The organism is Gordonia sp. G4, from assembly GCF_057770005.1.
Genome location: NZ_CM173442.1, coordinates 2127315 through 2241419, shown reverse-complemented (window position 1 = coordinate 2241419; position 114105 = coordinate 2127315). Strand labels below are relative to the sequence as shown.

Annotated in this window: 105 protein-coding genes, 1 tRNA gene and 1 riboswitch (2 of these 107 running past the window's edge); of the genes, 47 read left to right on the top strand and 59 right to left on the bottom strand. The window is 67.6% G+C overall.

Annotated elements, in window-relative coordinates; all coding sequences use genetic code 11:
- Positions 1-393, top strand: the end of a protein-coding gene (locus AC3B5T_RS09955) for an acyl-CoA dehydrogenase family protein (RefSeq protein ID WP_055476514.1). Its footprint begins 759 nt before the window's first position; the window shows 393 of its 1152 coding nt (coding positions 760-1152); its start codon lies off the left edge, out of view; it ends in the stop codon at positions 391-393.
- A 52-nt stretch (positions 394-445) separates the two neighbouring features.
- On the opposite strand, the gene AC3B5T_RS09950 is transcribed toward AC3B5T_RS09955, so the two are convergent.
- From AC3B5T_RS09950 to AC3B5T_RS09915, 8 genes are all read right to left on the bottom strand, one after another.
- Entirely contained in the window at positions 446-1081 is a 636-nt protein-coding gene (locus AC3B5T_RS09950) for a TetR/AcrR family transcriptional regulator (protein WP_055476513.1), read from the bottom strand.
- A gap of 168 nt (positions 1082-1249) precedes the next feature.
- Positions 1250-2770 (bottom strand): class I adenylate-forming enzyme family protein, encoded by a 1521-nt coding sequence (locus AC3B5T_RS09945; RefSeq protein ID WP_010844041.1) that lies wholly within the window; start codon positions 2768-2770, stop codon positions 1250-1252.
- A gap of 128 nt (positions 2771-2898) precedes the next feature.
- Positions 2899-4083, bottom strand: a complete 1185-nt coding sequence (locus AC3B5T_RS09940) for an aromatic ring-hydroxylating oxygenase subunit alpha (protein ID WP_010844040.1) — start codon at positions 4081-4083, stop codon at positions 2899-2901.
- 210 nt (positions 4084-4293) lie between these two features.
- On the bottom strand, positions 4294-5523 hold the full coding sequence (locus AC3B5T_RS09935) for a cytochrome P450 (RefSeq protein ID WP_010844039.1): 1230 nt from the start codon (positions 5521-5523) through the stop codon (positions 4294-4296).
- Positions 5523-5756: a ferredoxin gene (locus AC3B5T_RS09930; protein WP_014925232.1), complete on the bottom strand. Its 234-nt coding sequence runs from the start codon at positions 5754-5756 to the stop codon at positions 5523-5525. The genes AC3B5T_RS09935 and AC3B5T_RS09930 overlap by 1 nt, the downstream gene beginning before the upstream one ends.
- 2 nt (positions 5757-5758) lie before the next feature.
- Positions 5759-6628 carry an SDR family NAD(P)-dependent oxidoreductase gene (locus AC3B5T_RS09925; RefSeq protein ID WP_055476512.1) on the bottom strand — a complete coding sequence of 290 codons (870 nt, stop codon included), beginning with the start codon at positions 6626-6628 and terminating at the stop codon, positions 5759-5761.
- 378 nt (positions 6629-7006) lie between these two features.
- Complete coding sequence (locus AC3B5T_RS09920; RefSeq protein WP_035717989.1) at positions 7007-8503, bottom strand: aldehyde dehydrogenase; 1497 nt, start codon at positions 8501-8503, stop codon at positions 7007-7009.
- 212 nt (positions 8504-8715) lie between these two features.
- Positions 8716-9144 carry a hypothetical protein gene (locus tag AC3B5T_RS09915; RefSeq protein ID WP_055476511.1) on the bottom strand — a complete coding sequence of 143 codons (429 nt, stop codon included), beginning with the start codon at positions 9142-9144 and terminating at the stop codon, positions 8716-8718.
- Positions 9145-9217: 73 nt separating this feature from the next.
- Between AC3B5T_RS09915 and AC3B5T_RS09910 the strand changes: the two genes are divergently transcribed.
- From AC3B5T_RS09910 to AC3B5T_RS09880, 7 genes are all read left to right on the top strand, one after another.
- Positions 9218-12193, top strand: a complete 2976-nt coding sequence (locus tag AC3B5T_RS09910) for a Na+/H+ antiporter subunit A (protein WP_055476510.1) — start codon at positions 9218-9220, stop codon at positions 12191-12193.
- Positions 12190-13005, top strand: coding sequence for a Na(+)/H(+) antiporter subunit C (locus AC3B5T_RS09905; RefSeq protein WP_055476509.1), 816 nt, complete (start codon positions 12190-12192; stop codon positions 13003-13005). Before AC3B5T_RS09910 ends, AC3B5T_RS09905 begins: the two co-directional genes overlap by 4 nt.
- Positions 13002-14618, top strand: coding sequence for a Na+/H+ antiporter subunit D (locus AC3B5T_RS09900; protein ID WP_055476508.1), 1617 nt, complete (start codon positions 13002-13004; stop codon positions 14616-14618). The genes AC3B5T_RS09905 and AC3B5T_RS09900 overlap by 4 nt, the downstream gene beginning before the upstream one ends.
- Positions 14615-15457 carry a Na+/H+ antiporter subunit E gene (locus tag AC3B5T_RS09895; RefSeq protein ID WP_055476507.1) on the top strand — a complete coding sequence of 281 codons (843 nt, stop codon included), beginning with the start codon at positions 14615-14617 and terminating at the stop codon, positions 15455-15457. Before AC3B5T_RS09900 ends, AC3B5T_RS09895 begins: the two co-directional genes overlap by 4 nt.
- Positions 15454-15717, top strand: coding sequence for a monovalent cation/H+ antiporter complex subunit F (locus tag AC3B5T_RS09890; protein WP_055476506.1), 264 nt, complete (start codon positions 15454-15456; stop codon positions 15715-15717). Before AC3B5T_RS09895 ends, AC3B5T_RS09890 begins: the two co-directional genes overlap by 4 nt.
- Positions 15714-16046, top strand: coding sequence for a monovalent cation/H(+) antiporter subunit G (gene mnhG / locus AC3B5T_RS09885; protein WP_014925224.1), 333 nt, complete (start codon positions 15714-15716; stop codon positions 16044-16046). The genes AC3B5T_RS09890 and mnhG overlap by 4 nt, the downstream gene beginning before the upstream one ends.
- A gap of 61 nt (positions 16047-16107) precedes the next feature.
- A complete protein-coding gene (locus AC3B5T_RS09880; protein WP_010844028.1) occupies positions 16108-16497 on the top strand; it encodes a DUF1304 domain-containing protein in 390 nt (129 codons plus the stop codon).
- 33 nt (positions 16498-16530) lie between these two features.
- Here AC3B5T_RS09880 and AC3B5T_RS09875 read toward each other — a convergent pair whose 3' ends face one another.
- From AC3B5T_RS09875 to napA, 4 genes are all read right to left on the bottom strand, one after another.
- On the bottom strand, positions 16531-17658 hold the full coding sequence (locus AC3B5T_RS09875; RefSeq protein WP_055476505.1) for a glutamate--cysteine ligase: 1128 nt from the start codon (positions 17656-17658) through the stop codon (positions 16531-16533).
- A gap of 32 nt (positions 17659-17690) precedes the next feature.
- Positions 17691-18371, bottom strand: a complete 681-nt coding sequence (locus AC3B5T_RS09870) for a superoxide dismutase family protein (protein ID WP_055476504.1) — start codon at positions 18369-18371, stop codon at positions 17691-17693.
- Positions 18372-18475: 104 nt separating this feature from the next.
- Positions 18476-18961 carry a LytR C-terminal domain-containing protein gene (locus AC3B5T_RS09865; protein ID WP_055476503.1) on the bottom strand — a complete coding sequence of 162 codons (486 nt, stop codon included), beginning with the start codon at positions 18959-18961 and terminating at the stop codon, positions 18476-18478.
- 47 nt (positions 18962-19008) lie between these two features.
- Entirely contained in the window at positions 19009-19374 is a 366-nt protein-coding gene (napA, locus tag AC3B5T_RS09860) for a nucleoid-associated protein NapA (RefSeq protein WP_055476502.1), read from the bottom strand.
- A gap of 259 nt (positions 19375-19633) precedes the next feature.
- Here napA and AC3B5T_RS09855 point away from each other — a divergent pair, with 259 nt between their 5' ends.
- The 6 genes from AC3B5T_RS09855 to AC3B5T_RS09830 all read left to right on the top strand — a co-directional run bounded on the left by AC3B5T_RS09855 (position 19634) and on the right by AC3B5T_RS09830 (position 23864).
- Complete coding sequence (locus AC3B5T_RS09855) at positions 19634-20485, top strand: esterase/lipase family protein (RefSeq protein WP_055476501.1); 852 nt, start codon at positions 19634-19636, stop codon at positions 20483-20485.
- Positions 20486-20505: 20 nt separating this feature from the next.
- Positions 20506-21108, top strand: coding sequence for a peptide deformylase (locus AC3B5T_RS09850; protein WP_055476500.1), 603 nt, complete (start codon positions 20506-20508; stop codon positions 21106-21108).
- A gap of 14 nt (positions 21109-21122) precedes the next feature.
- Complete coding sequence (locus AC3B5T_RS09845; RefSeq protein WP_055476499.1) at positions 21123-22118, top strand: N-acetylglutamate synthase, CG3035 family; 996 nt, start codon at positions 21123-21125, stop codon at positions 22116-22118.
- Complete coding sequence (locus AC3B5T_RS09840) at positions 22115-22903, top strand: exodeoxyribonuclease III (RefSeq protein ID WP_055476498.1); 789 nt, start codon at positions 22115-22117, stop codon at positions 22901-22903. Before AC3B5T_RS09845 ends, AC3B5T_RS09840 begins: the two co-directional genes overlap by 4 nt.
- Before the next feature lie 82 nt (positions 22904-22985).
- Positions 22986-23417, top strand: a complete 432-nt coding sequence (locus AC3B5T_RS09835) for a MarR family winged helix-turn-helix transcriptional regulator (protein ID WP_044505774.1) — start codon at positions 22986-22988, stop codon at positions 23415-23417.
- A 24-nt stretch (positions 23418-23441) separates the two neighbouring features.
- Positions 23442-23864, top strand: a complete 423-nt coding sequence (locus AC3B5T_RS09830) for an organic hydroperoxide resistance protein (protein ID WP_010844018.1) — start codon at positions 23442-23444, stop codon at positions 23862-23864.
- A 73-nt stretch (positions 23865-23937) separates the two neighbouring features.
- Here the strand turns inward: AC3B5T_RS09830 and AC3B5T_RS09825 are convergent, their stop codons facing one another.
- Both AC3B5T_RS09825 and mbtM read right to left on the bottom strand, forming a co-directional pair.
- Positions 23938-24684: a siderophore-interacting protein gene (locus AC3B5T_RS09825; protein WP_055476497.1), complete on the bottom strand. Its 747-nt coding sequence runs from the start codon at positions 24682-24684 to the stop codon at positions 23938-23940.
- Between the two features lie 106 nt (positions 24685-24790).
- Positions 24791-26440: a long-chain-fatty acid--ACP ligase MbtM gene (gene mbtM / locus AC3B5T_RS09820; protein ID WP_010844016.1), complete on the bottom strand. Its 1650-nt coding sequence runs from the start codon at positions 26438-26440 to the stop codon at positions 24791-24793.
- Positions 26441-26819: 379 nt separating this feature from the next.
- On the opposite strand from mbtM, the gene AC3B5T_RS09815 reads away from it, so the two are divergent.
- From AC3B5T_RS09815 to AC3B5T_RS09785, 7 genes are read left to right on the top strand one after another with little or no spacing between them, the layout of a single operon-like run.
- Entirely contained in the window at positions 26820-30539 is a 3720-nt protein-coding gene (locus AC3B5T_RS09815) for a non-ribosomal peptide synthetase (RefSeq protein ID WP_488358560.1), read from the top strand.
- Positions 30540-30597: 58 nt separating this feature from the next.
- On the top strand, positions 30598-31206 hold the full coding sequence (locus tag AC3B5T_RS09810) for a GNAT family N-acetyltransferase (protein ID WP_055476973.1): 609 nt from the start codon (positions 30598-30600) through the stop codon (positions 31204-31206).
- Between the two features lie 4 nt (positions 31207-31210).
- The gene (locus AC3B5T_RS09805; protein WP_055476974.1) at positions 31211-33028 is read left to right on the top strand and encodes an IucA/IucC family protein; all 1818 of its coding nucleotides are present in this window, start codon (positions 31211-31213) and stop codon (positions 33026-33028) included.
- Between the two features lie 5 nt (positions 33029-33033).
- Entirely contained in the window at positions 33034-35370 is a 2337-nt protein-coding gene (locus AC3B5T_RS09800) for a penicillin acylase family protein (protein ID WP_055476989.1), read from the top strand.
- Complete coding sequence (locus AC3B5T_RS09795; RefSeq protein WP_055476975.1) at positions 35358-36824, top strand: condensation domain-containing protein; 1467 nt, start codon at positions 35358-35360, stop codon at positions 36822-36824. The genes AC3B5T_RS09800 and AC3B5T_RS09795 overlap by 13 nt, the downstream gene beginning before the upstream one ends.
- A 50-nt stretch (positions 36825-36874) precedes the next feature.
- Entirely contained in the window at positions 36875-38419 is a 1545-nt protein-coding gene (locus AC3B5T_RS09790; protein ID WP_055476976.1) for a pyridoxal phosphate-dependent decarboxylase family protein, read from the top strand.
- Positions 38416-39735 (top strand): lysine N(6)-hydroxylase/L-ornithine N(5)-oxygenase family protein, encoded by a 1320-nt coding sequence (locus AC3B5T_RS09785; protein WP_010844749.1) that lies wholly within the window; start codon positions 38416-38418, stop codon positions 39733-39735. Before AC3B5T_RS09790 ends, AC3B5T_RS09785 begins: the two co-directional genes overlap by 4 nt.
- Before the next feature lie 355 nt (positions 39736-40090).
- Here AC3B5T_RS09785 and AC3B5T_RS09780 read toward each other — a convergent pair whose 3' ends face one another.
- The 6 genes from AC3B5T_RS09780 to AC3B5T_RS09755 form a co-directional block, all read right to left on the bottom strand.
- A complete protein-coding gene (locus AC3B5T_RS09780) occupies positions 40091-41065 on the bottom strand; it encodes an ABC transporter substrate-binding protein (RefSeq protein WP_014925206.1) in 975 nt (324 codons plus the stop codon).
- Positions 41066-41130: 65 nt separating this feature from the next.
- A complete protein-coding gene (locus AC3B5T_RS09775; RefSeq protein ID WP_055476977.1) occupies positions 41131-41988 on the bottom strand; it encodes an MTB12 C-terminal domain-containing protein in 858 nt (285 codons plus the stop codon).
- A gap of 108 nt (positions 41989-42096) precedes the next feature.
- A complete protein-coding gene (locus AC3B5T_RS09770) occupies positions 42097-43404 on the bottom strand; it encodes a wax ester/triacylglycerol synthase domain-containing protein (RefSeq protein WP_055476978.1) in 1308 nt (435 codons plus the stop codon).
- Between the two features lie 39 nt (positions 43405-43443).
- The gene (locus tag AC3B5T_RS09765; protein WP_055476979.1) at positions 43444-44625 is read right to left on the bottom strand and encodes an acyl-CoA dehydrogenase family protein; all 1182 of its coding nucleotides are present in this window, start codon (positions 44623-44625) and stop codon (positions 43444-43446) included.
- Between the two features lie 17 nt (positions 44626-44642).
- Positions 44643-44891 (bottom strand): acyl carrier protein, encoded by a 249-nt coding sequence (locus AC3B5T_RS09760; protein ID WP_010844744.1) that lies wholly within the window; start codon positions 44889-44891, stop codon positions 44643-44645.
- A gap of 46 nt (positions 44892-44937) precedes the next feature.
- The gene (locus AC3B5T_RS09755; protein ID WP_055476990.1) at positions 44938-46278 is read right to left on the bottom strand and encodes a salicylate synthase; all 1341 of its coding nucleotides are present in this window, start codon (positions 46276-46278) and stop codon (positions 44938-44940) included.
- Between the two features lie 157 nt (positions 46279-46435).
- Here AC3B5T_RS09755 and AC3B5T_RS09750 point away from each other — a divergent pair, with 157 nt between their 5' ends.
- Positions 46436-48106 carry a (2,3-dihydroxybenzoyl)adenylate synthase gene (locus AC3B5T_RS09750; RefSeq protein WP_055476991.1) on the top strand — a complete coding sequence of 557 codons (1671 nt, stop codon included), beginning with the start codon at positions 46436-46438 and terminating at the stop codon, positions 48104-48106.
- A 100-nt stretch (positions 48107-48206) separates the two neighbouring features.
- On the opposite strand, the gene AC3B5T_RS09745 is transcribed toward AC3B5T_RS09750, so the two are convergent.
- On the bottom strand, positions 48207-48554 hold the full coding sequence (locus AC3B5T_RS09745) for a GNAT family N-acetyltransferase (RefSeq protein WP_014925200.1): 348 nt from the start codon (positions 48552-48554) through the stop codon (positions 48207-48209).
- A 222-nt stretch (positions 48555-48776) separates the two neighbouring features.
- Positions 48777-48866: riboswitch (TPP riboswitch) on the top strand.
- A gap of 7 nt (positions 48867-48873) precedes the next feature.
- On the opposite strand from AC3B5T_RS09745, the gene thiC reads away from it, so the two are divergent.
- Entirely contained in the window at positions 48874-50562 is a 1689-nt protein-coding gene (gene thiC, locus AC3B5T_RS09740) for a phosphomethylpyrimidine synthase ThiC (protein ID WP_010844949.1), read from the top strand.
- On the top strand, positions 50562-51515 hold the full coding sequence (gene thiD, locus AC3B5T_RS09735) for a bifunctional hydroxymethylpyrimidine kinase/phosphomethylpyrimidine kinase (RefSeq protein WP_231632812.1): 954 nt from the start codon (positions 50562-50564) through the stop codon (positions 51513-51515). The genes thiC and thiD overlap by 1 nt, the downstream gene beginning before the upstream one ends.
- On the opposite strand, the gene AC3B5T_RS09730 is transcribed toward thiD, so the two are convergent.
- Together AC3B5T_RS09730 and AC3B5T_RS09725 are read right to left on the bottom strand one after the other, a co-directional pair.
- Positions 51512-52477 carry a TIGR00341 family protein gene (locus AC3B5T_RS09730; RefSeq protein WP_055476980.1) on the bottom strand — a complete coding sequence of 322 codons (966 nt, stop codon included), beginning with the start codon at positions 52475-52477 and terminating at the stop codon, positions 51512-51514. The genes thiD and AC3B5T_RS09730 overlap by 4 nt on opposite strands.
- 208 nt (positions 52478-52685) lie before the next feature.
- Positions 52686-53075, bottom strand: coding sequence for an SHOCT domain-containing protein (locus tag AC3B5T_RS09725; protein WP_014925197.1), 390 nt, complete (start codon positions 53073-53075; stop codon positions 52686-52688).
- Between the two features lie 186 nt (positions 53076-53261).
- Between AC3B5T_RS09725 and AC3B5T_RS09720 the strand changes: the two genes are divergently transcribed.
- Positions 53262-54326 carry an LLM class flavin-dependent oxidoreductase gene (locus AC3B5T_RS09720; RefSeq protein ID WP_055476993.1) on the top strand — a complete coding sequence of 355 codons (1065 nt, stop codon included), beginning with the start codon at positions 53262-53264 and terminating at the stop codon, positions 54324-54326.
- Here the strand turns inward: AC3B5T_RS09720 and egtD are convergent.
- Both egtD and egtB read right to left on the bottom strand, forming a co-directional pair.
- The gene (gene egtD, locus AC3B5T_RS09715) at positions 54307-55281 is read right to left on the bottom strand and encodes an L-histidine N(alpha)-methyltransferase (protein ID WP_014925196.1); all 975 of its coding nucleotides are present in this window, start codon (positions 55279-55281) and stop codon (positions 54307-54309) included. The two genes, AC3B5T_RS09720 and egtD, sit on opposite strands and share 20 nt — an antisense overlap.
- The gene (gene egtB / locus AC3B5T_RS09710) at positions 55278-56630 is read right to left on the bottom strand and encodes an ergothioneine biosynthesis protein EgtB (protein ID WP_055476981.1); all 1353 of its coding nucleotides are present in this window, start codon (positions 56628-56630) and stop codon (positions 55278-55280) included. Before egtB ends, egtD begins: the two co-directional genes overlap by 4 nt.
- A gap of 170 nt (positions 56631-56800) precedes the next feature.
- Between egtB and AC3B5T_RS09705 the strand changes: the two genes are divergently transcribed.
- The gene (locus tag AC3B5T_RS09705; RefSeq protein ID WP_055476982.1) at positions 56801-57568 is read left to right on the top strand and encodes a Clp protease N-terminal domain-containing protein; all 768 of its coding nucleotides are present in this window, start codon (positions 56801-56803) and stop codon (positions 57566-57568) included.
- 9 nt (positions 57569-57577) lie between these two features.
- Here the strand turns inward: AC3B5T_RS09705 and AC3B5T_RS09700 are convergent, their stop codons facing one another.
- Positions 57578-58075 (bottom strand): DUF5709 domain-containing protein, encoded by a 498-nt coding sequence (locus tag AC3B5T_RS09700; RefSeq protein WP_014925193.1) that lies wholly within the window; start codon positions 58073-58075, stop codon positions 57578-57580.
- 133 nt (positions 58076-58208) lie between these two features.
- Between AC3B5T_RS09700 and AC3B5T_RS09695 the strand changes: the two genes are divergently transcribed.
- Positions 58209-58790 carry a hypothetical protein gene (locus AC3B5T_RS09695; RefSeq protein WP_197282825.1) on the top strand — a complete coding sequence of 194 codons (582 nt, stop codon included), beginning with the start codon at positions 58209-58211 and terminating at the stop codon, positions 58788-58790.
- Between the two features lie 87 nt (positions 58791-58877).
- Here AC3B5T_RS09695 and AC3B5T_RS09690 read toward each other — a convergent pair whose 3' ends face one another.
- The gene (locus AC3B5T_RS09690) at positions 58878-59303 is read right to left on the bottom strand and encodes a DoxX family protein (RefSeq protein WP_010844821.1); all 426 of its coding nucleotides are present in this window, start codon (positions 59301-59303) and stop codon (positions 58878-58880) included.
- A 222-nt stretch (positions 59304-59525) separates the two neighbouring features.
- On the opposite strand from AC3B5T_RS09690, the gene AC3B5T_RS09685 reads away from it, so the two are divergent.
- Both AC3B5T_RS09685 and AC3B5T_RS09680 read left to right on the top strand, forming a co-directional pair.
- Positions 59526-60893 carry a M1 family metallopeptidase gene (locus AC3B5T_RS09685; RefSeq protein ID WP_055476983.1) on the top strand — a complete coding sequence of 456 codons (1368 nt, stop codon included), beginning with the start codon at positions 59526-59528 and terminating at the stop codon, positions 60891-60893.
- A gap of 8 nt (positions 60894-60901) precedes the next feature.
- Positions 60902-62179: a polysaccharide biosynthesis protein gene (locus AC3B5T_RS09680; protein ID WP_055476984.1), complete on the top strand. Its 1278-nt coding sequence runs from the start codon at positions 60902-60904 to the stop codon at positions 62177-62179.
- Positions 62180-62290: 111 nt separating this feature from the next.
- On the opposite strand, the gene AC3B5T_RS09675 is transcribed toward AC3B5T_RS09680, so the two are convergent.
- Complete coding sequence (locus AC3B5T_RS09675; RefSeq protein WP_055476985.1) at positions 62291-63145, bottom strand: glycosyltransferase family 2 protein; 855 nt, start codon at positions 63143-63145, stop codon at positions 62291-62293.
- A 91-nt stretch (positions 63146-63236) separates the two neighbouring features.
- On the opposite strand from AC3B5T_RS09675, the gene AC3B5T_RS09670 reads away from it, so the two are divergent.
- From AC3B5T_RS09670 to AC3B5T_RS09650, 5 genes are all read left to right on the top strand, one after another.
- Complete coding sequence (locus AC3B5T_RS09670; protein WP_010844817.1) at positions 63237-63938, top strand: glycosyltransferase family 2 protein; 702 nt, start codon at positions 63237-63239, stop codon at positions 63936-63938.
- A gap of 7 nt (positions 63939-63945) precedes the next feature.
- A complete protein-coding gene (locus AC3B5T_RS09665) occupies positions 63946-64299 on the top strand; it encodes a DUF2304 domain-containing protein (protein ID WP_010844816.1) in 354 nt (117 codons plus the stop codon).
- Between the two features lie 94 nt (positions 64300-64393).
- A complete protein-coding gene (locus AC3B5T_RS09660; protein ID WP_055476986.1) occupies positions 64394-64936 on the top strand; it encodes an EXLDI protein in 543 nt (180 codons plus the stop codon).
- 155 nt (positions 64937-65091) lie between these two features.
- Positions 65092-66042 (top strand): ABC transporter ATP-binding protein, encoded by a 951-nt coding sequence (locus AC3B5T_RS09655; protein ID WP_055476987.1) that lies wholly within the window; start codon positions 65092-65094, stop codon positions 66040-66042.
- 8 nt (positions 66043-66050) lie between these two features.
- The gene (locus AC3B5T_RS09650; RefSeq protein ID WP_055476988.1) at positions 66051-66845 is read left to right on the top strand and encodes an ABC transporter permease; all 795 of its coding nucleotides are present in this window, start codon (positions 66051-66053) and stop codon (positions 66843-66845) included.
- A 59-nt stretch (positions 66846-66904) separates the two neighbouring features.
- Here AC3B5T_RS09650 and AC3B5T_RS09645 read toward each other — a convergent pair whose 3' ends face one another.
- Both AC3B5T_RS09645 and rfbA read right to left on the bottom strand, forming a co-directional pair.
- A complete protein-coding gene (locus tag AC3B5T_RS09645) occupies positions 66905-67522 on the bottom strand; it encodes a dTDP-4-dehydrorhamnose 3,5-epimerase family protein (RefSeq protein WP_488358559.1) in 618 nt (205 codons plus the stop codon).
- Between the two features lie 15 nt (positions 67523-67537).
- Complete coding sequence (gene rfbA / locus AC3B5T_RS09640) at positions 67538-68413, bottom strand: glucose-1-phosphate thymidylyltransferase RfbA (protein WP_014925184.1); 876 nt, start codon at positions 68411-68413, stop codon at positions 67538-67540.
- Between the two features lie 131 nt (positions 68414-68544).
- Between rfbA and rfbB the strand changes: the two genes are divergently transcribed.
- Together rfbB and galE are read left to right on the top strand one after the other, a co-directional pair.
- Positions 68545-69549 carry a dTDP-glucose 4,6-dehydratase gene (gene rfbB, locus AC3B5T_RS09635; RefSeq protein ID WP_488358558.1) on the top strand — a complete coding sequence of 335 codons (1005 nt, stop codon included), beginning with the start codon at positions 68545-68547 and terminating at the stop codon, positions 69547-69549.
- 48 nt (positions 69550-69597) lie between these two features.
- The gene (galE, locus tag AC3B5T_RS09630; protein WP_010844951.1) at positions 69598-70617 is read left to right on the top strand and encodes a UDP-glucose 4-epimerase GalE; all 1020 of its coding nucleotides are present in this window, start codon (positions 69598-69600) and stop codon (positions 70615-70617) included.
- A gap of 15 nt (positions 70618-70632) precedes the next feature.
- Here the strand turns inward: galE and AC3B5T_RS09625 are convergent, their stop codons facing one another.
- Entirely contained in the window at positions 70633-71469 is an 837-nt protein-coding gene (locus tag AC3B5T_RS09625) for an MBL fold metallo-hydrolase (protein ID WP_055477356.1), read from the bottom strand.
- 504 nt (positions 71470-71973) lie between these two features.
- Here AC3B5T_RS09625 and AC3B5T_RS09620 point away from each other — a divergent pair.
- Positions 71974-73191: an IS110 family RNA-guided transposase gene (locus AC3B5T_RS09620; protein ID WP_035718379.1), complete on the top strand. Its 1218-nt coding sequence runs from the start codon at positions 71974-71976 to the stop codon at positions 73189-73191.
- Between the two features lie 187 nt (positions 73192-73378).
- On the opposite strand, the gene AC3B5T_RS09615 is transcribed toward AC3B5T_RS09620, so the two are convergent.
- From AC3B5T_RS09615 to AC3B5T_RS09605, 3 genes are all read right to left on the bottom strand, one after another.
- Complete coding sequence (locus AC3B5T_RS09615) at positions 73379-75454, bottom strand: DUF6541 family protein (protein WP_055477337.1); 2076 nt, start codon at positions 75452-75454, stop codon at positions 73379-73381.
- Positions 75455-75572: 118 nt separating this feature from the next.
- Positions 75573-76838 carry an MFS transporter gene (locus tag AC3B5T_RS09610; RefSeq protein ID WP_055477336.1) on the bottom strand — a complete coding sequence of 422 codons (1266 nt, stop codon included), beginning with the start codon at positions 76836-76838 and terminating at the stop codon, positions 75573-75575.
- On the bottom strand, positions 76835-77500 hold the full coding sequence (locus AC3B5T_RS09605; protein WP_055477335.1) for a GntR family transcriptional regulator: 666 nt from the start codon (positions 77498-77500) through the stop codon (positions 76835-76837). Before AC3B5T_RS09605 ends, AC3B5T_RS09610 begins: the two co-directional genes overlap by 4 nt.
- A 269-nt stretch (positions 77501-77769) precedes the next feature.
- Between AC3B5T_RS09605 and AC3B5T_RS09600 the strand changes: the two genes are divergently transcribed.
- Positions 77770-78966 carry an NAD(P)-dependent malic enzyme gene (locus AC3B5T_RS09600; RefSeq protein ID WP_014925177.1) on the top strand — a complete coding sequence of 399 codons (1197 nt, stop codon included), beginning with the start codon at positions 77770-77772 and terminating at the stop codon, positions 78964-78966.
- 131 nt (positions 78967-79097) lie between these two features.
- Here AC3B5T_RS09600 and AC3B5T_RS09595 read toward each other — a convergent pair whose 3' ends face one another.
- The 7 genes from AC3B5T_RS09595 to AC3B5T_RS09565 form a co-directional block, all read right to left on the bottom strand.
- Entirely contained in the window at positions 79098-80789 is a 1692-nt protein-coding gene (locus AC3B5T_RS09595) for a transposase (RefSeq protein WP_488358756.1), read from the bottom strand.
- A 136-nt stretch (positions 80790-80925) separates the two neighbouring features.
- Positions 80926-82041: a TIGR03364 family FAD-dependent oxidoreductase gene (locus AC3B5T_RS09590; RefSeq protein WP_055477295.1), complete on the bottom strand. Its 1116-nt coding sequence runs from the start codon at positions 82039-82041 to the stop codon at positions 80926-80928.
- A gap of 37 nt (positions 82042-82078) precedes the next feature.
- A complete protein-coding gene (locus tag AC3B5T_RS09585) occupies positions 82079-83092 on the bottom strand; it encodes a zinc-binding dehydrogenase (protein ID WP_055477296.1) in 1014 nt (337 codons plus the stop codon).
- A complete protein-coding gene (phnE, locus tag AC3B5T_RS09580) occupies positions 83068-84615 on the bottom strand; it encodes a phosphonate ABC transporter, permease protein PhnE (protein WP_055477299.1) in 1548 nt (515 codons plus the stop codon). Before phnE ends, AC3B5T_RS09585 begins: the two co-directional genes overlap by 25 nt.
- 44 nt (positions 84616-84659) lie before the next feature.
- Entirely contained in the window at positions 84660-85511 is an 852-nt protein-coding gene (locus AC3B5T_RS09575; protein ID WP_055477300.1) for a phosphonate ABC transporter ATP-binding protein, read from the bottom strand.
- Positions 85471-86436 (bottom strand): phosphate/phosphite/phosphonate ABC transporter substrate-binding protein, encoded by a 966-nt coding sequence (locus tag AC3B5T_RS09570; protein ID WP_010844224.1) that lies wholly within the window; start codon positions 86434-86436, stop codon positions 85471-85473. Before AC3B5T_RS09570 ends, AC3B5T_RS09575 begins: the two co-directional genes overlap by 41 nt.
- A 48-nt stretch (positions 86437-86484) precedes the next feature.
- Positions 86485-87228 carry a phosphonatase-like hydrolase gene (locus AC3B5T_RS09565; RefSeq protein ID WP_084817367.1) on the bottom strand — a complete coding sequence of 248 codons (744 nt, stop codon included), beginning with the start codon at positions 87226-87228 and terminating at the stop codon, positions 86485-86487.
- Positions 87229-87335: 107 nt separating this feature from the next.
- Between AC3B5T_RS09565 and AC3B5T_RS09560 the strand changes: the two genes are divergently transcribed.
- Complete coding sequence (locus tag AC3B5T_RS09560; protein WP_010844226.1) at positions 87336-88052, top strand: GntR family transcriptional regulator; 717 nt, start codon at positions 87336-87338, stop codon at positions 88050-88052.
- Here the strand turns inward: AC3B5T_RS09560 and AC3B5T_RS09555 are convergent, their stop codons facing one another.
- The 5 genes from AC3B5T_RS09555 to AC3B5T_RS09535 all read right to left on the bottom strand — a co-directional run bounded on the left by AC3B5T_RS09555 (position 88053) and on the right by AC3B5T_RS09535 (position 93560).
- A complete protein-coding gene (locus tag AC3B5T_RS09555) occupies positions 88053-88724 on the bottom strand; it encodes a VOC family protein (protein ID WP_055477297.1) in 672 nt (223 codons plus the stop codon).
- Positions 88725-88774: 50 nt separating this feature from the next.
- Positions 88775-89482 (bottom strand): hypothetical protein, encoded by a 708-nt coding sequence (locus AC3B5T_RS09550; RefSeq protein WP_055477298.1) that lies wholly within the window; start codon positions 89480-89482, stop codon positions 88775-88777.
- A 584-nt stretch (positions 89483-90066) separates the two neighbouring features.
- Positions 90067-91272: a hypothetical protein gene (locus AC3B5T_RS09545; RefSeq protein WP_488358557.1), complete on the bottom strand. Its 1206-nt coding sequence runs from the start codon at positions 91270-91272 to the stop codon at positions 90067-90069.
- A 683-nt stretch (positions 91273-91955) separates the two neighbouring features.
- The gene (locus tag AC3B5T_RS09540; RefSeq protein ID WP_488358556.1) at positions 91956-93161 is read right to left on the bottom strand and encodes a hypothetical protein; all 1206 of its coding nucleotides are present in this window, start codon (positions 93159-93161) and stop codon (positions 91956-91958) included.
- 45 nt (positions 93162-93206) lie between these two features.
- Positions 93207-93560 carry a DUF8176 domain-containing protein gene (locus AC3B5T_RS09535; protein ID WP_231632825.1) on the bottom strand — a complete coding sequence of 118 codons (354 nt, stop codon included), beginning with the start codon at positions 93558-93560 and terminating at the stop codon, positions 93207-93209.
- Positions 93561-94303: 743 nt separating this feature from the next.
- Here AC3B5T_RS09535 and AC3B5T_RS09530 point away from each other — a divergent pair.
- From AC3B5T_RS09530 to AC3B5T_RS09515, 4 genes are all read left to right on the top strand, one after another.
- Entirely contained in the window at positions 94304-94885 is a 582-nt protein-coding gene (locus tag AC3B5T_RS09530; RefSeq protein ID WP_055477202.1) for an ASCH domain-containing protein, read from the top strand.
- Positions 94886-94935: 50 nt separating this feature from the next.
- Entirely contained in the window at positions 94936-95787 is an 852-nt protein-coding gene (locus AC3B5T_RS09525; protein ID WP_055477201.1) for an esterase/lipase family protein, read from the top strand.
- A gap of 102 nt (positions 95788-95889) precedes the next feature.
- Positions 95890-95965, top strand: a tRNA-Thr gene (locus AC3B5T_RS09520).
- Positions 95966-96414: 449 nt separating this feature from the next.
- Positions 96415-97062 carry a hypothetical protein gene (locus tag AC3B5T_RS09515; protein WP_156354386.1) on the top strand — a complete coding sequence of 216 codons (648 nt, stop codon included), beginning with the start codon at positions 96415-96417 and terminating at the stop codon, positions 97060-97062.
- 312 nt (positions 97063-97374) lie between these two features.
- Here AC3B5T_RS09515 and AC3B5T_RS09510 read toward each other — a convergent pair whose 3' ends face one another.
- From AC3B5T_RS09510 to AC3B5T_RS09485, 6 genes are all read right to left on the bottom strand, one after another.
- On the bottom strand, positions 97375-97608 hold the full coding sequence (locus AC3B5T_RS09510; RefSeq protein WP_055477199.1) for a hypothetical protein: 234 nt from the start codon (positions 97606-97608) through the stop codon (positions 97375-97377).
- Complete coding sequence (locus AC3B5T_RS09505; RefSeq protein WP_055477198.1) at positions 97608-98699, bottom strand: hypothetical protein; 1092 nt, start codon at positions 98697-98699, stop codon at positions 97608-97610. Before AC3B5T_RS09505 ends, AC3B5T_RS09510 begins: the two co-directional genes overlap by 1 nt.
- A gap of 11 nt (positions 98700-98710) precedes the next feature.
- Positions 98711-98956 (bottom strand): hypothetical protein, encoded by a 246-nt coding sequence (locus AC3B5T_RS09500; protein ID WP_055477197.1) that lies wholly within the window; start codon positions 98954-98956, stop codon positions 98711-98713.
- A gap of 249 nt (positions 98957-99205) precedes the next feature.
- Positions 99206-100435, bottom strand: a complete 1230-nt coding sequence (locus AC3B5T_RS09495; RefSeq protein WP_055477196.1) for an AAA family ATPase — start codon at positions 100433-100435, stop codon at positions 99206-99208.
- Complete coding sequence (locus tag AC3B5T_RS09490; protein ID WP_055477195.1) at positions 100432-101385, bottom strand: bifunctional DNA primase/polymerase; 954 nt, start codon at positions 101383-101385, stop codon at positions 100432-100434. Before AC3B5T_RS09490 ends, AC3B5T_RS09495 begins: the two co-directional genes overlap by 4 nt.
- A 203-nt stretch (positions 101386-101588) precedes the next feature.
- On the bottom strand, positions 101589-101825 hold the full coding sequence (locus tag AC3B5T_RS09485) for a helix-turn-helix transcriptional regulator (RefSeq protein ID WP_084817352.1): 237 nt from the start codon (positions 101823-101825) through the stop codon (positions 101589-101591).
- Between the two features lie 223 nt (positions 101826-102048).
- Between AC3B5T_RS09485 and AC3B5T_RS09480 the strand changes: the two genes are divergently transcribed.
- Positions 102049-103473: a tyrosine-type recombinase/integrase gene (locus tag AC3B5T_RS09480; protein WP_055477193.1), complete on the top strand. Its 1425-nt coding sequence runs from the start codon at positions 102049-102051 to the stop codon at positions 103471-103473.
- Positions 103474-103759: 286 nt separating this feature from the next.
- A complete protein-coding gene (locus AC3B5T_RS09475; protein ID WP_488358555.1) occupies positions 103760-104920 on the top strand; it encodes a hypothetical protein in 1161 nt (386 codons plus the stop codon).
- A 22-nt stretch (positions 104921-104942) separates the two neighbouring features.
- Here AC3B5T_RS09475 and AC3B5T_RS09470 read toward each other — a convergent pair whose 3' ends face one another.
- Together AC3B5T_RS09470 and AC3B5T_RS09465 are read right to left on the bottom strand one after the other, a co-directional pair.
- Positions 104943-105710 carry a phytanoyl-CoA dioxygenase family protein gene (locus AC3B5T_RS09470; RefSeq protein WP_488358554.1) on the bottom strand — a complete coding sequence of 256 codons (768 nt, stop codon included), beginning with the start codon at positions 105708-105710 and terminating at the stop codon, positions 104943-104945.
- A 122-nt stretch (positions 105711-105832) separates the two neighbouring features.
- Positions 105833-106396 carry a TetR/AcrR family transcriptional regulator gene (locus tag AC3B5T_RS09465; RefSeq protein ID WP_010844235.1) on the bottom strand — a complete coding sequence of 188 codons (564 nt, stop codon included), beginning with the start codon at positions 106394-106396 and terminating at the stop codon, positions 105833-105835.
- A gap of 150 nt (positions 106397-106546) precedes the next feature.
- On the opposite strand from AC3B5T_RS09465, the gene AC3B5T_RS09460 reads away from it, so the two are divergent.
- Positions 106547-107389 carry an alpha/beta fold hydrolase gene (locus AC3B5T_RS09460; protein WP_488358553.1) on the top strand — a complete coding sequence of 281 codons (843 nt, stop codon included), beginning with the start codon at positions 106547-106549 and terminating at the stop codon, positions 107387-107389.
- Between the two features lie 93 nt (positions 107390-107482).
- Here the strand turns inward: AC3B5T_RS09460 and AC3B5T_RS09455 are convergent, their stop codons facing one another.
- From AC3B5T_RS09455 to AC3B5T_RS09440, 4 genes are all read right to left on the bottom strand, one after another.
- Positions 107483-107659 carry a hypothetical protein gene (locus AC3B5T_RS09455; protein ID WP_488358552.1) on the bottom strand — a complete coding sequence of 59 codons (177 nt, stop codon included), beginning with the start codon at positions 107657-107659 and terminating at the stop codon, positions 107483-107485.
- Positions 107660-107762: 103 nt separating this feature from the next.
- On the bottom strand, positions 107763-108284 hold the full coding sequence (locus tag AC3B5T_RS09450) for an SRPBCC family protein (protein WP_010844238.1): 522 nt from the start codon (positions 108282-108284) through the stop codon (positions 107763-107765).
- The gene (locus AC3B5T_RS09445) at positions 108281-108670 is read right to left on the bottom strand and encodes an ArsR/SmtB family transcription factor (RefSeq protein WP_488358551.1); all 390 of its coding nucleotides are present in this window, start codon (positions 108668-108670) and stop codon (positions 108281-108283) included. Before AC3B5T_RS09445 ends, AC3B5T_RS09450 begins: the two co-directional genes overlap by 4 nt.
- Before the next feature lie 78 nt (positions 108671-108748).
- Complete coding sequence (locus tag AC3B5T_RS09440) at positions 108749-110035, bottom strand: DNA polymerase III subunit delta' (RefSeq protein WP_488358550.1); 1287 nt, start codon at positions 110033-110035, stop codon at positions 108749-108751.
- A 172-nt stretch (positions 110036-110207) separates the two neighbouring features.
- On the opposite strand from AC3B5T_RS09440, the gene AC3B5T_RS09435 reads away from it, so the two are divergent.
- Positions 110208-111668: an adenylate/guanylate cyclase domain-containing protein gene (locus tag AC3B5T_RS09435; protein ID WP_010844241.1), complete on the top strand. Its 1461-nt coding sequence runs from the start codon at positions 110208-110210 to the stop codon at positions 111666-111668.
- A 55-nt stretch (positions 111669-111723) separates the two neighbouring features.
- On the opposite strand, the gene topA is transcribed toward AC3B5T_RS09435, so the two are convergent.
- On the bottom strand, positions 111724-114105 hold the 3' portion of the coding sequence (gene topA, locus AC3B5T_RS09430; RefSeq protein ID WP_488358549.1) for a type I DNA topoisomerase. 684 nt of this gene lie beyond the right edge of the window; the window shows 2382 of its 3066 coding nt (coding positions 685-3066); the start codon falls outside the window, past its right edge; the stop codon is at positions 111724-111726.

Below are 114105 nucleotides of genomic sequence, written 5' to 3'. Positions count from 1 at the left end.
CAGGTGTCGGCCGAGGCCGTCTTCGAGTGGACCCTCTCGTATATCAAGGAGCGCAAGGCCTTCGGCAAGCGGGTCGGCGAGTTCCAGGGACTCGGGTTCACCCTCGCCGAACTCCGCACGGCGATCGAGGTCTCCCGGGCGTACATCGACCGGTGCGTGCGGGAGTACAACCGGGGAACCCTCACCGCGGTCGACGCCGCCAAGGCCAAGCTGTGGGCCACCGAACTGCAGGACAAGGTCATCGACGCGGGCGTGCAGCTCCACGGCGGATACGGCTACATGATGGAGTACCCGGTGGCGAAGGCGTACATCGACGCACGTATCCAGCGGATCTACGGCGGGACCAACGAGATCATGAAAGAGATCATCCACCGGGATCTGATCCGGGGTTAGGCGCCGGTCGCCGGACTCGACACCACCGGGTCCGGCGACATGCCTTCCGCGGTCAGCGTTTCAGCTCGGCCGCGGGCACCGCGCTCGGCATGAACGCCGGAAGCACGAAATCGCGCAACATCTCCCGATGCTGGGGGTCGTCGGGCCGATCGAAATCCAGTCGGCCGACGAGGATGAACTGGACCAGCGCGATCCACTCGGCGATCTTCTCCTTGTCGAGATCCCGCCGTATTTCGCCACGGTCCATCGCACGCTCGATGATCGGGTCCCACATCTCGGCGGTCAACCGAGCCGCAAGGCCCGAACTCCCGACCAGGGATTCGGCCAACTGCATGTGCTCCGGACTCACCAGGATCCGGATGAGCGGGTCGCGACGGCCTCGCTCGACCAGAAAGATCAGACCCTCGACGAGCTGCTCGGAGAACGTCTCGTGCTCGAGGAGATACTTGCGCGCCTTCTCGAACAGGGTTCGTGAGCGCCGCTCGATCAAGGCCGACATGAGGGCGTCGCGGTCCTTGAAATACCGGTAGACGGTCGGGCGTGAGACGCCGGCCTCTCGACCGATGTCGTCCATCGTCGTCTTCGCGACGCCGTACCGCTGGAACACGCGCTCGGCGGCCACCATGATCTGTTTACGGGCTTCGTCGACGTCCTCGCTGAGGACGTTGCCCGTCTTCCTTCGCGCCACGTCTACCTCCCGGGGACAATGATACAAGATACAGATCGCGTTCTGTGTCCGCGTATCGCGCAAATCGGGGACGGTCGTGCCATGCTACCCGCCGGCCTCGACGCCGGAGACGACAAACGACCGGGTCGTGGCGCTTGTGCACCACGACGCCGGCCGCTGCGGACTGGCTCAACGGACGCGATCGAACCTCGTGTCGACGTCCTTGTACTCGTCCCGGATCACGGTCTTGGCGATCTTCCCGCTGGGCAGACGGGGCAGCGGATCCTGCCGGATGACCACGTAGCGCGGAACCTTGAAGTCGGCCAGCACCTGCTTGCAGTGCTCCACGATGGTCGTCGCCTCCATGTCCTCGGAGACGGTCACGATCGCTGCGGGGGTCTCGCCGAATCTGTCGTCGTGCGCGGCGATGACGGCGACTTCCTCGACCCCGTCGATGGCACCGATCGCGATCTCGAGTTCCACCGGCGAGATGTTGATGCCGCCGGAGATGATCAGGTCCTTGAGCCGATCGACGAACTGGACCCGCCCGTCTTCATCCGCCACACCGAGATCTCCGCTGTGCAACCATCCGTCCCGGATGGCCTCCGCGGTGGTCTCGGGATCGTTCCAGTAACCGGGCGTCACACCCGGGCCGCGTACGACGAGCTCACCCTCCTCGCCCGGCGCGGCCGGCTCGCCCGCGGAGTTGAACACCTTGACCTCGGTGAAGATCGACCCGGTGCCACACCGGTCCGGGAACTCCAGGGCCTCCTCGCGTACGGTCGCCGTGGCCACTCCCCCGGCCTCGGTCATGCCGTAGATCTGGCGGAGCAGTACGCCCTTGTCCGACCACCGCTTCAGCAGTTGTCCGGGCACCGCCGCCCCGCCCACGATGGCGGTCTTGACCGAACTCAGATCCGCGTCGGCGAACTCCGGAGCCCGCGAGATGGCCTCGAAGATCAGCGGGACGCCGAAAATCGCCTGCACGGAATGCTTTTCGAGAAGTGTGACGGCGTTGGACGGATTGAGCTCGGGTTCGACGATCAGCGTGCCACCCAGAACGGTGGTGATCAGCAGTCCGTACACGAGCCCCGGGGTGAAGGCCAGCGGGAGTACCAGCAGCGTGGTCGTCCCCGGCCGGAAACCCTCCTCGGTCAGCGTGTTCTCGAGGACGATCGACATCAGGGTGCGGTTGGTGAGGATGACGCCTTTGGACAGTCCGGTCGATCCACTGGTGAACAAGACCGTGGTCGGCTCGTCGGGTTCGAGATCGACCCGGAAGTCATCTGCGCCACCGGTTCGCATCGCGTCGAACTCGGCGAACGGGACGACCGAGAACGGCGCGCCGACCGCCGAGGTGTCCTCGGCGAGCTGCTCGAACCCGGGTGCCACGATCACGACGCCGATCCCGGCATCGTCGACGATCTTGCGCAGCTCAGCGGGACGGTACCGGCTGTTGAGCGGCACCAGCACGCCACCGGACTTGAGTACGCCGAGGGCCGCGGCCGGCCACTCCAGCGAGTTCGGACCGAGCAGGCCGACGCGATCGCCGGGTGCGACCCCCTTGGTCTCCACGAGGAGGCGCGCGATGCGACTGCTCCAGTCCCGCAGTGCGCGGTACGAGAGCTCCGCGCCGGAGAACACCACCGCGGTGGTGTCGCCTTTGGTGCGGGCCCACCAATCGAGTGCTTTGCCGATTGTTGCGGTCATGTTCGTTCTTTCCTCTGTGTACCAAGGGATCTGCGGTGGATCGTCATTCGCTGCGAGGCGTCTGACGTGGACAGGATAAATCCGACGTTCGGCGGTCGGGACGCTTTTCGGCGACCCGACCGCGATCGTCAGGCGTTGCGTTCGGCGCGGCCTTGCGCGACGAGTTTCTTGGTCTCCCGGCGGAAGACCTGGTTGGCGATCTCGTTGCGACCGAGCAGCATGTCGCCGGCATCCGCGCTGCCCATGCCTCGCTGCGAGTCGCGCAGCAGGGGGAAATCCTCCTGATGCAGCACCGCGATCAGGATCTCCCAGTTCTTGTTCCAGATCCGGTCCCACTTCTCCGGCGTCATCCCGCTGTCCTCGACCTTCGGCACCAGGAGCCGCTGCTCCATCCGCGACTTCGTCGGGTCGGTGGGATGCGGCCGGAAGGTCAAGAGCTGGAAGTGGTCCGGCTGGCGCAGCAGGGTGCTGTTGGGCAACAGGAAGTGGGTCTCGGTGACGTACTTGTCGAGCGGGATGTCACCGGGGTCCTCTTCGAGGAACCGGTCGATCGATTTACGCGGCGCGATGAACCGGCAGTGCCGGCCGAAGTCCTCGAACGCCATCACGTTGGTGTGGATGATCTTGCCGGCGGTGTTCGGGTGGGCGTACTGGATGTGGTAGCCATCCAGGAACGCGTCCTGCATGATCTTCCAGTTGGTGGGTTCGTCGAATCCACCCGCCCGGAAACACACGAGTTTGTCCATCTCGTACTCGGCGAGCATCGGATCGATGTCGGGTCCGAGCCACGCCGCGACGTCGATCTCGGCGTGTGCGTTGTCCACCACCCAGATGAAGCCGTGGCGCTCTTCGGTGGGGATCTCGATGAGTCCGTGCTCTTTTCGGTCCACCTCGCCGAACGTCGCGTCGCGTGTGATCGTCCGCAGCGAACCGTCCGGATCGTAGGACCACCGGTGGTAACCGCACGAGAAGATCCGGCAGCGGCCCTTCTCGCTCTGCTCCAGCATCGCTCCGCGGTGCCGGCACAGATTCACGAAAGACTTGACACTTCCGTCCTTCTGACGCACCACGATGATGTTGTTGCGCGGCATCTGCACGGTGACGAAGTCATTCGGACGCGAGATCTCGCTTCCATGCGCGACGATCGACGGCACGCGACCGAAGATGTGGTCGCGCTCGTCCTTGGCGAGCACCGGATCGGTGAACTCGTCGGGCTCGAACTGCACGAGCTCGTCGAACTTGTCCGTCGTCTCGTTGCGCAAGAGTTCGAGCGCACGTCGGATTCGATCCTGACGGGGAAGCGAAGTGGTCATGATTCCCTCCGTGATGGAGCGGTTGTTGCGAGTGGGAGCGTGCTCGCCCGGGCCGGGACGACACTCCTTAAACCTACAGTAATAAGTTTTAACGAGCAATCGGCCGTCGGGCGGTGCCGCATCGTGCGCGGACGTGAAACCGGTGCGGCGGGCGAGGACGGCAACCCGCCGCACCGGTGGTCGACGACCGCTCGTCGAGGAGACCGGCGGTCAGGATTCCGGCGTGAAACGGATCGGCATCCGCACACAACCCCGGACCTGGCTTGCGTGGAAGACCGGCGGGTCGGACGCGACCAGCTGGTAATCCGGGATGCGACGGTGGATCTCCTCGAGGGCGATGGTCAGCTCGATACGGGCCAGATGCGAGCCCAGGCAACGGTGCGCACCGCCGCCGAAAGCGAGGTGACGGTTCGGTTTCCGGGTCAGATCGAGCTCGTCCGGTTCGTCGAACTCCTCACCGTCCCGATTGGCCGAGCACAGCATGAGGATGAGTTGCTCACCCTCGGCGATCGTCACCCCGCCCAGTTCGACGTCCCGCGTGGCACGCCGCCCGGGAACGACGGCGGCCTCGATGCGCAGGATCTCCTCCACGGCCGTCGGGATCATGTCCGGGTCGTCGACGATGCTCTGTCGCTGCTCGGGGTTGTTCACCAGGTGGACGATGGCCCACGCCAGCGAGCCCTGGACGGTGTGCAGTCCCGCGATGAGCAGCAGGAAGAACATCCGGTTCAGCTCTTCGTCGGTGAGGAGGCGCAGTCCGTCCTCCATCTCCACCTCGGTGTGGATGAGCTGCGAGGTGACGTCGTCACCCGGGTTCGCGCGGCGCTCGTCGACCATCTTCTGGAAGTAGCCGAGCATCTGCATGCCGGCGATGCCGCGCGCCTCGAGCGACTCCTCCTCGGTGCCACCCGGCTTGCCGAAGAGGACGACGTCGGTGGCCTCGGTGAACAGCGGTGCGTCCTCGATCGGCCAGTCCATCAGGGCCAGAAAGATTCGCGCCGGCAGTTCATGGGCGAACTCCGAGATGTACTCGGCCTCACCCTTGGGCGCGAAACCGTCGAGCAGATCGTTGACGACGACCCGGATGCTGTCCGACAACGTCTTCATGCGTGCGGGACCGAACAGCGGCTGCAGTGCTTTGCGGTAGCCGGTGTGCTCCGGCGGGTCCAGCTCGATCGGGATGAACTTGCCGAACGCCTCGTTGGTCACGAGGTTGTTGGGGTAGCTGGAGAAGGTCTCTGCGTCGCGCAGAACCTCGTGGATCTCGCTGTAGCGGGTCACGATCCAGTGGCCGCCGTGGGCGGTGGAATAGACCACCGGGCCCTTGGCCGCGAGGTCTGCTGCGAGTTCCTGGAATCGATCGATCGGGGCTGCGATGGACTGGTCGTACACGTCGAAGTCGACGGTGACGTCCTCGCGGGACCGTTCCGTAGTTGTCATCACTGGTCCTTGGGAGTGGGGGCTTCGGTGGTCTGCAGCGCCAGTGCGCGTTCTGGACACATGGCGACGGCTTCTTGGGCCAGAGCCGCTTCGCCCGGCGCGAGAGGGCGTTCGGGCACCACGGGGTCGCCCTGATCATCGGCATCGATCAGATCAGGGGCGACCCCGTAGCAGAGGCCGTGCCCGGCGCACGCCACGCGATCCACGGTGAGAGTGCTGGGCTGAGGGGACATGGTCAGGCGTTCGGGTTCTTCTGGTCGAGGTCCTCGGGGAACCACATACCCACGCGGGAAAGCGTTCCGCCATCCGCCGAGCTGATGACCTGACCGGACATGTAGGCCGCATCGTCCGAGGCGAGGAACAGGGCGATCTTGGCGTTGTCGACCAGTGACGGCGGACGGTTGAGCTTCAGCGGAATCGGGGACACGTACGGATCCCACGGTCCCGCAACCTCTTCGTAGGACTGCCCGACGACCGGCGAACCCGCGGGCATCAGGAAGTTGGGCGACATACCGTGCACCGGCGCGATGCCGTTCACCCGGATACCGTAGGGGCCCAGGTCGAGGCTCAGGCCGCGGACGAGGCCGTTGACCCCGGCCTTGGTCGCCGAGTAGAGCGCGATCTGGTGGTATGCGAGGAACGATGCGGCCGACGAGGTGGCGATGATGGTGCCACCGCCGTTGCGCTTGAGCGCGGGCACCGCCGCCTGGGCGGTGAAGATCACGCCGCTGAGATTCACACCGAGGACGTTGTTCCAGTCTTCTTCGGTGAGGTCCTCGAAGTTCACCTGCTCGCCGCCGGCGACGCTGGGGACGCCGCCGCGAGACACCACTCCGGCGTTGGCCCAGGCGATGTCGAGCTTGCCGAAGTGCGCGACGGTCTGATCGACCGCGGCCGTGATGTCGGGCTTGCTGGCGACGTCCGCGGTGATGGCGATGGCTTCGCCACCCTGCTGCTCGACGAGCTTCGCGCTCTGCTCGGCACGATCTCCGTCGATGTCGACGATGGCGATCTTGGCACCCTCGGCGGCGAACAGCTGCGACGACTGCCTGCCGAGGCCGGAACCCGCGCCGGTGATGAGCGCAACTTTGCCTTCGAGTTTCATGAGTTCGATTCCTTGCTTCGATGGAGAGAGCGGATGCCGCCCGAGATGCCTTCTCGGACAACTCGACACCGCGCGGATCACGGAGTGGTGGGTGATGCTGGAGGCTGTCCGTACTGTGACGCCCGCCACCCCCGTATCACCACGGTAAGCCGAAAGACATGAGACGTCAAGCGATATTTGTCAGCAGCTTGGGAAGTCGAGAAGCACGTTGCCGCACTGTGTTACGTCCACCGAGCCGAGCGGACGACGACCGCACGACACGGGATGAGGGCATGGCGAAACGGCGTGACAGAAGGCCACGCCGTCGCGTACGCGGACCTGCCGGCGTGGCGATCCCGGTGGGATCGCCACGCCCGCAGGTTTATTCGGTTATGGAGGTCAGGCGGACGGCTGTGGTGCCGGGAGATGAACGGTCTTCAGCTCGAAGAACTCCTCGAGCCCTTCGGGGCCACCCTCGCGACCCACACCCGACTGCTTGTACCCGCCGAACGGGAGCGTGAAGTCGATGACCGAGGTGTTCACGTTCACGGTTCCGGTCCGGATACGTTGCGCCACTTCGAATCCGTGCTCCACGTCCGAGGTGAACACCGCACCCGACAGGCCGTACTCGGAATCGTTGGCGATGGCCACGGCGTCGTCCTCGTCCTCGTAGGTGATGATCGAGATGACCGGACCGAAGACCTCTTCCTGCGCGATGGTCATGTCGTTGCGCACGTTGTCGACGATCGTCGGCTGGACGAAGAACCCCTGATCGCCGACGCGCTCACCGCCGTAGACGATCTCGGCGCCGTCCTTCTTGGCCGCCTCGATGTAACCCTCCACCCGGTCCCGCTGCCGCGCGGAGGTCAGCGGTCCCAGGAAATTCGTTTCCTCCCAAGGGTTTCCGATGGGAATCAGGCCCAGGGCGGCTTTGTACGCCTCCACGATCTCATCGTGGCGCGACCGCGAGACCAGCACGCGCGTCAGGGCGATGCAGGCCTGTCCGGATTGCAGGCAACCCGCCATCGGCAGGTTCTGCATCACCGTGTTCAGGTCGGCGTCGTCGAGGATGATGGCCGCCGACTTGCCGCCGAGCTCCAGCGAGACCTTCGCGACCCGATCGCCGGCGAGGTTCATGATCCGGCGGCCGGTCGCGGTGCTCCCGGTGAACGTGATGTGGTCGACCCGTGGATCGGTCACGAGCGCCTCGGACACCTCGCGATCGGCGACGACCACGCTGAGAACGCCTTCGGGGATCACACCCTCGTCGACGAGTTCACCGACCACGTCGGCGAAAACCGACGGCGACAGGGGCGCCTCGGGCGAGGTCTTGAGTACCACCGAGCACCCGGCGGCGAGGGCCGGGATCACCTTGAAGGCGATCGTCCCGATCGGGCCGTTCCACGGGATGATGGCCGCGACCACGCCGCTCGGCTCCTTGAGGATGCGGGAGATCCCGCCGTCGGCCCGCGTCCGATCCTCGCGGAGTGTCACCTTGCGAGCCTCCTCGGCCACCGCGCGGAACAGTCCGACCGTCATCTGCTGCGTCATCGCGCTCACCGGGACGGGCACGCCGACCTCGACGATGCCCAGCGTCGTCAGCTCGGCGGTCCGGGCTTCGAGCCGGTCGGCGATCGTGTCGATGACCGCGGCACGCTCGGCAATGGGCTTGCGCGCCCACTCACCCTTGTCGAAGGAGGTGCGGGCCGCCTCGACCGCACGCCCCATGTCCTCGGCCGTCGCGGCCCGGACCCGGGCGGCGGTGCGTTCGAAGTACGAGTCGACGACCTCGATCCACTCGTCGCCGGTCGATTCGACCCAGCGGCCGCCGATGAACACCTTCTCGCGATCGGACACGGTGGCGAGCGGATCGGTCACTTGTTCTGTGATTGTCATGAAAGGCAGTTCTCCCTCGAGGAATACGCGGCGACCAGCGCGGACCACACCGTTGCGCCGCCTGTGAAGCGGGTCACAACGCAGCTTAATAACCGAAAGGTGTTAGGTCAACAGCTGACATCTTGTGTCCGATGTATCGCAGCTTCCCGTGGGGGCACAGCCGGGGTGGATCGGGCGGTCGTGACCGATCGACGACGAGGGAGCGGCGCGGGCTACTCCACGTTGACGAGATAGAAGACCGACGACCCGCCGCCCGCGGCCTGCGGGGACGCGCCGATCTGGACCCAGTAGGTCGCGCCCTCCTTGGTCGCGGACATGACGACGACGGACTGGCCGCCCTCGGTCGACCGATGCGACTCGGCGAAGCCGGCCTCGGTCAGCGTCTCGGTCGCGGCCTCGAGTTGATTGCCGGCATTGACCGGACCCTGCACCGTGACCTCCCAGCCGTCGGAGCGACGGCCACCGGCGGAGAGCACGTGACCGTCGATCAGAGGCACCTGCGTGACCGGGAAATCCGACGGCAGCTGGACGCCGTCCGGACCGGCCTGTTCCTCGTCCGCACAACCCGCGACGAGGCCGAATACCAGCAGGGCAGCGGCGGTGATGACGGCGGTACGCCGGAGCCAGTCGAACCGGAACATACGGGCAACGGTAAAGTAGCGACCGCGGGTGTTCGCCCGTGACACCCCGCCGGGAGGAAGACGGAGTGCCCTTTTGATCACCGTGTTGGCTGCGTTGGCAGTGTGCGCACTCGTCGCGCCCGCAGTCATCCACTGGATGGGCACCCGCGGTTTCTACGTCCTCGCGCTCGCACCGCTCGGCGCGCTGATCTGGGTCGTCCTCAACTGGCCCCCGGCCGACGCGGCCGCCGCCCGAGTCGAGACGGTCAGCTGGGTCCCGTCGCTGCAGATGGACATCGTCACCCGCTTCGACACCCTGACCGCGATCCTGTCGGTGCTGATCCTCGGGGTCGGCGCGCTGGTGCTGTGCTACTGCGCGCACTACTTCGACGACGCCCGCCCTCGGGTCGCGGTGTTCGGCGGCGAGATGGTCGGCTTCGCCGCGGCCATGTACGGCCTCGTCATCTCCGACAACATGCTCGTGCTCTACGTGTTCTGGGAGCTCACCACCGTGCTCTCGTTCATGCTCGTCGGCTTCTACGGGGTGCGCGCGACGGCTCGACGGTCCGCCACGCAGGCACTGCTGGTCACCACCTTCGGCGGTCTGGCGATGCTCGTGGGCATCATCATGCTCGGCGAGCGTTCGGGTACCTACCTGCTCTCGGAGATCATCTCGGCCCCGCCGACGGGTGTCTACGTCGACATCGCGGTCGTCCTGTTGCTCATCGGCGCCCTCACCAAGTCGGCCATCGTCCCGTTCCACTTCTGGCTGCCCGGCGCGATGGCCGCACCCACCCCGGTCAGCGCCTACCTGCACGCGGCCGCGATGGTCAAAGCCGGTATCTACCTCATCGCCCGGCTGGCACCGGCATTCTCGGTGACGATCAGCTGGCAGGTCGCCGTGGTGGGACTGGGCATGGTGACGATGGTGCTCGGCGGCTGGCGCTCACTGCGCGAACTCGACCTCAAACTCATCCTCGCGTTCGGCACCGTGTCCCAGCTCGGGTTCATGGCGGTGCTGGTCGGCATCGGCGACGCGAACGTCGCCATGGCCGGCATCGCGATGCTCGTCGCCCACGCACTGTTCAAGGCGTCGCTGTTCATGGTCGTCGGCATCATCGACCACTCGACCGGTACCCGCGACGTCCGCAAACTCGCCCGGCTCGGTCATCGACTCCCGGGACTGGCCATCACCGCCGCCGTCGCCGGCGCCAGCATGGCCGGCATCCCGGTCACGCTCGGCTTCGTCGGCAAGGAGACCGCCTTCGCGTCGGTGTGGGAGACCGGGGCGTTCGTCTCGTGGCAGGCCCACGCCGTCGACATCGTCCTGCTGGTCGGCTCGATCATCACCTGCGCGTACACGCTCCGGTTCCTGTGGGGCGCCTTCGGTCGCAAGCTGCGCAACAAGCCCAGTCCGGCGGTCGCCAAGATGCATCCGCCGACGTGGCCGTTCTACTTCTCACCGGTGGCACTCGCCGTGGCCGGCGTGGCGGCGGGCGTGTTCAGTCCGCAGCTCGGCGACCTCTTCGAGCCGTACGCCGAGACCCTCGACGGCTACGGCCACGAACTCGAGCATCTCGCGCTATGGCACGGATTCGGACTGCCCGTCGTCTTCTCGATCATCGTCATCGTCGGCGGAGCACTGCTGTTCTTCGGGGTCCGGCGTGTTCGTGACCGGGTCTTCGGGTTCCGCCCGTTGGTGAACGCCGACCGCATCTACGACGCGACGCTGCGCGGCGCGGACACGGTGTCGCTGCTGCTGACCCGCAACACCCAGCGCGGTTCGCTCCCGGTCACGCAGGGCGTCATCCTGTGCACCGCGATCCTGCTGCCGACGATCGTGCTGTTCCTCGGTGCGCGCGACCGGCTGAACATCGACTACACGGCCACCCCGGTACAGGTGGTGATCGGCGGCTGCATCGTCGCCGCGTCGCTGGCGGCCGTCCTGCTGCGCAACCGCCTGGCGGCGACCCTCGTCGTCGGCATCACCGGCTACGGCTGCGCGATGCTGTTCGCGCTGTACGGTGCCCCCGACCTTGCTCTCACCCAGTTCCTGGTGGAGACGCTGACCCTGGTCATCTTCGTGCTGGTCCTGCGCAAGCTGCCCGCCGAACCCGAGAAGCGTCACGCCACCGGGTTCAAGCCGCTGCGCGCCCTCATCGGACTCGCCTTCGGCGCGATGCTCGTCCTCATCGGCCTCTTCGCGGCGTCCGCGCGTTCGACCGAACCCCTCCACGTCGACCTGCCCGAGGCCGCCTACGAATACGGCCACGGCGCCAACGCGGTCAACGTCCTGCTCGTCGACATCCGCGCCTGGGACACCCTCGGCGAGGTGTCGGTGCTCATCGCGGCCGCGACCGGCGTGGCGTCGATGGTCTTCCGCAACCGCCGCTTCGGAGCGGCGCCGCGAGTGGCCGACGCCGCGCGCCTGCAGTCCGGTGACAACGGGGACGACGACGATCAGGTCCCACCGGACCGCACCACGTGGCTGCTCGGTTCCGGATTGCGCGACCCGCGCCACCGGTCGATGGTGCTGGAGGCGACCACCCGCCTGCTGTTCCCGACGATGGTCGTGCTGTCGATCTACTTCTTCTACGCCGGTCACAACGCGCCGGGCGGCGGCTTCGCGGGCGGCCTGACCATGGGCCTCGCGCTCGTGCTGCGGTACCTGGCGGGCGGACGCTACGAGCTCGGCGAGGCCCTGCCGATCGAGCCCGGTCGCATCCTCGGCGCCGGACTGGCCGTCTCGGCGACGACGGCGATCGTCTCGATGTTCCTCGGTGCGCCCGCGCTCTCGTCGGCGGTCTTCGAGGTCACCGTCCCGGTCCTCGGCGACATCAAGTTCGTGACCGCCCTGTTCTTCGATCTCGGCATCTACCTGATCGTGGTCGGTCTCGTCCTCGACGTGCTGCGCAGTCTCGGCGCGCGTCTCGACGTCGAGACCACCATCGCGCGCACCGCGGCGCGTATCGAGAACAACCGCAACGGCAACTCCGGCACCGACAGCTCCGGAAACGGCGACACGACCCGCGACGACGCGGATGCGACCACCGGGCAGGTGAGTCGATGACCACCAATCTCCCGCTGATGCTCGTCGTCGGCGCGATGGCGGCGTGCGGCGTGTACCTGCTGATGGAACGCAGTCTGGTCCGGATGCTGTTCGGGCTCCTGCTGGTCGGCAACGCGCTCAACCTGATGATCATCGTCGTGTCCGGCGGCATGGGGAACCCACCGATCATGGGCCGGACGTCGGAGAACCGGCCGGGCGACGCGGACCCACTCGCCCAGGGCATGGTCCTGACCGCGATCGTCATCATGATGGGCGTCGCCGCTTTCGTGCTCGCCCTGGTCTACCGGTTGTTCGTGATCAACCGCGACGACGACGATGTCGAGGACGACGAGGAGGACGTCAAGATCCTCAGCGGGTCACTGGGCACGGCACCCGACCGCGATCGCAGCGACGATCCCCTGACCCACTCGGACACACCCACCGGCGACTACTTCGACGACGAGGGCAATCCCCTCACGCCGGAGCAGGCCGCCGCCCGCCATGCCGCGCTCTACGAGACCGACATCATGCCGACCGACTCCGACGTCATCGACGAGATCGGCGGCGCCGAGGAGGAACCGGACCCCGAGACCACTCAGCAGAGCGCCTCCCGTGAGGCGGGGCCGGATGTGTACGGCCCAGGAGAACTCGGTCCGGACGAGGTGGGCGCCAAGGCCGCCGTCCCGGCTCCCGACGGGTCCGGCGAGGACGACGAGGATCCCGACGTCATCGACCAGCACGAGATGCCCGACCGCGACGTGGTGGGGCCGGACAAGAAGAACCGACCGGACCACGAGAAGAAGCAGGCCGACGAGGACGGGGGTGACCGATGATCCCGCAAGAGTCGTGGATTCCCGTCCTGATCACCCTGCCGACACTCGTACCGCTCGGAGCCGCCGCCGTCTCGCTGCTGCTGGGTCGCAGTCCGAAGTTCCAGCGGTTCGTGTCGATCGTCGCCATCACGGTCGCCTTCGTCGCGTCGTGCATCATGCTCTACCTCACCGATCGCCACGGCACCTTCGCGGTCGCGATCGGCGGCTGGGGCGACAAGGGTTACCCGAACGGACCGCTCGGCATCACGCTGGTCGTCGATCAGCTCGCGGCGCTCATGCTGGTCGTGTCCACGATCGTGCTGCTGTGCGTCGTCGTCTACGCGATCGGCCAGGGCATCCGGGACGGCACCGCCCAGCAGCCGACATCGATCTTCCTGCCGACCTACCTCATCCTGACCGCGGGCGTGTGCAACGCGTTCCTCGCCGGCGACCTGTTCAACCTCTACGTCTCGTTCGAGATCCTCCTGACCGCGAGTTACGTGCTGCTCACGTTGGGCGCCAGCGCCGAGCGCGTTCGTGCCGGCGCCTCGTACGTGATGGTCTCGATGGTGTCGTCGCTGATCTTCCTCGCGGGCATCGCGTTCGCCTACGCGACGACCGGCACCCTGAACCTCGCCGAGATGGCCGTGCGCCTCGACGACGTCCCCGACGGAACCCGCAACGCACTGTTCGCGGTGCTGCTCGTCGCGTTCGGCATCAAGGCGGCGGTGTTCCCGCTGTCGACCTGGCTGCCCGACTCCTATCCCACGGCCCCCGCCCCGGTCACCGCCGTGTTCGCCGGCCTGCTGACCAAGGTCGGCGTCTATGCGATCGTCCGCGCGCACACGCTGCTGTTCCCCGGCGGTTCGATGGACACGGTGCTGATGGTCGCCGGACTGCTGACGATGCTCGTGGGCATCTTCGGTGCGATCGCCCAGGCCGACATCAAACGTCTGCTGTCGTTCACCCTCGTCAGCCACATCGGCTACATGATCTTCGGCATCGCACTCTCCTCCGACCTCGGGATGTCGGCGGCGATCTACTACGTCGCCCACCACATCCTCGTGCAGACGACGCTCTTCCTGGTCGTCGGACTGGTCGAACGACAAGCCGGCTCGGCCTCGCTGCGCCGTCTCGGCGGCCTGATCGCCAGTCCCCTGCTGGCCATCCTGTTCCTGGTGCCCGCACTCAACCTCGGCGGCATTCCCCCGTTCTCCGGTTTCATCGGCAAGGTCGCCCTCCTCGAGGCGGGCACCCAGGACGGCTCCGTGCTGGCCTTCACCCTCGTCGCCGGATCGGTGATCACCAGCCTGCTCACCCTCTACGTCATGGCCCGCATCTGGACCAAGGGTTTCTGGCGGCCACGCGCCGACGCCCCCGAGGGCGAGCTCGCCGACAAGGGTCCCTCCGCACTCATCGACGAGAGCACCGACGACGCCGCCTTCTCCGATCGTGAGGACGTCGGCCGCATGCCCGTGATGATGGTGCTGCCCACGATGGCGATGGTCGCCGCGGGACTCGTGCTGACCCTGTGGGCCGGACCGATCTTCGACTTCACCGACCACGCGGCCACCGATGTCGTCGACCGCGCGGTCTACGTCGACGCGGTCCTCGGCGAAGGTGGTACCCGATGAACGCCGAGGATCGCGGACAGGGAACGGGCGCGACGAGACGCCGCGCACCGGTGGTGTCGACCAAGGGCCCGGTCCTGTCCGTCGTGATCAACCTGTGGCGCGTGTCGCTGCTGTTCTTCTTCTGGCACCTCATCGGCGCCCTGGTGTGGTTGCGGTCGCACACCCGCCTGCCGAAGTGGCTGGGGAGCGACGGCCGTGAGGTCGCGGTTCGGCTGTGGACCATCGCGTGGCTGACGTTCGTCTGGGTCTTGTTGTGGGGCACGATCTCCTGGGCCAACGTGATCGGCGGCGTGGTGCTGGCGACCCTGGTGCTGACGGCGCTGCCGTTGCCGCGGGTCCCGGTCGAAGGTCGCATCCATCCGCTGTCGGTCCTGCAGCTGGTGTTCCGTCTGGTCGTCGACTTCTTCGTGTCGAGTGTGCAGATCGGCTGGATGGCGATCCGTCCCGGCCGGCCACCGCTCGGCGCCGTCGTCCGCGTACGCGTCGCGATCAAGTCCGACATGGTGCTGACGCTGGCGGTCGACTACCTCAACCTGGTGCCGGGCACGATGGTCCTGGAGATCGATCACCGTCGCCGGATGCTCTACGTGCACGTCTTCGACGTGCGGTCGGAGAAGAAGGTCCGCGGCTTCTACGATCAGGTCGCCTACGTCGAGCGCATGTTCATCAAGGCCTTCGAGCGCGACAGCGAATGGCATCCGAGCCCGTTCCACGGCATCGACGAGGACTTCCACCACGTCCGCGCCGTCGACCGCTCGGTGGACACCGCGCCGGCATCCGAGGAGGCCGAGCCGGACGCGCAGCCGGCCGAGACCGATCGGGAACGGGGGGACTCATGAGCTACGTGTGGCCGATCGCGGCCGCGATGCTGCTCGTCGCCACGGTGCTGACGATGGTCCGCATCCTGTGCGGCCCGACCACGCTGGATCGCCTCGTCGCGCTCGATGTGCTGATCGCGCTGTGCATGTGCGGTCTGGGGACGTGGGCGGCCTTCAGCCGTGATTCGACGGTGGTGCCCGCGATCGTGGCCCTGGCGCTGCTGAGCTTCGTCGGGTCGGTCGCGATCGCGCGCTTCCGGGTGCGGGACGACCAGACATGATCGTCGACATCATCAGCGCGACGCTGCTCCTCATCGGCTGTCTGATGGCGGTCACCGCCGCGATCGGACTCGTCCGGTTCCCGGACACCCTGAGCCGCATGCACGCAGCCACCAAACCGCAGACCTTCGGCCTGCTCCTGATACTGCTGGGTGCGGTGCTGCGGCTCGGCGACAACGTGGACAGCGGGATGCTCGTGCTCGCCGGGCTTTTCGCGCTGATCACCGCGCCCGTCGTGGCGCACCGGATCGGCCGGCTGGCGTATCAGGAGCAGCGGGCCCGCGACGGTCTCATCGATCAGCGGGACATGGAGTCACCGGACCGCGACTGAGCGCCCGACCCCCGCCGCACCCTCCGGATCGGGTGGCGGCGTTTTCTCGTAGGGTACGGGCATGGTCATCGCAGGTCTCGTGCTCGCCGCGGTCGCGGCACTCGTCCACGTCTTCATCTTCTATCTGGAGTCGATCGCCTGGACGAGCAAGCGCGCACGCGCGACGTTCGGCACCGGAACAGTGGAACAGGCGGGCGCGCAGCGAGAGCTCGCGTTCAACCAGGGTTTCTACAACCTGTTCCTCGCGATCACCGTGTTCGTCGGGATTGCCTTCGTCATCGGCGGATCGACCGCGATCGGCGCGACGCTCGTGATCACCGGCACCGCCTCGATGGCGGCCGCCGCACTCGTGCTGGCCGTGTCGAGCCCCGACAAGATCGCGGCCGCGCTCAAGCAGGGAGTGGTCCCCGCGCTCGGCCTCGTCGTACTCGCCGCCGGCCTTGCCCTCTAGGCCCGAACCGGCCGGAAAGCTGCCGAACGATGGTCAGGGCGCGTCGAGTTCGGCCACCACCGACGCGACCACCTCGCGCATCGACTGCGTCCGGTGGTGCACCGCACGCTGCCGCTGATAGCTGGCACCCTGCGAGACGATGCGGTCGACGCCCGCGAGTTCGTCGACGCAATCGAGCTCGCGCGCAATGGGTTCGAGGCGCTCGAGTAGAGCGCTGAGGTCGTCGGTCACGAGTTTCTCGGTGCAGTCCGAGTCGAGGATGACGATGGCATCGAGTCCGTATCGTGCCGCCCGCCACTTGTTCTCCTGAACGAGCCAGGGGGCCATCGTCGGCAGCGTCTCCCCCGCCGAGAACCGCCTATCCAGGTCGACGACGAGGCAGTGGATGAGCGCGACGATCGCCGACAACTCGCCGAGGTTGGTCATGCCGTCGCAGACCCGGACCTCGATGGTGCCCAGATGCGGGGAAGGTCGGATGTCCCAACGGATCTCGTTGAGATGGTCGATGATCCCGGTCGTCTTCTGATCGGCGACGAAAGCCTCGAACTGCGCCCATGTCTGAAACTGGAACGGTAATCCGGCGGTCGGGAGTTGCTGGAACATCATGGCGCGGTTGCTCGCGTAGCCGGTGTCCTGGCCGGCCCACATCGGCGACGACGACGAGAGCGCGAGCAGGTGCGGATAGTAGTTCAGAAGCGCGTCGAGGATCGGTAACACCTTGTCGCGGTGGCTGATCCCGACATGGACGTGCACGCCCCAGATCAGCATCTGCCGCCCCCACCACTGGGTGCGCTCGATCAGCTCGGCGTACCGGTGTCCCTCGGTGAGCAGCTGCGTCGAATACTCCGCGAACGGATGAGTACCCGCGCCGTACAGATCGACGCCGAGTTCCTCGGTCAGCACACGCACCACACCGAGCGTGTCGGTGAGGTCGGCGATCGCCTCGCCCGCGGTCCGGCAGATGCCGGTCACCAGCTCGACGGTATTGCGCAGCAACTCCTTGTGGATCTTGCCGGCGAAGTCGGGATGGCGCTCACCGACGGCGGCGAAGAGCGCCGCCGCCGAGTTCGACAGGTCGCCGGTCACCTTGTCGGTCAGGGCGAACTCCCATTCGACCCCGAGGGTGGGGGTCGGTGACCCGTCGAACTCGATCGGTGTCATGTGCGCGGTGGCGTCGGACGCGGCCAGGACGCCTAGCTCTGCTCTTCGATGACGCCGCACGCGATACGGGCGCCGGCGTCGCCTGTCTTCAGGGTGTCGGGGTTCGCGCCGCCGGGGTACTTATCGGCCGGGATGTTGCCGAAGTTGTCCGGCTTCTCGTGGATCATGATCGTCTTGCCGATCAGCTGCTGGATGGTCACGGCGTCGGTCGTGGTGACCGTCCGGCCGGTGTGGTCTTCGAGGATGTTGATCGAGACCAGGTCCCCGCTCGAGGGGTGATCGGTGTTGCCGTCCACCTGCAGGTGCCCACCCGCCGAGGTGAACGCCTGCGAACCGCCGGCGCCCGCGTCGCAGGTGCCGTTCTCGTGGATGTGCATCCCGTGGAATCCGGCGGGCAGGTCACCGGCGGTGACACGCACGGTGACGGTGACCGGCTCGGCGGTGTCGGTGGCCGCGGTGATGGTGGCCTGGCCGACGACCTTGCCGGAGGTGTCCTTGATCTCGGCGACGGCGATCTGGCCGCTCGGCTCGCCGTCGACGTCGTCTTCGGCGCCGGGCGGCAGGGGTTCGTCGGAGACGACGGGCGGCGTGGTGCCGGGGACATCCGTGGGTTCCTGGTCGGGACTACACCCGGCCAGTGCCACGCCGATCAGTCCCGCGGAGACCAACGCGGCGAGGGCGCGGGGCGCGGCGAGTTTGGAACGTCCGGACATGTCACTCCTTGGTTGGCGGACCATCGTTATCGGGATCGGGCTGCAATTTCGGGATCAGGGTGTCGTCATCGTTGTCGCGGGCGACGGTCTCGGGTCACGACCGGTCACGCGCCGCTGACCGCGGTCACCACGATCACCGGGATACCGCCCCGGCAGCGCGTGAACGTGGTCGGACGCTCCTCGACGGCGACCTCCCCGCCCAGCGCTGCGGCGACCTCGTCGGCCTGGGACTTGTCCGTGTCGTCCTCATGGAAGATCGTGTTCTCGCTGAACCCGCCCGCGGTGTAGTTGCCGGGTTCGGCCATCTGATAGCCCTTGGCCTGGAGCAGTTCGGTCACGTCGGAGGCCAGGCCCGCGACCTGGCCGGCGTTGATCACGCACAACCGCTTGCCGGTCGATGCCGCACTCGTGGACGGCGACGTCGAGGTGGGCGACGGCGTCACGGTCGTCGCGGCCTCGGTCGTCGGCGAGTCGTTTCCCGCGGTCGCCGCGGAATGCCAGCCGAGGCCGATGAAGACGACGGCGACTGCGAAGAGCATCATCGCCCCCGCGCGCAGCGGCAGGCGATTGGGCTCACGGTCTGCATTCATCACCGACGACCTTAACGCACCGTGCGAGGGCGACCGGGTTCAGCGTGTCAGGTGATCTCGAAGCCGAGACGACGAGCCGCACGGGCCTTCTGACGGGTCGCGCGCAGCCGCCGGAGGCGTTTGACGAGCATCGGATCGGCCGCGAGCGCCTCGGGGCGGTCCACCAGCGCGTTGAGCACCTGGTAGTAGCGCGTCGCCGACAACCCGAACAGCTCCTTGATCGCTTCTTCCTTGGCGCCGGCGTACTTCCACCACTGCCGCTCGAACGCGAGGATGTCGTGCTCGCGGCGGCTCAGGCCGTCCGCGCCGACCTCGTGTGGGTCGAGCGGTGCACTTTCTGCCCCGGTCCCGGCGTTCTTGTCGGGGGTGGGTTGATCGCCCTGTTTCTGGCTACGCGCAGCTGCGCCGTCCATCTCACTCCCTCAGATACAGTCAACGACCTCACACCACCGCTGACGTGCACCGATTCGCTGCGCGACGCGGGTGCAGACGTCTCCTCACGGCGACGAATGACAGCGGTGTGGTTCGCAGACAATCTAACCACGGCAGGCCGGTCCGATCGCGCTGTGACTCGCCACGGTGCGCAGTCCGCCCGTTCCGGGTGACGGCGCCCACTGTTAGGCTCCCCTTACATCTCCGTCCCGGGGATGCCATCGTATCGGGGGCACACAGATGACGACATCGGAATCCGGGGCCACACGGTCCCGTCGAGCACTGGTGGGAGCCATCGCCGCGCTGGCGTCGACGGCCGCGATCTCGTCGGCGGTGACGGCGCTCCCGGCGCCCGCCCTCGCGGCGCCCGCCGACCGCGTCGTGGTCATCGTGCCCGGTCAGCAGCTCTATGCGGGTGACGCACAGAACGAGGAGACGTTCCGTCCGCTCGCCGACGCGATCCGCGCCGACGGGAACACCGTGGTGTACGCGCACGCCGGTGGACGCGACGTCGCGTCCGACGCCCGGCTCATCCAGCGGACCGTCGCCCCCTTCGCCGGCACGGCGTCGTCGATCGGCCTCGTCACCCACAGCGCGGGCGGGCTCGGCGCCCGGCACTACCTCAAGTTCCTCGGCGGGTCCGCCGTGGTCGACGAGTACGTCGCCATCGGGACAGCGCAGTACGGCTCGCCCGGCGGCTGCGCGCAGCCGCGCGACGCCGGCTACGACACCTGCATGTACGCCGACGCGATCACCGCCCTCAACCGCGGCCCCGACGCCCCCGGACCCACCCGCTACTCGGTCGTGCAGAGCGACGGCGAATGGACCGACGGACGCCTCGACGGAACCGCGCAGTGCCGTGCCTACTCACCGGTCCCGCTCGCGAACACCGGTTTCGACCACACGATCGAGATGCGTGACCCGACGATCATCGCCAACGTGACGACCTCGCTGCGGGGGTCGTGCGCCGGCACGGTGGTGACCGAGCCGGTCGACAGTTTCGACTGGCAGTCGACGCTGTTCCCGGGCATTCCCGGTCCCGCCGGTGACGCCATCCGCGACGCCGTACCCGGCGTCGTTCCTGCGCCCTGAGCAGCGCTAAGGTGAGCGCCATGGCGATTCTCCCGATCTGCATCGTGGGCGAGCCGGTCCTGCACCAGCCGACCACACCGGTCCCTCTCGACGCCGACGGCCGTCCGTCGGATGAGGTCATCGCGCTCCTCGACGACATGTACGAGACGATGGACGCCGCGCACGGCGTGGGGCTGGCCGCCAACCAGGTCGGGGTCGGGTCCCGGATGTTCGTCTACGACTGTCCCGACGGCGACCGCACCGCGCAACGACGCCGCGGCGAGGTCATCAACCCCGTGCTGGAGACCTCCGAGATCCCCGAGACCATGCCGGATCCCGACGACAACGACGAAGGCTGCCTGTCGGTGCCGGGCGAGCAGTTCCCCACCGGTCGCGCCGACTGGGCGCGCGTCACCGGCGTCGACCGGACCGGCGCGGAGGTGGCCATCGAGGGCACCGGGTTCTTCGCGCGGATGCTCCAGCACGAGGTCGGTCACCTCGACGGCTTCCTCTACGTCGATGTCCTCATGGGGCGCAACGCCCGAGCCGCGAAGAAGGCGATCAAGCGGAACCAGTGGGGCGTGCCCGGGTTGACGTGGACGCCCGGCGAGGTCGCCGACCCATTCGGCCACGACGACGACTGATCTCGCTTCCGCGCGTGGAGGTCTCGAGGTCGGGTGCGGTAGTCGGCGACCGGGTGGTCGTTCGGTATCTGCTGGGCGATTCCACCCCCGCCGACTGGCGGGGCGACCCCGCGGCCGCCCAGTCGGATGTGACCGGCGTCCTGCTCGACGACACCGGCCCCCTGCGGATCCGACGCGACGACGAGGAGTTGTCCATCCCGTTCGACGCAATCACCTCGGTCCGCCTGTTGTCCGCGAAACCCGTGCGCAACAGTGAGATCCGCACCCTCGAACACGCTGCCGCCGCCGCCTGGCCCGGCGTCGACTCCGAGTGGATCGACGGTTGGCTCCTGCGCGCCGGCCACGGATTCACCAGGCGCGCGAACTCGGCGGTGCCCCTCGAGCGGCACGCGCGTCCGGACGCATCGACACTACGACGCGTCGGCGAGTGGTACGCCGATCGCGACCTCCCCGTTCTGCTCGCCCTTCCGGAACGACTCATCCCGCCGACCGCCGTCGCCGGGGAACCCGGGGTCGAGGTACAGATGCTGACCGCCGACCTATCGGAGCTGCACGCGCGCATCGGCGGAACTCCCTCGCACACAGTACGACTCGAGACCGTCCCGGACACCCGGTGGCTGGGCGCATATACCGGTGGGCGCGCGTCTGGTCGGCCCGAGGCCGCCGCCGGTGTGGTGACCGCCGGGGACGGCCCGCTGGCCTTCGCGTCCATCGGTGACGCGGCGGCGATCGGACGGGGCTCGGTGACCGAGTCGCCGGACGGACGCCGGTGGCTGGGATTGACCGCACTGTGGACCGACCCGGGCCGGCGCGGAGGCGGACTGGCCGCGTCCGTCGTCGTCGCCCTGACGGCCTGGGGCATCGGCCACGGCGCCGACTCGGTCTACCTGCAGGTCGAGTCCGGAAACCGGCTGGCCGGATCGTGGTACCGCCGCCTGGGTTTCGGGCTGCACCACACCTACCGCTACCTCGCCCCGGACATGCCCGGGTCACCGGGGAGCATCCGATGAGGATCGCCACCTGGAACGTGAACTCGATCCGCGCCCGGTCGGAGTCCGTCGTGGCGTGGGCGGAGAGCGCCGACATCGACATCCTGGCCCTGCAGGAGACCAAATGCCACGACGACGCGTTCCCCCTGATGAGTTTCCTCGCCGCCGGGTACGACGTCGCCCACATCGGTCAGGGCGCCTACAACGGCGTGGCGATCGCCTCCCGCGTCGGGCTCGACGAGGTGGAGATCGCCTTCGACGGAGTCCCGACACACCCCGTCGACGGCCAGCCGATCCGCGAAGCACGGGCGATCTCGGCGCGCTGCAAGGGAATTCGCGTGTGGAGCCTGTACGTACCCAACGGCCGCACCCCCGAGGACCCGCACTACGACTACAAGCTCGCGTGGCTCGAGTCCCTCCGTGCGCACATCGCGCTGCGGTTGGCGCATGATCCGGCCACGGAGATGATGCTCGCGGGCGACTGGAACGTCGCACAAACCGACGACGACGTCTGGGACCGGGCGTATTTCGACGGCCGGACCCATGTCACGCCACCCGAACGTGCTGCGGTGCAAGGATTCCTGGATGACGGCCTCGTCGACTCCGCGCTGCCGTACGCACCCGGTTACACCTTCTGGGACTACACCCAACTACGTTTCCCGCGCAACGAGGGCATGCGCATCGACTATGCCTTCTGCTCCCCGGCCCTGGACACCCGGATCGTGGGCGCGCGGGTGGACCGCGACGCCCGGAAGGCCAAGGGCGCCAGCGACCACGCGCCGGTGGTCTTCGACATCCTCGACTGAGCACCCGGACTCCCACGTACCCGCACCGCTGAACATCGAGCTTTAGGTTGTGCACAATTCAATTGCGTGATACTTTTCAGATGTGAACGAGTTGTCCCTGGATCAGCAGCTGTGCTTCGCCCTGTACAAGGCGTCTCGCGCAGCGACCGCGGTCTATCGGCCACTCCTCACCGAACTGGGGATCACCTATCCGCAATATCTGGTGATGCTGGCACTGTGGGACCACGACGGCCGATACGTGAGCGAGTTGAGCGACCTGCTCGAACTGGACAGCGGCACACTGTCTCCTCTCCTCAAACGGCTCGAGGCGCAAGATCTGATCGAGCGTCGCCGTTCGCGCGGAGACGAACGTCGGGTCGCCATCCACCTCACACCGGCCGGCAAGGCGCTGCGCGCACGCGCGCTTCCGATTCCCCGGCGTCTCACCTCGTGCACGGATCTGTCCCCGGAGGCGATCGACGACTTGCGTTCGAGTCTCGACGCCCTCACCGCGCAACTCAATCAGTGGACCTGAACCACGTCACACAAGGAGAACACCATGAAAGCGATCTACACCGCTGAAGCAATCGCCACCGGCGACGGCCGTAACGGACACGGCCGCACCAGCGACGGCCAGGTCGACGTCGCCCTCGCCACCCCGCCGGCCCTCGGCGGGTCCGGCCAGGGGACGAACCCCGAGCAGCTCTTCGCAATCGGGTATGCCGCCTGTTTCCACTCGGCCCTGCGCCTGGTGTCCAAGCAGGCCGGCGCCAACGTCGAAGACTCGTCGGTGGGCGCGCAGGTGAGCATCGGGGCCCTCGACGGAGGAGCTTTCGGACTCGCCGTGAACCTCGAGGTGACACTGCCCCATCTCGACCACGACCAGGCCCAGGAACTCGCGGACAAGGCGCACGAGGTGTGCCCCTACTCCAACGCCACACGCGGCAACATCGACGTCACCATCACGGTCACCGACGACTGAGCCCACCCGGGCGCGCGGCCTCGAAGCAGTCCGTCGACGACGGAGCGTCAGCGCGCCCGGCCGGTCAGGCCGGTCAGGCGAACGACTTGCCGACGATCCAGTAGGCCTGGGATTTCACCGATTTCTTGGTCAGCCCGTACTCGGCCCGGAACAGTCCCGCGACTGCGCGAGTGCTCGTGGAATCGAGTGCGACCCAGCCGAAATGGTCGGAGGCGTCGAAGGCGGCGGACCGAACCGCGTCGACGAGGTCCGAACCGTCGCGTCCGCGCGGGATCCAGTGGACCGTGTCCTGGTCACGGACCCGCAGCGGCAGCGACCTGTCGCTCTCGTGCTGGTATTCGAACCAGATCGTCGCGCCCGCCCCGGACTCGCCGAGCGTGTCGAGCAACGAGTTGATCGCGGGGAGTGAGGCGGTGTCGCCGGCGATGAGCCAGCCCGTCGGCGCCGGATCGGGGATGGCGAACTTGGAGCCCATCAGGGTGGCGCCGATGGTCTCTCCCACCTCCGCTTCCTGGGCCCACCGTGCGGCGGTGCCGTCGTGGATGGCGAACTCGATGTCGAAGGTGTCCGTGGCCGGGTCGGGATCGACGAGCGTGTAGCCACGCTGATGCAGCTTGCCGCCGTCGGCGAACCACAGCCGTACCCACATGGTCGGGTGGATCGTGGCGTCGGCGAGGAGCCCACCCCCATGAAAGCGCAGACGCAGGTAGTGATCGGTCACCGATTCCTTCGCGGTGACGGTGAAGGTGTAGTCGTCACCGCCCAGGATCTTCATGACCGCGCCCTGCCAGCCGCGCCCCTTGGTCGATACCTCGCTCATGTGGAGAACCTCTCTACAGTGTCTCTCCGGCCCGGTGATCGAGCCGGAGAGACACTGTCATTCTCGTGACCGTCGGCATGACACGACGCATCACGGAAAATCGGACCTACTCGAACGTGCCGTCTTCGACCATCTGGCGGGTCTCGAGGCGGCGGATCTTGCCGGACGTGGTGCGGGGCACCGAGTCCGGCGCGACGAAGATCACCTCGGCGGGCATGATCCCGCACGCCGACGCGACTTCGGAGTTGACCTCGGCGCGCGCCTTGTCGGGGTCGGAACCCTTGTACTCGGCGAGGATCACCAGGCCCGGGCGGGCCGACCCCTCGCCCCGCGCCATCGCCACGACACCGCCGCGACGGACCCCGGCCACCTCGGCGGCGGCCCGCTCGATCTCGATCGGGAACAGATTGCGGCCGGCGACGATGATGACTTCTTTGGCCCGGCCGCAGATCACCAACCGGTCGTCGACGAGGTAGCCGAGGTCTCCGGTCGAGAACCATTCACCGGCACCGAGATCGGCGTCCCCGAGGTACCCGCGCATCATCGATGCGCCGCGGATCTCCACGTGCCCGACGTTGCGCCCGTCGATCATCGGGACGTCGACGTTCGGCTCCACGATGCGAACCTGCATGCCGCCCAGCGGTTTACCCAGGATCGCGTAGCGACGACGAATCGGCTCGCCCCCGCCAGGCGGGGTCACGGTGACCTCGTCGTAGTGCGCACCCTCGCCGACAGCGGGCATCGTGACCGCGCACGCGGACTCGGCCATGCCGTAGGCGGGCGCGGCAGCGGACGGATCGAAGCCGAACGGGGCGGTCGCCTCGAGGAACTTGTCGAAGGCGTCGGCGTCGATCGGCTCGCCGCCGCTGATCGCGACGCGCAGGTGCGAGAGATCGACGTCGCGCAGCAGTTTGCCGTACCGGCCGAGGATGTCGTAGGCGAAGTTCGGCGCCGCGGTGACCGTCGTCTTGGTCTCGGTGAGCCACTGCATCCACTTGAAGGGAGCCGCGGCGAAGGCCGTGTTCGGCACGATGTAGGCCGAGATCCCTGTCGTCATCCCCGCGAGCAGGAACATCAGGCCCATGTCGTGGTAGAGCGGAAGCCAGCTGAAGCCGGTGTCGCGCGTGCGGTGAAGGCCGAGCCGGCTGACGAGTTCGATCGCGTTGGAGTAGACCGCCGAGGCGGGCAGGACCGCGGTCTTCGGGTCACCGGTCGAGCCGGCGGTGCCCTGCAGGACGGCGATCGTGTTGCCGTTGACGTTGCGCGCGACGAAGCCCGTGGTGTCGGCCCCGAGGCCGTACTCGCCCACTCGCGCGATGTGCAGCCTGCCTTCGACCTTCGACAGGAGGTCGAGCTGCGCGCCGCTGCCGAGGACGGTGCCGACGCCGATCGACACGAAACGCTGGTAGGTGTTCTGCGCCCAGCGCTCCTCGTCGGCCCCTCGGATCGGCCCCGGCAAGATGCTGACCGGCACGCCGGCGAGCCATGCACCCTGGATGGCGGCGATCAGATCCACTGTGGGGTCTCCGATCAGACCGAGGGCCTGCGGCTCGTGCAGTTCGCTGTCGGCGAGCAGTTGCACGGAGATCTGCTCGGCGCGGGCATGGACCTCACGCCACGGGGTCGTCACCCATTCACCGGTGTCGGAGTCGAGGACGGACAGACTCGTGTCTCCCGCCAGCATCGCCTCACGAACGGTGGCGGCCAACGCATTGGTCGAGCCCGATTCTTCCAGGATCACGCTGTTCTGCGACATTCTCGTTTCCCGTTCTCGCCAGCACGTGGCGTCGGTCCTTGTGATCGTCTTCCGGTCGGGTGAGCGACCGAGTGGTCATACCGCGTGTCGTCCCCGACCGCTGGTCATGGCGAACACGAACGTTCGCGCCATTTGGGTAGGGTAGCCTAATCTTTGTCGGACACAAGACCCAGATCCCGTCGATGTCACAGCGTGATCCGCATCATCCGATGGGACGATCGAGCCGAACTTAGGCTAACCTAATTTGCGTCGGCTCAGGGGGATCTCGCCGGCATGCCCAGGGATTGGGCAGAGCGGTTAGTTAGTATAACCTACCCTAAATGCGGGTTTCCCCAGCCTGAGTAACCATGTCACCGAACTGCGAGAGGCACGCCGGCTGATGGCCACGAATTCCCAGACCACGGACCTCACCACCGCGGCCGACGTCGTCGCCGAGGTGGCCCAGGCCCTCGGCCTGACGCCCGAGTCGATCGACCCGGAGCAGGATCTCATCGCCCAGGGACTCGATTCACTGCGGATGATGCGACTGGCCGGCACCTGGCGCAAACGCGGCATCGACATCGACTTCGCCCGCCTGGCCGCACAACCGACCATCACCGCCTGGACAGAACTTCTGCGCGCATCGGCTGATCGCACCGGCGACACGACCACATCCGGTGACCGCCCGTCCGCGTCCGACGCGGCCACGGCACCCGACATCCGCGGCGAGGTGGGCGCCGCGCTCGGTGTGTCCCCCGAGTCGATCGACCCGGAGCAGGATCTCATCGCCCAGGGACTCGATTCACTGCGGATGATGCGACTGGCCGGCACCTGGCGCAAACGCGGCATCGACATCGACTTCGCCCGCCTGGCCGCACAACCCACCATCACCGCCTGGACAGAACTTCTGGGCGGCGCCCCGACGCCGGCCGCCGACGACACGGCGCCGCCGCTGCCCGAAGCGACCGCGGGCCCCTTCCCGCTCGCTCCGATGCAGCACGCCTACTGGATCGGGCGATCGGACAGCCACGCCTTCGGCAACGTCGCCGCCCACCTGTACATCGAATTCGACGGTTCCGACGTCGACCCCGAACGCTTTGCCTCGGCCATGTCCGCGCTGATGGAACGCCACCCGATGCTGCGTGTCCGCGTGCACCCCGACGGCACCCAGGAGATCGGGCCGGCGCACCCCGAAGCCATTGCCGTGCACGACCTCCGAAGCCACTCGACGGAGATGGTCGAACAGATCCTGGCGGCGAAGCGCACCGACGGAACACACCGCACGCTACCGGTCGACGAAGGGGCGGTCATCCGCGCCGAACTGAGTCTCCTGCCGGGCAATGCGACCCGTGTCCACCTCGACGTGGACATGATCGCCGCGGACGCGATGAGCTACCGCGTCCTCGTGGACGACCTCGCTCGCCTGTACCGCGGCGAGACGCTGCCCGAGCTCGGGGTCACCTTCGCGACGATCACCGCGGACCGCACCTCCCGCGAGACCCTCGACGACGACGTGACGTGGTGGCGCGAACGCATTCCCACGCTGCCCGGGCCGCCCGAGCTCCCGCTCGACGAACGCGCGGCGCGGGGCGAGGTCGAGCCGCACAGTGTCCGCCTCCATCACTCCGTGTCCGCCTCGGACTGGAAGCGGCTCGAGGAGCACGCGCACCGTCGCGGGGTCACCCCCGCGGCCGCCGTCGCCGCGGTGTTCGCCGAGGCCGTCGGAACGCATTCGGCCACATCGCGATTCCTGCTCACCGTGCCCTTGTTCGACCGCCCCCAGATCCATCCGGACGTCGAGCAGGTGGTCGGCGACTTCACCTCGTCGATCCTCGTGGGCGTCGACCTGAGCGAGCCGGCCACGCTCGCCGAGCGAGCGCGGTCGATGCGGTCGTCGATGCACGAGGCCGCCGCCCACGGTTCGATGAGCGGACTGGACGTGCTGCGCGAGTTGAGCCGCCACCGCGGCGAGCCGGTCGTCTCCCCGATCGTGTTCACCAGCGCATTGGGACTGGGCGACCTGTTCTCCCAGCAGGCGACCGACGTGCTGGGCGATCCGTCCTGGATCGTCTCGCAGGGTCCGCAGGTCCTCCTCGACGCCCAGGTGACCGAGGTGGCCGGCGGTCTCCTCCTCAACTGGGACGTCCGCGCCTCCGACCTCGAACTCACCACCGCACGTTCGATGTTCGACCACTACGTCCGCCTCCTCGGGCTGCTCGTCGACGGCGAATGGGATGTGCCCGCACCGGATCCGATCACCGCCGAGGTTCGCGCCCAGCGACTTTCGGTGGAGAACCCGCTGCCAGTCACCGACACCTTCGACGGCACCCTGCACAGCACCTTCTTCACCCGGGCCGCCGAACGGGGCGACGCACCGGCTGTCGTGTCCGACGCACGTTCGTGGACCCACGCCGAACTGGCCGACGAGGCACGACGCGTCGCGGCAACACTCGTCGCGGCCGGCGTCGGGCCCGGCGACACGGTCGTCGTCCATCTGCCCAAGGGCGGGGATCAGGTCGTCGCGGCACTCGGAGTTCTCGCCGCCGGCGCAGCCTACGTCCCGATCGCCCCCACGCAGCCCCGGGCGCGACGCGAGCGGATCGTCGACGTGGCCACTCCGGCCGCGGTTCTCACCGCCGACCCCGCCGGCTGGGCATCCACCGACAGCGTCGTACTCGCGCTCGACGACGCCCGGCTCGCTGAGCCGATCGAGCCGGTCGCGGTGACTGCCGACGACCTCGCCTACGTCCTGTTCACCTCCGGCTCGACCGGACTGCCCAAGGGGGTGCAGGTTCCGCATCGCGCCGCGGTCGCGACCATCACCGACCTCGTCGACCGGTTCGCCATCGGAGCCGACGATCGCAGCCTGCAGGTGTCGTCGCTGGAATTCGACCTCTCCGTCTTCGACATCTTCGGTCTGCTCGCCGTCGGCGGTGCCGTCGTCGTACCGGGAGACGACGAGCAGACCAAGGTCGACGACTGGGCGCGACTGCTCACCCAGCACTCGGTGAGTGTCCTCAACTGCGTGCCGTCCATCCTCGGCATGCTCCTGGACCTCGCGCCCCTGCCCGCATCACTGCGGATGGTCATCATGGGCGGCGACAAGGTCGACGTGTCACTGCTCGAGCGCGTCGCCGCGCAACTGCCCGACTGCCGGGTCGCGGGCCTCGGCGGCACCACCGAGACGGCCATCCACTCCACGATCTGCGAAGCGGACGCCGTCCCGGCGGGAATGGCGTTCGTGCCGTACGGGATACCGTTGCGCGGCGTGCGCTGCCGAGTCGTCGACGACGCCGGCCGCGATCGTCCCGACCTCGTCCCCGGCGAACTGTGGATCGGCGGAGCCGGAGTGGCCGACGGGTACCGGGGCGATCCGGACCGCACGGCCGACCGATTCGTCGAACATGAGGGCCAACGCTGGTACCGCACCGGCGATCTCGCGCGCTACCTGCCCGGTGGCTTCCTCGATTTCCTGGGTCGCGCCGACCACATGGTCAAGATCCGTGGCTACCGTGTCGAGCTCGGCGAGGTCGAGGCCGGCCTCCTGGGTCTGTCCGGTGTGGGCTCGGCGGTCGCCTGGTCCGACGGCCGCGACCTCCGCGCCGCGGTCGTGCTCACCGCCGGATCGACCGACGACGACGCCGACCTCGGCGCCCGGTTGTCGGAAACCCTTCCGCCGCACATGGTCCCGCGATCCATCACGGTTCTGGACCGGTTCCCGCTGACGCCGAACGGCAAACACGATCGCAAGGCCATCGCCGCGGGCACCCGTACCGACGACGACCCGATCGAGGCGGTCGCGCCGCGCGGCCCCGTCGAGGAGGCACTCACGCTGATCTTCGGCGAAGTCCTGCCCACCCCGCCGGTGAGTGTCACCGAGGACTTCATCTCCCTGGGCGGCGATTCGGTCCAGGCCACCCGGGTGGTAGCGCTCTCGCGCCAGTGGCTCGACGCGCCCGGGCTCTCGGTCGCCGACATCTTCACCGAGCGAACCATCGCCGGTCTCGCGAGGCGTCTGACCGAACTCGACGGGGAACGGGCGGCCTTCGTGGCGCAGACCTTCCTCGACGTCATGCACCTCACCGACGAACAGGTGGAGGCCGAGATCGCGAGCAGTTGACCGCATCCGGCACACCTGACGCCCACAACGCCAGACCATCTCCCAGAGCAAAGGCATCATGACCATTTCCTCCGCACCGACCTACGACCTGAACTCGGTCGATCTCGACGACGTGTCGCACGCCGCGACCGTCCACGGCTGGCTCACCCATCCCAAGGCCAAGTACTGGGACATGCTCGACAGCTCAGTCGCCGACGTGGAGAAGATGATTCGCGATTCGGCGGAGGCCACGGCCGGTACGCCTTATGGAATGCGCCTGGGCTACCACGACGGGCACCCGCAGTTCCTGTTCGAGCTCTACGACCCGGCCACCAGTGAACTCGCCGACCCCGCCAGCGGTTACGTGCCCGCCGACGGCGACATCGGCATGCATCTGCTGGTCGCCCACGCCGAACAGTCACTTCCCGGCTTCACCGGCGCGGTGATGCTGCACATCATGCGCACCGCGATCCTCGAGGTCGGCGCCGCCCGCGTCGTCGTCGAGCCGGACGTCCGCAACAAGGCCGTGCACCGCCTGAACGCGAGCGTGGGATTCCGGGTCGACGGGGACTACCCCGTCGGGAACAAGACCGCGCACCTGAGCTACTGCACCCGAGCCGATTTCCTCGCGGTGACCGACAACGGCAGGTCTGTCGGACCGGTCGAGGTCACGGACCTGGGGGCGTAGATCGTTGACTCTCCAGGACATCGAGACCACGCAGGGGTTCGCGGTGCGCACGGCCGGGGGGTCGGGTGCGCGAAGCCATCGCCAGACGTATCACACCAGGATCGCGAAGAAGATCCTCGCCGAATTCTCCCACGAGCGGGCGCTCGATCCGGTGGCGACCGGAGACGGCGGCTATCTCGTCTCCTCCGCCGACGGCCACACCGAGTACCACTTCCGCGCCGATCGTCTCGCCCTGGACAGCTGGGCGATCGACGAGTCGTCGTTGCGTCGTGTACAGGACGGCGCCGAACTCCCGATCGACGCGGTCGCCATGATCGTCGACCTCGCACCGTTGGTGGGCATCGGACCCCAGGCGCTGCCGGAGTACCTCGAGGAGTTCATCAACACCCTGGCCATCAGTGCCGAGCGTCCGGACGTACGCCGCATCGCGGCAGCAGATCTCGCGCACGCCGACTTCCAGACCATCGAGGCGACGATGACCGAGGGGCATCCGTGCATCGTCGCCAACGCCGGCCGTCTCGGATTCAGTGCCGAGGACATCGAGCGGTATGCGCCCGAGGTCGGCAACCACTTCCGCCTCGTCTGGCTGGCCGCCCGTCGCGAGGACTGTGACGTCGCCACCGTCGACGATGTCGACTACGACGCGTTGCTCCTCGACGAGCTGGGCGCGGAGACCCTGGCGGGTTTCGACGCCGCGCTCGTCGAAGCCGGTTGCGACCCTGCGGATTACCGGTACTTGCCGGTCCACCCCTGGCAGTGGGTCGAGAAGGTACAGAAGCTGTACTCCGCCGACATCGCCGGCCGGCGCATCGTCGAGGTGGGGACGAGTCCTGACCTCTACCAGGCCCAGCAGTCGATCCGTACGGTGTTCAACGCCACCACGCCGACCCGCAATTACGTCAAGGTCGCGCTGTCCATCGTGAACATGGGGTTCACACGCGGGATGTCGGCCGACTACATGCGTACGACACCGCTCATCAACAACTGGGTCCGCAGACTCGTCGCCGACGACCAGTACCTCGCGGCGATCGGTTTCGAGATGATCTTCGAGGTCGCCGCGATCGGTTACCGCAGCCCGACCTTCACGCCGATCACCCAGCCGGGATCGGAGTACCGCAAGATCCTGTCGGCGCTGTGGCGCCAGAGTCCGGTGCCGTTGACCGCCGCCGACGAGCAACTGTCGACCATGGCCGCGCTGCTGCACGTCGATCACCTGGGCGAGCCGTTGGTGGGCGCGTTCATCGAACGTTCGGGAGTCCCGGCGACCGAGTGGGTCCGCCGCTACCTGCGGACCTATCTGCATCCCATCGCCTACCTGCTCTACCGGTACGAGCTGAAGTTCTCCCCCCACGGTGAGAACCTCATCCTGGTTCTCGCCGACGGCATTCCGGTGCGCGCCATCCTGAAGGACATCGGCGAGGAGGTGTCGGTGTTCGGGAAGGCGGAGGGACTCCCCGAGAGCTGCGCCCGTGTCCGGACCACCGAGCCGGACGAGATCCGCAACCTGGGTGTCCTGTCGGATGTCTTCGACGACTTCCTGCGCCCGCTCGCCGAGGTCCTGCACACACACGGCCTCGTCGACGACGACGAGTTCTGGTCACTTGTCGGCGAGAGCCTGCGCGAGTTCGTGGCCGCCCATCCCGAACTGGAGGACCGTCTCACCCGTTGGGACCTGTTCGCACCGGAGTTCGGAGCGGTGCACATGAACGGTCTGCAGTTGCGCAACAACAAGCGCATGGTCGACATCGAGGACTCCTATGCCTCACTGATCGACGCCGGTCACCGGCTCGCCAATCCGGTTGCATCGCACAGGGACCGGTGACCGACATGACCGCAACCCACACCAGCGGACACCCGGACGTGGAGATCCTGCGAGACGGGCACGGCATCCCGCACGTCCGCGCGACGACGCCGGCGGGCGCGCTGTACGGTCAGGGCCGGGCATGTGGCGAGGACCGACGCTGGCAGATCGAGTTCATGCGGCTGCGCGCCGAGGGACGCACCGCCGAGGTCTTCGGAGCCTCGTGCATCGAGTGGGACACCTTCGCCCGCCGAGCCCAGCTCGACGCCGCGGCCAAACGGATCTTCGAGGCATCGTCGACCCGCACCCGCGATCTCGTCACCGCCTATGCCGCCGGGGTGAACAGCACGCTCGACGACCCCGAGACCTCCGCTGCCGCACCGGAACTCGAGGCACTAGCGCATCGGCCACAACCGTGGCGGCCGTGGACACCGATCTCGGTGTTCATCATGCACCACGTACTGTTCGGACGGTTCACCACCAAGCTGTTCCGCCTGCACGCCTGCCGCACGCTCGGTCTGGATGCCCTGCGATTCTGGGACTTCGAGACACGGGAGACCGATCCCACGATGCCCGCGATGCCCGACGAGGCATTCCTGGACGAGATCCTGGCGATCACCCGGCCGGCGTCCCCGGAGGAGCCATCCCCCGCGGTCGACCTCGGTGACCCGATGTCGGGCAGCAACGCGTGGGGAGTCTCCGCGGAACGCAGCTCGACCGGTGCGCCGATCGTCGCCGGCGACCCGCATCGCTTTCTCGAACTTCCGGGCATCTACCAGCAGTTCCATCTCGCCTCGACCGGTCCTTCGGACGCATTCGACATGGCCGGGTTCGCCTTTGCCGGCGTTCCTGGGGTCCCCCACTTCTGCCAGGGCGACGACATCGCCTGGGGCATCACGAACGCGATGGGTGACTACCAGGATCTGTACCTCGAGCGGTTGACGCGCGACGATGCCGGCACGCTCCTGGTCGAGGTGCCGGGCGGGACCCGGGTGCCGGCCGGGGTCAGCACCGAGACGATCCTGGTCCGGGACGCCGAACCCGTGGCGGTGCAGGTGATCACCACTCCGAACGGTGCCGTCGTCTTCGGCGGTCCCGAGGACGCGTTCGCGATGAGCATGCGGTCTCCGCTGCTCTCCGAGGAGGTCACCTTCGACGCGCCGCTCGATCTGCTCTTCGTGCGGACCGTCGCCGATGTCGAAGCGGCGCTGGCCAACTGGGTCGAACCGGTCAACCGGGCAGTCATCGGCCATGCCGACGGCACCGTCGCCACCCACGTGGCCGGCCGGGTGCCGGTCCGTGCACCCGAGAACTACTGGCTGCCGGTACCCGGCTGGGACGAGCGCTACCAGTGGCGAGGATACGAGCGGGGTTCGCTCGGCGATCCCGACTTCGACGCGACACTTCGGAACCCGATCACCGTCACCGCCAACCAGCGCATGTCGGATGTGCCTGCGCTGCAACCGCTCACGAGCGAGTGTGTGGAACCGTTCCGCGCCGACCGCATCGCGGTACTGCTCGACGAGCTCACGTCCGTGAGTCCGGCGGACTGTGCCGACATCCACTCCGACGTGCGGCTCGAGCAGGCGAAGGTGGTCCAGGAGTTGCTGTCTCGCGTGCGAGCCGACAGCGACGAGGCCGAGAAGGTCCGGCAGCGACTGGTCGCCTGGGACCGCTCCATGGAGGCCGAGAGCACCGACGCCTACCTGTATGCCGAGTTCCGCACCCAGTTGGTCCTCGGTGTGGCGAACACCGACATCCTCGCCCCGCTGCGCGGGCCGCACGGCTTCCCGGCGGTGTTCCAGCCGTGGTTCGTTCCCGAACCGCGCCTCGCCACCGCACTGACCTCGGTCGTCGCCAACACGGCGGGGATCGGCATCGACATCGAGGCCGTGGCGGTCGCCGCCCTCGACGCCGTGGTGGCCCGGGTCGCCACCTTCGGTGCCACACCCACCTGGGGCAGCGTCCACCGGCTGGCACCGATCCACGGATTCGACCTGGTCGGCGCATCGCCGCAGTATCCGGACCTGTTCGCGACCCTGCGTCCGACGCCGCTCCCGCTGGCCGGCGACGCCGAGAGCGTCTTCGCCAACGCCGCGGCGGTCGGTACGCACCTGTGCATCACCGGTGCCGCGGCCCGCTATGTGTGGGACCTCTCCGACCGGAACGCGAGCCGCTGGATCGTCCCGCTGGGCGTGAGCGGCGACCCCCGTTCCGATCATTTCCAGGACCAGGCGCCGCGGTGGGCGGCGGGCCAGCTGGTCGAGGTCGTCCGCGACTGGGACGCATTGCACGCCATGTCCGCAGCGGCGTCGACGCCGTCCGCCGCCCCGTCGACCGAGAGGGAACCATGCCCGCGTTGACCGAAGAGCGACTCACACTGCTGCGCCGTCGGATCGCGCAGGCGGGTGACATCAGTCCCGCTCGCTCCGCCGACGCACCGGACACAGCCGTACCGTTCGGCGAGTTCGGGACCGCCGAGCGTCGGATGTGGCGGATCTACGAGCTGGACCCGGACTCGGTGTCGCACAACATCGGACTCGTGCTGGGGTTCGGCGGGAGCCGGACGCTGAGTTCGGTCGTCGCCTCCGCCGAACTGCTCGTCGAGCGATTCCGGGTGCTGAGCTCCGTGGTCGAGACCGACGACGCGGGCACACCGAGTCGACGCGCCGTGTCGAGCTCGGGATCGTGGGACGCATCGGGAACGGTGTGGACCTGGGGACTCTCGGAGACGGCTGCGAGCGGCATCGGCACCGGCGTCGATGCCGATCCCGCGGCGACCGCCCTGACGCGGACCCCGTTCGATCTTCGCTCGGAAGTGCCACTCCGGCTGCGCGTCTCGGGGTCGGACGGAGACGTCACGATGATCCTGGTGGTCCACCACCTGGCGGTCGACGACACCTCGTGGCCACTGCTCCTCGGCACCCTGGTGTCGGGTTCCTGGCCCGGAGACATCACCGCCGAAACCCGCCCGGAGACAACCGATCCCACTGCCGCGGCGGATGCGACGGACAACGCGGTCCGACACGCACTCGCGACCTGGGCCGCTGCGGACGTCCGCTACCCGCTCACGGGTGAGCTGCCCACGGAGAGCGCCGCCGACAGCTGGCTGTCGCCGATGGACGACCGCGACGGCATCAAGGTCGCCGCCCCGGTCGCGGCCGACTCGCTGACCGCTTTCGGGCGGGTCGCCCAGATCGTCGGGGCGACACCCAATGCATTGCTGATCGGGGTCTGCTCACTCGCGGCGTTCGCGCTGACCGGCGCGGCCGACCACGTCCTCGTGGTACCGGCCGACAACCGGCGACGGGCACAGTCACCGCAGGATGTCGGCTACTGCGGCAACATCATCCCGATGCGATTCCGCATCGACCCCGACGACACCGTCGAACAGGCCCTCCGCGATGCGGGTTCGGTGATCTACCGGGCAATGGAACACTCCGGCACCGATTTCGGGCCGATCCTCACCGCGTTGCGGCAGCAGGGTGGTCGATTCCCCGTCATCGAGATCATGGCCTCGGTCCGGCCCGCGCCCCTGCGCGGGATCCCGCAACCCGCCGACGCACCGGTCACCTGCCACTCGGTCTTCAACGGGATCGCCAACTACCCGCTCTCCATCGCCTTCGAGGCCGACGACGACAGCACCCACGTCGAGGTGGATCATCAGCCGGGGATCGTTCCCGACGCGGTGGCCGACCGGGCCACCGCGGTACTCACCGCACTCGTCGACCTGATCCCGACGTCGTTGCACCACTCCGTCTCCGCGCTCCTCGAGGTCCTCGACGAGCGCGCTCCGCAGAAGGGCAGCGCCGGATGACCGGCGTGCCGCCGCGCCACCGAGCGCCAGAGTCAACAAGGGGGAACCCAGTGTCCGAAGATCGCCGATCCAGTTGGGGTGTCTCGCGATTCGCCCGTCCCGGCGACGGGTGGGCCGACGTCGGACGCGGCCTGGCCGAGATCGCCGCCGCGGTCAGCGACCACCACCACGGCGCCCCGCTGCCCAGCGGTGATCCCGTCGCGGTGCTGGGCGGGGTGACAGCACTGCTCGGTCCGCACGGAATCCCGGAGAACGGGATCGGCGAATCGGAGGCGCTGACCCGACTCGCTCGCCTGGTGGCCGAGTTCGGCCTCGACCTCACACACCCGATGGCCGCCGCGCACCTGCAACCCGCTCCCCTGTCGGTGGCGGTCGCCGCCGACGCGCTGGCATCGGCGACCAATGCCTCACTCGACACCTATGATTCGGGTCCGGCCACGCTCGCGCTCGAGACGTGGACCGTGCAGTCCCTGGCGCGTTTGGCCGGTTTCGGCGAACACGCCGGCGGTGTCTTCAGCCCCGGCGGGTCGATCTCGAACCTGCTGGCGCTGATGATCGCGCGCGATCACACTGCCGCACGCCGAGGTGTCGACGTGCGTCACGACGGAGTCGGGGCGTTGCAGCGTCCGGTCGTCTTCTGCTCGCGTGTGGCTCACTTCTCGGTCCACCGTGCTTGTGCGGCACTGGGACTGGGCGAGACCGCGGTGATCCCGGTCGAGGTCGACTCGCAGCACCGGATGATCCCGGAGGCCCTCGAGGCGGCGATCCGGGAGTCCGGCGCGGCCACCCCGCTGGCGATCGTCGCCACCGCGGGCACCACCGACTTCGGCACCGTCGACCCGCTCGGCGAGATCGCCGACATCGCCGAGCGTCACGAGATCTGGTTGCACGTCGACGCCGCCTACGGATTCGGTTCGCTGTTCTCCGATCGCCTCGCTGGTCTGCTCACCGGCGTCGAGCGCGCCGACTCGGTCACCCTGGACCTGCACAAGGTCGGCTGGCAGCCGGCCGCCGCGAGCCTCATGCTCCTGTCCGACGCGGATCGCTTCGTGTCCCTGAACCGGTCGGTGGCCTACCTCAACCCCGACGACGACGTGGAGGCCGGATACAGCGGCCTCCTCGGTCAGACCTTGCAGACGACCCGACGTCCCGATGTTCTGAAGGTCGCGACGACCCTGCTCGCCTACGGGCGCCGCACCCTGGGAGAGATGCTCGACCGGTGCAACGATCTCGCGGTGTACGCCGAGCAGCGAGTCGCCACCGAGCTGCAGCTCGAACTCATCGCGCCGGTCACGCTGACCACCGTCGTGTTCCGCTACCGCTGCACCGATCTCGATACGGTCAACGGGGAACTGCGGCGTCGGCTGATCGCCGACGGCAAGGCCCTCATCGGCCGTACCCAGGTGCGGGTGCCGGGCGAGGACGAGCCGCAGACCTGCCTGAAGCTGACCCTCCTCAACCCGGAGACCTCGGAGAGCGACATCGACGAGCTGTTCGACGAGCTCCTGCGCGTCGCCCTCGAGGTGGAGTCCGAAGGCACCGCCGCGCCCGGCGCGGAAACGCACAGTGAAGAAATGGTGAGAGTGTCCGAATGACCCCTGTTGAGAACGTAGACGTACTGGCGATCGGCTGCGGCCCTTTCAATCTGGGCCTCGCCGCGCTGGCCTCGACGCTCGACGACGTGGATCTCCTCGTCGTCGACTCGCGTGACGAGTTCCGCTGGCACCCGGGCCTGATGTTCGACGACGCCACCCTGCAGGTGAGCTTTCTGTCCGACCTGGTGACGCTCGTCGACCCGACCCATCCGCTGTCGTTCCTGAACTACATGGCCGACATCGACCGGATGTACCGGTTCCTGGTGCGCGAGGACTTCTTCCCGACCCGCATCGAGTACGAGGCGTACCTCCTCTGGTGTGTGTCCCGGCTCGACTCGCTGAGATGGAGCACCACGGTCGACGAGGTGACATGGGACGCCGAGGCCGATGCGTTCCGGGTGACCATGCACACTCCGACGGGCTCCTCGACGGTCATCGCACGCCACGTGGTGGTCGGCATCGGGACCGAACCCTTCGTCCCGCAGGCACTCTCGTCGGATTCGCCGGCGGTGGTCCACAGCTCCGACTACCTGTTCAACCAGGAGAAGGCCCTCGCCGCCGACACCGTGACGGTGATCGGTTCGGGTCAGTCGGGCGCCGAGATCGTCATCGATCTCCTCGAGGCCAACCTGCGCGGGGGTCCCGCCGTCCGATGGTGGACGCGCACACCGTGGTTCGCTCCGCTGGACTTCACGAAGCTGTCGCTGGAGATGACCACGCCGGCCTACATGGACTACTTCCACAGCCTTCCCGAGGCCGCGCGTGACCGCGTTCGCCCGCAGCACTGGCAGTTCCACAAGGGCATCTCCACCGATTCCCTCGAGCGGCTGCACGACCTGCTGTACCGACGCCAGCTGCAGGACAAGCTCAATCCGGTGCAGCTGCGGATCTCGGTCGAGGTCGAGGGTCTCGACACGCTCGCCGACGGCAGGTTGCGTGTTCGCGGCCGGCACCTCGACACCGGTTCCGAGCTGGCCCACACCACCGACATGGTCATCGCCAGCACGGGCTATCAGGCGCGCAAGGCAGACTTCCTCGCCCCGATCGAGTCTGCGTTGCACCGCGATTCGCGGGGGCGCCTCGTGATCGGCGCCAACCACGAGATCGAGACCGACGATCCCTTGACCAACCGGATCTTCGTCGCCAACGCCGAGGAGCACGCACACGGCGTCTCGGCCCCGAACCTCGACATCGGCGCGGTCCGCAACGCACGCATCCTCAACACCGTGCTGGGCCGCGAGGCCTACCGCCTGCCCAAGCACACCGCGTTCACCAGCTTCGGCGCCTCTGACGACGACGACATCGTCGCGCCCTAGCCCGAATCCTGCCCCACGGCCCGATCCGCTCCTGCGGGTCGGGCCGTTGTCGTCGGTGTTGCCGCGCAGTGGCTTCGCCCTGAGGTGCGAGGAGCGATAGCCGCGAACACCCCTCCGCTCCCCGAGGTGCGAGGAGCGATAGCCGCGAGCACCCCTCTGCTCCCTGAGGTGCGAGGAGCGATAACCGCGAGCACCCCTCTGCTCCCTGAGGTGCGAGGAGCGATAGCCGCGAACACCCCTCCGCTCCCTGAGGTGCGAGGAGCGATAGCGACGAGCCACGAAGGGTCCGGTGACCCAGAAAACGAACTCGCCCTCCGCATATCGCGGAGGGCGAGTTCGGATGACACCGCTCGGATCAGCTGGACGCCGCGGCGAAGGACGGCTTGAGCAGGTCGAGCACGTACGGGATCGAGTTCGGCGTCGGTGCGTTCAGACCGGTGATCTGCGACTGGGTCATGAAGGTGACGGCGTTGTCCTTGACCGCCTTCAGGTTCTTGTACCCGGGCAGCGACTTCAGGGTCTCCGCCTGCTCGGGCGTGGCGGTGGCCACGACGAGCACATCGGCGTCGAGCATCGGGATGTTCTCGGTGCTCAGTCCGAAACGCGGCTGGCCGGTCCGCCGGTACTCGGCGACCAGCTTGGGTGCCATCTTCATGCCGAGCGAGGTGAACAGTTTTGCGGCGCCGTCGTTCTCGTCACCGAGGACGGACAGCTGATCGGGGCCGTACATGAAGGCGAAGGCGTAGGTCTTGCCCTTCAGGCCCGGGTACTCCTCGGTCACCGCGGCGATCTTGGCGTTGGTGTCGTCGATGATCGACTTCGCCTTGTCCGGATCGTGCAGCACCGTGCCCATCACGGTGACCATGTCCTGCCAGGGATCGATCTCCTGGTCGCTGATGGCGTTCACCGTCGGCGCCAGCTTGGAGATCTGCTGGAACTCCGGGCTGTCCGACGCGAAGCCCGGCGCGAAGATGAGATCCGGATCGAGCTTGGCGATGGTGGTCGCGTCGTCGCCCTTGGTGGGGTCGATGAACGTGGCGTCGGCCAGTTTCTCGCCGTACCAGGGCTGCATCTCGCCGGTCGCCGACTTCGAGTAGTCGTAGTAGCCGACCGGGGTCTCGCCGAACGACAGCACGACGTCGGTCCACTGGTCGCCCAGCGTGACGATCCGCTCCGGGGTGTCCGGGATCGTGACCTGACGGCCGTCCGGCAGGTTGAGTTGGACGGTGCCGCCGGCGGATTCGTCATCCGAGCTCGAGCAACCGGCCAGCAGGCCCGCGAACAGGAGCGCACTCGCGACGAGTGCACCCAGGCGAAGTCGTGAAGTCACGTGAAGATCCCCCCATTGGGTTGTCGGTGTCGTCCGTCGGACCGGACCGTCGTTCGACGGTGCTGTCAGAGCGAGCAGGGCAGCAGGACGAATCCCGCGATGGCGCAGACGCTTCGGTTGGACAGCTTCCACTTGTTGCCGCTCCACACGAAGGTCATCGAGCGGTTCTGGCTACCGCGGCCGACCACGCTGATCTGGAGCGGTGCGGTCAGGGTCGTGCCACTGACCTGGACGGGTCCGACCATCTGGTAGCTGAGCCCGACGTTGCCGTAGGTCGTGATCGCGCGGGAGACGAGGTCGATCTGGCGAAGCGCACGCTCGCCGCCTTCGAGTTCGGCGGCACGCGCGGCGCGGCTGCCGTTGGCGTTCATGACGATCCGGACCTTGGTGTTGAGCTGGCCCGGGGTGAGCGCAGTCGGCGCGGCGGCGACGGGCTGCTGTGGCGCCACAGTGGTGCCCGGCGCCGGTGCCGGGGCCTGACCCGGTGCCGGTGCGGGTGCGGCGCCCTCGCCGGGCGGACCGATCGGTCCGCCGATCGCGCCGCCGCCCTCGGGCACGTTCTCGGTCGGGGCCGCCGCCGGCGCTCCGGCCGGCGCCCCGGCGGGCGCGGGCTGGCCGGGAACGGCACCCGGTTGCTGACCCGCGATGCCCTGCTGCGGGAGCGCGGTCTGCGCGGCACCGAGGTTGACGACGGTCGGCTGCGCGGCGCTCGTGGAGTCGCCACGCTCACTCACGACGATGCCCACCACGCCGATCGTGACCACGATCGCGGAGATGATGGCGGCGACGCCTGCCGACGCCAGCACGGTCGGGATGCTGACCCCGCCCGATCGGCGCGAGGACTCCGCGGCCGGCTCGCTGTAGTCGACCCCCGACTGGTAATCGACCCCGGACGGGTCCTGGTAGTTGACGTCGTTGCTCATGTTGATCTTTCTCCGTGTATGTCTTCGCCCCCGCCGAGCCGACGGCCACCCTGTATATTGCAGGCCCCGGACACCGGATTACAAGGCAAGCCTAAGCTCGCCCTCCCGTCAGGTCGACGGGTGGGCCTCCCGAAGCACGTCGTCGAGCGCTGCCACGAACCGATCGGTGTAGCCGGGTAGCGCCTGCGCGTCGGCGACGATGCCGAACGTGGTGGTGTGTCCGAGGATCAATGTGGTCACCGACAACGAGTAGCCCGCCAGCGGCGACAGCGGCGTCAGGGTGACGATCGACTTCCCCAGCACCGACCTGACCCGTGAGAATCCGGGGTTGATGCCGATGTGGATGTCGGGGTGCATGTGTGCCATCGACGCGTTCACGATCGCGCGCTGCAGACCCCACAGCGGAGCGCGCGGCAGATCGTCGGCGGCGGCCAGATACAACTGCGGCTTGCGTTTCGCGATCGTCTCGAGTTCGCTTCGCGCACGCTCGATCTGGCGCGCGAGGTCGGGCTCGTTGCCGTGGAGGTTCAGCAGCGCGACGGACACCGCGTTGCCGGTGTGCCGGAACTCGTCGTCGAGGGTCACGGGCAGTGTCACGCGGATGACGTCGGCCTGCGAGTCCGCCGGCGGGTTGAGGCTGAGTGCTCGGCCGATGGCGGCGAGCAGGAACTCGTGGACCGTCGCGTTGTTGCGCTTGGCCGCCTTGCGCAGGGTCCGGGTCGACGCGGTGTGCAGGGCGTACTCACGCGTGCCCGACTTGGTCAGCGCCGGCCACGCCCGCTTCTTGCCGCCACCCGCTGCATGCTGATCGCCGTAGGCGGCCTTCGCCTCGGCGAGTTCGTCGGGGTCGATGCCGCTGATCCGGAAACGAGGGCTGGTGGCGAATCGCTCGAACTCCGCCAGGTCCTCGGGCTCACCGTCGGCGAGAAGCGCGGCGAACGCCGCTCCCGCTATCCCGTCGGAGACGCTGTGGTGCACTCGCAGCAGCACCCACTGTCCGACGCCCTCGGCACCGGCCGACGGGGTGAACAGCGTGATGTCCCAGAACGGGCGCGGGCGCGGCAGGGGCGACTCCAGGAGCTTCGTCACACGTCGTCGCAGGTGCGCTCGATCGGTGAACCCGAACTCGGTCACGTGTTCGCCTGCGTCCCAGCTGTCGTCCGCGAGGACCACCTCGGGCTTGCGCCAGCGGCCGTTGCGGATTCCCAGCCGGAAGATCTCGAACAGCCCGGCCCGCTCTCGCACGCGCGCCCGCACCTCGTCGAGGCCGAGCAGGTCGCCGTCCCCCTCGAGCTGCAGGATCATCGACCAGTGCATCGGCGCACTGGCCTTGTCCATGTGCAGGTAGGTGTGATCGGGAGGCGCGAGTTCGGTCACGCGCGCGTCGACCGGTGCCTGACTGGCTGGGCTGTTCATGTGGGGACCGCCTGGGTGGGAGGGATGTCTCGAAGTGCTTCAGGACGCGGGCGAGCGGGCGCCGAGGAGTTCCGAGTCGACGAACATGGCCTGGTATCGCTCGGTGTCGGGTTTCATCGCCGCGGCGACGAGTTCCCACAGCACCTCGTCGGTGCCGCCGCCGACGCGGGCCAGTTTCATGTCCCGCCACCACCGACCGATCGGGGTCTCGGTCTCGAGGTAGCCGATCCCGCCGAAGATGTGCAGGCACTCCGACGCGACCTCCTCACCGAGATTGGCGGCCGTCGCCTTCAGCGCCGCGGCGGTGCGCAGGTTGATCTTGCCCTCGGCCGCGACACCGGCGAGCGAGTACCGCAGGACGTCGACCCTGGCCTGCAGATCGGCGACGCGCAGGCGCAGCGCCTGGTGGTCGTAGAGTTTCTTGCCGAACTGGGTGCGATCCATCATCCGCGCGAGCGTCACGCCGATCATCACCTCGCACGCGGCGGCGATCTGGGCGGCCACCGAGTACCGCTCGTGCGCCAGTCCCCAGCTGATGATCGCCAGGCCGGTTCCCGGTCGGGCGATCAGCGCCTCTTCCGGAATCCAGGCGTCGATCGTGACCGGAGCGGTGTCGAGGGGTCCGGCGCCGAGCTTCTGGTACGGCTCGCCGACCGTCACCGACTCGATGGGCACCGCGGCCAGGGCCACGTTGCCGCCGACATCAGGACCGTCGTCGGCGCCACGGCAGACCACGAAGACGTGGTCCGCGATCGGTGAGAGCGACACGAACTTCTTGTGTCCGACGACGCGGAAGCCGCCGTTCTCCGGATGGATCCGGGTCTCGGAGTTCTGCAGATCCGAACCGCCCTGCTCCTCGGAGGCGCCGATACACAGCACGGTCTCGGCGGTCAGCGCACGCTGGGCCAGGTCTCTGAGGTAGTCGTTGCGGCCGAAGCGGCGGAGGATGGCGATGGCGGAGTCGTGCAGGCTGACCCCCACCCCGATCGCCGCGGAACCGAGAGCACCGAGGTGGGCACCGAGCGCGAAGTGGTCGTGCAGGTCGGTGAACTTGCGGTCCTCCCACTTCCGGACGAAGACACCTTCGGCACCGAGATGCTCGAGAAGGGGCCGGGGAAACCGGTGATCCCGTTCGGCCTGCGCCGTCCACGACGTCACCCGGTCGTCGAACGCGGCGTCGAGCAGTTCGGCGTACGTCTGCACTGGCGTGTCCACACTCATGTCGGCTCTGCGTCCTCTCAGGCCGGGGTGCCGGCCTTCGACCGGATGAGGTCCTCGAGATCGCCGACGGTCTTGGACTCGAAGAGCTCCCGCTCCGAGAGCTTCACCCCGAGACGTTCCTCGATCGCCACCACGCCGATGGCGAACGCCACCGAGTCCAGCCCCAGGTCGTCGATCAGCTTGGAGTCGCGGCTGACGTCGCCGAGCGCGAGGTCGAGGTCTTCTTCGAGGATGCCGCGCAGGGCTTCGGTGATGTGGTCGGACATGTGGTGACTCCTGAGATGGGGGTGTTCGGTCGAAAGTATCGGGTGATCAGCGCGGGACCACGTACGGGGCGACGCTGCCGAGCTTCTCGCAGGTCTCGGTGAACTCGCGCTCCGGCGTGGACTGCGCGACGATCCCGGCACCTGCACGCAGCCACGCACCGTCTCCGGAGGCGAAGATGGTGCGCAGCGCGAGGGTCGCCTCGAGCTCGCCGGTCGACGCCGCGGTGAGGATCGCGCCGGAGTACAGACCACGACGACGGGGCTCCAGACGGTCGATCGCCTCCACGGCCGGGGTCTTGGGAATTCCCGAAGCGGTGATCGACGGGAACACGACCTCGAGTGCGCGCCAGGGTGTTTCGTGGTCGAGGAGGGTTCCGCGCACGGTCGAGGCCAGGTGCTGGACGCTGCCGCGTTCGCGGACTTCCATGAACTCGCTCACCACCGTCGTGCCGGCAACGGCGATCGAGGAGATCTCGTCGAAGCAGGCCCGCACCGACATGGCATGCTCGGCGATCTCCTTGGCATCGGACAGCAGGTCGGCGCGGGCCGCGGCGTCCTGCTCGGGCGAGATTCCGAAAGCCCTTGTGCCGGCCAGTGGTTCGGTGACCACGGTCCGGTCGTCGTGCACCGCGACGACGAGTTCGGGGCTGAACCCGGCGGCCTGCAGGTCGCCGAGCGAGAGCAGGTAGCTGCGGGCGGGGTTGTTGTCGGCACGGCCGCGGGCGTAGGTCGCGGGGATGTCCACGTCGAACGGGATGTCGACCGCGCGCGAGAGGATCACCTTCTGGTACCGGCCGGCTTCGATCTCGGCGACAGCGGTCGCCACCCGGCCGCGGTAGTCGTCGGGGTCGGACTGGACGTCGACCGGTCGCGACTGCGCCGAAACGGTTGCCTGCGAGGCGATCTCGAGAAGACGCTGAGCGCGGTCGGCTTCGACGGACCCGGTGTCGACTCCGCCGGCATCGACGGTCGCCTCGAACTCGGGGACGATGAGGTGCGCGAGGACGGTGTCCTCGGGGACACGGTCGAGGATGCCGTGGTAGGGCGCGCAGAAGTCGAAACCGACCCAGCCGTAGACGCGCCAGTCCGGAATCGACAGCGACGCGGTGGCGGCGGCGAGCGCGTCGGCCGGGTCGCCGTGCCAGGACGTCGTCGTCCGATCACCCCGGTCGTCGACGACGACCTCGCTCCGCGTGACTACCACCCGAGCACGGACACCGGCCGCGAACGTCCAGCGCCGGTCACGCTCGTAGACGACATGGTCGCCGAACTCCCCGGAGCCCGCCCAGGCCGCCGTGATCCGTGCGGCATCGGACTCGCTCAGCGGCGAGGCAGGCGCGAGCAGGTCGACGAACTGCGCGGCGTGCGATTCGGTTGTCAGCGACATGTCCTTCGTTCCTCCGGTCGTGATGCACTCGAGCACCGATGATCATAGGGAATCTTAGGGCAGCCTAATCAAACAACCCCCCGCGGGTCGAGAGCCGGTTCGCCGTCCCGTATCGACCGGTAAGGTTACCCTATCCTGGCTGTGTTTGAATGAACTCATGCCGACGCACCTCGACCACGTGCCCGATCTGCTCGACGGTTTCACCCCCTACGCCGACGCCCAGGCACAGAAGTACCGGGATGCGGGTGTCTTCCTCGACCGCCCGCTGTTCGCGGCCCTCGATCTCGCCGCCGAGCGCTCCCCCGATGTTCCCGCGGTGACCGATGCCTCCACCGACGGTCCGCGCACGCTCACCTACGCCGAGTTCCGCGCCGCCACCCTCCGCCGCGCCGCGGGTTTCGTCGACGCCGGTCTGCAGCCGGCCCAACGGGTCGTCCTGCAGCTCAACAACTCCCTCGACTTCGCCGTGACGCTGTTCGGCCTGCTGCGCGCAGGCGTCGTGCCGGTGATGACACTGCCCGCGCATCGGATCACCGAGATCGCGCACCTCGCGGCGGGCGCGGGAGCGGTCGCCTACATCGGCGAGGACGGTCGTCGTGGATTCGACTTCCGCGACCTCGCGGCCGATCTGCAGTCGCGGGTACCCGAGGTCGCACAGGTCTTCATCTCGGGCGATCCGGGCCGCTTCGCGGCGCTTCCCGACGCCGACCCCGCCACCGTCGGGCTGCCGGCCGACCCGGACCCCGGATTGCCGGCGCTGTTCCTGGTGTCGGGGGGTACCACCGGCCTGCCGAAGCTCATCGCGCGCACGCACGACGATTACGACCTCAACGCGCGCCTGTCGGCGGACGTCGCCGGTCTCACCGCCGACGACACCTACCTCGTCGCGCTGCCCGCCGCACACAACTTCCCCTTGTGCTGCCCCGGGATCCTCGGCGTGTTCGGCGTCGGGGGCCATGTCGTCTTCGCCGACAACCCCAGTCCGGACAACACGTTCGACCTCATCGAACGGCACCGAGTCACCGTGACGGCACTCGTTCCCGCCCTGGCGCAACTCTGGTGCGCGGCAACCGAGTGGGAGCCGGCGGACGTCAGTTCGCTACGCCTGCTGCAGGTGGGTGGCGCCAAACTGGCCCAGCCCGATGCGGTCGCCCTCGACGAGGCCCTCGGCGACGTCGTCCAGCAGGTGTTCGGCATGGCCGAAGGGCTGATCTGCTACACCCGTCCCGGCGAACCGCGCGACCTGGTCCATCAGGTGCAGGGTTCCCCGATGTCGGAACTCGACGAGGTGCGGGTGGTCGACGAAGACGGCGCCGACGTCCCCGACGGCGTCGAAGGGGAACTGCTCGTGCGGGGGCCGTACACGATCCGCGGGTACTACCGCGCCGCGGCGCACAACGAGAAGTCGTTCACGCCGGACGGGTTCTATCGTTCCGGCGACAAGGTCACGAGACTGCCGTCGGGCCACGTCTCCGTGACCGGGCGCATCAAGGACACCATCGTGCGCGCCGGCGAGAACGTCGCCGCGGACGACGTCGAGGAGAACCTCCTCGCGCACGACTCGGTCCGGCAGGTCGCCGTGGTCGGACTTCCCGACGACGCGCTCGGCGAGAAGATCTGCGCCGCCGTGGTGCTCTCACACGAGCACCCGCCGGCCCAGCCGCTCGAACTCGCCACGATCCGGACGTTCCTCACCGGGCGCGGACTCGCATCGTTCAAGCTGCCGGACGTGATCCGCGTCGTGACCACACTCCCGGTCACCGCGGTCGGCAAGATCGACAAAAAGGTACTTCGCGAGACACTGCTCGCCGGCCCGCCCGCTCCCTGAGGTGCGAGGAGCGATAGCGACGAACGACTCCTGCTCCCTGAGGTGCGAGGAGCGATAGCGACGAGCCACGAAGGGCGTCGACGTGCCCTCCGACGCTCGATCACACCGGGGCGAGCGTCACTATCCCGGGATGGCTGTCGAGGTAGCGCTTGGTGAACGTGCACACCGGCCGCAGGCGGGCGCCCTGCTCGCGGGCATGGTGCACGACGGTGCGGGTGAGCCGGGTGGCGAGGCCGTGTCCGCTGTACTCGTCGTAGAGCACGGTGTGCAGCACGGTGATCGTGGTCTGACCGTCGACCGTCTCGGTCGAATAGCCGAGCACACCGACCAGGTCACCGGCGACCCAGAGTTCGAATCGGTCGCGGTCCGGGTTGTGCACCACCTGCGAGATCTGTTGCAGGATCGACTTCGCCGACTGTGGTGGTCGCTGACGATGCTTACGTAGCACCCGACCCTCCTCACCTCTTGATCGCGGACATCTGATCGCCGACGGGCGACTGCCGCGGCTCGACACCGGCACCGTCTGTGATCAGGGTCACACGCTACCTTACGGAACCGTAACTGCCGACCCCGATGGCGCTGCCGTCGCAGATCGAGACGGTTCACTCCCGCCCCGGGCCTGGCTCCGGACGAGTCGAGGTATGGTGACGGGCGCACGACAACTACACACCGCGGGGGCTCTCACGATGACCGAGGGCTGAGATGGCGACGGGCGGTCGCCGACCGCTCGAACCTGTCCGGGTAATGCCGGCGTAGGGAGAACCGCCATGGGCACACGTGTATCCGCCACGCGCACCGACAGCGCACCTGCCGATTCCGGGTTCCTGACCCTCGGTCCCATCGAGGGCAGCACCAAGCACTATCTCTCGGTCGACGACCTGCGTGTACCGCAGCGTCGCATCCACCTCACCAACGGCGAGCATCTGGACGTCTACGACACCTCGGGCCCGTACACCGACCGGTCGGCGCGCATCGACGTCGAGCAGGGCCTCGCACCCACCCGCGACAGCTGGCACCGGCCCGAGCCGATCGACGGCGCGAGCACCCAGCTGGCCTGGGCGCGCGCCGGGATCGTCACCGACGAGATGCGGTTCATCGCCGCCCGGGAGGGCGTCGACGCCGAACTGGTCCGGTCCGAGGTGGCGATCGGACGTGCGGTGATCCCGGCGAACCATCGTCATCCCGAGTCCGAGCCGATGATCATCGGGAAGCGCTTCGCGGTGAAAGTCAATGCGAACATCGGCAATTCGGCGGTCCGCAGCTCGATTTCCGACGAGGTCGAGAAGATGGTGTGGGCGACCCGCTGGGGCGCCGACACGATCATGGACCTCTCGACCGGCGCCGACATCCACACCACCCGCGAGTGGATCATTCGCAACTCGCCCGTCCCCGTCGGGACGGTACCCATCTATCAGGCGCTCGAGAAGGTCAACGGCGATCCCGCCTCGCTCACGTGGGAGCTGTACCGCGACACCGTGATCGAGCAGGCCGAGCAGGGCGTCGACTACATGACGGTCCATGCCGGAGTCCTGCTGCGCCACGTCCCGCTCACCGCTGAGCGGGTGACCGGAATCGTCTCCCGCGGTGGTTCGATCATGGCCGCCTGGTGCCTGGCGCATCACCGGGAGTCGTTCCTGTACACCCACTTCGACGAGCTGTGCGAGATCTTCCGCCGCTACGACATCACGTTCTCGCTCGGCGACGGCCTACGCCCGGGATCGATCGCCGACGCCAACGACGAGGCGCAGTTCGCCGAGCTCCGCACCCTCGGCGAGCTGACCACGATCGCCAAATCCCATGGCGTGCAGGTCATGATCGAGGGACCAGGGCACGTCCCCATGCACAAGATCGCGGAGAACGTACGCCTCGAGGAAGAGCTGTGCGAGGAGGCGCCGTTCTACACTCTGGGGCCCCTCGCCACCGACATCGCACCCGCATACGACCACATCACCTCGGCGATCGGTGCGGCGATGATCGCCCAGGCCGGCACCGCGATGCTCTGCTACGTGACACCGAAAGAGCATCTCGGCCTCCCGGACCGCGACGACGTCAAGGTCGGCGTGATCACATACAAGATCGCCGCGCACTCCGCCGACCTCGCCAAGGGGCACCCGCGGGCGCAGGAACGCGACGACGCACTCAGCAAGGCGCGCTTCGAATTCCGCTGGAACGACCAGTTCAACCTCGCCCTCGATCCCGACACCGCCCGCGCCTTCCACGACGAGACACTGCCCGCCGAGCCGGCCAAGACGGCCCACTTCTGTTCCATGTGCGGCCCCAAGTTCTGCTCGATGCGGATCTCGGCGGATGTCCGCGCCTACGCCGAGGAGCACGGTCTCGTGACCACCGAGGACATCGACCGAACGATCGCGGAGGGCATGGCGGCGAAGTCGGCGGAGTTCGCCGACGCCGGGAGCCGCGTGTATCTACCGCTCGAGACCGCAGGGGGTGCCTGATGGGCACAGTCAACGCAGGACGACGCACAGTCGACGAGAATCAACGCACGGTCGACGGAAATCAGCGCACAGTCGACGAGCAGGCCTTCGTCGGGCTCCCGATCGGCCCGCCCGGGTCTGTTCCGACTCGGGTCCTGACCATCGCCGGTTCGGATTCGGGTGGGGGTGCGGGGATTCAGGCCGACATGCGCACCTTCGCCCTGCTCGGGGTGCACGGGTGCGTCGCGGTGACCGCGGTGACGGTTCAGAACTCGCTGGGCGTCACCGGATTCGAGGAGATCACCCCACAGACCGTGGCGGCGCAGATCGACTCCGTGGTCGGTGACATCGGAGTCGCCGCGGCGAAGACCGGGATGCTCGCGTCGGCGCCGATCATCGAGGCCATCGTCGAGCAGTGCGGCCGGAGCGGCATCGGTCGGGACTCATCCGTCCCGCTGGTGGTCGACCCGGTGTGCGCATCCATGCACGGCAACCAGTTGCTCGCCGACTCGGCACTCGACACGTTGCGTCACAACCTGTTCCCTCTCGCCACCGTGGTGACACCGAATCTGGACGAGGTCCGGTTGATCACCGGGATCGAGGTCACCGACGCGGCTTCCCAGCGCGATGCGGCCCGGGCGCTGCTCGATCTCGGGCCGCGCTGGGCGCTGGTGAAGGGCGGGCACCTGCGCGCGTCGGATCAGTCGCCGGATCTGCTCTACGACGGCGGGGAGTTCATCGAGCTCAGCCATGAGCGCATCGACACCCCACACGACCACGGCGCCGGCGACACCCTGGCCGCGGCGATCGCGTGCGCACTCGCACACGGTCTTCCGGTCCCCGAGTCGGTCGCCTTCGCCAAGAGTTGGGTGACCCGCTGCCTGGCGGCCGCCTATCCGCTGGGCGCCGGCCACGGCCCGGTCAATCCGTTGTGGCGACTGGGCGTCCGGTCGGAGGATCAGAGGCCGTCCTAGCCGTCCAGTCGCTCACCGACGTCGTGGATGACCACGATGTCGGACTCCCAGGGCAGCAGATCGTGCACGGATTCTTCGAGATCGGTAAGAGGCGGCAGCTTCTCGGGACCGAGTACGGAGATGGTCGCCGTGCCTCCGTGCCAAGTCACCCCGGACACCTCGGCGCCCGGGGTGTCCGCGAGCCACTGCTCCGTGGCGTCGTGGACCTGCCGGACCCACACCGCCGACAGGGAGTTGAGGACCATCGGCACGGTGACGAGGACGAACGCGGCCGAGAGCACCACATACGCTCGCCGTCGTCGACGACGCCCCACGTCCGCCACGTCGTGATACCTGGCGAACACCAGCACGACCGTGCAGGTGATGATCATCGCGATCATGTTGGAGGCGAACAGGATGAACGCGCCGATCGCGAGTGACGGGGCACCCGAGCCGAAGCACACCCCGGTGACCGCCAGCGGCGGCACGAGTGAGATCGCGATGGCCACACCGGGTAGCACATCGCCCAGATCACGGCGGGTCACCGCGATCGAACCGACCAAGCCGGTGGCCAGAGCAGCGAGAAGATCCATCAGGGTCGGCGACGTCCGCCCGACCACCTGCGAGTTCGCCAGCACCGTGGATGGATTCGGCAAGATTTGAGCGACAGCGATGCCGATGACGATCACCATCACCATCCCCGCGCCCACATACAGAAGGCTTGTCAGCGCGAGCCGCCCACGACCCGTGACCAGTCCGAGGCCGACGCCCAGGATCGGGGTGGCCAGCGGAGCGACGATCATCGCGCCGATCACCGTCGCGGTCGAGTCCGAGGCGACTCCGGCGGCCGCGATGACACTCGACAGGAACAGCATGAGCCAGAAGGCAGACTGTTTGGCCCGTACGTCTCCGCTGGACAGATCGAGCCGGTCGTCGAGTTCGTCGACGGTGCGTCGCTGATTCTCCGGGATCAGGTCCAGCATCGTCGGTTCACCACCGCCCGCGGCAACAGTTCTCTGATGACCGAACCCATGGGCGCTCCTCGATCGACGGATCGGCAGATGTCCGGTGAACCTCGACGACGCTGCGACATCGGTGGCCGACGCCGCCCGGAAAGCGAACACCGAAAAGGGAAGAGAACGGGCGACGGCGTCTGCAACGCCGCCGCCCGTCACGTCATCTCGGAAGGACTCAGACCGCTGTGCCGAGAGCCTTGCTCTTCAAGTGCTCGAACTCCTGGGGTGTGATCGCACCGGAGTCGAGCAGGTTCTTCGCGTCGGCGATCTGCTGGGTCGGCGTGGCGCCGGCAACGGACCTGATGTACTCGTCGGAGGCCTGCTTCGCCTCGCTGTAGGCCTCACGCTGACGCTCGGCCATTCCCTTGCCCTTGGCCAGCAGGTACACGATCGCGGTGATGTACGGGAAGATGATCAACAAGACCACCCATGCCGCCTTCTGCCAACCCGACGCCGCCTTGTCCCGGAACAGGTCGCTGATGATGTGCCACAGGACGATCAGGTACGCGACGAACGCGAAGATGACGATCGTGTACCAGATGAAGTCCCAGAATGAATCCCACATCGGGGTGTCTCCCTTGTCTAGAAGAATCTTGTTTCCGCTGAGCAGGTTGCCGATAAGAGCATCGCACAGCGTGATGCCCGCCACCTCGACGAACATGAAAGATGTCCGTGAAATGGTGTGAACGGACCCTCGCGGGCGCCGAATCCCCGGTCTCACCCGCAGAACCACATACTCACGAAGGGCGACATGGAATCTCACGCTGCAGTCACCGACGTCGAGCTCGGGCTCGACACGTTCGGCGACATCACCGCCGAACCCGACGGCGCGCTCCGCTCGGGCGCCCGGACACTGCGGGACCTTCTCGAGCAGGGTGTTCTCGCCGACGAGGTGGGCGTTGACTTCCTCGGTGTCGGTGAGCATCATCGCGACGACTACGCGGTGTCGGCTCCCGAGGTCGTGCTGGGCGCCATCGCGGCACGCACCACACGGATGCGGCTCGGTTCGGCGGTCACCGTGCTCAGTTCCGACGATCCGATCCGGGTGTTCCAGCGATTCTCGACCGTCGACGCGCTGTCCTCCGGACGAGCGGAGGTGATACTCGGCCGTGGGTCGTTCACCGAGTCCTTCCCACTGTTCGGATACGACCTCGCCGACTACGAGGAGTTGTTCAGCGACAAGCTCGCCCTGTTCGCCGAACTCCGCACCGGCCGGCCGGTGTCCTGGTCGGGTTCCACGCGCGGCCCCCTGCAGGCCCAGACCGTCTACCCCGAACTCGAGAACCCGCCCCTGCCGACCTGGATCGCGGTCGGCGGCAGCCCCGAGTCGGTGGTCCGCGCCGCGTCGTACGGCCTACCGCTCATGCTGGCGATCATCGGCGGCGACCCGCTGCGGTTCCAGCCATACGTCGATCTCTACCACCGCGCCCTGCGGGAGATGGACAAGTCTCCCCTGCCCGTCGGCGTGCACTCGCCGGGCCATGTCGCCGACACCGACGCCCAGGCACGCGAGGAGTTGTGGCCGCACTACCGCGAGTACGTCGGGCGGATCGGCCGCGAACGCGGATGGCCCCCGCCGACTCGCATCGAGTTCGAGCGGTCGACCGGACCGGGTGGCTCGCTCTACGTCGGGTCCCCCGAGACGGTGGCGGCCAAGATCGCCTCCACCGTGCGGGCACTCGGCCTCAGCCGGTTCGACTTGAAGTACTCCCACGGCACGCTCGGCCACGCCGAACTCATGCGCAGCATCGAGCTCTACGGCACCCAGGTCATCCCGCGCGTGCGCGAACTGCTGCTCAGCGTCGGGTCAGGGTGAGTTGGAAGTCGCCTGCGGGATCGGTCCACGCGGACACGACAGTCAGTCCGGCCGACTCGAGTTCGGATGCGAGCGCCTCGGGTTCGAACTTGGTGCTGATCTCGGTGTGGATCTCGGTTCCCGCGGGCACCCGCCACGACCGGCCCAGTACGCCGAAGTACGCGTCGACGTCGCGTCGGGCGCGTAACCACATCTCGATACGGTGCTCGCCCGGATTCCAGCGGGCGATGTGCTCGAAATCGTCGGTGTACAGTCCGCGCGCGTCGAGGCCGGCGCGAAGTACCTCGATCATGTTCCGGTTGAAATCCGCGGTGACACCGGCGCTGTCGTCGTAGGCGGCGACGAGTCGGCCGGTGTCCTTGACGAGATCGGTGCCCAGGAGAAAGTAGTCGCCCGGCGAGAGCGAGCCGACCATGGCGCGATAGAACTCCGCCCGCGCGGCTGGATCGAAGTTGCCGATGGTGCCGCCGAGGAACACCGCCAGGCGGGGCCCGTCGGCGGGCGGCAGATCCAGGTCGGGTTCGGTGAAATCGGCGACCACGGGCACCACGTCGATCCCGGGGTAATCGACCGCGAGGACATCGGCTGTCGCCGTGAGCATCTCGGTGCTGACGTCGACGGGCACGTACGTCGGACGCTCGCCGTCGGCCGCCGCGTCCACGAACGCGTCGAGCAGCAGACGCGTCTTGGTCGACGTGCCCGACCCGAGTTCGACGATCACCTCGGCTCGGGTGGTCGAGGCGATCTCGGCCGACCGTGCCCGCAGGATCGCGGTTTCGCGGCGCGTCGGGTAGTACTCGGGCAACCGCGTGATCTCGTCGAACAGCTTGCTGCCGCGTTCGTCGTAGAGCCATTTGGTCGGCAGGACCGGCGGCTGCTGCCACAGCCCCGAGAGTGCGTCTGCGGCAAGGCCCTCGGTGGCGGTCTCCACCGGGGTGTCGCTGTCGAGGCTCATCGGGCCAGCCGTAGTCCCGAGAAGACCCAGCGCGACTCCGCCGGGAAGAAGTTGCGATACGTCAGCCGTTCGTGTCCAGCGGGGGTCACCGCGCTCGCCCCGCGGAGCACGTGCTGATCGGACATGAACTTCCCGTTGTACTCGCCCACCGCACCGTTGGCGGGAACGAAGCCGGGATAGGGCAGGTACGCGCTCGCCGTCCATTCCCACACATCACCGATCATCGCCGATCCGGCGCGTCCGGGATGACATCGGCGGGGATCGAGCAGTGCACCGCGTTCGGCACCCAGTGAGCCCGCGGCGATCTCCCACTCGAATTCGGTGGGCAGACGGGCACCGGCCCAGCGCGCAAAGGCATCGGCCTCGTAGAAGGAGACATGCAGGACGGGCTCGTCCGGCACGATGCGCCGGCGACCCGACAGGGTGTACGTCGTCCAGTCCGCGGGGTCCACCGACCGGGCACCGGTCTCGTCGCGCCAGTATCCGGGCGCCTCCCAACCGGTCTCACGGATCGTCGCCCACCCGTCGGACAGCCAGAACTCGGCGCGGCGGTAGCCGTCGTCGGCCATGAACTCCAGCCAGTCGGCGTTGGTCACCACCCGGTCGGCGATCTCGAAGTCCTCGAGGTAAACCCGGTGCCGGGGCCCCTCGTTGTCATAGGAGAACCCGCTGCCCAGCGCGCCGACCTCGACGACGCCGCCGTCGAACTGCCGCCAGCCCAACGGCTTTGCGATGCCCGGTTCGTCGGGTTCGCGGTCGACGTATACCGGGCCGAACGCATGCGTGGAGAACAGGTGCTTGATGTCCATGAGCAGCAGTTCCTGGTGCTGCTGCTCGTGATTGCAGCCCAGTTCGACCAGTTCGAGAGCGGCGTCGTCGAGAGTGCCGCGTTCGAGGCGGTCCACCATCGCGGCGTCGACGTGCTCGCGATAGCGGGTCACGTCGCGGACACCCGGCCGGGTGACCAGGCCGCGATCCGGTCGTGGATGCCGTTCTCCCACTGCCTCGTAGTAACTGTTGAACAGGTACCGGAAGGTCTCGTCGTACACGGTGTAGGCGGGGTCCTGCCGCAGGATGAACTCCTCGAAGAACCAGGTGACGTGTGCGCGATGCCATTTCGCCGGGCTGGCCTCGGTCATCGACTGGGGCGTCTGGTCCTCCGGCGAAAGCCGTTCGGCCAGCGTGTCTGTCAGGGTCCGGACATCGAGGAAGCGTCGCGCGACGTCGGTGACGACGCCGCTGGGCGACGGGACCTCGGCGACTTCTCCGGACCGGGACGTCGCGGACGGGGTGGCCGCGGACTGGGCGGCTGCGGACTGGGGACGAACCGACGGTTCGGTGATGCTCACTGGATATGACCTCCCGTGGCAAGGACTGGAGTGACCGACGACGACTTCACCGATCTCCGCATCCATCGTCATGACGCGCGCCGTCTCTGTCAACGAACGCGGCCCTAATCACCCGGACAAGTCGTCAACACGGGGTTGACGACGCGTGTTCGTCAACCTACGGTTGACGCATGACACAGAGCCCGATCCCACTCCGCCTCGACGACCTCATCAGTGCGATCCGCAAGGTCCATCCCGACCCCCTGGGCCAGTTGTCCGACGCCGTGGTCGCGGCGCAGCACCTGGGAGACGTCGCAGACAGTCTCATCGGGCACTTCGTCGACCAGGCCCGTCGTTCCGGGGCGTCGTGGACCGCGATCGGCGCCAGCATGGGCGTGAGCAAGCAAGCCGCCCAGAAACGCTTCGTCGATCGCGTGTCGCCGGTGAGCGGGAACGAGGCGGCAGCGGCGGACAACCCGTTCTCGCGCTTCACCCCGCGCGCGGCGAACGTGCTGATGACCGCGAACGCGGCCGCTGCCGCCGACCGGGCCGAGCACGTGACCCCGGCACACATCGCACAGTCCCTGACCGCCGAACCGAAGTCCCTCGTGTTCGTCGTCCTGCAGGAGCTGGGCGTCGGCATCGACGCATGGCGCACCGCCGTCGCCCCGCTGATCCCCGCGACGCGCGAGATCGCCGACGACGAGGCGACCAGCGTGGTGCCTTACGACGATGCGGCCAAGGCCGTTCTGGAGGCCACCGTCGGTGTAGCCCTCGACCTCGGGCACAACTACATCGGCACCGAGCATCTCCTGCTCGGATTCTTCGCCGACCCGGCACTGGCCGACGTGATGACCGGGCTGGGACTCACGGCCGACGCCATCCGCGCGACGATCGTCGACGCGCTGGCTCAGGTGCTGGAAGGGTTGCCGTCGACCGACCGGGCCGACGAGGCCTGATCCGGCCGATCAGTCCGGGGTGTCGGAGATGTAGTGCACGGCAGCCTCTTCGGCAGAGGCGCCGGCGCCGTCGATCCCGGCGTCCTCGGCGAACGCCTCGGACTCGGTGTCGATTCCCGACCCGGCATCCGGCGCGATCAGTCGACCGGCACGCCGGTCCCCGACCTCGTCATCCTCCTCGAACTCGTCGTCCCGGTCGGAATCGTGTGCGCGCCAATCGGTCCGGGAACGCTCCTCGGCGGTGATCTCATCGAGCGGGTCGACCGCCCCGACGTCGGGCTCCTCCTCGGCCAGCCGCTCGTCGAGCGTCTCGCCCTCGGCCTGCTCGCGGGACGTCAGCCCGTGGACGGCACCCTTGGGCACACGGTCGGGAGGCGAGTACCCCTCGTCGAGGACGTCGTCGACGCCGCGGTCGACCAGAGTGTCCTCCGGCTGGAGCTGATCGTCCTCGTCCAGGCTGTACTCGCCGTCCGAGCCCTCCGGGGTACTACCGATGTCGTCCTTCATCCTTGCCACGATGCCAGTCCGCCGGAAGTCGTGCCAGGACGACCCCGGGCGGTGAGACGCGGTGGGTCGTCACCGGGCCGGGGTCGACCCCTTTCGGCCGAATCGCCGATGCCGGGGTGCGGGATCGGCGACAATGTCGAGGGTGATCGAGGAAATGCAGGCCGAGGCCCAGGCGCTGCTCTCGGCCGGTGAATACGACCACGCGCTGGCCGAGTTCTCCGTGCTCCGCGAGATCAGGTCGCGCCGCGAGGGACCGTATTCGGTGATGTACCTGTCCAACCTGCACGACTGCGTCCGGTGTATGTCGCATCTCATGCTGTGGTCCGACGCGAGCCACCTGTGTCGCGAGTTGCACGGCAAGTACGTGCGCACACACGGCCGGGCCGGGTCCGACACGGTCGATGTCGCGAAACACTGGGCCTGGGCGCTCGTGCACCTCCACGACTATCCACCGGCCGTGCGGCTGTATCTGCTCACCGCCGACGCGCTCTGGGATTCCGACCCCGGACAGGCGCAGCGTCTCCTCGGCGCGGCGGTGATCCACCGGCACGACACCGATCCCCTCGCCCTGCTCTCACCCGGGCTCATCGACGGCGTCGGTCTCCGGCACGCCGACGAGGAACGCGAGACGATCGCACGCCTGGTGGCCGCCCTCGCCGACACCGGTGCGGTGTCGACGAGTACGGCCACCATCGACGGCCTGGCCTTCGCCTGAGGCATCAGACGACGTCGCGGCGTCGTCGTTCTCCTGCCGGCTGAGCCGGCGACGAGCGCAGCGAGGAGCCGAGTCGAAGCCTTCGCCTCAGACGACGTCGCGGCGTCGTCGTCGCATGATGTAGCTGTCGGCACCCATCCGGCCGGCCGAGGTGTAGCCGACCGCCAGCAGCCCCGCGATCAGTGCGAGCGGCCACTCGTAACCGCCGTCCATGTTCCAGAACCCGGCGTCCCAGTGCACGAACACGATCGCGCCGATCATGTCCGCGATCAGCAGGGTCGCGACGATCGGCAACAGCAGCCCGAGGATCAGCAGGATGCCGCCGATCAGCTCGACCCAGGTGGCGTAGTACGCCGCCAGCTCCGGGTACGGCACGTCCATCCCGCCGGGGCCGAAAGCCGTCTTGGTGGCGTCCATGCCTTGCGTGAACAGCTTCTGCCAGCCGTGGGCGATGAAGATGATGCCGAGTATCAGGCGCGCGAGAAACTGCGCCACACTACCGAATCCGCTCATTCCGCACTCCTCGAATCGATCGGGCGGGCCGGCTGTGCCGCCGCCAGGTACTCTCTCAGTGTCCGGGACAGCATCGCCCCGTCGCGGGTGAACTGCCGAATCGAGACATCACCACCCAACCGCAACCGCTTCGTGACCGGTCGCAGCGCGTCGTCGACGCGACCCGTCGAGGCGCACCACCGCACGTCGGCCCGCCGGGGCAGAACGGAGTAGGAGTCGAGAGTGCCGGGAAAGTTTGGGCTGGGTTCGCGAGGCAACTCCGGGCAACCCGTGCTGGGAGCACCCGCCGACGTCCTCGACCCGTACCTGCCCGACAACGGCAATCTCGGTTATCGGATCTCCCGATACGACCTGGAACTCGAGTACAAGGTGGCGAGCAATCGGCTCGAGGGCACCGCGGTCCTGACCGCGACGTCGTACGCCGAGCTCAAGAGATTCACCCTCGATCTGGCCGGCTCGCTCTCGGTGCAGCGGGTGTCGGTCAACGACAAGCGCGCCCGCTATTCCCACCGCCGCCACAAGCTGACCATCACCCCGGACAGTCCCCTTCCCCCGGGTGGTGCCATGACCGTCACGGTCCGCTACCACGGCAGTCCCCACCCGATCCGCGGTCCTTGGGGCGAGGTGGGCTGGGAGGAACTCACCGACGGCGCGCTCTGCGCGAACCAGCCCAATGGGGCGGCGTCGTGGTTCCCGTGCGACGACCACCCGAGCGCCAAGGCGCCATACCGGATCTCGATCACCACCGACAGCCCCTACCACGCTCTGGCGAACGGCGTCCTGGAGTCCAAGCGTGTCCGCGCCGCACACACCACCTGGGTCTACGAGCAGGTGGAGCCGATGCCCACCTACCTGGCGTCGATCCAGATCGGTCAGTACAAACAGATTTCGTTGGCGTCCAAGCCGATTCCGGTCGCGGGTCTCGTTCCCGCGCGGCTCGAGGAGAACTTCGGCGTCGACTTCGGCCGACAGACCGAGATGGTCTCGGCGTTCGTCGAGATGTTCGGACCGTACCCATTCCCCCGGTACACCGTCGTGGTGACCGACGACGACCTCGAGATCCCCATCGAGGCACAGAGTTTCTCCACCTTCGGCGCCAACCACTGTGACGGCAGCCGGCACGCGGAGCGGCTGATCGCTCACGAACTGGCACATCAGTGGTTCGGCAACTCGGTGACCGCGGCCCGATGGCGAGACATCTGGCTCCACGAGGGTTTCGCCTGTTACGCGGAGTGGCTGTGGAGCCAACACTCCGGCGGCCGAAGCGCCGACGAGTGGGCGCGCCACTACTACCAGAAACTCGAATCGTCGCCGGTGCGTGTGCCACTCGCCGATCCCGGTCCGCGCAAGATGTTCGACGACTGGATCTACAAACGCGGCGCACTCACCCTGCACGCCTTGCGGCTGACCATCGGTGACGGGGACTTCTTCGCACTGCTGCAACGGTGGACCGACAAGTACCGCTACGGGTCGGTGACCACCGAGGACTTCATGGCGCTCGCCGCGACCCATTCGTCGAAGCCGCTCAAGGGACTCTGGGACGAGTGGCTGTTCACTCCCGAACTGCCGCCGTTCCCCGGTCCTTCCTGACTCGTTCGATGACAACCGATCCGACGACGCCGGGTCCTCAGGCGGGGCCCGCGAGCCCGCCCGGTGACACCGATGCGGCGTCGCTGGGACGGGTCACGATCGCGACCGTCGTCGCGGCCGCGTCGGGGTACATCGTCCTGCTGCTGGCGGCCCGCCACCTGGGCGCCGTCGGTTATGGCGTGTTCGCGGTGTTCTGGGCCGCCTATGGTCTGGTGACCGGCGCGCAGAACGGGCAGCTGCAGGAGACGACGCGCGCGGTCCGGACCGCCGAGTCGGAGGGGCGCGCCCGGTCGCGGCCGCTGCTGGTGAACACGGGCATCGGACTGGGCCTGGCCGTTCTCGTCATCGCGACGTCACCGCTGTGGAGCGCGCGCGTGTTCACCGACGATCGCGGATTGTCGGTGCTGCTGCTCGCCGTCGGCGTGGCGAGCTTCGCGGTGTACGCGCACTTGTGCGGCGCGTTGTCGGGACGGCTGAACTGGTCGTCGTTCGCGGCGTTGCTGTCGGTCGATGCGCTGATCCGGCTCGCCGGTGCCGGGATCGCGGTGGCGGCCGGCTGGGGCACCACCGCGTTCCTCGTCGTCACCGTCATCGGATCGGTGTCGTGGTGCGTGTTGCTTGCGACGTCGGCGTCGGCCCGCCGCGCGATCGGCGTCGCCGGCGACGTCCCGCCGCGGCGTCTGGCGGTCAACACCCTGACCGCGATGGCCGCGGCCGCCGCGAGCGCCGTACTCGTCATGGGTTTTCCGGTCCTCATCAACCTGACCACCGATCTGCACGGCGGGCCCGACGCCGACGAGACCCGGACGATCGGCGCGCTGGTCCTCGCCGTCACCCTCACGCGCGCACCACTGCTGGTGCCGCTCAACAGCTTTCAGGGCGTTCTGATCTCCCGATTCGTCGACCGCCGGGATCGTCGCCTCGCCTCCCTCGGTACGCCACTCGGGATAGTCGCGGTCGTCGGCGGCGTGGGGGTCCTCGGCGCGTGGCTGGTGGGTCCGTGGTTGCTGAGGTCGGTGTTCGGCGCCGATTTCGATCTCGACGGGCTGGTCGTGGCGCTGCTGACACTGGGGGCGACCTGCCTGGCACTGCTGACGGTGACCGGCGCCGCCGCGATCGCCGCCGGCGCCCACCGTTGGTACGCGGCCGGATGGTGGGTGTCGACCCTCGTGGCCGTGGCCGTGTTGCTGCTGCCGTTCGACGTCGCGACCCGGACCTGCCTCGCCCTCGTCGTCGGGCCTCTGGTCGGCCTCGGAGTGCATCTGGCCGGGGTACTGCGGGCCTGACCGACCCACCCCCTGCTCCCTCATCCGAAAGAGCGACCCACCCCCTGCTCCCTGAGGAGCGCCCGGAGCTTGCGGAGGGCGCGTCACGAAGGGTCCCGGCAGCTCCCACCCCTAGCTCCCGGACGAACCCCGCAAGCGGCCGATCCCCGCGCCGACGCGGGCCGAGAGGTGGTTGAGCCGCGAAGTGGCGTGCCATCGCGCGGCGCGCGCCGCCTTCGGCCAGCCGCGCGCGGCGCAGCGCTCGGCTTCCTCGGCGAAGAACCGGTTCTCCTCGGCGAACCGCCGACCGTCGACGGCCTGCACCGAACTCACCGAGGCGCTGTGCCTGCGGTAGGAGAAGACCACCTCGGGGTCGTAGACGAGCGATCCGCCGGCGCCGGCCAGGTCCACGAGCAGCGCAAGGTCGAGGACGATCTCGAGTCCCGGACGGAACCCGACCTCTCGTACCGCGGCGGTCCGCCACAGCAGGGACGGGAAATAGGTCCAGTTGCCGTGGTACAGCGTCGTCGCGAGCCGTTCCCCTGCCAGAACGGTCGCCCGCGGCGGCGCGAGAACCGACTTGATCCGATCGCCCAGAGGTGTGACGGGATGCCCGTTCTCATCGATGACGTCGACGCCGGGCGCGATGACCGCGGCGTCGGGGTGGTGACGAGCCAGCGTGCGGACGGTGGACAGGTAGTCCCGGTGCATGAGGTCGTCGCAGCCCATGACGACGAACCAGTCGGCGGTCACCAGGTCGACGCACCGCCGGAAGTTCCCGTTCACGCCGAGGTTGGTCTCGTTGCGCAGGTAGTGGACCCGGGCATCCCCGAGCGAATCCAGCCACCGTCGCGGCGTCGGATCGGGATGACAATCGTCGACGACCACGAGGCGCAACTCCGGGTCGTCCTGCTCGAGAACACTGGTCACGGCCTGTTGAAACTGGGCGACGTCGCCGTAGAACGGCATCATCACGTCGATCGTCACCGGACAAGACTAACCGGGTCCGAAGCCCCCGCCGCGCACGAGGCGTGCCGGACGACAGGCGCCACGCGCATGCGGGTTAGGGTTGTTGACCATGGCCGACCCCACCACCAACGCCGACGTGTGGCTGGTGGTACCCGTTTTCAACGAGGGCCAGGTGATCCGCGAGGTGGCGACCAAGGCCCGCGAGACGTTCCCCAACATCGTCTGCGTCGACGACGGCAGTTCGGACAATTCGGCCGACGAGATCCGCGCCGCGGGCGTACACCTGGTGAGGCACCCCGTGAACCTCGGCCAGGGCGCCGCCATCCAGACCGGCGTCGAGTACGCGCGCCGCCGGCCGGGGGCCCGGTTCTTCGTGACCTTCGATGCCGATGGGCAGCATCAGGTCGACGACGTGTCGGCGATGATCGAGCGGCTGCGACGCGAGCCCGTCGACATCATCGTGGGCACGCGGTTCGCCGACGGTCGTAGTGAGTCGGTTCCGCTGCTTCGTCGAATGGCGTTGCGCACCATCGTGTTCCTGAGTCCGCGCACACGCCGCCTCGGACTGTCCGACGCGCACAACGGACTTCGGGCCTTCAACAAGACCGTGGCCGATCAGCTCGATCTCTTGATGAGCGGGATGAGCCACGCGTCGGAGTTCATCGCGCTCATCGATCATCACCGGTGGCGGGTGGCCGAGCAACCGGTCACGATCCTCTACACCGACTATTCGCGGGCGAAGGGGCAGTCGCTGATCAACGGGGTCAACATCGTCGCCGACGGCCTGTTCCACACGCGGATGAGGAAGTGATGTCACGATGATCTGGTTCCAGGTCCTCGCGATCCTCGGCCTGATCGCGCTCGTCGGCTTCTTCGTCGTGAACCGCGGCACCGCCCGCGCTTCGGCGGGTGTGAAGCTGCTGTTCGTCGCGTTCATCGGCTTCGGCGTCTACGCGATGCTGCGTCAGGACGATGTCACGTGGGTCGCCAACAAGATCGGCATCCAGCGCGGCCTCGACCTGGTGCTGTTTCTGTTGGTCATCGCATTCGCGTTCACGACGGTGTCGACCTACCTACGATTCCGCGATCTCGAGGTCAAGTACGCACGGCTGGCCCGCGCGATCGCGCTGCAGGACGCCGAGCGCGAGAACCGCGGCGGAACGGGCGACTAGCCTCCGACCGCCATCCGCTGGCCCCTCCACCATCGGCCGTACATATTTCGAGACCACCCTTGCATCTACGTATACATCTACTTATAGTTAGCGCATGCCGAACAAGACCATCTACGTCTCCGACGAGGACATCAAGGTCCTCGAACGTGCCCAGCAGGTGTCGGGAGGCAATCTCTCCGGCGCGGTCGTGGAGGCATTGCGCGCCTACGTACGAGCAGCGGACTACCGCGACGCCGGGTACGAGGAAGTGGTTCTCCGGGACGGCCCCGACGGCGTCCGCCGCAAACGGTTCTTCGGCAGACTCCTCGCCGAAGAGACCGAGTACGACGAGACCACCGGCAACGCAACCAAATTGAGCTCCTACGAGGGCCGGACCGGAAAGATCGTCCTCGCGGTCCACCACGTCGACTGGGCGAATTACGGGGTGACACATCGACAGAAGACCGGTAACTGGCTCAAGGACCTGACCGGACTGCCCAGCGTCCGCAGTCTGTTCACCGCCGACCTGCCCGACTGGGGAGACTACCGCGTCGACATCGTCGACACCGCCGAGCAACTCAAACCACTTGTGCCCGAACGTTTCTACGCACGAACCGCGGCAGCCCTACGACCCGAGGTCGAAGACCTGGACGTGTGACCCCCTCCCGACAGCCCTTCTAGAGCCCTTTCCAGAACAACCGAGAACCTCCGGCGACGTCCACCAGGGACGTTCGTCTACCCAAACATGCATATATGCGCATGTCTTTATTTGTTCCGCAGTCACCACCACCACCGATACAAGGAGCCTCGACCATGACACCAACGGCCATCAGCGCGGTGGGACTCACCAAGTCCTTCGGCGACCACACCGTCCTCGACGGCATCGATCTCCGGGTACCCGCCGGCAGCGTGTTCGCACTACTCGGTCCCAACGGTTCGGGAAAGACGACCACGGTCAAGATCCTGTCCGCGTTGTCGCAGCAGGACGCCGGGGACGTGGAGATCGCCGGCCTCGATCCGCGTACCGACCGCGCGGAGATCTGCGCACAGATCGGCCTGACCGGGCAGTTCGCCGCGGTCGACACGTTGCTGACCGGACGCGAGAACCTCACCATGGTCGCCCGGTTGCGACACCTCTCGAAGACCGCAACCCGCGAACGCGTCGACCGGTTACTCGACGACTTCGACCTCACCGAGGCCGCGGACCGCCGGGTCGCCGACTATTCCGGCGGCATGACCAGACGCCTCGACCTGGCCATGACACTGGTGGGCGAACCGTCGATCATCTTTCTCGACGAGCCGACGACCGGCCTCGATCCACGGTCCCGCCGGGCGGTCTGGGACACCGTCCGCGGCCTCGTCGCCGGTGGCACCACCATCTTCCTCACCACGCAGTACCTCGAGGAGGCAGACCATCTCGCCGACCGGATCGCCGTGCTCGACCGAGGCCGAATCGTGGCCGAGGGCACGGCGGCGGAACTGAAGCGACTCGTCCCGGGCGGGTACATCCGGATCGACTTCACCGACGCCGACGACCTCGGGCGGGCACGGGCGCAGTTCCCGTCGGCGATCGACACGCCGGGCGAGAACACCCTCGCGGTACCCGGTGGCGCGGGCATCGGCGCCGTCCGGGACGTCCTGGCCACCCTCGACCAGGCTCGCATCGACGCCGCCGGGATCTCCGTTCACACACCTGATCTCGACGACGTGTTCCTCACCATCACCGGCCGCACCGCCGCGACCGCCACCGCCACCGCCAACTAGGAGAAGTCATGACCACCACCCTCGACCACACCTTGTCCGACTCCGCGGTGATGGTGCGCCGCAACCTGATCCGGTTGCGGCGCTACCCCACCATGATGTTCTCGACGATCGCCATGCCGGTCGTGATCCTGTTGATGATGACCTACTTCTTCGGCGGCGCCATCGAGAGCGCGCTTGCCGCAGACGGACCGCTCGACGGAAAGTACATCAACTATCTGCTGCCCGGCCTCCTGCTCTTCGTGCCGTCGTTCCTGACGGTGGCGGTGGCCGTCTCCGTCAACCAGGACGTCACCGAGGGGATCATCAACCGGTTGCGATCGCTGGCCACACCGCCGACGGCGATCCTGGCGGGGCACTTCGTCGGCGCGCTCATCCAGGGCATCGTCGCAGTCGTCTTCCTGCTCGCCGTCGCCTTCGCGCTGGGCTTCCGTGCCGACGCAAGCCTTCTCGACTGGTTCGCCGCCGGCGGTCTGCTCCTGCTGCTGACGGCGGGACTCGTGTGGATCGCGGTCGCGACGGGGGTGGTGGCGCCGAATCCGGAGAGCGCCAGCAACATGCCACTGCCGCTGCTCTTCCTGCCCTACCTGGGCAGTGGGCTGGTCCCGACGGACAGCATGCCGAACGGAGTCCGTCAGTTCGCCGAATACCAGCCGTTCAGCCCCATCGCCGACACCCTGCGCGGACTTCTCATGGGTCTCGACATCAGCGATCGCTGGCCGTGGGCACTGGGGTGGTGCCTGCTGTTCCTGGTCGTCGGCTACGTCTGGGCCGTCACCGCGTTCCGGCGGTCGACGACCGGCTGAGTGCCACCGACCCCGTCACGTGTACGGCTCAGCCGTACGCGTGACGGCGTGTGAATGCCTCAGACGCGTCGCGAGCGGAGGTAGTCGGCCACCTCGTCGTAACGTGGGAGCAGACCCGACTCACGGGCCTCCGAGAGACCCGGCGCGGCGGTGTCCTTCGGGGAGAGTTCGAATTCCAGCGGTGAACCGTCGCGCGCCTGCGTCGGCCACTCGATGTCGAGTTCGGGGTCGAGCGGGTTGATGCCGTGTTCGCCGGTCGGGTTGTATCCGGTGGAGCAGAGGTAGGTCACGGTCGAGTTGTCGGCGAGTGAGCAGAACGCGTGTCCGAGGCCTTCGGAGAGGTAGACCGCCCGACGGTCGACATCGTCGAGCAGGACGGTGTCGTAGGCGCCGAAGGTGGGTGAGCCGACGCGGATGTCGACGATGACATCGAGGATCGCGCCGGCGGGGCAGGTGACGTATTTCGCCTGCCCCGGTGGGACGTCGGCGAAGTGGACACCGCGGAGCACACCGGCAGCGGAGACCGAGAGGTTCACCTGCGCGAGATCGAAGCGGTGACCGATGGCCTCGGCGAGGACATCGGCTTTGAACGCCTCGGCGAACAACCCACGGGCATCACCGTGCTGGACCGGGGTGAACTCCCAGGCGCCCTCGACGGCGAGTGGGCGGACCTTCATGAGAAGCCTTTCACGTCAAAAACCCTTGCCTCGCGCAAGGAGTTCCAGCAGATAGTCACCGTAACCGGACTTGCGCAGTTTGTCGGCCCGAGCCCGCAGCTCGTCGTCGTCGAGGTAGCCCTGCCGCCACGCTATCTCCTCCGGGACAGCGATTTTCAGGCCTTGCCGCTGCTCGACGGTGCGCACGAAGTTGCCGGCGTCGAGGAGGCTGTCGAACGTCCCGGTGTCGAGCCAGGCCGTACCCCGCGGCAGGACGGTCACCGACAACTTGCCGCGTTCCAGGTAGTGCGCGTTGACGTCGGTGATCTCGTATTCGCCGCGGGCGCTGGGCTTCAGATCGCGGGCGATGTCGACCACGTCGTTGTCGTAGAAGTACAGACCTGGAACCGCGAAGTTCGACTTCGGTTGTGCCGGCTTCTCTTCCAGCGAGATCGCGGTGCCGTCGGCGTCGAAGTCGACCACGCCGTAGGCCTCCGGGTTGGCGACCCAGTACGCGAACACCGCACCGCCGTCGACGTTCTCGAAACCCTGCAACCGGCTGCCGAGCCCGGGTCCGTAGAAGATGTTGTCGCCGAGGACGAGTGCGACCGACTCGGTGCCGATGTGATCGGCGCCGAGAACGAAGGCCTGGGCGAGGCCGTCCGGCGAGGGCTGGGTCTTGTAGGTGAGGTCGATGCCGAACTGGTCGCCGTTGCCGAGCAGGTTCTCGAACGCCGGGGCGTCGTGCGGGGTGGTGATGATCAGGATGTCGCGGATCCCGGCCAGCATGAGCGTCGAGAGCGGGTAGTAGATCATCGGCTTGTCATAGACCGGGACGAGCTGCTTGCTCACCCCCTGTGTGATGGGGTGCAGCCGCGTGCCCGTACCGCCGGCCAGGATGATCCCTCTCATGGCGATCAGGGTAATGCCCGACGCCCTCGGCGACGGCATGCGAGTCGAGCCGCCGCGCGCTGACCCGAGGCGGGGCGCCGGCTGCTCGGTAGAGTGATTGCGACCATCGACCTCGACGAAAGGCGTCGCACGTGCGTGTTCTCGTGACCGGGGGTGCCGGGTTCATCGGCGCCAACTTCGTGCTGCGCACCCTGGACACCCGCCCCGACACCTCGATCCGGGTCCTGGACAAACTCACCTACGCCGCCAACCCCGACACCCTCGCGCCGGTCGCCGACCGCGTCGAACTCGTCGAAGGCGACATCACCGACGCCGCCCTGGTCGACCGCCTCGTCGCCGAGACCGACCTCGTCGTGCACTTCGCCGCCGAATCCCACAACGACAACTCCCTGGCCGACCCCTCGGCCTTCGTCTCCACCAACCTCGTGGGCACCTACACCCTGCTCGAAGCCGTCCGCGCCCACCGGGTGCGCTACCACCACATCAGCACCGACGAGGTCTACGGCGACCTCGACCTCGACGACCCCGCCCGCTTCACCGAGACCACCGCCTACAACCCCTCGAGCCCGTACTCCTCGACCAAAGCCGGCTCCGACCTGCTTGTACGCGCCTGGGTGCGGTCCTTCGGCGTGGCCGCGACCATCTCCAACTGCTCCAACAACTACGGCCCCTACCAGCACATCGAGAAGTTCATCCCCCGCCAGATCACCAACGTGCTCTCCGGGGTACGCCCCAAGCTCTACGGCGACGGCCGTAACATCCGCGACTGGATCCACGTCGACGACCACAACGACGCCGTGTGGACCATCATCGACCGCGGCCGCATCGGCGAGACCTACCTCATCGGCGCCGACGGCGAAGTCGACAACCGCACCGTCGTGGAAACCATCCTCGAACTGCTCGACCAACCCACCGACGCCTTCGACTTCGTCACCGACCGCCCCGGCCACGACCGCCGCTACGCCATCGACTCCACCCGCCTGCGCACCGAACTCGGCTGGACCCCCGCCTACCTCGACTTCCGCGCCGGCCTGGCCGCCACCATCGACTGGTACCGCGACCACCCCGCCTGGTGGCAACCCGCCAAAGAAGCAGTCGAACAGAAGTACGCCACCACCGAACGCGTCACCGGCTGACACGACACGCCTGGCCCGTTCTCAGGGTCGCCGCTTACGGTGGTCGTCATGCGCGTACTCGTGAGCGGAGGCGCGGGCTACATAGGCTCGCACACCGTCATCCAATTGATCTCGGCCGGACACGACGTGGTCATCGTCGACGATTTCAGCAATGCCAAGCCGACTGTCGTCGGCCGGCTCGAGGCGTTGACCGGGCGTTCCATCCCGGTGCACGCCTTCGACCTCGCCGACGTCGACAAGACCGAACACTTCTTCGCCCACGAGGACATCGACGCGGTGATCCATTTCGCCGGTTACAAGGCGGTCGGCGAATCCGTGGCGAAGCCGCTCGACTACTACCAGAACAATCTCGGCACGACGTTCGCGCTGCTCCGCGCGATGGAGCGCCACGACGTGCACACACTCGTGTTCTCGTCGTCGGCGACGGTCTACGGCGCCGAGCCCGAGCTGCCGATGACCGAGGATCTGCCCACGTCGGCGACCAGTCCGTACGGCTGGACCAAGGTGATGATCGAGCAGATCCTGCGCGACGTCGCCGCGAGTTCGGAGGTGTGGCGCATCGCGGCGCTGCGCTACTTCAATCCCGTCGGTGCACACCCGAGCGGACAGATCGGTGAGGACCCGTCGGGCATCCCCAACAACCTCATGCCCTTCGTCGCGCAGGTCGCGGTCGGCCGGCGCGAGAAGCTGGCGGTGTTCGGCGACGATTACGACACCCCGGACGGCACGGGCGTACGCGACTACATCCATGTCGACGACCTGGCCGCCGGGCACGTCGCGGCGCTCGACCGTATCAGCAACGGCCAGACCGGCATGTCGACCTGGAATCTCGGTACCGGCCAGGGCGTTTCGGTCTTGCAGGTCGTGCACGCCTTCGAGGAGGCCAGCGGACGGCCGATCCCCTACGAGGTGGCTCCGCGACGCGCCGGCGACATCGCCGCCTCCTACGCCGATCCGAGCCGTGCGAACGCCGACCTGAACTGGCATGCCACCAAGACCATCGACGACATGTGCGCAGACACCTGGCGGTGGCAGTCGGGCAATCCGTCGGGGTACCCCGACGCCTGAACCGGCCGTTGAGCCTCAGGCCGGCGCGTGCGGATCGTCGGGGTCGACGATGCCATCGGTGACCCAGCCGATGTAGCGCGCGGCGGATGTCTCGACCACCTCCCGTGCACCTTTCTCCACGACGACACCGAACGCGTCGTAGAGGCGGTCGAACCGGAGTTCGCCGACGCGGTCGGCGATCCCGCGCACGAGTCGCGGTGACAGCGGGATCATGTTCGGGTAGCTGCGCATGAAGGTCACCATGCCCGGTTGCATCACGCCCTTGATGGTGTCGCCGGTCAGCAGCGCTCCCCGGCCGCCTGCGGCGTCGGGCACATGCAACACCGCGCTCCCGGGGAAGTGGCCGCCGCACCGGACGAGCCGGACCCCGCCGAGGACCTCGACAGAGTCGGACCAGAAGCGCACGACGGGGTCGGGCCGGGTCACCCACCTCCGGTCGAAGTCGTTGTAGTACACCGGGACCCGACCGAATCGGTGACTGAGGGAGACGCTCGCGCCGACGAGGTGGGGGTGGCTCGCGGCGATGGCGGCGACGCCGCCGTGGGCGTCGAGCCAGTCCACCAGCGAGGGCCCGAGGAATCCCGGTGGCTCCCAGAGGATGTTGCCCTCGGAGGCGGTGACGAGCAGGGCGCGCTGACCGATCCCGACGGACGGCCGCACCGACAGCGCGGTGAGTCCGGGTTCCACATCGTCGGCGGTCAGAGCGTTGTCGGCGGTCTCGTCGAGTGGGGTCCAGCTCGGCCCGCTGACGGGGAGCCATTGCCGGTCGTCGTCGCAGATCGGACATATCGCGGGCGGCGTCTCGCCCGGAGGGAACTCGTTGGCGCAGAAGACACACATCCAGGGCCGCATGCCCCCGACGCTAGCCCCTGCTCGTGGGGCGAACGGGTGAATGGCCGCGTCTCTCCTCCGGCGCTGAGGGGGGTGACGGCCTCCTGCTCCCTGAGGTGCGAGCGACGGCCTCCTGCTCCCTGAGGTGCGAGCGACGGCCTCCTGCTCCCTGAGGTGCGAGCGACGTCCTCCTGCTCCCTGAGGTGCGAGCGAAGCGAGCCTCGAAGGGTCCGGTGACTCGCCTCACCAGGCCCTAATGGGGGTGGATCGGCTTCCTCTTGGAGGGGATGCTGGTCGTGTGAGCCTCCCCGGTCGGTGACCACTGCCAGGCCCTGAAACGGTGGTCGGATTTCTACACGAAGACCGTGGCCCGGCCGGGCGAGGATCACCCGCTAGAACGCTTCTGGGATGTCGTGCCCCCGAAACATGTGGGTGAGCACTGATCCATTAGGCCGCGTCCAGGGTGACTCCCGCAGGTTCACATCGAGATCGTCGAGACGACTGAAGACGAGGTGAACGAGTGTCATGATCTTTATGGGCAACGACTGGGCGTCAGATCATCACGACGTGTGCGTGATGGATGAGCACGGCACCATCCTGGCCACCCGCCGCCTACCCGAAACCGCTGCAGGTGTCACCACAATGCATGAACTGATCGCCCGGTATGCCCAGGATCCCACCGAGGTGGCGGTGGGTATCGAAACCGATCACGGCATGTGGGTCACCGCCCTGGTCGGTGCGGGCTATCTGGTGTTCGCGATCAACCCGTTGTCGGTGTCGCGCTACCGTGACCGCCACCATGTCGGGGGCACCAAATCCGATAAGGCCGATGCCAAAACCCTCGCTGATCTGGTGCGTACCGACCGGCACAACCATCGGCTCGTCGCCGCCGATACTGTCGCTGCCGAGGCGATCACGGTGATGGCCCGCACCCATCAGAACCTGGTGTGGGCGCGCTCGGCACAACAGAATGTGTTGCGCTCCCAACTCGGCGCCTACTATCCGGCCGCGGTCGATGCCTTCGGCGGCGACCTCGCCCACACCGACTGCCTGAGCGTGTTACGACGCGCTCCAACCCCACGACAGGGGGCGGCACTGACGGTCGCGGCAATCCGATCAGCCCTGAAAAAGGGTGGCCGGCAACGCAATACCGACCAACGCGCCCGCGACATCCAGCAGGCTCTACGCGGTGGCGGCCACCTGAGCGCACCGGAGACACTCACCGCAGCCTATGCGGCGACAGTCACCGCGACCGTGGAAATGCTGGCCGCTCTCAACACCCAGATCACTCAACTCGAAACCACTATGGCTCAGTCTTTTAAAGCGCATCCGGACGCCGCGATCTACCTGTCCATGCCCGGAGTCGGTGACATCACCGGCGCCCGGATGCTCGGCGAGTTCGGGGATGACCCCGAACGCTATGCCACCGCCAAGTCTCGCAGAAACTACGCCGGTACCTCACCACGGACCATCGCCTCGGGCAAAGGACACGTCGTGTTGGCCCGCCACATCCGCAACACCCGACTCAACGACGCCGCCCTACGGATGGCGCAAAGCGCCCTGACCGGCAGTCCCGGCGCCCGCGCCTACTACGACAGCCTCCGAGACCAGAAGAAGTCCCACAGCCAAGCATCGCGTGCGGTCGCCAACCGACTCATCGGCATCCTCCACGGCTGCCTCAAACACCGCACCCCCTACAACGAACACACCGCCTGGAACCACCGCACCAACCTCGCCGCTTGACACCTAGCACCCCTGGGATGTCTTCGAGGCTCGTCGCTTGCGCTCCTCGCACCTCAGGGGGCGGGGGTCTCGTCGCTTGCGCTCCTCGCACCTCAGGGGGCGGGGGTCTCGTCGCTTACGCTCCTCGCACCTCAGGGGGCGGGGGGCCGATGGGTCCGTCGTTCTTTCGGGGGGCAGCAGCAGCCGATCAGGGGGCGGGCGGCGGGTAGACCAGGTCGTTCACGCGGTAGATCACCGCGTCGCCGCGACGGAACACCTCGGTCAATCCGGGTGCGCCGTGCTGCCGCAGCGCCAGGAAGGGGTCTCCCTGGTGTCCGCGAGCCGGGTCGGGCACACCGCGCTGGAACTCCCAGTAGCTCGGCGGCGAGTCGATCACGTAGTGCACGTTCATGTCTCGCACGATCTGATCGATCGCCGGGTCGGCGCCGATCTCCGACACGCCCCAGAACACGTCGCGCTGCCGCTCGGAGAACTCGTTGGCCCGGTAGAAGGGGAACATCGGCGTGACACCGGTGACGGGGTACAACCAGCCGGTGCCCTGGTCGAGGTTGTTGAGGACGAGTACGTCCTGGGCGTCGGGCTGTGCGGCCAGCCACTCATAGGCGGCGAGGTCGTCGGGGCCGACGTACTTGCCGCCCCGCTCCTTCGACGCGATCTGCGCGTTCGGCGGATACCGGACAACGGCGGCACCGGCGATCAGCGCCAGCAACACCACGTACGTCGCGGCCACCAGCCAGCGCGCCTTCGCCGACGTTGCCCTGCCCGGTTCCGGATCGCCGATGTCATCAGATGCCACACGGCGTCGGACGAGCCCGGCGACGCCGAGCGCCAAGGCGCCGAGCGCGACACCCGCGGCCGCGGCCGAGATGATCGCTACGACGAACGTGAGGCGATGCGGCGAGTTGTAGAAGTAGCCGCCGATCACCCCGAGCGGATATGACAGCGGACCGAGGGACACCATTGCGTTGGCCGTGACCAGCGCGAACACGAACCAGGCGACCAAGCCGGCCCAGCACCGCAACCAGGCGAGCGCGATCAGACCGAGCAGGGTGACCGCGATGAGCGGCCAGACCGGGAAGTGCTCGAGCTCGAGCGGGATTGTCCCGTTGAACGCCCCCTTGACCAGCCCGTCGAGGACCCCGATCGTGTCCTCGCGGAAATCGAAGAACGGCAGTTCGTTGGTGTCGGCGACCCGGATGGTGCCCAGCACCACCGGTGCGATCAGGACCAGCGTCGCCACCGCCGTGACGGCCAGAGTCGCGAGATCGCGCAGACGCCCGGCGACCGGACGCCAGAGACCTTCACACAGCCACCAGAGGCCGACGATCACGCCGACGACGATCAGGGCGGACGGGTGGGTGGCGGTCACACCGGCGACGGCCAGCGCTGCCGGCAGCACGCGTGATCGGTCCGACACCACGCTCATCACGAGTACGGCAGCGACCGGCGCCAGGCTCACGCCCACGGCATTGGGCACGGAGGTCAGCTGCACCTCGACATACGGCAGTGACGGGAACAGCGCACTCAGCGCTCCCGCGGTGCCCGCGATGAGGGCGGCCGAGTCGACGTCGTACCGGTGCCGCGCGAACCAGTACGCCAGGGACGCGACGCCGAGCGGCACGGTGACCGCCAGCACCGCAGGCGAATACGTGTTGTAGAGCTCCACCGGGTCGGCGCCGGTCAGCGGAAAGAGCAACGCCCCCAGCGCATGCCAGGTGTTGGGGTAGTAGTTGAAGCCCTGGGTGTCGTAGTTCATCAGCTCGCCCATGCGCATGGCCGAACCGATGCCGGTCTCGTGAATCCAGCGCAGAGAGCTGGCGTGCCACAACGAATCCCACACCTGCGAGATGTTGCCGAGACCGGCGAAGGCGGTCGTCGCGACCGGTCGGATGCAGGTGACGGCGATGACGAGTCCGCCGAGCCCGAGACCCGCGGCGACCCGCACCGTCGCGGTCCGTCCCACACGGGGTCCGGCGGTGTCGGGCTCCGGCGCCAGCCGCTCACCCCAGCGGGTGACCAGCAGCGCCGAGTAGATCCAGCCGGCCCCGACCGCGAACACCAGGCCCACGAGCGCCGACACGGCGTTCCATTCGAAGCCGACGATCGAATACAGCACCGTCAGGATGGAGACCAGGGCGAACGTGATGGGCGGGCCCGCGGCCAGTGCCACGGGCCACGGGAGATTCATCCGCCGGCCGACGAACGCGCCGGGAAGGATCAGCACGAGCGCGGACACGACGACGACCCATGCACCAAGCATCATCGCCCGCGCCTTTCCACACTCACCCGCTGCACTCCCCATCGCACCCGCGGCCGCACTGCCCGGGTGTGCCTGACCAAACTCCCAGCAGGTTACCGGGTGGCCGCGCCGGGCCGTCGTGTCACCGTGCCCGGACGGCTCCGGTGTTCTCGGTCGCCGCAACCGCCGCACCATGTGCGGGGTCGTCGACCGAACCCCAGCGTCGATGTCCGAGGAGGGCGACGATCAGGCTTCCGGCCGCGGCCACGGCACCGAAACCGAACATGATCGGGTAGGTGATCGTGACCCAGCTCTCCGAGATCCAGGCCAGCACGGCCGGAACCCCGAAGCCGAGGTAGGTCACGCCGTAGAAGACGGCGGTGAGCCCGGCCAGATCGTCGGGTCCGGCGATTCGCTGCACCTCCAGCAGGCCGACGATCATCGCCATGCCGTAGCCGCACCCCAGCAGCGTCGCCGCGGCCAGCGACACCCAGACCGTCAGCACGTGGGCCGCGACCGCGGCGAGGATCATGCCGGCGACGAGCACGACGAGCGCGACGATCACGCCCCGCGGACTGCCCGGCACGTCGATTCGGCGGCCGAGGGACTGGATGGCGAATCCCGCGCTGAGACCGAGCACACAGCACAGCCCCGCGAAGGCGATGGGCGCGCCCGCGGTCCGCGCCGACATCAGTGCCGGGATCACGGCGTACGCCGAGGCGGCGGCTCCGAAGACCCACGGCGCGAGCGGCACCACGACGAACAGGAAGCGTCGGTGGCCGGCGGCCGGGATGCGCAGGTCGTCGCGCAACCGTCCCGGCGAGGCCTGCCGTGGCCGCGTCTCCGGCACCAGTGCAACGAGATTCGCGGCGATCACCGCGACCGCGATGTTCACCAGGTACGGGAGCACATGCGGCCATGGCCCCCACTGCGCCAGCACGCCGGCCACCCCCGCGCCGACACCGAACCCGGCGGTGAGGCTCATGGCCGCGCGACTCGCGCCGGCACCCGTTCGCGCGCCGTCGCGGTCGGAGAGTTCCTTGATCCAGCTCCCGCCCACGGCCATCGAGAGCCCCAGTGCGATGCCACTGCACACCCGTCCGGCAGTGAGCAGTGCCACCGACTCCGACCCTGCAGCGAGCAGCCCCGACCCCACTGCCGCGAACAGCGGGGCGGGCAGCATCAGCGGGCGGCGGCCCAGCCGGTCCGACAACGGACCGCCGATAAGCAGCGCGGGCACGATGCCGAGGACATAGGCGAAGAGCAGTGCGTCGACCACCACTGGTGACAGATCGGTGATCTGTCGGTACATCACCAGCAGCGGGGTGAACTCGTTGCCGCCCCACGCGGTGGCGAACACGGCGAGCGCGACGGCCGGCCACCCGAAGCGCGCGCGATCGGCGCTCACGCCGGCGCCCCGGGAAGGTCGTGCCCGGGGAGATCGTGAACCGCGACGAGATGCCCGGCGAGCAGCTCGTCGAATCGGTCGGCGTCGGCCGCCTCGATGGCGCCGAGGAGCGCGCTGTGGTCGTCGAGGATTCGCTCGGCGACCCCCGCGTCCCGGTGAACCGAGGCCGTCGTCATCCGACGGTGCCGCTCCCCCAAGGTCACGTAGAAGGCCGAGAGCAACGGATTGTCGCCGGCTGCGGCGATCAACTGATGGAACTCGGCGTCGATGCGCGAGAACTCCTGGATGTCGGCGGCGTCGGCCCGGCGATGTGCGGCCAGGTTGTCGCGCAGCCGGGCCGCCAGTCCGATGACCGCTGCCGGCCGCGCGACGACGGACCGCACCGCGTGCCGTTCGAGGAGCAGACGCGCGTCGACGACGTCCCGGATCTCGCGGTCGCCGATCGGCACCACGAGCGCACCGCGCTTCGGGTAGAGACGCATCCAGCCTTCCGTCTCCAGGCGCAAGAATGCCTCCCGCACCGGAGTACGGCTCACCGCGCACCTCGCGGCAATCTCACCCTCGCTGATCAGCTCACCGCCGGCGATCTCGTTTGTGAGAATTTGCTCTTTGACCTCGGCATATACCCGCTCAGCAGCGGATTCGGAAGTCGCATGCAACATAGACACAAGTTGTACCTTACCAATGAACATTGTGTGCCTCACCTGGCCCGACCCACCTTCCGTCCCGATCCCAGACGGTGAGACACTTAATCCGGCCGTAACGAGCGTCACCCCGCTCACACGCGCCCGGCCCGCCTCCGCTGAGCACACCTCGCTCGCGTCGATGCGGATCACTTCTAGCTCGCGGGCAGCGTGGCCGGCGAGACGATGCAACCCGCACATTTCGCGGCATTCCAGGAGGACCCGTGACGAGCACGGAGGACACACGTATGGGTGAGACCCCCTACACCGAACCCACAATCGCCGATCACCCCATCACCGACGAAGAGATCTTCTTGGCCCACGTCGGCGGCAAGCTCTCGGTGGAGCTGCGCGCACCCATCGACACGCAGCGCGACCTGTCGATCGCCTACACCCCGGGTGTGGCCCAGGTGTCGCGCGCGATCGACACCGACGCCACTCTGGTGAACAAGTACACCTGGACCGACCGTCTGGTGGCCGTGGTCAGCGACGGTTCGGCGGTTCTGGGACTCGGCGACATCGGCCCCCGCGCCTCGCTGCCCGTCATGGAGGGCAAGTCCGCGCTGTTCCGCAGCTTCGCCGGACTCAACTCGATCCCCATCGTCCTCGACACCCAGGATCCCGACGAGATCGTCGAAACCCTCATCCGGCTGCGCCCGAGCTTCGGGGCCGTGAACCTCGAGGACATCTCCGCGCCGCGCTGCTTCGAGATCGAGCGTCGCGTCATCGAGGCGCTCGACTGTCCGGTCATGCACGACGACCAGCACGGCACCGCGATCGTGGTCCTCGCCGCCCTCAAGGGCGCGACGACCCACCTCGGCCGCGACCTCGCCGGCCTGAAGGTCGTGATCTCCGGAGCCGGAGCCGCCGGCGTCGCCTGCGCGAACATCCTTCTGGCAGTGGGCATCTCCGATGTCGTCGTGCTCGATTCCAAGGGCATCGTGTCCCAGGGACGTGACGGACTCAACGAGTCGAAGTCCGAGCTGGCCTCCCGTACCAACCCGCGCGGGCTGACCGGCGGCGCGGTCGAGGCCCTCGCCGGCGCCGACGTCTTCATCGGCGTCTCCGCGGGCCTGATCCCCGAACCGCTCATCGCCTCGATGAACGACGACTCGATCGTCTTCGCGCTGTCGAACCCCGACCCGGAGATCCACCCGGAGGCCGCGGCCAAGTACGCCGCGATCGTCGCGACCGGTCGCAGCGACTTCCCGAACCAGATCAACAACGTGCTCGCCTTCCCCGGCGTCTTCAAGGGCGCGCTGGACGCCGGCGCACGCCGCATCAGCGAGGGCATGAAGATCGCTGCGGCCGAGGCCATCTTCTCGGTCGTCGCCGACGACCTGCGCGCCGACCGGATCGTGCCCAGCCCGCTCGACGACCGGGTCGCCCCGGCCGTCGCAGCAGCCGTCGCCGACGTCGCCCGCGCCGAGGGGCACTGCTCCTAGGCGAGGCCTCACCCACCCGAGACCGCCCCTGAAAGCCGCCCTTCACAAACGACCCGACGACATATCGGGCTGTTGCGTAAACGGGTCGGCGGGCGGGTTGGGCGTGATGGCCGGTCGCGGAGCGTCCGGTCTCAGGCGGTGGTGGGGGTCAAAGCGGCGGTTCCGATGGCTTTGAACAGGTTGTGGACGAGGGCGTGGAAGCTGAATTCTGCTGTGGCTCTGTCGAGTCCGCGGCTGGTGAAGCGACGGAAGCCGAGGTTGTGTTTAGCGTGGGCGAACGGGGTTTCAGCGATGTGGGCGCGTTGACGGTAGAGCGCATGTCCCTCGGGTGTGGCCAGCCGGTGGGTCATGGCCTGGATCGGGGAGGCTTCTGATGGTGGCGGCCCGTGTGTGGGTGCGTGCTGCGCGGCGTGGGCCACGGCCCGGTGTTTGCCGGTCGCGATGAGCCGGTCTGGTCCGGGTGCGGTGAGGTTGTGTTCGGAGAGGTAGCCGGCATCAGCCAACACGACCCCTATTCCTGGTGAGACCGGCGGTTCGGGGCGGTGGGTGTCGATGAGTGCGGCGGCGGTGACGGCTTTGTCGAGCATGGTGGTGAAGGTGGTGACATCGGCAGGGTTGTTGCCCACGCCGGTCGCGATGATCAGCCCGTCATCGCTGGTCACGGCCTGGCAGTTGAAGCCTTGGAGCCAGCCGCCGCCGCGCAATCCCATCATCCGTGATTGCGGGTCGGTGATGTTACGGCGGGGTTCCCGTGACGGTGCAGCCGCGGTCGCGGTGGTCGGCGGGGTGCAGACCGCAGCGGGCCGAGCCGCTGCCGCGGCGTCACGTTGCTGCTGCCGCTGCTGTGCCCGCTCGAGTGCTCGTTGGGCGCGCCTGACGTAGTAGTTCGTCTCGACCGGCCCGGGTTTGCGGCCTCGCTGACCAGGTCGATAGTGGTCGATCTTTGCTTGGTGGGTCGCGATGGCCCGCGCCAACGATTCGGTCAGCACCTCGACCTCGATCTCGATCGGCAACGATCCCTTGCCTGTGGCGGGCCCGCCCGCAGCGCGGCGTTCCCGCGCCCGCTCGATCTTCTCCTCGCGGGCCTGCTGGGACTTCTCGGCGGCCTGGTCACGTTCGTTCCTACGCTGCGCGGCCACCGCTTCGGCGTTGGTGAGTAGTTCAGTGTGGGCAGCCAGATCAGCCAGCGCCGCGGCGATCCGGGCCTGCCGCGACCCCGGATCGTGCAACCCGCGGGGTAACAGGTCACCGCGGTCATCACCATGAACATCATCGTCGGCGGTGTCAGCGGCTGCGTGTTCGGCCGCGGCGCGCGCAGCCTCACTGGCCAACGCTTCCCGCAAGCCTTGCTCGGTGCGATTGGCGCTGAGCGAGGCGTTCGAGGCGATCTTCACTCCGTCGAGGGCCACCACCCCCAGTCGGCCCATCCCGACCCGCGAGCACAGCATCAACACCTGGGTGAACAGGTCCTCGATCGCGGGTGCGCAGTCCGCGCGGAACCGGGCGATCGTGACGTGATCAGGGACCTCACCACCGCAAATGATGCGGTAGGCGACGTCGCGGTGACACAACCGTTCCAGCTGCCGCGAGGACCGTTGGCCTTGGGCCCACCCCCAGATCAACAAGGTCAACAACATATCCGGGTGATAGGCGGCGCGACCGGCTCCACCGGTCTTGCGTACCGCCCGTATCGCCGCGGTATCCAGCGAGGCGACCGATTCGATGACCAGCCACACCGGATCATCGGCCGGAAGCCATTCCCGCATACTCGGCGGCATCAGAAACTGCTGATCACGCTGCACCGGACGATAACCCTTGGCCACCAACACATCATCGCCGATACCCACCACACACCGCTCCCGACAAGCCGTCGGCTGACACCGGAATTTTGCAACAGCCCGATATAGCCGCCGGTCGCCCGCTGACGGGTGGTTTCCAGGCGCTTTCGGTGCGGGCCGGTCACCAGCCCATCAGCCCCGCCGACTCTTCGGCGATGGCCGGGCCGAGGGTCATCCCGCGGCCACCGGGGCCGGTGACCGCCCACACCCCGTCACCGATCGATTCCCGGCACACGATCCGATCGGGTTCGGTGCACTGGCTGTAGACACCCGCCCAGCGACGCTGGATTCGGGGTAGTGGACGGCCCAGCAGGCCCTCGGTCACCTCGACGAGGTGACCATACGGATCCTCGTCGACGTCGAAGGTGAACGGTTCTACGTACTCGTGGGTGTCGCCGATCGTCAGTCCACCGTGAAGGCGTTGGACGCAGAGCAACTGCATGCCGTTCGCCGCGGCCGTCGGACGTTGGGGTTCGGTTCGACGCAGCTCCTCGAGCGCGGGCCCCGCGAACCCCGGGTAGTACCGCAGGCTGTCGCCGTCGGCGATCGACGTCGTGAGGCTCGGTCCGAGTGGGGCCGTCTGCATCATCTGCAGTCGGACCCGGCGCACCGGCAACTCGCCGAACACCTCACGGAGCAGTCCTCGGTGAGTTGCGCCCGGGCACAACACGACACAGTCCCCGGCATGAACGATCCCGGTGTCATCACGGACCGAGGTGCCGGTGATCCCGCGTACCTCGACTCCCGGGACGAATGTGTATCGTCCGGACTTCTCGAGTCGAGATCGCATGGCGGGCATCGCTTGCCGGGATTCGACGGCGGCGTCGGATGCACAGTGCAGTCCGGCGAGGTAATTCCCCTGTAGCGCGGGGTTCTTCTCCGCGACCTCGAACCGTCGGAGCAAGGTGAACCCGCGGCGCTGTGCATCGTCGCGAGCGACGACCTCTTCGGCGACGGCGACCTCGGCTTCGGTGCGCAACAGGGTGATCGAACCGTTCGCCCGGAATCCGACCTCCGGGACCTGCGCACCGATCTGCTCCCACAGGACGCGGGAGCGCAGTGCGATGTCCAGTTCGGGAGCCGACCGCCCGGAGACCCAGACGAGCCCGAAGTTGCGGACGGTGGCGCCCCGCGCGTCGAGTTCGCGGTCGAGGTGGATCACATCGTGCCCGCGTTCGACGGCCATCCAGGCGTGTGCGGTTCCGATGATCCCGGCACCGACGATGATCACGCGCATGTGTTCTGATCTCCTCTTCGACTGATGTTCTGCCGCGTCACGGCGCAACCGCGACGCGTAGCGCGGTGCCCGGCGCTGGTTGCAGGGCGTGCTCGATCTGTTCGAGCGGAAGCGGTGAGGTCACCAACTCCGACCACGGGTGTCGATCGGCGGTTCGCCCGAGGAAGTCGACCGCCTCGTGCAGGTGACGTGGTTCGTAGTTGTGGACCCCGGTGAGGGTCCACCAGCGCCGGACCACCTGCTCTGGATCGACGTTCAGGGACGGCCCCGGGGTGACCGAACCGGCCAGGACGAGGGTTCCGGCGATCTCCAGCCGCGACAGCGCATCCCGGAGGAAGTCCGAGGATCCGGTGAAGTCCAGCACGACGTCGACGTTCTCGCCGTCGTCAGCACATGCACCGAAACGGATCGCCTGGGTGACGCGCGCGACGTCGCGGTCGGCGACCCGGACCTCGGCGCCGCGGTCGGCGCAGACCGCCGCCGCCGTCGTCCCGAGCATCCCCGCTCCCCCGATGAGCACCCGGCGGCCGGACAGGTGACCGGCCCGTTCGACGACGGCCATCACCGTGGCCGTCGCACATGCAGCGGGCGCGGCGACGGCATCGCCCAGAGCGTCCGGAACAACGACCACGGTTGTGCCCCTGGGTAACACGATGTGGCTCGCATAACCACCGGACAGCGGCCAGTCGCCGTCGAACGGTTCGTGTCCGATTTTTCGGACCCGACGGCATTTGGCGGTGACTCCCCGCCGGCACCGATCGCAGTCACCGCACGACACCGTGACCGACCAGACGACGCGGTCGCCCTGCTGTGCCGACGCGCCGTCGCCGATGCCGACGACCTCACCCACCGCCTCGTGCCCGAGAACGGACGGACACGGCGAATCCCGGCGTCCGCTCACCGTGTGCAGGTCGCTGCCGCACACCGTCGCCAGCCGAACCCGGACCAGGAGTTCACCGGGACCGAGTGCGGGAAGCGGTGTTTCGATGATGTCGACCCGATCGCCGCGCCAGACGGCGGCGCGGGTCAGACCAGTCGTGAGCGTATCCAACCGGACAACCTTTCGATGGCGAAGACGATGACGAAGATGACGAGCACGATGGCCCCGGCGACCTCGAAGTCCAGCGTGCGGATCGACTCGAACAGCAGGAAGCCGATTCCGCCGGCCCCCACGATCCCCAGGACCGTGGACGTGCGGATGTTGACGTCGAGCAGATACAGCCCCGATCCGACGATGGACGGCATGGCCTGCGGGATCACCGCTGCGAACAGCGTTTTCCACCAACCACAACCGACCGAGCGGGCGGCCTCGACGGGACCCGGATCCGTTTCCTCCACGGAGTCGGCGACGAGCTTGGCCAGGAAGCCGACGGAACCGATTGCCAGCGCACAGGTTCCCGCCACCGGGCCCAACCCCAGCGCCGCGACGAACACCACGGCGAGGATGAGTTCCGGCACCGCCCGGACGACGAGAATCCAGGTCCGCGCCACCCAGTACACACCCGGGTGCGGGGTGACGTTGCGAGCAGCGAGGATTCCCACCGGGATCGACAAGACGGCACCGATGGCGGTCGAGACCACGCCGATCGCGACCGTCTGGACCGCGGCGTCGAACAGTTCTGTTCCGAGAGCGGTGAAATCGGGCGGGATCATGCGTCCGAACACCTCGACGGCAGGTGGTATCCACACGACCAGCGCCCAGGGCGTGATCTCCAGTACGGCCATTGCCGCGACGGTCGCCACGGCCACGAGCAGCCCGAAACCCGTACGGACCGCGCGTTCGAGACCCGGCCGCATCGGCGACGGTGTCAGCAGCACACGCCGTATGCCGATGGCCAGCAGTTCCATTGCCGTGATGATCACGAGGATGACCAGGACGATCCCCAGCGCACGTGGGTAGATCAGCCCGCGCAGGGCGTCCTGGAGCGCGAACCCGATGCCACCCGCCCCGACGAAACCGAGGACGACCGACATCCGCAGGTTGATGTCGATGCGATAGACGAACGCACCGATCCACGCCGGAACGCACTGCGGGACGACGGCATTGATCATCTCACGCACATATCCGACGCCGGTGCTGCGTACCGCTTCGCGTGGCCCGTCGTCGACCTGCTCGATCGCGTCGGCGAACAGCTTGCCCAGCATGCCGATCGAATGCAGCGCCAGGGCCAGGATGCCGGGCAGCACACCGATACCCAGGGCGCGGACGAACAGTACCGCGAACAACAGGTCGGGCATGGCACGACAGAAGGTGATGACGCCGCGCGCCACGGCCTGGACCGCGGGGTGGGGGCTGGTGTTGCGAGCGGCCAGGAACGCCAACGGCACCGAAGCGACCGCGGCGAGAACGGTTCCCAGCACAGCCATCAGCAGTGTCTCGAGCGCCAACACGCTGATCCGCCCGGGATCTCCGAGCCGTGGTGGCAGCATCCGCTCGATGAGCGCGACGATGTCCTCGATGCCGTAGATCAGCGTCGCAGGCGCGAAGTCGATCCACCAGGCGCAGACCAGCGTGGCGACGAGACCGCCCACCGCGATCCCGGGCAGGACCGCACGGTCCCACCCGGGTCGCATCCGGGATGGCGATCCCGCCTGCGGACGGTCCAGGAGCGGGGTGTTCATCGGCGTCGTACCGCGTTCGACGACGCCGCCACCGGGTCGACCCGCTGGTAGACGTCCATCACCTCGTCGCGATCGAGGCCGACCGTGGAGCGGTCGAGAACCTTCTGGCCACCCCGCAACCCGACGATGCGGTGCGCCCAACCGAGCGCCAGATCCACCTGGTGCAGGGTGCAGAGGATGGTCAGCTTCTCCTCGACGCACACCTGGAAAAGCAGATCCATGACGACGCCGGCATTCTCCGGGTCCAGGGAGGCCACGGGTTCGTCGGCGAGCAGCAGCACCGGCTTCTGCATCAGCGTGCGCGCGATGGCCACGCGCTGCTGCTGTCCGCCGGAGAGGGTGTCGGCCCGGCGATCGGCAAGGTCGGCGAGACCCACGCGATCGAGATGCTCCAACGCTTCCTGCCGCATGCGCTTCGGGTACGTCAGCGCACCGTAGCGAGGACACCGCAACCGCCCGAGCCCGCCCAGCAGCACGTTCTCCAGGCAACTGATCCGGCCGACGAGGTTGAAATGCTGGAAGACGAAACCGACGTCGCGCCGCAGTGCTCGCATCTCGGCGCGACCGGCGAGATCCACCCGGCGCCCCACGACGTCGACGACCCCGCTGCTCGCCGGATGCAAGCCGTTCAGGCAGCGGAGGAATGTGGACTTGCCGGAGCCGGACAGGCCCAGGAGCACGACGAGTTCGCTGCGACGGACATCGAGCGACACGCCGTCGACCGCGAGCGTGTTGCCGAATCTCTTGGTGAGTCCGTCGACATGGACGACGAGATCGTCGCCGGCGACCGGTGGCTGCGCGGCCACGTCAGCTCGCACACTTCTCGGACTTGGTGACCTCACAGACATGCCGGACACCGGCGTAATCGTCGTCGGAGGCAGGCACGACGCCCCACGCGCGCTCGTCGGTGATCAGGCACTCATCGCCCGAGCAGAATCCCGCCGCCTCCATGGACTCCTTGTTGACTTTCTCGGTGAAGACCTTGGTGAGGGTGTCGATGGCCTCGGGTCCGAGCGAATTGTTGGCCGCGAAGACTGATCCCGCGATCATCTCCGACTTCCAGACCGTCTTCAGCTGTCCCTGCTGGAGATCGCCCTTCTCGACGAGGGTCTCGTCGACCATCGAGTCGAAGGCGAAGCCGGCTTCGCAGTCACCGGACGCGACCGACAGCGCCGACGCGTCGTGCCCGCCCGCGTAGATCGGCGTGACACCCGCGGCGAGGTCGGTCTCGGTGCCGGACTTGATGACGCCCGCCTCGATGAGACCGGCGCTCGGGTACAGGAAGCCCGAGGTGGAACCGGGATCGACGAAGCACACCGTCTTGCCCGCGAAGTCCTTGATGCCGTTCACAGACGCGTTGTCCGCCTTCGCGATTCCGTATGACTGGTATCCCGGTTCGGCGCCCTTCTCCGACACCACCGCACCGAGCGGGGTGATCTCGGCGCCGTTGAGGCCGGCGACCACGTAGGCGAACGGGCCGAAGAAGGCGAGGTCGACGTTGTCGGCGATCATGCCCTCGACGACGCCCGCGTAATCGGAGGCCTGGACGAACTCGACCTTCGAACCGGTTTCCTGCTCGATCACCTTGATGACCGGGTCGTAACTGGCTTTGAGATCGGTGGAGTTCTCCGCGGGGATCGCGGCGAGAGTGAGGGTTTCGGGGAAGCCGTTGTCGTTGACGGCCTCGGAGTCGCCACCGGAACATCCGGCGAGCACGAGGGCGGTGGTGGCGAGAGCGGCGGTGATCGCCAGCGAGGACTTACGAATTGTCATCGGGGGTCAACCTTTCGGGACGTCACGGGGGTCGGGGTGAGGAGCGGATCAGGGCGTGGTGATCAGGGCGGTCAGGTCGGCGACGGACGCCAGGACACGGTCTGCACCCGCGTCGAGAAGGGTCTGCTCGTCGTGCGCCCCGGTGAGCACGCCGACCGACAGACCGGCACGAGCACGTCGGGCGGTCTCCATGTCGCTCGCGGTGTCGCCGACGACCACCACGTTGGCCAGGTCGTCGACCTGGGCGGTGAGGGCAGCCGCGAGGACCAGGTCCGGGTAGGGGCGGCCGCGCAGGCCGGCGGTGGGGGCGAGAACCTGATCGACGACGTCGGCCCATCCGAGCGAGTCCAGGATCCGTTGCTGCGTGGCAGGGCTGAACCCGGTGGTGAATACCGTTGCGATGCCGCGCGATCGGAGGTCGGCAAAGGTCTCCACCGCCCCCGGGATCGCGTCGACACCGTCGTCGATCAGCTCGCCGTAGGCCTGTTCGAACGCCTCGTTGGCTCGCCGGGCGGCGTCGTCGGAGCCCAGCAGAGCGCGGAAGACGGCGATCTTGGACTGGCCCATCGTGTCGAGGACGTAGATGCGGGCACGGTCGCGTTCCTCGCCGTGCTCGGGGATGCCGACCGCGGTCGCGGCGACCTCGAAAGCCTGGGTGACCAGCCCGTCGTCGACGATGGTGGTGCCGGCCATGTCGAAGACGACGAGTTGGACCGGTGAAACACCGCTGGTGGACGTGGTGGTGTCTGCACCTTTGCGTGCAGGTGTGGTGGCGTCATCAGTTGTGCGCATGGGCCAACTGTCCCGTTTGGTATAGACCAATTCGGGTGCGTTGGCCGAACACAAGGTGAACACTCGGTAGCCATTTGGTCTAGACCAATATTTGCTATGTTGGACGCATGACCCTGTCGGAACAACCTCGCGTTCTCAAGCATCAGGTGGTCAGGTCACAGCTGGAGGAACTCCTGGCGGACCTCGTCGAGGGGGATCCGTTCCCCGCGGAACGCGATCTCGCCGAGAGCTTTTCGGTGTCACGCGAGACCGTCCGGCAGGCGTTGCGGGAGTTGCTGCTGGACGGCAGGATCGAGCGCCGCGGCCGGATGACGGTGGTCGCCGGACCCAAGATCCGGCAGCCGCTGTCGATCGGCTCGTACACCGAGGCAGCCCGCGAACGGGGCATGGAGACCAGCCGCATCCTGGTGGGCTGGACACGGATCACGGCCGACGCGGTGCTCGCGGATCGGCTCGCCATCGCCATCGGCGATCCGGTCATCCAGCTCGAGCGTGTGTTCACCACCGACAAGGTGCGCGTGGCCCTGGAACGCACCCGACTGCCCGCGTACCGGTATCCCGATCTCGAGGCCGACTTCGAGGTGACGTCGTCGCTGTATGCCGAATTCCGCAGGCGCGGGGTGCGTTTCGGACGGACCGAGGACACGATCGAGACGACGCTGCCCGACGCCCGCGAGGCCGCGCTGCTCCACGTCGACGCACGGACGCCGATGTTCTTGCTGAACCGGTTGTCCTACGACAAGGACAACACCCCGATCGAGTACCGGCGTTCGCTGTACCGAGGCGACCGGATGGCGTTCACGCAGACGATGTACGCGGACTGATCAGTAGTTCTGGTCCTGCCAGGTGCACAGGCACACCTCGTTGCCCTCGGCATCGGCGAGCACCCAGAACGCGGGGGCGTACTCGTCGGTGAGCAGTTGTCCGCCGGCGGTGATCGCCGACTGCAACCTCTCGTGCAACTCGTCGGTGGGGACCCACAGGTCGACGTGCATCCGGCTGCGCTGCGGGCGCGGTTCGTCCATCTGCTGGAACCAGACGCTGGGTAGCCGGCCGGCGGGGTCGACGAGGTCGACGGGCTCGCGTTCGGTGGCCTCGCCGTAGCCGAGCACGGCTTTCCAGAAGGGCCTGATGGCCGGGATGTCAAGGGCGTCGATGGCCAGGTTGAACTGGGTGACGGGTTCGGCGGCCGGTTCGAGACCGAGGTCGGTGGCGATGCCGGTGATCTTGTTGGCCAGCGCGACATCGGCTTCCGTCAATTGGTGCGCACTGTGTGTCGTCAGCACGAGATGCACCGTGCCGTAACGGAGGTCGATGTCGGGGTGGTGATTCGCGTCCTCGGCGGCGTCGATGATCTTGGCGACGAACTCACCACCGCGCACCATCGACCCGGTTTTGTAGGCGGCCGCGAGTCTGTCGGCGATGACGCGCCACGGATCGGCCACCATCTCGGAGGCCTGTGCGGGAGTGAGCGGTGAGCGAGTGGAGCCGGTCATACTGCCCCATGCTGCCCCCTTCACCGGTTTCGCGAAAGGGTGGCCGCGGTTCAGCTCCGATTGGTGGTCGTGGCGGCGAGTGTCGCGATCGATTGGTGTGTCGCCGGGAGGAACCCGCGTCGGGCATCGTGGTCGAGGGCGGTACCCGCGCCGATGACGGGGTCGTAGTCGAGGCCGATCACGCCACCGACCGCGCCCGACACCACACTGACCAGCATGTCGGCGAGTCCGTCGTTGTGCGTGGTCGGCAACTGCGAGGAGATGACGACGATCGTCTTTTCCAGTACGCCTGCCCGGTCCCATTCGGTGAAGACGACGCGCGCGCGGTTGAGCAGGTCTGGTCTCGCCGCGATGACGAGCACCGGCGTGAGGTTCGGGAGATCGTCTTCGGCGAGCTCAGGCAGCAACGTGAGCGGATGTGCGCCGGCGTCGACGACGGGAACGGCGCCCTGCCGCCAGGTCTCGACGACGGCGTCGGTGACCGTCGCATCGTCGGGCGGGAGCCACAACCCCGTCCCCGACGCCGTACGCAGCAGTTCTTGATTTCCCGAGCCACGCAATCGCAGCTCGATGTCACAGTCGTTGCCCGACGCGTCGACCCACCACGACAGCAGCCCGAGCGTCGACGACGCCCGGTGCTCGGCGAGCAGCGCCGAAACAACCGACGTGCCAACGCCGCCGGCTGTTCCGCACACGATGACGGCCCGCTCGGCCCAGGCCTGCGGGTCGCCGTCGCGTGGGGTGGTCGGGTTGGTCATATCGGGTCAGGGAACGAGCATGTGAACACGAGAAGTGCACCTGCCTACGGAACGAGCATGTAGATCGTAGATCCGTAACCAGACGGAACCCGGACTGGACTATTGGCAGCCACCGCGGTGACACCGAGACTCACCGGGCCCGAACCTGAAGGAACTTCCCATATTTTTGTCTCGCCAGCCCGGGGACCAAACGCAACCGTCACGAACTTCTCGAGATTGATTCCGCGAACGCTGTTGTAGACGTTCCACAGGAGCACACGGCACCTGGGATTGCGTTTCCAACTCGCGCCTTGGCCCGTGAATCCGTGCGACCGTGCGGTGACACGGACAACGCCGCGCTTCTTCGGCGAAGTGTCGGCGGTGACGTTAATGGCACCGCGGCAGTACGAATGGTCGCCGAATGTCCCGAAGTTGTAACCGGTGAAAGTCACCTGGGGGATTGGAGCAGCGTGCGCCTGTCCGACGCCAGTCAAACAACTGAGAGCACAGACGACGATCGCGACAACGACAACTACTGTTTTTTTCACAATGACCTCTTTTAGACTAATCAAAACGACGATCCGAACGGGGTGTGATCTCCTTCGCTAGGAGCACTCGGGTGATGAGCCTGCGACTTCGGTCGGCCATAGAACTTCACTTCCAGGGACGGCGTTCTTCAGGGTTTCGGATTGTGCCCGGGTCCAGTCACGGACCGATCGCTCAGCGTGAGGACCGAAGACGGCGTAGGGCGCACGTGCTTGCGCTCCAGACCATTTCAAGGCGGAGGTCCCAAATTTCGCGTCAACGTCCCCACGGTGATTCACCCCGTAGTCCACGGCAGGCAATCCCGAACGACGAGCCTGATCCGATGTCAGGTGAAACTCGAACTGGTTTGGACCAGACTCAGGTAAAGCGTGACGCGGGCGTGGCTTGCGCCAAGGTTCGGTCGGGCTGACACCTGGGTCGCCCGCGCCCAGCGCATAGGCGAGGGCGCCGCCAGCGGTCCCACCGATAGCGAATCCGAGGGCTGCGCCGGCCACTCCTACGCCCACACCACCGATGGCGGCACCTGCACCCGCCCCGATTGCTGCACCGGTGGGGCCCATGACGACCCACGGAGGAGACGAACCGATGATCGCACCCGTTACGGCACCGACTGGAGCCCCCACCGCCGCGCCCACAACCGCCGACGGAATACCAAGTGCGACAGCACCAGCGGTACCACCGGCCATCACACCGATGATCGTGGCGGCAGCACGGCGGGTGGCCTCATCCTCGGGAACACCGGCAGAAATCAAACCCTGCGCGATCTTCGCCTCGCCGTACGCCGACCACGCGTTGATCGAGTTCACATCCCGCTTCGACATACCCTCCGGGATGTCGGTCACGAAGTTGCCCACACGGATCTTCTCCGGCGGCGGCGCGATCGGCCGAACCGGCGGCGCAACACGAGGAGCCACCCGATTGTTGATCAGCGGAGTGTAGGGCTCATCATAGGACTGCGACCCCGGCGCGGTGTACGCCTGATACGGCGCCTCCACCGGCGGACCCGGGATACTGCCCGGACCAGGAACCACAATCGGCTCGACCGTCGCCTCAGCACCCGCACCACCGTCGGGGGACACATCCCCCGGACTCGTGCCACCCTGACCAGGCGCCGCGTCACCCGGGCTGGTCCCGCCCTGCTCCGGCACCGCGAACGCCGCTCCCGCACCCGCAGTGATCGACACCGCGACAACCGCCGACGTCACCGACAACAACGGACCACTCGGCACACGACGCTTCCGATGCCGACCCCGACTATGACTCATGGCGCTTCTACCTCTGTCTGTTGCAAAGACCGACTGCGGCCTGGCCTCCTCCGATGACGACTACCGCCAGAGAAGCGCGGCAAACAACACCAAGAGTTTCAATTTCAGATCCTCGGATGCAAAGGGATCGACGACGCCCTAGGGCACCGTCATGAAGAAGGAGGGTCCCGCAGGGGATTGCAGGATGCGAACGGCACTGTTGACGGCATAGGTCGTGATGCCCATCCAAGCGGGGCCGGAGCCGGTCACAACGTGCCACGTCTTCTTCTGCCCTGGCCTCGGCCCAAAGGAACCAACCGTCCACTTCTCCAAGTCGATCCCTCGCACGCTCGTTGTAGCGGAGCGAAACAGGAAGCGACAGTTCGGATTCCGATTCCATGACGGACCCTGTCCCGCGAATCCATGTGAAGTCGCGGTGACCTTGACAACGCCACGTTTCTTAGCCACGGCGTCGACTCTGTATGTAATGGCACCGCGACAGAAGGAGTGGTCACCAAACGTTCCGAATGTCGTGCCGTTTGTACTGAAGTTCTGCAACGGCGCAGCAGACGCCTGCCCGACGCCGACCAGCACACTCAAAGTGGCGACTACGACAACGAACATGGACACGATAGCCTTTTTCACTTCATACTCTCTTTTATTGATCGGTCGAGATTGACGTAATTGTTTTTGCGCACTTCAAGTCAATTCCTAGCGGGCGCTGGTTTCGTCGGCTCTTCGGGCCACTGCACGTCACTACCGGGGACCGCGTTCTTGAGAGTCTCGGACTGCGCCCGAGTCCAGTCACGGACGGATCTCTCGACGTGTGGTCCCAACATCACGTAGGGCGAGCGTGCCTGCATGCCAGACCATTTGAAGGTTGAGGCGCCGACATGCGCATCGACGTCGCCGCGATGATTCACCACGTAGTCGACTGCCGGCAATCCGGAGCGACGCGCATGTTCACTTGGCAGATGGAACTCGAATTGATTCGGGCCTGACTCCGGCAGCGCGTGACGCGGTCCGCTCTGGCGCCACGGTTCATCAGGGTTGGCGCCCGGATCGCCGGCGCCTAGCGAGTACGCCAGGAGACCACCCGCGGTACCCCCGATCGCGGCACCGACCGCAGCTCCCGCAGCTCCTGCTCCGATTCCACCAACGGCTGCGCCGATACCAGCTCCACCGAGTGCGTTAATGCCTGAGGTAGCGCCACCTGTCGTGACGGCGCCGACTATCGCACCCGTTACGGCACCGACTGGAGCCCCCACCGCCGCGCCCACAACCGCCGACGGAATACCAAGTGCGACAGCACCAGCGGTACCACCGGCCATCACACCGATGATCGTGGCGGCAGCACGGCGGGTGGCCTCATCCTCGGGAACACCGGCAGAAATCAAACCCTGCGCGATCTTCGCCTCGCCGTACGCCGACCACGCGTTGATCGAGTTCACATCCCGCTTCGACATACCCTCCGGGATGTCGGTCACGAAGTTGCCCACACGGATCTTCTCCGGCGGCGGCGCGATCGGCCGAACCGGCGGCGCAACACGAGGAGCCACCCGATTGTTGATCAGCGGAGTGTAGGGCTCATCATAGGACTGCGACCCCGGCGCGGTGTACGCCTGATACGGCGCCTCCACCGGCGGACCCGGGATACTGCCCGGACCAGGAACCACGATCGGCTCGACCGTCGCCTCGGCACCGGCACCACCGTCGGGGGACACATCCCCCGGACTCGTACCGCCCTGACCAGGCGCCGTGTCACCCGGGCTGGTCCCGCCCTGCTCCGGCGCCGCCAACGCCGCTCCCGCACCCGCGGTGATCGACACCGCGACAACCGCCGACGTCACCGTCAGCAACGGACCACTCGGCACACGACGCTTCCGATGCCGACCCCGACTATGACTCATGGCGCTTCTACCTCTCTCGGTGCCCGGAACAGGCTGGGCGGGAACTCATTCGACGGACCTGATGGACTGGATGTAGGACTTACCGCCGGTGGTCGTCGTGCGGATGACCTGGCGATAGGTGATGGGCGCAGCGTCGGGCTGCAGTTCGGTGAGCACGACCGAGTACTCGCCGGGCCCGCGGTCGGAGACGATCAGGCAGTGCCGGGTCCCGAGCGGTCGCTGGTTGATGTACTGCTGCATCACGTACTCGGAGGCCACCGCGCCAGGGGCCGCGACAGCGCGGGCCGCCCTCGCCGAACGCAACACGTAGTAGGCGTGGTTGAACGCACGGATCGCTCCGGCGCCCGACTCCTGGTTGCCGGCGTCGTCACCGTCGGACACCGTGGTCCCCGACCCCACCGGACGCTGCGTACAGGCAGGCTCACTCGCGACAGCCGACGTGGACGGCATCGAAGAGTCAGCGGCATCGCTGCTCGATGCTGAAGCCGTCGTCGGAGCAGGCTCGCTGCTGCGAGTGAGAACCACGCCCAGAACTGTGGCCACAATCACAACGATCGCCGCTGCCGCACCCGCGATTCGTAGTGGTGAACCGAAACCCGAGCGGCGTTCTCCGCGCGCGACTGGCCCGTTCTTCCGCTTCGCACGCACCGACTTCTCGGCTTCGGCCAAGAACGCGTCGAGCTCGGACGAGGGACGGGGAGCAGCTGGGTCCACCGCGCGGGCCGGGGCCCGGGTCGGCTCCTCGACCACCGGCACCGGACGCTCGAGGACGGCCACTGCCGCTGGCTGCGAAGTGGTGTGAGCTGGGCGTACGGAATGGTGTCGGGCCAGGTGAGCGGCCAGATCGGCGGCGGGTGTCGCCTCGACGACGGGCCACGGCGGGACGTCGGGAAACCACAATGCGGGAACACTTGGCGGCACCAAAGATCCCTCCCCCCGGCCGGTGATCATGTCGTCGTGAAGTTGCGCCCGACGACGGCACGACGCAGGGGGTCCCCCGAATACGTCGGCATTGCCGTCGCTGACCTCGGGTCACCCTACAACAGCTCTCAGCGGCCTCTCAGCTGTCATCCACAGAGGTGACACGCACGTCGGACCGCAGGTCATGCACGACATCGACCCGCTCGCTAAGGTCGAAGACTGTGCTTCTCACGGCCGCAGTCGTTCGCGGGGTCGCCGACGGAACCGTCGACCTCGCCTTCCGGCGATGGGGCCATCCGCGCATCCATCCGGGCTCGAGCTTCATAGCGCTGACGCACGTGATCGAGGTGACGTCCCTGGAACGCGTCGACCCCGAACGGATCACGCAGGACGAAGCGCGTCGCGCAGGCTTCGAGGACGCGGACGCCGTGCGGGCCACCTTGTGCGTCAACGTCCACAACCCGACCTACCGGATCGGACTGCAGTGCATCGGCGAGGACCCGCGGATCGCTCTGCGCGCCGATGACCATCTGTCCGACGACGATGTGGACGAGATCCGCACCCGCCTCGATCGCATGGACGCGCGGTCCACGCGCGGACCGTGGACGCGCGAAGTCCTCGACGTCATCGCCCGCCGCCCCGGTGTGGTGTCGACCGATCTCGCGGCCGAACTCGGCCGGGAGAGAGCAGGATTGAAGCAGGACATCACCAAGCTCAAGAAGCTCGGACTGACCGACAGCCTCGTCGTCGGTTACGAACTGTCGCCGCGCGGCGTCGAATTCCGTCGTCGCGACTCCGGGTAGCAGTCGCCGAAACGCCGTGCCGGACCGTCCGGTCGACGACAATTTTCTTCATGAACCGCATCCGAGCCGGGGTCGCGTCGGCCATGACCGCGGTGGCGGCGATGAGCCTGTGCCTCGTCGCGGGCACCGCGCACGCCGCGCCGTTCCCCGTCACGACCGACGCGGCGACCGCCATCGCCTCTCGGTACCTCAGCCCGGCGTCGGAGTCGCCTGCCGGCTCGAATCGTTTCGACTGCCGGGACCGCGAAGACCGCAACCCCGTGGTGCTGCTGCACGCGACGGCCATGAACCAGGGCGCCAACTGGGCGTACCTCGCGCCCATGCTGGCCAACGCGGGTTACTGCGTGTTCAGCCTGACCTACGGTCAGACCAGTTGGAGCGGCAACACCGGAGGCCTGGGGAACAAGGAGGAGTCCGCCCGTGCGGTCTCCTCCTTCGTCGACCGAGTCCTGACCGCGACCGGTGCCGAGAAGGTCGACCTCGTCGGCCACAGCCAGGGTGGCGCGATCGCTCAGCTCGTCACCCAGATACCTGGACGCGCGGCACAGGTGGGCACGATCGTCGGACTGTCCGCGTCCAACCGCGGATACTCACGTGTCGGTTCGATCACCGACCGGCTGCCGGCCCGCGCTCCCGGTCAGAGCTACTGGGGTCCGCGACACCCCTCGATCCGGTACGTCAATCTCGCGACGCGGTACGACGAGATCTCGACCCCGTACGTACTGACCTTGATGCCGCCGGGGCCCAACATCACCAACACCGTGGTGCAGGATGTGTGCCCGGCGTCGAGGATCGGTCATGTCGGGATGGCCTACTCGCCGACCGTCGGGACGCTGGTCCGCAATGCGCTCGATCTGGAGCGTCCGGTGCCGGTGGTCTGCGGTACCGACTTCCCGGGTTGACCCGACCGACGCTCCGGCGGAACCATCACCTGCCGTCGACGACCCGGGTTTTGTTCGTTCTCCGACCCTCGCTAGACTCGTCAGCGCTGCCTCGCGTAGCACGCCGCCCTAGCTCAGTCGGTAGAGCAATTCACTCGTAATGAATAGGTCAGGGGTTCGATTCCCCTGGGCGGCTCCATGGATCAACGCAGATCAGACGCGATTCTGTTCGCCTCTGGCGGTTCGCTGCACGAGCAGCGACGCTTCGGCAGCACACACAGAGCACACACACCGCCGAAAGCTAACCCGCAAACCTGGCCCCGTTTGCGCGATGCTCGCTTGGGCACACCGTCTCGATTGGCGATCAACCGTGACAAACGTGAAGTAGCATCGCCGAGTGACCGACAGGACGTCAGATGGGCGATAGTTGGCCGTCGGTGCGCGCGTCCGACCTGATTCGCGTCATCGAACGACATTGCGGGCCCCCAATCCGCCAACGCGGTTCACACCGCAGATACAAGGGTAAAGACGACGAGTTCACGTTCGCATACCATGACGGTGTGGAGATTACCGGGAACATGGTCCGGCGTGTCTTGGTTAATGACGTCGGATTGACCCCGCAGAACGCACGAAGAGAGGTGTGAGGTGATGGCCAACGACGCACAGACTGTCGTCTACCGCTCTAGCATGTCCGGCGGGCCCCAGTGGCACTTCTACTCCATGCCCGAGAGCATCGTCGGGGGCGCCCACGACCTCGAAGACGCGCGCGAGCAGTACCGGGAGGCACTAGCGTTCTCCCTGGAGACAGCGGTCGATAACTTGCCCCCTGTTCGTGAGCTAGTCGAACACGAGGCCAGCAAGGGGTCCGGAGTCTGGGTGCGAGGTGGGATTGACGCGCCCAGTTACGAGAATGCACTGACGTTCCTGACCGGATATGTCGAGAGCCAGCCAGCCAGCGAGATCGAATGGTTCTTCGAGCAAACCGCCGCTAGCGGCGACGCGATCCTGATCCCGGTCGAGTTCGAGGACACGCTGCAAACGATCACCTCGCAGATGACACCTTTCGATTCGGTTTGGGCCGTCGCGCAGGGCAAGGACCCTGACGGTAGCGAGATGCTTGTCTGGCTGGCCCTCGGCGGCAGTGAGGCACTGTCCGACGACGACAGCGGATCTACCGTGAACCTGGCCGATCTCGGACTGACCCCCGACAGCCCGATGGTGGACGTCTTCAAGCGTGTCATCGACAACGCTCGACAAATGCATGCCGAAGGCAAGTACGCACTAGCCACCGTATGAACCGATTCGCGTTGCGTTGCGCGGCAACGTAGTTCAGGGTCGGGCGAACCTGGACTAGTCGATCCTAGGCCGCTGACGGGCCTCTCAGGGGTCCGTTTGCCCTGGTCAGGGTCGTATAGGCGGTTTTGGCCCAGACCCGCACACCCACGAGCGGGCAGTACGCGGCGGTGCCCTGCGCGAGACGGTGGGGAGGGGTGGACACCCCCCCTCTCTGGCCGACGTGTCGAACCAACGACCCTCGGATACGACGAGACCCCGACACCGCACGCAGCAGTATCGGGGTCCCAGATCGGGCTGACGGCCGATCACTCGTCAGTCAGGCAAGTACCGGCCGAAGCCTCGGTCAGTGGCGCCAGCGCGTCCGGGTCCGCGTCGGGTCGTCGGCGGCGGACGGTGCTCGGTCCCGTTGTCGGTGGTGGTGGTGGTGTCGGTCCCGTCAGCCGTGGTGCGACCCCTCGTGTTGTGCTCGGCCTCGGCCTCCTGCGCCGTGTGCGGTCGCGCGGCCATCGACTCGTCGAGGTAGCGGCCGAATCCTCGGTCATCCATCAGATGTCCCCCGTCTCCACGAGATCAGCCACACCACGAGGAGCAGGACGAGACCCCTCGTCCAGGCCGCACCACCACCGCAACGCCGTATGCGAGGACCCCTCCCCAACAGCACGCGGCGCAGTGGACCCCTCCCACTGCGACCCCTGGGTGCGGGCCTCAGCCTGCGGCGAGTTGTGCTCTCGCGCCTGCTCGTCGGTCACGAAGTCGCCGACCTTGACCCGCGGCGGCGGAACTACGCGCAGCACTCCCCGGTGGACCTCGAAACCGCGGTCGAGGACGGCCGCAACCCACTGACGGACCCGCTGCACTTCGTCCCACCGCGACACCGCCGAGCGCCACAACCGGATCGACGACACCGCGCCGTCGTCGGCGTCCCCGTCCACGATGTCGTCGAGAGACACGTCCACGGTGAGGCCGGCCAAATTGAGCCGCTCGTGAGCCTGCGCCGCATCGCGCAGCACCTTCCTCGCCTCCTCGATCACAGCGGCGTCGACCTCGGCGAGAGCGGCCACCACCGCGGCCTCGGCCCGTTCTGCGGCTCCCCGCTCGATTGCCGTGCGCACCCCCTGCTCGGTCGCGAGCGGTACGTGGTCGATTCGGTCTCGCTGCCACTCGATCAACGGCGTCAGGGTCGGCGGCACCTTCTCCCGCTTCTCGGCCGCGTCCAGGGCCGCGCTGGCCGCGTCCGCGGTGCGGGCTCGCAGGTTGTCGGTCTTGATCCGCGCGGACAGCTCTCGCGATTCCTCGTCGATCCGGGACAGCGCGCGGGACAGCGCACCTTCGGCGTGCCTGTAGCGCACGAGGTCGAGCACCGTTGCGCCGATCTCCCCGGCGTCCGAGAGCTTCGGCGTCATGGGGTGTTGCGCGACGCTGCGCGGCGGCCTCTGCGGCACCAACGCGTTCGCTCGTGCGACTTCCCGCTCCATGCGGGCGTCGGAGTTTCGGGCCTCGGTGTCCCTGTTGGCCGCGGCGATCTCGGCTCGGCTCATCGGCGGGCGGTCGAGGCCGTAGGGGTCCGGGTCGCGGCGGCGGCTCTCGCGGAACGCCTCGGGCGGCGGCGGCGCGCTCGGGTCGAAGTCGGTCGTCATGTGATCTCCTCTCATCCGGCCGTGCGGCCGGTGGTCGTGTCGTGCTCGGTGTGTGTGGTCTGTTGGGTCCGCTCGTGCTCGGCCACTCGCGCGGCGTGCTCGGCATCGGTGTCGCTCGGCCAGCGGTAGAGAGGGTGCCACGTGGTGCCCGGGGTCGGGTCCCGCATCTGCCGATCGCAGTAGTCGGCGAACTGTGCTCGGCGGGCCTCCTGCCGCTCGACGTCACGCTGTCGGCGGGGTCCGTCTCCGCGGGTCATTTCGTCGTTTCTCCTCTCTCAAATCTGGCCGTCACGGTGGCTTCGCCCCCCTTCCAGGGGGGCGGAATCCGTGATTGACCCTCAATCACACGAGTGCGTGATTGGCTGACCTGGGCAAACAGCGCCACCGTGATTGAGCGTGATTGGCCCGTGATTGACCCGCGCGTGATTGAGGCCGTGATTGGCTGACCTGCGGTTATGGTTTTCGGCGTGATTGACGCGTGATTGACTAGTTGGATCACTTGACGCTCAACCGTTCTCGTCGCCGTGGGCACGCAGAAACCACCGGGTGGGCGATCGTCCGTCGTCGCCGCTGCCTCCGCGTTCGCCGTCGCGCTTGACCAACGCGCCGCGTCCGACGGCCTCGGTGAGCCGCCTGCGCGCCTTCTCGATCTGCGAGCGCGACGGCCGCGAGGTGTCGCACAACATCACCGCGACGTCGGTCGCGGTCGCACCCTTGGCGCCTTGGCTCCGCACGAGGGTCACCACGTCGGTTGCGGAACCGTCAACGGTGCTGCGGCCGGTCGGGTCGTGCGTGACGAACAGCGGCCCGACGTCGTCCATGGGCTGCTTCAGGTGCAACAGCGTCACCACCTGATCACCGGCCACGCCGTGCAAGAGGACCACCGACCCGGCACCGGCGGTGATGTGCTGCGACCCGTAGACATCGGCCAACGTCTTGGGCGGGCCGTCGCCGGACCGCTTGACCATGTGATGCAGCTCCAGGACGTCAACCCCCGCCGTCAGGACCTTCTGCCGCGCGCGGTTGTACTCAGCGCCAACGCGGTCCTCTGACAGGCCCACGGCCGCATCCTTGATCGAATCGACGACCACTCGGTCTCCCGGTTGAAGTCCGGCCCGCGCACACAACTCGACGAACGCGTCGGAGTCGACCGCGAAGTCGACCCACGGCGGACCCTGCTTGATCACGAGGCGACCGGCCAACCGCTCGCGGTCCTCGGGCTCGAAGAATCGCCGGATGTTGCGACGCGCCTGCGCCGGGCGGTCCATCGCCAGATACAGCACGCGGCGACACTCGGTGACCGGAAACCCCAGCACCCGGTCACGCAGTCCCAGAGACCCCGAAACCACCTGCGCGGCAACCGAAGTCTTACCGACACCGGGCGGGCCGCTGATCGTGAGCGCTTCCCCCGCCGACCACAGGACACGGGACCCGCTGCCCCACAACGCGGGTGCGGCGTCGGGCTCATCGAACAGCCATACCGCGCCGTCGATAAGGTGGTCGTCAGCGCCGGTCTCGTCCTCGTCCTCGGCGTCATCAGGGACCAGCGCGGCGACCCGCTCGCCGATAGCACGTACCGCGGCCAGCGGAGCGTCTTCGTTGGCGTCGTGGTCCTGCGGCTCGTCGACCTCTGGCGCCGGGTCGACAGCGACCACCGGCTTGCCCTTCTGCTCGTCGAAGTGTCCACCGCACGCGGGCATGTCGGCGGCACCGGCGAGACCATCGAACCGGCTCATTCGGCACTCACCCGGATCACCGCACCGGCAACGGCGCGCACGATCTCGCTTCCGATGTCGTCGGGGTCGCGTGCAGGCTCACCGGCGCTCATCCGCCGTTCCATCTCCCGCACGAACGCCGCGATGACGTCGCGCACCGCAACGCGGCCCCCGGGGTGCCCCTCGGCCGCGAGCGCGACGACACGGTAGGAGACGCGCGTCAGGGTGTCGTGCGCGGCCTTGCGCATCGACACCGCCAGCGCGGTCGGCTCGACGGCGCGGGCCATGAGCCGGTCCATCTTTCCGGGTGGCAGCGCGTCGAGGAAGTCGCCGAGGTCGTCGACCGTGACCGTCTCCAGCGACACGTCACCGATCCCGCTCAGCGCCGCGGGTAGGACACGATGCCGGGTCGTGTGCAGCACCGGGCGCCGATGTTCGAGACCTGCGATCCACGACAGCGGGAGCTCGGCAGCGGGGGTCCACTCGTCGCTGTCCAGGTACTCGTAGCGCGCGGTCCCGATCCGGCTCGGGGGCACGAGTACGTAGTGACGACCACCCGCGCGCAGGTCGACACCGGGCCCTGCAATCCCTCGGAAGCGGATCGCCGGGTCAACGGCGTAGTAGTAGTGCAAGCCACCTTTGGGAGTCCGGACGGTACGCGTGGCGGGCAGCGGGCCGTACCTCGATTCGAGGTCGGTGATCGTCTGTGCGGCCATCGGCTTGTCGAGGTCGATGTCGATGACCAGGACGCCGGACGGCACCGCCACCGCGAGGTTCGCATCGGGCCAGCGCCGCCACCACGCGGAGATCATCCCGTGGTCGGTGGTCGCCGCGTGGAAGCCGCTTCGGATGAGCGGAGTCTTACCGTCAGCGATGATCGGTAGCACCAACCCCCCGGACTCCGCGAGCGTGTGCGCGGCCAGCTCGACGTCGGTCTCGATGTCGAGTTGTTCAGGGTCCGTGGGCGTCACGGGTGCGAAGTGTCCGATGCTCGACGTATCGTCGTGGTGAGCGTTCTCCTGCTCTCTGAGTCCGCGGTTGGCAACCGTGGCGGCGGCGCCCGACTTCCGGGTCGGGCGCCGTTTCTCATTCCTGGGCAATTTTCCTCAATTCGATTGCGTGCGAGTGCGTCTTGCGCCAGATACGCTCCCCGGTCACTGGTGTGCGTGAGAGGTCAGGTCAGCCGCGAAATCCACGTCTGGACGTCTGATGCGCGGTACCGGATCGCGCCACCGACCCGGACGAACGCGGGGCCTTTGCCACTGCCGTCGGTCCGCCAGGTGCGCAACGTGCGCGGTGAGAGTCCGCAAACAGCCCCGGTCTCGTCGGTGTCGAGCAGACGGTCGAGAGCGTCAGCAGACGCCAGCACTTCCCGTGCCCGGTCAGTGAGATTGATTGCCGCAGTTGACATTTTATCTCCTCAGTTGAGTGTCGTTGTGACTCCGGCTGTTTCGTCGTCCGGTGTCGGCGAGCTGCCAACAAAGGTCCATCACCGTCGCCAGCGCGCGCAATCGACGAGTGATCACCAACCGATTCAGGTGTGTCCAAATACGGGACTTAATGCCTGCTAAACGCCCATTTAGAGACGAATAACAGTTCGCCTCAGTGAATAGGTCATCTGCTAGTCTGTCGCTGTGAGTCAACGAGAGACCCCCGACGTCGTCTACCTCGACGACAGCCCCGCTCCCCGTTCCCCCGGTCGGCGGAAGGTCGGCACGGTGTCAGTGTTCGATCGGCACTACTCCGACGCACGCCGGAAGGTGCGCCGCGAGTACGCGTGGACGACGAATGCCGCCGGTCGGGCCGTCGCCAAGTCGCCGCTGCGCTGGGAAGTTCGGTACATCGACACCGCTGGAAAACAGCGTTACGAGCGGTTCGAGGACCGCGATGACGCGCATGCGCGCCGGGACGAGCTGGCCGATCAGTTCCGGTCGGGCAGCTACATCGAGAGCGAGCGGTCACGGACGGTCGTGCGCACCGTCGCCGACATCTACGTGCGCACGCTAGCGACCAAACCGGCGTCGACCCGACAGTCCTACGGGTCGATCGTGGACGTCTTCTGCGAGCGGTTCGGGGACCAGGGCGTCGGGTCCCTGCTGGTGTCCGACATCAACCGGTGGATTGCCGACCTGCTCACCGAGCGACCGAAGGCCCCGGCGAAGTCACTGACCACCGTCCGCAAATACGTCAACGTCGTGCGGAAGATGCTCGACGTCGCGGTCGACGATCGGCTCATCCGCACCAACCCTGCGCGAGGAGCCACGGTGCCTGCCACCGACCGGCGAACGGTCGTCGCAGACGAAGACGCCGCGGACGACTACCTGACTCCGGCTGACCTAGACGTTCTGCTGACTCACGTCGCCGACGAGCACACCCGCCGACTTGTGCGGTTCCAATCGCTGACCGGGCTCCGCATCGGTGAGGTGTGCGAACTGCGCCGGAGGGACGTCGACAACTCCGACCCCCGTGGCGCCGTGCTCAACGTCCGGCGGTCTGCCGTCGAGACCAAAGGCGGACTTGTGATCGGCGCTACCAAGTCCGGTCGCTCTCGTCGGGTGCCTCTGTCACCGGAGGCCGCAGCCGTCCTGCGTGAGGCGCTGGCCGTCGAGCAGGCGCGCCTACCCAAGCTGCGAGCGGCGCGGAAGGGCAGACAATCCGACGTCGACGACATCAATGCGCTCCTGGGCAGCCTGCTCGACGATGTGCTGATCTTCCGCACCTCCCGGGGGAAGCAGTTCCGGGGATCCAACGTCAACCGCGCACTGAAATCCGCGTGCGAGGCCGCGGGCATCGACAAGGTCACGACGCACAAGATGCGCCATGCGTGGGCGTCCCACGCCATCGCCAGCGGGGTCGATGCGACCCGTGTTGCTAGATTGCTCGGACACGCCGACTCCACGCTCGTGAACCGTGTCTACGCGCACGCTGGCGGTGACGACGAACTGTTCGCGGCCGTCGCGAAGATTGAAGCCAGCACACACGAGCACACACAGAGCACACACAACGGCTCGACCTTGGACGACACCGATGGACAGTCAGCGACCGATCCGACGGTCTGATACGTACCCTTAACTGCAACTACTCGACACGAGGCGACACGTAGCGACCGTCGGCGTTTCCGCTGGTCAGCGCTCACCGAAGAACTCGTAATGAATAGGTCAGGGGTTCGATTCCCCTGGGCGGCTCCATTTCGGCCCCGGCTCCGCGCCTTCGACGACCGCCGAGCGACGTTCGAGTAGTTACAACCCCGGCGCGTCGCGTAGATGTCCCGATTTGCGTCATTCAGACGACACCATGCCCCCCGCGCATCGTCTACTATCTGAGCGACAAAGAGGGGACCCAGGGGTGGCATCACATCGGCGCGGCACGCACCGCGCCGTCGACAACGACGGCGTCGGTCCTCTTCGGCGACCCTCGGGTTTCGCCGGCACGTCCCTCACCCTCGCCGCGCTCTCGCTCTGCACGGTGATCCCGACGGCAGTCGCGTCGATCAACACCACCACCCTGGTACACGCCTTCGCCGTGCCGGCCACCGTCCAGGTGTCCACCCAATCACCCGCCGCATCATTCGGTCCGAGCCGCGCCCCGACGTCGGAGGTCGGGACCGCCTCGACGGGCACGTCACTCGCGGCGCCGCCGTCGACCGACTCCGGCTCGCTCATCGCACGAGACGTGCCCGTCACGGGCGCACCTCGGACTGTGGTCATCGACCACCCGCAGTCGATCGGCCCCATCATCGTCAGTGGCCCCAGCACCCGCGCCGTACTCTCGACGGAGTTCGACGACGAGACCAAAGAACGCGCCGTGCAACAGAACCTGGCGGTCATGACCGTCATCGCCGGACTGGACGCGGACAGCCCGTTCGTCGTCTACACCGGCGATCCCCAGGCATCCGGCGGCCCGGGCGGGACCGACGGCAACACGAGCCTGACCCCTCCGCCGAGTACCGGCGGGCCGGTCATCGTCCTGGTGTCAGATCCGCGGGGACCGTGGAGTATCCGGGCGTGGCTCGAAACCATCCCGTTCGTCTCGGCACTCCTGAGGTCGCTCGGACGAGACGGCGTCCCCCCGAGAACCGAACGGCCTCACGAGACACCACGGACCGACGTCGACACGCGCGGCGAGCCGGACACCGCCGAACCACCTCGGGGGCGGCCCATCGAGCCGAACCCCGACACCCGCGACACCACTTCCGACGCCGGAACCGATGTCGAGGCGTCCCGCGACCCCGTGGAACCGCGGCAAGTGGATCGAGAGACGCTGCCGGACATCGATGTCGACAGCGTCGAGGGCACGCCGGACGAGCGCGAGGACAGTGCGACCACCGACACCGATTCGCAGTCGGACGATGAGGGCGACGACAGGCAGCCGGAGGAATCCCGCGACTCGGAGTCCGGTGACTCAGCAGGCCATACCGGTTCCGAATCGGGCGACGACGGCTCCGCATCGAGCGACCGCTCCGGGAGCTCCGGTTCCGGCGGCGAGTCCACGGACTCCACAGCCTGATCCGACATCGGCGGTCAGCGGTTCAGCCGAACACGCACGCGAGCGGACCGGCCGAGTCCGGTGACAACGGCGAGGCGAGCATCACCGGCCCCTGAGCCATGAATCGCGGTGTCGCACCGCGGTGTTCGTCGGCTGCATGCACCGTGAACGGGTGGACGACATAGACGTCGCCGGGACTTCCGGTCGCGTAGGCGACCCGACGGTCACGACTCGCCGCATCGAGGAGCGGGCCGACCTCGAAGGCACTCTGCCCCTCGTCTTCGAGGACGTCGACGGCGTCGAGATGCGATCCCACCCGGATACGGGTCGGCGCGTCGGACGGTCCGACCTCGGACAACAGGGTCAGGACCAGCACGGTGTGGGGCCGCCGGCTCACCACCCACGATCCGTCGTCGCACGGGGTGTTGGCGTCGATGTGCCAGCCTCGGTCATCGACGGTCGGCGGCACCGGGAAGCGAACAGGGATGTTGCCCAGCGCTCCACGCGGTGTCCAACCCCCGACGCCGCAGATCGCGTCGAGCGCCTCGGTCAGCTCCGGACTGTTGGTCAGCGCTCCGAACGGGCCGGCTCCCACCATGTCCGATGCCCAGCGCACGGGTTCGGTCCAGCCCGCGGGATCGTCCTCGGACAGTCCGAGTTGGGCCCACAGACCCGCTCGCGCGCGGTCCGCTGCGCTTCGCAACGACGGACGCTCGATCTTGACGAAGCCGTTCTCGACGAAGGTCTCGGCGGTGGAAGAGTCGGTGTCTGGGTCGATCACCGTCGCAGGATCGCACCGATCACGATCCATCGCCAGCGGTTTTCACACCCACCCGGCTGGGCCGCGATGAACGACCGCTGTCGATTCCGCACCGGCAAACGATGCACGATCGACGAGGGCTCGCGGCGCGCAACGCCTCCCGTGGATCCATGTCAGCGGAGCGCCTGATCGATCAGGACTTCGGCGGCGGCACGCGCATCATCGGCGGGACGGACCGAGCCGGCGATCGCCGCCGTGGTCTGAGCACCTTCGGCGAGGATGGAGAGCTGTGCGCCGAGTCCGCCGGGGGCGCCCAACTCGGCGACCAGGCCGGCGACGTACTGCTGGAAGTCGGCTTTCTGGGCACGGACCGCCGAAGCCACGGACGGCATCTCGGCGCCGAGTTCGCCATAGGCGTTGATGAAGGCACATCCGCGGAACTCGTCGGTGCCGAACCATTCGAGCAGGAAGTCGAACACGGCGAGCAGCTTGTCCCGCGGCGAGGACAGTCCGTCGGCGCACGCGGCGATCCCCGCGTTCCACTGCCGGGTCCGGTCGTCGAGAACCGCGAGGATCAGTGCTTCCTTCGACGGGAACATCGCGTAGATCTTCTTCAGCGACACCCCCGCGGCGTCCCGGACCTTGTCCATCCCGACGGCGTGGACACCGTGGGCGTTGAACAGCTGGTCAGCGGCACGGACCACTCGTTCACGCGGGTCCACGGCATCGGTCACCACACACTCCTCTTCTGCCGATTCCCGGCTTGAGGTTGCGCGGGGAACGATCGTTCTCTAGTGTAGCAATCACCGGCGAGAACGACCGTTCTCCACACGCCGTATCCGATACCGATCCCGATCGGATCGCCTCATCAGAGAGAAGTGATCGCAATGGGTTACATCACCGTCGGCACCGAGAACTCCACCGACATCGAGCTGTACTACGAAGACCACGGAACCGGTCAGGCCGTCGTGCTGATCCACGGCTACCCGCTCGACGGCAACAGCTGGGAGCTACAGGCCCGCGAGCTGATCGACGCCGGCTACCGCGTGATCACCTATGACCGCCGCGGCTTCGGAAAGTCCAGCAAGGTCGGCACCGGCTACCACTACGACACCTTCGCCGCGGACCTCGACACCGTGCTGGAGACGCTCGACCTCCGCGACGTCATCCTCGTCGGATTCTCGATGGGCACCGGCGAATTGGCCCGCTACGCCAAGAACCACGGCACGGACCGCATCGCGAAGTTCGCGTTCCTGGCGTCGCTCGAGCCGTTCCTGGTCAAGACCGACGACAATCCCGAGGGCGTCGACCGTTCCGTCTTCGACGGCATCGCCGCGGCCGCGAAGGAGAATCGTTACGCCTGGTACACGCAGTTCTACAAGGACTTCTACAACCTCGACGACAACCTCGGCAGCCGCATCACCCAGGAGGTCGTCGACGCGAACTGGAACACCGCGGTCAGCAGCGCTCCGGTCGCCGCCTACGCAGTCGTCCCGACCTGGATCGAGGACTTCCGGGAAGACGTTGCTGCCGTTCGTGACTCGGGCAAGCCGACGTTGATCCTGCACGGCACGGCCGACAACATCCTGCCGATCGACGCCAGCGGACGCCGCTTCCATCAGGCCGTTCCGGACGCCGAGTACGTCGAGATCCCCGACGCCCCCCATGGCCTGCTCTGGACTCACGCCGCCGAGGTGAACGAGGCGCTGTTGGGGTTCGTTCAGAAGTGAGCGCCCCGGGGTGAGTTCAGCCGCGAGCACACCCGCGTGGAACAGGACGGCCGCCGGATGGTTTCCATCCGGCGGCCGTTTGTCGCGTGCGCCCTACTTGACCTCGTCCTCGGCCTGTTCCGGGTCAGCGGCCTCGTCAGACGCGTCCGCATCCTTGTTGTCGGCGAGCGGGTCGTAGCCCGGGACACCCTCGAGCACCGTCAGTTCCTGGTCGATGGCGGCCGAGACGGCCTTGGCATCTTCCTTGATCTTGCGGATGAAGTCCGACATCGCCTACTCCTCGCTCATCGTCGCGCTCGCGGCTCGCGACCGTCGCTTCATGATAGGTCGCCGTCCGGGCCGGCTCTGGCGATCACGTCCGAGCGCGATCCGATCAGTCCCGGAACATGGCCGCGTAGGGCTCGGACAGCGCCGGGTAGTACACATCCCAGTCAATCGTCGCGACATCGCGGCCGGACTCCGCGGCCACCAGACGATCCAGGTAGTACTCCCAACCGGGACCGACGTTCTCGGCGGACTCGGGTCGCGGCAGCCCTTGCGCGAAGACGAGGGTGGTCGTGCCGTCGGTCTCGCTCAGATCGAGCTCGAGCAGCCACACCTCGTCGCCTTGGTCACCGGTGGTCGTCGACGTCATCGCGAGTCTCTGCGGCGGTACGCATTCCAGGATCGAGAACCGTTCGGACTCGACGTCGTCGCCTTCGGCGGTCATGCGGAAGTCGACGGACCCGGTCGCCGGATCACCAGTCCACGTGCCGATCCATCGTTCCATCCGCGACGGGTCGGTGATGGCCGCCCACACGGCGTCGATCGGTGCGGCGAACGTGCGCTCGAGGATCACATAGGGCACCCCCGCACGAATCTCCCGGCGGCCCGTCGCCGCGATGTCAGTACTCACCCTGTCTCCTTCTGTCTGCTGCTCGAACCTGCTGTCGGCGTGGCGTCGTCGGCGCTCGCCTGCTCACGCACCGTGCGCCGCACCTCGAGATCGAGGGCGTCGAGATGGTGCTCACCGAACCTGGGCGTGGCGGTGCCGGCGTCCACCGCGTCGAGGAACTCGCGCACCTCGGCAAGGGCCCCGGGCACGAGTTCGTAATGACGCTCGCGCCCCTGGTCAACCGCGGACACGACGCCTGCCTGGCCCAGCACCCGCAGATGCCGCGAGATGGCTGGGCGGCTGATCGGATGGTCGGCGGCCAGGTCGACGACACGCGCGGACCCCCGAGCCAGGCGCGCGATGAGCGAGCGACGCACCGGGTCTGCGATCGCCTCGAATCCGTCCATACCCATTGGTAACATATCGGTTACCAATTTCCAAGGGTCTGCTTCCCGGGACTGAGACCGAGATTCAGCGGGCTTCGACTACACGTCGAGCCGTCGCGCGAGCGCGAGTCCGATCCGCGCGACCATGTCGTCGACGGCGAACTTAGGCTTCACGTTCATGTCGAGGGCCTCCCGGCACGCGAGTACGGCCTCGACACACTGGAGCAGCTGCTCCGGCTTGGCGTAGCCGGCGAGCGGGTTCGCGATGTCCTCGGCCTTGTCCGGATGCATCGCGGTGACCTGAGCGCCCACACCGACGACGAGCGCGTCGCGGAAGAGCGCGGCGAGGTCGACCAGGGCGCGGTCGAGGACGTCGCGCCCGACCCGGGTGGCCCGCGACTTCTGTCGCCTCTCCAGCTCCTTGAGCGCGCCGGCAGAACCGCGCGGCATCCGTGCGGTGCCCTTGCCGGTGCCGCCCGCACCCAGCGCGGTCTTCATCTCCTCGGTCTCGACCACGTCGAGCTCGGCACTGATCGCCTTGGCGGCCTCGTCGGCCGACCGGACCAGGTCCTCGGCGGCGGCGTAGGCCGTCGAATCCCGGGCCGCGGCACGTGCCAGCCCGAGCGCCTTCTCGCGTTGCGTGCGCGCCTCGGGATCGGTCGCCAGCCGACGCGCACGACCGATGTGGCCGCCGCACACCGACGCGGCCCAGTGCGCCTGCTCCGGGTCGAGGCCGTCACGCTCGACGAGGACGCGCTCGATGTCGGCGGTCGTCGGCGTGACGAGTGCGACGTGCCGGCAGCGGGACCGCAGCGTCACCGAGATGTCCTCCGGGTCGACCGACGGCGCGCACAGCAGGAACACCGTTCGCGACGGCGGCTCCTCGACGACCTTCAGCAGGGCGTTCGCGGCCTGCTCGGTGAGCCGGTCGGCATCTTCCACGATCACGATCTGCCACCGGCCCGTCCCCGGTCGGCGAGCGGCGGCCTGGACGATGTCGCGCATGGCCCCCACGGCGAGACTGAGCCCTTCCGGCACCACATGGCGGACGTCGGCGTGGGTCTTGGCCATCACGGTGACGCACGCGCGGCATTCGCCGCAGCCGACGTTCGCGGCGTCGGGCGACTGGCACTGGAGTGCCGCGGCGAAGCACTGCGCGGCGACCGAGCGACCGCTGCCGGGCGGTCCGGTGAACAACCACGAATGGGTCATCGACGCCCGCGACCACCCCGCGTCGACGGCCGGGATCTCGTCGTCGGGCAGGAACAGGTCGTTCGAGGTCCCCGCGTCGAGCCTCACCGCGAGCACACGAGCGGCACGCGCGGCCGCCCGCAGATCGTCGGCGATGGCCTCTTGCCCGGTCAGCCGATCGAAGACATTTGTCACAGCAACACCCTAATCCGCAGTTCGGACACGCCTGAGACACGGAACCGTGTTTAACGATTGCAAGCAGCCAGCTACCGTAGTCTCCGTGGTTCAACAACGGTCGCGGTGGTCAAAGGGCCTGCATCTGGCCCGATGGCTGATTCATACGCCGTGGCCGATTCTCGCACTCGACATGCTCCGGGCGAACCTCGTCGGCGCACTGTTCACCTTCGCGTTCCTGCGCTTCGGCATGCCGATCCAGGACTCGATCAGCCTCGACGAGATCACCGCGCTGAACCAGGTCATCTTCGCGGCCTACCTGCTGATCGCCATGGTCATCGGGGGCTTCGCCAGCATCCAGCTGTCGCTGCCGGTGCTCATCTGGCATCGTCGCCGCACCCGACTCGACAACGAGGCCGCACGACGCCGCGCCCTGGCCCTGCCGATGCTGCTCACCGCGGTCAACGCCGCGCTGTGGGTGGTCGGAGGCACGCTGTTCACACTGGTCAACCTGACCGTGTCGTCGAAGAACGCCTTCATCGTCGCGATCGCCAGCGCGATCGGCGCGATGGTCACGTGTGCCCTGAGCTACATGCAGGCGGAGAAGGTCATGCGGCCCATCACCGTCGCGGCCATGGCCAACAACCCCGACAACGCGATCGCGCCCAGCGTCACCACCCGCATCACCGCGTTCTGGGTGATCAGCGTCGTGGCTCCGATGCTGGTGATCATCGGGATGATCGTGCTGCATCGACTCGGGATCATCGAGGCCGACTCCACCGGCCTGGAACGCCCCATCCTGTGGATGGCCATCTCCGCACTCGCGTTCAGCGTCATCGCGATCGTGCGTGTCGTGGCCGCCATCAACGACCCGATCAAGCAGCTGCGCCGCGCGCAGTCCAAGGTCAGCGAGGGCGACCTCAACGTCGCGGTGAAGATCTACGACGGCAGCGATCTCGGCCTGCTGCAGGCCGGATTCAACGACATGGTCGCCGACCTGCGCGAACGCCAGGAGCTGCGCAACCTGTTCGGCCGCTACGTCGGCGAAGACGTCGCGCGCCGTGCGATCGAGACCGGCACCGAACTCGGTGGCGAGGAACGGTACGTCGGCGTCCTGTTCGTCGACATCGTCGGCTCGACGCGACTGGCGGTCAACCGGCCGCCACGCGAGATCGTCGAGCTGCTCAACGAGTTCTTCCGAGTCGTCGTCGGTGTCGTCGGACGTCATGGCGGGTTCGTCAACAAGTTCCAGGGCGACGCCGCGCTCGCGATCTTCGGGGCTCCGCTCGACCTCGACGACTTCGCCGGCCGCGCCCTCGCGTCCGCGCGCGAGCTGCGCGCCGAGCTCTACGAGTCCCTCGGTGACACCGACATCGGCATCGGCGTGTCGGCCGGCAAGGCAATCGCCGGACACATCGGCGCCGAACAGCGACTCGAGTACACGGTCATCGGCGACCCGGTCAACGAGGCGGCCCGCCTGACCGAACTCGCGAAAGACGAACCCACACGCGTTCTCGGGTCGGCGCGCGCCGTGTTCCTGGCATCCCACGAAGAAGCCGAGCACTGGGAGATCGGCGAGGGCGTCGAACTCCGCGGGCGCGGGATCGAGACACTTCTCGCACGCCCGCACCTCGAGCCGGACCGGCAGGGCTGAGCGAATCGCCCCGGGGCTGCGGGCTGCGGATCACCTCTGCTACTGCGCGGTACCCCTACTCGGCGTCCGGGGTCGCCTTCTTGGCCGCGGTCTTCTTGGCGGTCGCCTTCTTCGTCGCGGTCTTCTTGGCGGTCGTCTTCTTGGCTGCGGCCTTCTTCGCGGTCGTCTTCTTCGCCGCCGTCTTCTTGGCCGGAGCCTTCTTCGCCGCCTTCTTGGTGGCCTTCTTGGCCGGCCCGCGCGCCCGGCGATCGGCGAGCAGCTCCATCGCGCGTTCCGGCGTGATCGAGGCGACCTCGTCACCCTTGCGCAGGCTGGCGTTGGTCTCGCCGTCGGTCACATAGGGTCCGAACCGGCCGTCCTTGATGACCATCGGCTTGCCGCTGACCTCGTCGTCCTTGCCGAGCTCACGCAGCGGCGGTGCGGCCGCCTGCCGACCGCGACGCTTGGGCTCGGAGTAGATCTTGAGCGCCTCGTCGAGGGTGATCTCGAAGAGCTGCTCCTCGGAACCGAGCGATCGCGAGTCCGATCCCTTCTTGAGGTACGGACCGTACCGGCCGTTCTGCGCGGTGATCTCGTCGCCGGACTCCGGGTCGACGCCGACGACGCGCGGCAACGACAGCAGCTTCAGGGCATCGTCGAGGGTGACCGTCGAGATGTCCATCGTCTTGAACAGCGAGCCCGTGCGTGGCTTGGGACCGGCCTTCTTCGCAGTCTTCTTCGCGGTTTTCTTCGCCGCGGGCTTCGTCTTCGTGGCCGTGCCGCCACCGGGCGCGTCGAGTGGGACGACATCGGCGTCGGCGGGGTCGGAACCTCCGGCGCCACCGCCGGCCCCACCGTCACGCGGTGTCGGGCCCGCGGGAATGGTCGCCGGGGTGTCTCCGTCGTCGTCATCGTCGTCCGACGGCAGGACCTCGGTCACATACGGGCCGAATCGGCCCTCCTTGGCGACGATCTCGTGACCGGTCGCCGGGTCCGTCCCCAGCGAACGGCCCTCTTGCGGTGTGGCAAAGAGCTTTTCGGCCACTGCGAGGGTCAACTCGTCCGGGGTGATGTCGGCGGGCAGGTTGGCACGCTGCAGGTCGGGCTCCGCGTCGGGCGACGTGGCGACGTTGCGTTCCAGGTACGGACCGAATCGGCCGACCCGCACGTAGATCGGGCGTCCTTCCTCGTCGTCGAACAGACGGATCGAGTTCACCTGCCGGGCGTCGATCTCCTCGAGATTGACACCCACGAGCTTCTTCAGACCGCCGTGCTGCGCGATCGCCGACTGGGCGGAACGGCTCTCGCCGTCGGCGGCGCTGCGATCCTCACCGAAGTAGAACCCCGACAGCCACCGCGTCCGGTTCTCGTTGCCGGTGGCGATCTGGTCGAGATCGTCTTCGAGGGTTGCGGTGAAGTCGTAGTCGACGAGGTTCTCGAAGTACGCCTCGAGCAACCCGACCACCGCGAAGGCGATCCACGACGGCACCAGGGCGTTGCCCTTCTTCACCACGTAGCCGCGGTCCTGGATGGTGCCGATGATCGAGGCGTACGTCGACGGCCGGCCGATGCCGAGTTCCTCGAGGACCTTGACCAGCGACGCCTCGGTGAAACGCGCGGGCGGGTTGGTGGAGTGGCCGTCGGCGGTGAGGTCGGTCGCGGTGAGCGCCTGCCCCTCCGTCAGCTGCGGGAGGCGGTTCTCGGCGTCGTCGGCCTGACCGCCGGTCTGCTCGTCGACGGTCTCGACGTAGGCCGACAGGAAGCCGGGGAAGGTGATCGTGCGTCCCGACGCGGCGAACGTCGCGCGCTCCCCGGAGGAAGCCGTGCCGGCGATCCGCAGGCTCAGCGTGGTGCCCTTGGCGTCGGCCATCTGCGAGGCGACGGTGCGCTGCCAGATCAGCTCGTAGAGGCGGAACTCGTCGGCCTCGAGCTGTCCGGCGACCTGCCCCGGGGTGCGGAAGGTCTCGCCGGCGGGACGGATCGCCTCGTGCGCCTCCTGCGCGTTCTTGACCTTGCGCGTGTACTGCCGCGGCGTCGGGTGGACGAAACTGTCGCCGTAGAGCTCGCGGGCCTGGTTGCGTGCGGCGTTGATCGCCGACTCGCTCAGGCTCGTCGAGTCCGTACGCATGTAGGTGATGAAACCGTTCTCGTACAGCCGCTGGGCGATGCGCATCGTGCGATCGGAGGTGAATCGCAGCTTGCGACCCGCCTCCTGCTGCAGCGTCGATGTCATGAAGGGCGCGTACGGACGGCGCGTGTACGGCTTCTCCTCGACCGACGTGACGGTCATCGCCGCGCCCCGCAGGCCGGCGGCGAGGCTCTCGGCACGATCGGCGTCGAGCACGATCACGCCGTCCGACTTCTTCAGGGCACCCGTGGCCTCGAAGTCGCGTCCGGTGGCCACACGTGCGTCGTCGACGTTGACCAGTCGCGCCTTGAAGGTCTGCGGGTTCGAGTC

What these genes read in the sequence shown, in the direction of transcription:
- thiD (WP_231632812.1), top strand. Translation starts at nt 50,562, where the DNA reads ATGGGCACAGTCAACGCAGGACGACGCACAGTCGACGAGAATCAACGC.
- AC3B5T_RS09705 (WP_055476982.1), top strand. Translation starts at nt 56,801, where the DNA reads ATGACACAGAGCCCGATCCCACTCCGCCTCGACGACCTCATCAGTGCG.
- AC3B5T_RS09540 (WP_488358556.1), bottom strand. Translation starts at nt 93,161, where the DNA reads ATGAGTCATAGTCGGGGTCGGCATCGGAAGCGTCGTGTGCCGAGTGGT.
- AC3B5T_RS09725 (WP_014925197.1), bottom strand. Translation starts at nt 53,075, where the DNA reads ATGTGGGATTCATTCTGGGACTTCATCTGGTACACGATCGTCATCTTC.
- mnhG (WP_014925224.1), top strand. Translation starts at nt 15,714, where the DNA reads ATGATCGTCGACATCATCAGCGCGACGCTGCTCCTCATCGGCTGTCTG.
- AC3B5T_RS09655 (WP_055476987.1), top strand. Translation starts at nt 65,092, where the DNA reads ATGACACCAACGGCCATCAGCGCGGTGGGACTCACCAAGTCCTTCGGC.
- AC3B5T_RS09810 (WP_055476973.1), top strand. Translation starts at nt 30,598, where the DNA reads ATGACCATTTCCTCCGCACCGACCTACGACCTGAACTCGGTCGATCTC.
- AC3B5T_RS09755 (WP_055476990.1), bottom strand. Translation starts at nt 46,278, where the DNA reads ATGTCGCTGACAACCGAATCGCACGCCGCGCAGTTCGTCGACCTGCTC.
- napA (WP_055476502.1), bottom strand. Translation starts at nt 19,374, where the DNA reads ATGGACGGCGCAGCTGCGCGTAGCCAGAAACAGGGCGATCAACCCACC.
- AC3B5T_RS09570 (WP_010844224.1), bottom strand. Translation starts at nt 86,436, where the DNA reads ATGACAATTCGTAAGTCCTCGCTGGCGATCACCGCCGCTCTCGCCACC.
- AC3B5T_RS09545 (WP_488358557.1), bottom strand. Translation starts at nt 91,272, where the DNA reads ATGAGTCATAGTCGGGGTCGGCATCGGAAGCGTCGTGTGCCGAGTGGT.
- AC3B5T_RS09665 (WP_010844816.1), top strand. Translation starts at nt 63,946, where the DNA reads ATGATCTGGTTCCAGGTCCTCGCGATCCTCGGCCTGATCGCGCTCGTC.
- AC3B5T_RS09605 (WP_055477335.1), bottom strand. Translation starts at nt 77,500, where the DNA reads ATGTTGCATGCGACTTCCGAATCCGCTGCTGAGCGGGTATATGCCGAG.
- AC3B5T_RS09495 (WP_055477196.1), bottom strand. Translation starts at nt 100,435, where the DNA reads ATGAGCCGGTTCGATGGTCTCGCCGGTGCCGCCGACATGCCCGCGTGC.
- AC3B5T_RS09825 (WP_055476497.1), bottom strand. Translation starts at nt 24,684, where the DNA reads ATGAGCGAGGTATCGACCAAGGGGCGCGGCTGGCAGGGCGCGGTCATG.
- AC3B5T_RS09800 (WP_055476989.1), top strand. Translation starts at nt 33,034, where the DNA reads ATGACCGCAACCCACACCAGCGGACACCCGGACGTGGAGATCCTGCGA.
- AC3B5T_RS09895 (WP_055476507.1), top strand. Translation starts at nt 14,615, where the DNA reads ATGAACGCCGAGGATCGCGGACAGGGAACGGGCGCGACGAGACGCCGC.
- AC3B5T_RS09855 (WP_055476501.1), top strand. Translation starts at nt 19,634, where the DNA reads ATGACGACATCGGAATCCGGGGCCACACGGTCCCGTCGAGCACTGGTG.
- AC3B5T_RS09550 (WP_055477298.1), bottom strand. Translation starts at nt 89,482, where the DNA reads ATGACCAACCCGACCACCCCACGCGACGGCGACCCGCAGGCCTGGGCC.
- AC3B5T_RS09880 (WP_010844028.1), top strand. Translation starts at nt 16,108, where the DNA reads ATGGTCATCGCAGGTCTCGTGCTCGCCGCGGTCGCGGCACTCGTCCAC.
- AC3B5T_RS09875 (WP_055476505.1), bottom strand. Translation starts at nt 17,658, where the DNA reads ATGACACCGATCGAGTTCGACGGGTCACCGACCCCCACCCTCGGGGTC.
- AC3B5T_RS09760 (WP_010844744.1), bottom strand. Translation starts at nt 44,891, where the DNA reads ATGTCCGACCACATCACCGAAGCCCTGCGCGGCATCCTCGAAGAAGAC.
- AC3B5T_RS09555 (WP_055477297.1), bottom strand. Translation starts at nt 88,724, where the DNA reads ATGACCGGCTCCACTCGCTCACCGCTCACTCCCGCACAGGCCTCCGAG.
- AC3B5T_RS09775 (WP_055476977.1), bottom strand. Translation starts at nt 41,988, where the DNA reads ATGAGCAACGACGTCAACTACCAGGACCCGTCCGGGGTCGATTACCAG.
- AC3B5T_RS09830 (WP_010844018.1), top strand. Translation starts at nt 23,442, where the DNA reads ATGAAAGCGATCTACACCGCTGAAGCAATCGCCACCGGCGACGGCCGT.
- AC3B5T_RS09850 (WP_055476500.1), top strand. Translation starts at nt 20,506, where the DNA reads ATGGCGATTCTCCCGATCTGCATCGTGGGCGAGCCGGTCCTGCACCAG.
- AC3B5T_RS09505 (WP_055477198.1), bottom strand. Translation starts at nt 98,699, where the DNA reads ATGACGACCGACTTCGACCCGAGCGCGCCGCCGCCGCCCGAGGCGTTC.
- AC3B5T_RS09500 (WP_055477197.1), bottom strand. Translation starts at nt 98,956, where the DNA reads ATGACCCGCGGAGACGGACCCCGCCGACAGCGTGACGTCGAGCGGCAG.
- thiC (WP_010844949.1), top strand. Translation starts at nt 48,874, where the DNA reads ATGGGCACACGTGTATCCGCCACGCGCACCGACAGCGCACCTGCCGAT.
- AC3B5T_RS09770 (WP_055476978.1), bottom strand. Translation starts at nt 43,404, where the DNA reads ATGAACAGCCCAGCCAGTCAGGCACCGGTCGACGCGCGCGTGACCGAA.
- AC3B5T_RS09905 (WP_055476509.1), top strand. Translation starts at nt 12,190, where the DNA reads ATGACCACCAATCTCCCGCTGATGCTCGTCGTCGGCGCGATGGCGGCG.
- AC3B5T_RS09600 (WP_014925177.1), top strand. Translation starts at nt 77,770, where the DNA reads ATGGGTGAGACCCCCTACACCGAACCCACAATCGCCGATCACCCCATC.
- AC3B5T_RS09510 (WP_055477199.1), bottom strand. Translation starts at nt 97,608, where the DNA reads ATGGATGACCGAGGATTCGGCCGCTACCTCGACGAGTCGATGGCCGCG.
- AC3B5T_RS09560 (WP_010844226.1), top strand. Translation starts at nt 87,336, where the DNA reads ATGACCCTGTCGGAACAACCTCGCGTTCTCAAGCATCAGGTGGTCAGG.
- AC3B5T_RS09575 (WP_055477300.1), bottom strand. Translation starts at nt 85,511, where the DNA reads ATGTCTGTGAGGTCACCAAGTCCGAGAAGTGTGCGAGCTGACGTGGCC.
- AC3B5T_RS09615 (WP_055477337.1), bottom strand. Translation starts at nt 75,454, where the DNA reads ATGATGCTTGGTGCATGGGTCGTCGTCGTGTCCGCGCTCGTGCTGATC.
- AC3B5T_RS09625 (WP_055477356.1), bottom strand. Translation starts at nt 71,469, where the DNA reads ATGCGGCCCTGGATGTGTGTCTTCTGCGCCAACGAGTTCCCTCCGGGC.
- AC3B5T_RS09590 (WP_055477295.1), bottom strand. Translation starts at nt 82,041, where the DNA reads ATGCGCGTGATCATCGTCGGTGCCGGGATCATCGGAACCGCACACGCC.
- AC3B5T_RS09785 (WP_010844749.1), top strand. Translation starts at nt 38,416, where the DNA reads ATGACCCCTGTTGAGAACGTAGACGTACTGGCGATCGGCTGCGGCCCT.
- AC3B5T_RS09700 (WP_014925193.1), bottom strand. Translation starts at nt 58,075, where the DNA reads ATGAAGGACGACATCGGTAGTACCCCGGAGGGCTCGGACGGCGAGTAC.
- AC3B5T_RS09765 (WP_055476979.1), bottom strand. Translation starts at nt 44,625, where the DNA reads ATGAGTGTGGACACGCCAGTGCAGACGTACGCCGAACTGCTCGACGCC.
- AC3B5T_RS09945 (WP_010844041.1), bottom strand. Translation starts at nt 2,770, where the DNA reads ATGACCGCAACAATCGGCAAAGCACTCGATTGGTGGGCCCGCACCAAA.
- AC3B5T_RS09445 (WP_488358551.1), bottom strand. Translation starts at nt 108,670, where the DNA reads ATGGACGGATTCGAGGCGATCGCAGACCCGGTGCGTCGCTCGCTCATC.
- egtD (WP_014925196.1), bottom strand. Translation starts at nt 55,281, where the DNA reads ATGAGCCTCGACAGCGACACCCCGGTGGAGACCGCCACCGAGGGCCTT.
- AC3B5T_RS09940 (WP_010844040.1), bottom strand. Translation starts at nt 4,083, where the DNA reads ATGACCACTTCGCTTCCCCGTCAGGATCGAATCCGACGTGCGCTCGAA.
- AC3B5T_RS09730 (WP_055476980.1), bottom strand. Translation starts at nt 52,477, where the DNA reads ATGCTGGACCTGATCCCGGAGAATCAGCGACGCACCGTCGACGAACTC.
- AC3B5T_RS09840 (WP_055476498.1), top strand. Translation starts at nt 22,115, where the DNA reads ATGAGGATCGCCACCTGGAACGTGAACTCGATCCGCGCCCGGTCGGAG.
- AC3B5T_RS09795 (WP_055476975.1), top strand. Translation starts at nt 35,358, where the DNA reads ATGCCCGCGTTGACCGAAGAGCGACTCACACTGCTGCGCCGTCGGATC.
- AC3B5T_RS09680 (WP_055476984.1), top strand. Translation starts at nt 60,902, where the DNA reads ATGACAACCGATCCGACGACGCCGGGTCCTCAGGCGGGGCCCGCGAGC.
- AC3B5T_RS09900 (WP_055476508.1), top strand. Translation starts at nt 13,002, where the DNA reads ATGATCCCGCAAGAGTCGTGGATTCCCGTCCTGATCACCCTGCCGACA.
- AC3B5T_RS09690 (WP_010844821.1), bottom strand. Translation starts at nt 59,303, where the DNA reads ATGAGCGGATTCGGTAGTGTGGCGCAGTTTCTCGCGCGCCTGATACTC.
- AC3B5T_RS09935 (WP_010844039.1), bottom strand. Translation starts at nt 5,523, where the DNA reads ATGACAACTACGGAACGGTCCCGCGAGGACGTCACCGTCGACTTCGAC.
- AC3B5T_RS09695 (WP_197282825.1), top strand. Translation starts at nt 58,209, where the DNA reads ATGTCGAGGGTGATCGAGGAAATGCAGGCCGAGGCCCAGGCGCTGCTC.
- AC3B5T_RS09670 (WP_010844817.1), top strand. Translation starts at nt 63,237, where the DNA reads ATGGCCGACCCCACCACCAACGCCGACGTGTGGCTGGTGGTACCCGTT.
- AC3B5T_RS09455 (WP_488358552.1), bottom strand. Translation starts at nt 107,659, where the DNA reads ATGTCGGACTTCATCCGCAAGATCAAGGAAGATGCCAAGGCCGTCTCG.
- AC3B5T_RS09870 (WP_055476504.1), bottom strand. Translation starts at nt 18,371, where the DNA reads ATGTCCGGACGTTCCAAACTCGCCGCGCCCCGCGCCCTCGCCGCGTTG.
- AC3B5T_RS09815 (WP_488358560.1), top strand. Translation starts at nt 26,820, where the DNA reads ATGGCCACGAATTCCCAGACCACGGACCTCACCACCGCGGCCGACGTC.
- AC3B5T_RS09925 (WP_055476512.1), bottom strand. Translation starts at nt 6,628, where the DNA reads ATGAAACTCGAAGGCAAAGTTGCGCTCATCACCGGCGCGGGTTCCGGC.
- phnE (WP_055477299.1), bottom strand. Translation starts at nt 84,615, where the DNA reads ATGCGACCCGGGTGGGACCGTGCGGTCCTGCCCGGGATCGCGGTGGGC.
- AC3B5T_RS09660 (WP_055476986.1), top strand. Translation starts at nt 64,394, where the DNA reads ATGCCGAACAAGACCATCTACGTCTCCGACGAGGACATCAAGGTCCTC.
- AC3B5T_RS09920 (WP_035717989.1), bottom strand. Translation starts at nt 8,503, where the DNA reads ATGACAATCACAGAACAAGTGACCGATCCGCTCGCCACCGTGTCCGAT.
- AC3B5T_RS09645 (WP_488358559.1), bottom strand. Translation starts at nt 67,522, where the DNA reads ATGAAGGTCCGCCCACTCGCCGTCGAGGGCGCCTGGGAGTTCACCCCG.
- AC3B5T_RS09915 (WP_055476511.1), bottom strand. Translation starts at nt 9,144, where the DNA reads ATGTTCCGGTTCGACTGGCTCCGGCGTACCGCCGTCATCACCGCCGCT.
- AC3B5T_RS09750 (WP_055476991.1), top strand. Translation starts at nt 46,436, where the DNA reads ATGCCGACGCACCTCGACCACGTGCCCGATCTGCTCGACGGTTTCACC.
- AC3B5T_RS09865 (WP_055476503.1), bottom strand. Translation starts at nt 18,961, where the DNA reads ATGAATGCAGACCGTGAGCCCAATCGCCTGCCGCTGCGCGCGGGGGCG.
- AC3B5T_RS09620 (WP_035718379.1), top strand. Translation starts at nt 71,974, where the DNA reads ATGATCTTTATGGGCAACGACTGGGCGTCAGATCATCACGACGTGTGC.
- AC3B5T_RS09435 (WP_010844241.1), top strand. Translation starts at nt 110,208, where the DNA reads ATGCTCCGGGCGAACCTCGTCGGCGCACTGTTCACCTTCGCGTTCCTG.
- mbtM (WP_010844016.1), bottom strand. Translation starts at nt 26,440, where the DNA reads ATGTCGCAGAACAGCGTGATCCTGGAAGAATCGGGCTCGACCAATGCG.
- AC3B5T_RS09460 (WP_488358553.1), top strand. Translation starts at nt 106,547, where the DNA reads ATGGGTTACATCACCGTCGGCACCGAGAACTCCACCGACATCGAGCTG.
- AC3B5T_RS09650 (WP_055476988.1), top strand. Translation starts at nt 66,051, where the DNA reads ATGACCACCACCCTCGACCACACCTTGTCCGACTCCGCGGTGATGGTG.
- AC3B5T_RS09485 (WP_084817352.1), bottom strand. Translation starts at nt 101,825, where the DNA reads ATGTCAACTGCGGCAATCAATCTCACTGACCGGGCACGGGAAGTGCTG.
- AC3B5T_RS09890 (WP_055476506.1), top strand. Translation starts at nt 15,454, where the DNA reads ATGAGCTACGTGTGGCCGATCGCGGCCGCGATGCTGCTCGTCGCCACG.
- AC3B5T_RS09515 (WP_156354386.1), top strand. Translation starts at nt 96,415, where the DNA reads ATGGCCAACGACGCACAGACTGTCGTCTACCGCTCTAGCATGTCCGGC.
- rfbA (WP_014925184.1), bottom strand. Translation starts at nt 68,413, where the DNA reads ATGAGAGGGATCATCCTGGCCGGCGGTACGGGCACGCGGCTGCACCCC.
- AC3B5T_RS09720 (WP_055476993.1), top strand. Translation starts at nt 53,262, where the DNA reads ATGGAATCTCACGCTGCAGTCACCGACGTCGAGCTCGGGCTCGACACG.
- galE (WP_010844951.1), top strand. Translation starts at nt 69,598, where the DNA reads ATGCGCGTACTCGTGAGCGGAGGCGCGGGCTACATAGGCTCGCACACC.
- AC3B5T_RS09525 (WP_055477201.1), top strand. Translation starts at nt 94,936, where the DNA reads ATGAACCGCATCCGAGCCGGGGTCGCGTCGGCCATGACCGCGGTGGCG.
- AC3B5T_RS09930 (WP_014925232.1), bottom strand. Translation starts at nt 5,756, where the DNA reads ATGTCCCCTCAGCCCAGCACTCTCACCGTGGATCGCGTGGCGTGCGCC.
- AC3B5T_RS09565 (WP_084817367.1), bottom strand. Translation starts at nt 87,228, where the DNA reads ATGCGCACAACTGATGACGCCACCACACCTGCACGCAAAGGTGCAGAC.
- AC3B5T_RS09470 (WP_488358554.1), bottom strand. Translation starts at nt 105,710, where the DNA reads ATGGATCGTGATCGGTGCGATCCTGCGACGGTGATCGACCCAGACACC.